Consider the following 114067-nt stretch of genomic DNA (forward strand, 5'->3'; position numbering starts at 1 on the left):
AAAAACGCATTCCGCAAGATGGCCGCATGAAGTTAGTACTCTCTAAAACTCGCACCATTGATTTCCGTGTTAGCACATTGCCGCTGATTCATGGCGAGAAAATCGTAATGCGTATTCTCGACCCAGCCAGTGCAACACTTGGCATTGAAGCCCTGGGTTATGAGCCTATACAAAAAGAACGCCTGCTCAACGCTGTAAGCCGCCCTTATGGCCTGGTGTTGGTAACCGGCCCAACGGGGTCAGGCAAGACTGTATCACTATATACATGCCTAAACATTCTCAACAGCCCCGATGTCAACATATCGACGGCAGAAGATCCATGCGAGATTCCTCTGGCCGGGATCAACCAAGTCAACGTTAACGATAAGCAGGGACTAACGTTTGCTGCTGCGCTAAAATCATTTTTACGGCAAGATCCGGATGTTATTATGATTGGTGAGATTCGTGACCTAGAAACTGCGGACATGGCGATCAAAGCCGCTTCTACTGGCCATATGGTATTGTCAACACTACATACCAATGACGCACCATCCACATTGACTCGACTACTCAACATGGGGGTTGCACCGTTCAATATTGCATCTGCAGTGTCGCTCATCACAGCACAGCGCCTGGCAAGACGCTTGTGTAAACACTGCAAAATTCCTATTAACGTACCTAAAGAGGCTCTCCTGAACGTGGGCTTTATAGAAGAGGACTTTAATGAGAGTTGGCAACTTTATGGGCATAATCCTGAAGGATGTGAGCTATGCAATGCAGGCTACAAAGGCCGTGTTGGCATTTATCAAGTAATGCCGATTACTGACGCAATTAGCCGTATTATCATGAAAAACGGCACTGCACATGACATTGCAGACCAAGCCAAAATTGAGGGTGTTAATGATTTACGTCGCTCTGGTGTGCTAAAAGTGATGCAAGGCTTAACCTCTATTGAAGAAGTAGAGGCTTGCACCAATGAATAGCGCTTTTAAATACATCAACTTAAAGTACACTAATTACAGCAATCCAATTTGAAATACGCTAATCAATACAATCATAAAATAAATCACTCAGGGAATGATTATGGCAGCCAATCCTAAGGCCACAAAAGAAGTTATTTACACTTGGGTAGGTAAAGATAAAAAGGGCAAAATTGTTAAGGGCGAAATGAAAGCGTCTGGCGAATCATTTGTCAGTGCCACATTACGCCGCCAAGGGATTACTGTCACCAAAATTAAAAAACAAAGCGGCTTTGCTAATACTGGTAAAGTCTCAGATAAAGACATCACGCTATTTACACGCCAACTCGCGACCATGATGAAATCAGGCGTTCCTTTACTGCAATCTTTTGATATTGTTGGAAAAGGGCATAGCAACCCTGCTGTCTCCAAACTACTGAATGACATTAAGTCTGATGTAGAAACCGGTAGCAGTTTAAGTGCCGCGTTCCGTAAATATCCGCTGTATTTTGATGCCTTATTCTGTAATTTAATTGGCGCAGGCGAGCAGGCTGGTATTTTGGATACCTTACTCGATAGGCTTGCCACCTATAAAGAAAAGATTCTAGCCATTAAATCAAAAATTAAATCTGCTTTATTTTATCCTACTTCGATTATAGTCGTAGCATTTATCATCACATCTGTGATTATGATTTTTGTAGTGCCTGCATTTAAAGATTTATTTTCTAGTTTTGGTGCAGACCTTCCAGGCCCAACCCTAGTTGTGATGGCTATATCTGATGCTTTTGTAGAATGGTGGTGGGCAATTTTTGGTTCGATTGGCTTTGGGCTATGGTTCTTTTTCTACACTTGGAAACGCTCTATCTCTATGCAAGCGACAATGGATAGATTGATGTTAAAACTACCTATATTTGGCGAACTCATCCGCAAAGCAACCATTGCTAGATTTGCACGCACCATGGCAACAATGTTTTCGGCAGGTGTACCGTTGGTTGAAGCTCTAGACTCAGTGGCTGGTGCATCTGGGAATCGGGTGTATTACGATGCTACAAAAAAAATTCAGAGTGAGATTAGTACGGGTACCAGTTTAACTGTTGCCATGCAGAATGCGGAGGTTTTCCCTAACATGGTATTGCAGATGACAGCGATTGGGGAAGAATCTGGCGCATTGGACTCAATGCTAAGTAAGGTGGCAGACTTTTATGAGGCTGAAGTTGACGATGCTGTAGAAGCTCTCTCAAGCCTAATGGAGCCTATCATTATGGTTGTACTTGGCGTATTAATTGGCGGCTTGGTCGTCGCGTTATATTTACCTATTTTCAAACTTGGTCAAATTGTGGGTTAACCTTAAGAAAAAATAGGGTGATATCAATCACCCTATTAAGCAGATTATTGCCAATTATTTCTTACTTGCAGATGCTAGCATGCGCTCAATTTCCTTATAAGGCTGCGCACCTAACATACGTTTACCATCAGCAAATATTAAGGTTGGGGTACTAGTAACTCCCACTTTCCGAGCAAGCTCCCCTACTTTTTCCAACGGCACATCACAACTGCCAGCAGCACTAGCAAGTTGGTCTCTTAAAATCCAGTCTTCCCATGCTTTCACACGATCTTTCGCGCACCAAATGAGTTTTGATTTATTCGCGGCATCTGGATGCAACTGTTCAATGGGGTATAAGAAAGTATAAATAGTGACATCTGTGATATTAACCAACTCGTTACGCTCTAAACGTTTGCAGAAAGGACAATCTACATCGGAGAATACAACAAGTTTACGGCTACCATTTCCCTTTACCACTTTAATCGCCTGATTTAATGGCAGCGTTGAGAAGTCAATTTTGGTCAACTCTTCTAAGCGCTCTCCTGTAAGATCTTTTTTAGTTTTTGGATCAACTAAACGACCTTCTGCGATTAAAAATGACATTTTTTCATCTGTGTAAATAATCTGCCCACCCATAAACACTTCATACAAACCGGCATAAGGCGTCTTGGTGACCTTCTCTACTTTAAATTTAGGATAGGCAGACTCAACGGCTTTTTTAACACTGGCTTCATCTGCTACAGCGGCTGTTGCAAACGCACTTAGCAATGCAATACTAGCGAACTTCTTTAACATCTAATTTCCTTTAAGTAATGATGGATAACGTTTTACACAGAACCACTGAGAGTCATGACAGCATCCGACTCCATTTAAACGCTTTACTTCTATTTAAGTACTACTCACTAAGTGGCTATTTTTTTATAGAAACTATTTTAAAGTGCAATTGCATTAGCAATTAACAGTTTCTTAACCGCTTGCTGATTAGCCGTGGTCAACCCCCAGTTTCGTACATTTTTAACCATAGAGTATGGACTCTCAAACAAATGATATAAGCCATTTGTAAGTGCCACCATACTAAGTACGTCTGCTTTCCTCATTCTAGCGTATTGCTTGAGCAATGCCGCATCGTTTATTGGTTGATAGACATGCTTAGCTCCTAATAAGTTTAGCAAATCAATCACATCGCGAAAGCCAAGATTAACGCCTTGCCCAGCCATAGGGTGAACGCTATGTGCAGCATCGCCAATCAGCACAATCGATGACACAACACTCTTAATAGCCTGCTTGAGCACCAGAGGGAAGCTTGCAGGCTGCCCCATCAACTGCATCGCACCTAAGGCATCACCACCAGCCGACATAACTGCGTGTGTAAATGCTTCAGGCGATAACTGTAATAATGTTTTTGCCTGCGCAGAGGGTACGGACCAAACGATTGAAATTTTATTTTCAGGTAATGGCAGCCATGCCAATACGCCACTCTTACCGATTACATCCTGCGTAAACCACTGCCTTGCGACATTTGCATGCGTCCGTTCTGTAATGAAATTAGCCACTATCGCAATTTGTTCATAATCTTTACGCTGTACCCCCATCCCTAGTTGCTGCCTAACCCATGAATTAGCGCCATCCGCAGCCAGTAGCAAAGTACTTTCTATCTCTTGCTGATTTACCAGTTGCAGTACTGCACACTGCGGTGATGAGCGAACTGATAAGCAGCGATGCCCCACAATCATGCGTACATTGCTCGCCTCTATACACTTTAAAAGTGCTGCTTTTAGCGAGCGCTCTTCTACAATGAATCCTAGACAATCGGCATTCACATCCTCAGCATGCAACTCTAACGGCTGGGTAGTTGCATCGCCCCATATTTGCATGGACTGCATCTCTGTTACACGTCGCTCATCCAATAAAGGCCATGCACCTAACTGAGTCAGCCATTGCATATTCTTAGGGCTAATCGCGTAAATACGCTGATCCCAATCACTATCTGCATCAATTGGCGCTCGTGGGGGTTGGCTATCCACCAAGATGACGTCATGGCCGGACTGGCTTAGCGCAACGGCAGCAGCCATGCCCACAAGTCCTGCACCGACAATCGTTACATCTGTTTTTAAGCGCGGCTCCATCATTTACCAAAACTCATTTTACGCACCAAGTGGCGCTTGACCGGCCCCACCATATCAAATAGCCCTAAGCCTGCACTTCTTAACTTAGCAAAACCCAAAATATCATTTGAAAAAATATTGACCAAAAAGTCTGTAAATAACAAACCATTCTTTGTGTCAGTTTTGCGACTCGCACGGTATGCGGCCAGCATTGCAGAGCTACCTAACGTAGCCTTCGCGTTAACAATATGTTGCGCTAACACTTCGGCATCACGTAAACCTACATTAAAACCTTGCCCAGCCACTGGGTGCATGGTTTGCGCTGCGTTACCAATCACAACCAGATGTGGGGTATCGATCTCCTGCAACTGTGATAGCCGCAATGGGAATGTCATGCGCTTTTCCACGGTTAAGAAACGACCGACACGATCACCAAACTGTGCATGGAACTGCGCAAGAAATTCAGCATCAGTTAACGTCAACAATGGTGCAATCAGTTCTTTTTTACCAGTCCACACCAAGGAAAAATCACGTGTACCATTCGGCAGCAGCGCCATAGGGCCATCTGTAGTGAATCGTTCATATGCAATATTGCCATGTGCTAACTCTGCAGTTACTTTAGTAATCAGCGCATCATGGCCATACTCTTTGGTTTCACGCTTCAAACCAGCCGCTTCTTCCATGCTGCGCCCACCATCTGCCAACACCGCCAATGCACAGCTTAACTGTAGACGCTCATCTAAGCGCGTATAGCGGATAGTGGCTTGATTAGCATCGTAGCTAATCGCATCCGCCTGCGCTTGGTCTATCATCGCTACTATCGGCAATCGCTGCAGTTCTGCATTCAACTCTGTACACAAAGCCCCGTAGGACAACACATAACCCAAGGCTTCTTGCTCATAATCCTGAGCTCGCAAAACGCTACGTCCTAAGCTGCCTTTTTGCGACACATGAATCGTATTAATCGCCGTCGCATGTGGCGACAGACGCTGCCAAACGCCCAGCTTTTCAAGAATACGGCGCGTGCCATAAGACAATGCGAGTGCGCGCGTATCCTGATTGGCAGCACCCAGTTTACGCGCCTCAAGCAACGTGCTTGCAACATGTTGCTTCGCCAACAGCAGCGCCAACACCATCCCCACTGGGCCGCCGCCAACTATCACAATATTATCTACATTTAACATCACACATTAACCACGCATCGTTGCTTCAATATCGGCAATAGTCTTGGGCGCATCGATAGTCATGATATCGCAACCACTATCAGTCACCAGCACGTCATCTTCTATGCGGATGCCAATATTCCAGAAATGCTCTGGCACATTATCAGCGGGCCGAATATAGCAGCCAGGCTCTACTGTCAGCGTCATGCCAGACTCCAGCTTACGCCAATCGCCCGCCTTATCTTTATACTCTCCGGCATCATGCACATCCAGCCCAAGCCAATGGCCAGTACGGTGCATATAAAACTGGCGATAGCTACCACTTTCCAACACTGCGTCTTTAGTGCCTTGGCAAAGTTTTAAATCAATCAACCCTTGCACTAACACATCCAAAGCCGCCTCATGCGGTGAGTTCCAATGATTGCCCGGGTTAACCTGGGCAATCGCTGCAGCTTGTGCCGCCAGCACCAGTTCATAGATATCGCGCTGTGCTGCGCTAAATTTACCGCTAACGGGAAAGGTACGTGTAATGTCTGACGCATAGCCATCCAACTCACAACCCGCATCAATCAATAGCAGGTCACCCTCTTTCAATAGGCAGTTATTCGCGTTGTAATGTAAGGTGCAGGCATTGGCACCGCCTGCCACAATGCTGGTGTAAGCTGGTGCCTGTGCGCCGGAGCGATAAAACTCATGCAGGAACTCAGCCTCTAATTCATACTCCATTTGACCAGCACGCACATAACGCATCGCACGTGCGTGGGCACGTGCAGCGATGCCGGCAGATTTCTGCATAAGATCCAACTCATAACTGGTTTTATACAACCGCATTTCATCAATCAACTTGCGTACGTCCACCACCTCGTCTGGCGCACTTGCACCGCTTCTGGTTTGCGTTTTAACTTGATTTAACCAAGTCGTTACTCGCACATCCCATGCACTGTCTGCGCCTAAGCTATAAAATAGCTTGGATTGATTAGTCATTAATTTAGGCATTAATTCATCTAGGGCATCAAAGCTATATGCCTGATCAAAGCCAAACGTCTGTTTTGCAGCGTCAGCTCCATATCGGAAACCATCCCAAATTTCACGTTCTATATCTTTGTCACGACAAAACAGGATACTTCTAGGGTCTTCGCCAGCGATCAACACCAACAAAGCCTCAGGCTCTTTAAACCCAGTTAGGTAATAGAAGTAACTATCAAAGCGATACGGATAATAACTATCTCGATTGCGGATCAGCTCTGGCGAGGTTGGAATAATGGCGACACCATCGCCCATGGTTTGCAGCAGCTGTTGGCGACGTGTCTTAAATTCATTTAAATTAAACATATGCAATTGATTTCTTTTTTACTTTCAACTGTGACCAAGTAACTGTTGATTTAGTGCCATTAAACGTTCTGGTGTACCAATATCGTGCCAGATACCCTTAAAGTGCTCAGCGCTTACCTTTCCTTCAGTAATCGCCTGCTTTAACAGCGGCGCAAGCTTTGCCGGTTCACCGCGTTTAATGCCCGCAAATAAGGCTGGGTGATACACCCCCACCCCCGAAAATGTAAGCTTAGGCTCGCCTTCTAATTTAATTTTCTTATCTGCAAATGCAAAATCGCCTTGCATATGCTGAGGCGGGTTATCAATCAGCAGCAAATGTGCCAAATTATCTGGGCTCAACTTAAGGTCGGCAAACGAGATATCTGTAAATACATCGCCATTTACTACCAAAAATGGGCTGTTTCCCAACAAATCTAGCGCATTGGCAATACCGCCAGCCGTTTCTAAAGCTACCGCCTCTGGAGAATATTGAATGCGCAGCCCCCATTGCGCGCCATCTTGCAAGGCAGCTTCAATCATATCGCCCAGATGCGCATGATTAATCACCACTTCTTTAAAACCTGCCTGGGCCAAGCGCTCCAAGTGCCAAACAATCAGAGGTTTACCTGCGATGGGTAATAATGGTTTAGGGGTATGGTCAGTCAGTGGGCGCATGCGCTCGCCACGTCCCGCCGCCAATATCATTGCTTTCAAATCATCACCCTTTATCAAAAACTCTTTATTATTATGGTGCCTATAATTAACACAGACTAGAAAGTGTAGCCAACCTGCGGTTTAGTACCCTCTAAGCTATCCAGCAAACGCAACAATGGTTTAAGTTCGATATAGCGATCACATACTTTACGTAGGTAAGTCATCACTAGCGGCATATCTTTTAAATAGCCATCTTTACCATCACGATGGTACAGCCTTGCAAAAATACCTAGCACCTTGATATGGCGCTGTGCACCCATATACTCAAAGTCACGATAGAACTCGCTAAAATCGTCTGGTACTGGCAAATCTACTTTACGCGCCGCCTGCCAGTAACGTACACACCAATCGATAATCTGCTCTTCTTCCCAGCCGATATAAGCATCTTTTAATAAAGACACCAAATCATAGGTAATGGGGCCATAAACCGCATCTTGAAAATCTAAAACACCGGGGTTGTCTTCACAAACCATCAAATTACGCGCATGGTAATCTCGGTGCACATACACCTTACCCTGTGCCAGAATATTGCGGTTTAACACGTCAAACGTTTGCTGCAAAACAGCCTGCTGCTTTTCATCCAAAGTCACATTCAGGTGCTTATTGATGTACCAGTCTGGAAAAAACTGCATCTCGCGGGTAAGTAATGCTGCATCATAATCAGGTAGCACATCCGGCTTACTCGACAGCTGTAACTTAATAAGCGCAGTATTGGCATCATGATACAAACTTGGCGCACTGGTTTGGTTAAGCATGCTTAAATAAGTCACATCGCCCAAATCACTCAGCAATAAAAAACCTTGGGCTAACTCTTGCGCTAGCACTTTAGGTACATGCATGCCCGCATCGCCAAACAAAGCCGCAATTCGCACAAATGGCTCGCAGTTTTCTTGGGGCGGTGGTGCATCCATCGCAATTAGCGTCTCTGATTTACCATCCTGGCCGTTTAAGTGCACTCTAAAATAACGCCTGAAGCTGGCATCTGCCGAGGCCGTAGTTAACCTAAATTCATTATGCTGTAACACTAGTGCTAACCATGCTGTTAACTGCTCTTGCCTTAAATCTTGCTGACCCTTATCCACGTCTATCTTTCTAACATTTTAAATGTTGATATATCTGAAACCATGTATCGTTAACGCTGCTATACAAGTATAATTTGCTTTTAATTTCACCTTAGCATTGTTAGCCTAAGCATGCAGATTAACGACAAAGATGTAAATCTCTACGTTGTTTACTGCTACGGCAATGTCAATTTCTGATTGCCAAAAAATACAATATGTGAGATTTTAACATTGATAAAATAAAACAGTTTGCCTATATACCCGTGCTTTTAATTTCACCGCTCAACCCTGTGCAGCTTCTGATGGTACGCGCATGCTAAAAAGTCGCTTTTTAGCTGCCATCACACCTATTGTATTGGCATACGCGCCGCAATCGCACGCAAACGAAAATACGCCGCCCGAAAGCATTCCAGTAGAGCAGTTACCCAATAGCGAGCAAGAGACAAATGACGGCATCATTATTGATGGCGATAAACTTGAGCTGCATCTTGATAGAAAAATGCGCGCTATTGGCAATGCTGAAATTCACCGAGGTAAGCAAACCGCTTATGGCGACATCATTGAGTACAACGTACAAAATGATGAGCTCCATGTTACAGGCAACGCCAGAGTTGAGGTCGGAGATGCAAAGTTATCCGGTCCTGAATTACGCATGCGTCTTTCGGAAAGCATAGGCGAGATGCGGGACGCATCAATCATCATGCATAAGAGCGCTAGCAAATCAGGCTCGCAAGATGATGACGCACTGGTCTTTACCAATGATATTGGTAATCAGCAAAACGAACAACTGCGCTATCAAAACCGCGCCAGCTCGCACCTCAATGACCGCATGGAAACCAATAGATACGGTGAAATGCAGTTATCATCCAAGCCTTCCACGGTGCGTGGCAATGCAGAGCACATCTATTTTGAAGGTGAAGATAAAAAACGCCTGACCGGCGCGCGCTATACCACCTGCGAGGTGGGCGTAGATGACTGGTACATCAAAGCCAGTGAAATCAAGCTAGACGACTACACCAGCTCAGGCACCGCCACTAATGCCCGTGTCGAATTTAAAGGTGTACCATTGCTATACACCCCTTGGATTGAGTTTTCATTTAATAACCAGCGTAAAACTGGCCTGCTCGCGCCAACAATGGGCACGACAAGCCGCAGCGGTTTTGAGGTACTAACACCGTTCTATTGGAATATTGCTCCCAACAAGGATGCAACACTGGGTCTGCGCGCGTTAAGTAAACGCGGCGTGCAGTTGCAAGGCGAGTTCCGGTACATGGAAGAAAATTTCTCCGGTACGGACAACATAGAGTACTTACCTAGCGACACCCTGACTAATGAAACCCGCTACTTTGCTAATCTAAAACATCAACATCGATTTGGTAATGGCTGGTCAGCAGGCTACAGCCTAGAAAAAGTATCTGATAGCCAGTATTTCTCAGAGCTATCCACTCGTATTGTCACCACCAGCCGTATCAATCTGCCACAACAACTCAATGTGGATTACGCGGATGAGAACTGGAGTTTTAATGCAATTGCGCAAAAATTTCAAACCTTAGATAACGTCTCATTCCCATACGAGCGCCTGCCACAAATGACCTTATCAGGCGGCAAAACTTATGGCGATGTTAATTTAAACTTATACACACAGCTCGTCGCTTTTGATAACAACAATAACAGCACCGCTCGCCCGACAGGTACACGCTTCACGGCCTACCCAAGCATCACCCTGCCAATGAGCAGGCCATATGGCTATATCACACCGAAACTAGGTGTGCATTACACCAGCTACAATTTAAATAATGTGGCAGCAGATCAGGAATCACTACATAGAACGCTGCCAATATTTAGCTTAGACAGCGGCCTATATTTTGACCGTGACTTTAAAATTGCCAATAGAGGTTATTCACAGACGATTGAGCCTAGACTATTCTACGTCTACATCCCCGACCGCAATCAGGCAAAAATCCCTGTGTTTGACAGTAGCGTTACTGACTTAAACTTCGCCACGTTGTTTATGGAGAACCAATTTACTGGTAATGACCGCATTAACAATGCAAATCAGCTCAGCTTTGCGCTCACCACGCGCTTTATTGAAAGCAGCACTGGCACACAGCGCCTATCTGCATCGATAGGTCAACGCTACTACTTTGCCGATCAAGAAGTTGCTCTGGACTATAGCAATCTGTCTACATTCCGCAAAAATAACAGCTCAGACGTGATTGCAGGCATTACCGGCCAACTTAAAAACAGCTGGCAGGTGGATGCGTTCTGGCAATACAACACCGACGATTCAACCGCGGTGAGAACTACCATTACCAGTCGCTATAATCCTGAGCCAGGTAAAGTGTTAAACCTAAGCTATAGCTACAGACAAGACTTATTGGATCAATTCAATATTTCCAGCCAATGGCCGATAGGCAAAGGTTGGTATGGGGTTGGGCGGATGAACTACTCTATGCGCGAGAAGAACATCATCGAAACACTTGCGGGTTTAGAGTATGATGCAGGATGCTGGCAAGCACGCGGCGTAATGCAACGGGTGACCACGGCCACTGCAGATGCGAACTACGCATTCTTCTTCCAACTTGAACTCGGCGGGCTTGCTTCGATTGGCGCAAACCCATTAGCAGTGATTAAACGAAACGTTCCGGGTTATGTAAGCTCTAACTTCATTCCGGACAATCCTCAACCATCATATTACGAGTAATTATGTTGCGTAACCTTAGTAAAATCTCACTCTTTATTGCCTTAAGTTTTAGTCAACTCAGCACACAGGCTGCGGATGTAACTAAAATGGATCGCATCGTGGCAATCGTTGACCAAACGGTGATTACCGAACAGGAACTGGAAAGCCGCATCGTATCGCTCAGTGCACAGTTAAAAAAACAAGGCACAGAACTACCCGAAGCAAGCATTTTAAGAAAACAAATCCTAGAGCGTTTGATTTCTGACGCATTGCAGCTACAGTACGCGGCACAAACTGGCATCAAAGTGGATGACACCCAGCTCGACAAGACCCTTGAGCGCATTGCCGAACAAAATAAATTGACCGTGAGAGAGTTCTACGATGCACTCAATCAAGACGGTATTAGCGTGCGCAAGTTTAGATCGGACATTCGTAACGAAATCATCATCGCCAGACTGCGTGAGCGCGAAGTAGAAAGCCGCGTTAATGTCAGCGAATCTGAAATCGACAATTACTTAACCACGCAAGCGTCAACTAATCAAAATCAAGATGAATATGAAATCTCTCATATTCTGATTCGCGTGCCGGAAGATGCCGCAACCGAAGATGTACAAAAAGCTAAAGCAAAAGTAGACGAAATACTTAGCGCGTTGGCATCAGGCACAAGCTTTGCAAAAGTGTCTGCGAGCTTTTCCGATGCACCCAACGCCTTAGAGGGCGGCAACATCGGCTGGAAGCAAAGTGCTCAAATGCCAGCACTGTTTCTTGATGCATTAAAAGCCATGCAAAAAGGCGAGGTTTCGGCCGCATTGCGTAGCCCTAACGGCTTTCACATCCTAAAGCTAACCGATAAGCGTGGCGGCAGTTCTCCGCTCATTATCGAGCAAACACACGCACGCCATATTTTGATTAAGCTCTCTGAAGTCATGTCTGAAAAAGATGCCAAACAGAAAATGGATGGCATTAAAGAGCGCTTAGATAATGGCGAGAAATTTGAAGTGCTAGCACGCCAGTTCTCTGAAGATGGCACAGCATCTAATGGCGGCGACTTAGGCTGGGTAAATCCGGGCGACACAGTGCCTCAATTCGAAAAAGCCATGAATAACCTGCAGCCTAATGAAATCAGCGAACCTGTGCTCAGCCCCTTTGGCTGGCATGTGATACAAGTGCTTGAACGCAAAAAGCAAGACATGAGCAAAGAGGCCGCTCGCTTAAAAGCACGTCAGGAAATTCGCGCAAGAAAAGCGGATGAAGCTTATCAAGACTGGATTCGTGAACTGCGTGACCGCGCTTTCGTAGAGCTAAGGCTTGAAGACAAATTTTAATAGCGCTTAACGCTATCATCACGAAACTATCACAGTGACAAAACCATTACCTTGTATTGTTGTAACCGCAGGTGAACCTGCTGGCATCGGCCCTGATTTATGCATCATGCTGGCAGCGCAGCCACTTGACGCCCAGTTGGTGATCATTGCCGATACCGAGATGCTACAAACTCGCGCCAAAGCACTTGGGATACCACTCAACACCGTGGCTTATGATGCAAACATGCGGCAGCAGCATCTGGGCAACGGCTCTCTCACGGTACTTAACCAAGCCGTTAGTCAACCTGTGATTGCCAGCCAGTTAAATGCAGACAATAGCGCTTATGTGCTGGAAACCTTAAGAACCGCTGCAATTGGATGCGTCAAATCAGAGTTTGATGCCATGGTCACCGCACCAGTGCATAAAGGCATCATCAACGACGCAGGCATTGCCTTCAGTGGCCATACCGAATTTTTAGCCGAGCTAACCCACACAGCACAAGTAGTGATGATGCTAGTTTCAGGCCATCAGGCAAACAGCATGCGCGTTGCGCTGGCAACTACGCATTTAGCCTTAAAAGACGTACCACAAGCCATTCAAAAAACCAGCCTGGAAACCACCATTCGCATTCTGCATCATGACTTGGTTAACAAGTTTGGCATTCAGCACCCGCGCATCTTAGTGGCTGGCCTTAATCCACATGCTGGGGAAGACGGTTATTTAGGCCGCGAAGAAATAGACGTGATTAACCCGGTCTTAGCTAAACTGCGCACCGAAGGCATGAATCTGATTGGCGCGTTGCCTGCCGATACTTTGTTTGCAAAACATCATTTGAAACATGCAGATGCCGTATTGGCCATGTATCATGACCAAGGTTTACCTGTACTCAAACATGCAAGTTTTGGGGAGGGCGTGAATGTCACTTTAGGCTTGCCGATTATCCGCACCTCAGTTGACCATGGCACAGCGCTAGATCTGGCAGGCACCGGCAAGATTGAAATTGGCAGCTTACTCGCCGCCATTGAACTCGCGATTCAGCTTACTAAAAACAAACCATCCAGTGCTGTGTAACCACTCACATGCTTTTACCCATTATTGATTAACGCCATGAAACACATTGCAAAAAAGCGCTTCGGCCAAAATTTTCTCACTGACCAAGGCGTTATTTCCAGCTTGGTGGATGCTATTTCACCCAAGGCCAACGACCTCATGGTGGAGATTGGCCCAGGCTTAGGCGCGCTTACACAACCGTTAATGCAACAATTGGCTATGTTACATGTAGTAGAGGTTGACCGTGACATCATTGCCTGGATGGAAAAAACCTATGTAAACAACAAAATCACCATCCATAACTCTGATGCGCTCAAGTTTGATTTTTCAAGTTTAGGCAGTGCCATCAGAGTCGTTGGTAACTTGCCATATAACATTTCCACGCCAATTCTGTTTCATTTACTGGACAATGTCGCCTCAATTATCGACATGCACTTTATGCTGCAAAAAGAAGTGGTGGAACGCATGGTGGCATCGCCATCTACCGCGGCTTATGGACGACTGAGCGTGATGCTGCAATATCGCTTACAAATGGAATACCTCTTTACCGTACCGCCAGAGGCTTTTGACCCAGCACCTAAAGTCGAGTCCGCATTTGTGCGCTGCGTACCGCATGCAGCGCTACCCTATCCTGCAAATGATGAAGCTTTATTTGCACAGGTGGTCACCGCAGCATTTGGGCAGCGCAGAAAAACCCTACGCAACACGCTCAAAGGTCTACTGGATGATGACGGATTTAAGGCTTTAGACCTAGACTCACAGTTGCGCGCCGAAAATCTGAGCGTGGCTGACTTTGTGAGAATCAGCAACTATCTGAGCCAAAACACTTAAAGTCCTCAGCGCATGCTGTGGCAAACACCGTTTTAAGATAAAATCCACCTTCAAATTTACTATTAAGGACTTCCAACCCATGCGAATCATTCTTTTAGGCGCTCCAGGTGCAGGCAAAGGCACACAAGCCACTCACTTACGTGAAAAATTTAATATCCCGCAAATCTCTACAGGCGATATGCTACGTGCTGCAGTAAAAGCTGGCACACCACTTGGCCTAGAAGCCAAAGCATTTATGGATAGCGGTGGTTTGGTACCTGACGCTGTGATTATCGGCCTAGTAAGCGAGCGCATTAAAGAAGCAGATTGTGCTAATGGCTTTTTATTCGATGGCTTTCCACGCACCATTCCACAAGCAGAAGCAATGAAAAACGCTGGCGTAGGGATTGATTACGTCGTAGAAATTGACGTACCTGACGAGGCAATTATTGAGCGTATGAGTGGCCGTCGCAGCCACCCAGCCAGCGGCCGTACCTACCACGTTAAATTCAATCCACCAAAAGTAGAAGGTAAAGATGACGTTACCGGCGAAGACTTGGTACAACGCCCAGATGATGTGGCAGAAACTGTGAAAACACGTTTAGACGTTTATCACAGCCAAACCAAGCCTCTAGTAAAATACTACTCAGACTGGGCAAATAGCGGCACAGCTGGCGCACCTAAACACGTATTTGTAAATGGCTTGGGCGACATGAATGTGATTCGCGATAATATTTTTGCAGCATTGAAATAATCACAAGCTAACCAAAACCAATATCCCCTACTGTCGCGCTGCATGGCACAGCCTTAATGTGCAACAGAAGGGGATTAAGTACTTTAATTCAGATAAGTAAACAAAGCATCCCGCCATCCGGCAACCTCCATAAGTAGTAACTGCAAGACAACCTCACACTACTGCTTGCCCAAAATTGAACATAGACTCACTAATGGATGAGCAAAAACCTGTAGCCTCATGGGCTGAGTAAATCAAGCACACAAATCATCCAGCAGTAGCCACATGCAATTGATTGCATATCAGAGCTTATTTAGATAAACACTTGGCGCTTCGCTAATTCATACCCTACAAGGTATAATTCTGGAATCTAAAAATTAACTCTTAAGCTACTCACATGCACCAGCAATATCCATTCAAAGACATCGAACAATCAGCACAAACTTACTGGGAGGCAAACCAAACATTTGCTGCGACTGAACAGTCAGACAAACCAAAATACTATTGCTTGTCGATGTTTCCATACCCAAGCGGTCGTCTGCATATGGGGCATGTACGTAACTACACGATTGGCGATGTGTTAAGCCGCTTTCATAAAATGAAAGGCTTTAACGTGATGCAACCTATGGGTTGGGATGCGTTTGGCCTACCTGCCGAGAACGCTGCAATTAAAAATGAGACTGCACCAGCCGCATGGACTTACAGCAACATTGAACACATGAAAGCCCAGCTCAAACAGCTCGGTTTGGGCGTGGACTGGAACCGTGAAATTGCAACCTGCAAACCAGAGTATTACAAATGGGAGCAATGGTTATTCACAGAACTATTCAAAAAGGGGTTGATCTATAAAAAAACCTCAACGGTTAACTGGGACCCTGTTGATGGTACCGTATTAGCCAACGAACAAGTGATTGATGGCCGCGGCTGGCGTAGCGGCGCGTTAGTAGAAAAACGCGACATTCCGCAATACTTCATGAAAATCACGGCATATGCCGAAGAGTTGTTAAATGATTTAGATAAACTTGATGGCTGGCCAGAGCAAGTAAAAACTATGCAACGTAACTGGATAGGCAAAAGTTACGGCTGTGAAGTGGAATTCCCTATCGTTGACCAAGATGGCAACCTCAAGGTGTACACCACTCGCCCAGACACCTTAATGGGCGCAACTTATGTGGCAGTTGCCGCAGAACATGCACTGGCAACGCAAGCTGCACAAAACAACCCAGCACTGGCTGACTTTATTGCAGAGTGTAAACGCGGCAGTGTGGCCGAGGCAGACATTGCAACCGCCGAGAAAAAAGGCATGGCAACAGGATTGTTTGTTACCCATCCACTAAACGGCGAGCAATTACCAGTTTGGGTGGCGAACTATGTGCTGGCGAGCTATGGCGAAGGCGCGGTGATGGCAGTCCCTGCGCATGATGAGCGTGACTTTGAGTTTGCTGGTAAATACAATTTACCAGTTAAAGCTGTGATTAAACATAGCGACATCGATACATTGCCGATGACAGAACATGGCATTTTATTTGATTCAGCAGAATTTAATGGCTTAGACTTTGACGGCGCAAGCGCTGCTATTGCTGCTGCGTTGTCAGCTAAAAATCTAGGTAAACGCCGTACCCAATATCGTTTACGCGACTGGGGCGTTTCCCGCCAACGCTACTGGGGTTGCCCAATTCCAATTGTGCACTGTGCAAACTGTGGCGAGGTACCTGTCCCTGCCGAACAATTGCCAGTGGTGTTACCTGAAAATGTAGTGATGGATGGCGTCGGCTCACCAATTAAAAAAGACCCGAGCTTCTACGAAACCACCTGCCCAACTTGCCATGGCAAAGCCACACGCGAGACAGATACTTTAGATACATTTTTTGAGTCATCCTGGTATTTTGCACGTTACGCTAGCTTTGATAGCAACAATGCGATGGCGGATGAGCGCGCTAACTACTGGTTACCAGTTGACCAATATGTAGGCGGTATTGAACATGCAATTCTTCACTTGTTATACGCACGCTTCTTTAACAAGCTCATGCGTGATGTTGGGCTGATTAAAAATGATGAGCCGTTTACTAACTTGCTCACACAAGGCATGGTGCTGAAAGAAGGCACCAAAATGAGTAAATCCAAAGGCAACACGGTAGATCCGCAAGAGTTGATTGACACCTATGGCGCAGATACCGCGCGCTTGTTTATGATGTTTGCAGCACCGCCAGAGCAAAGTCTGGAATGGGCTGACAGTGGCGTTCAAGGCGCACATCGCTTTTTACGCAGACTATGGCAAGCCACCTACGACCATATAGAGCTTGGCGCAACTGCAGCTTATACATCAGGCGAGTTAAACGCAGAACTTAAAACATTGCGTCGCCAATTGCACCTCACCATTGAAAAAGTTGCGGATGACTATGGCCGTCGCCATAGCTTTAACACCGCCATTTCATCAGTGATGGAGTTAATGAACAGCTTAGCCAAAGTGGAAGGCACTGATGAACTATCACGCCAAGTAAGGCAGGAAGTGCTGCAAAATGTTGCGCTATTGCTATCCCCGATCGTTCCGCATATTTGTCAGGCACTATGGGCTGAACTTTGCCCGAATAGCCATATCTTAGATGCGGGCTGGCCAGCTGCCGACGCATCAGCAATGGTACAAGACAGCATCGAATATATGATACAAGTGAACGGTAAATTGCGCGGCAGCATCACCGCGGCCAAAACCGAAAGCAAAGAAGCGTTGGAAGCACTCGCCTTGGCACAACCTTGCGTACAGAAATTCATTGAAGAAAATATGAGCGTACGTAAGGTGATTGTAGTGCCAAATAAACTCATTAACGTTGTTGTGGGGTAAACCATGCAATACCTGAACTTATCATTTACGCGTCAATTAAGTTGGGTGTTTCTAATTGCGCTATTGCTGACGGCATGCGGCTTTCAATTACGTGGCTCCGCGCCTTTATCTTTTACTAAGTTAAGCATACAAGGCAGCCCGCTTAGCATTAAAAAAGATTTAAAACGTACACTTGAAACCAATAACGTCAAAATCGTCGACAGTGCTGAAGACGCTGAAATGCTGATCGAACTGTTAAACGAGTCCACTGAAAAGCGCATTCTTTCGTTAAGTGGCGGCGGTTTGGTGCGTGAGTTTGAACTGTACTACACAGTCAACTTTAGGACGCGGCCTCAGAACGAGCAATTATGGGGAAAAGTACAAACCATACAGATTCGCCGTGACTTTTCTTACAACGACAAAGCATTACTAGGTAAAGCAGAAGAAGAAGCCGGGCTTTATGCCGACATGCGTAAAGAATCCGTACGAGCCATACTACGCAGGCTATCTGCCACCAACCCAGATAAGCAGTAACAGCACAGCATGCGCTTAACCCAAACCCAACTGGCGCCACACTTACAGCAAGGTTTGCAGCCACTCTATGTGCTAGTGGGTAGCGAGCCTTTAGCACAGCGCGAGTGCCTAGACGCAATTCGCGCTGCGGCCAACACGCAAGGATTTGATGAGCGCACCAGCCTAATTGTTGAGCGCAATTTCAACTGGCAGCAAATTCAAAATTTTGGGCAATCCATATCGCTGTTCTCCAGTCGCCGACTATTGGAACTGAACATTCCTAATGGCAAGCCTGGTGTGGATGGTAGCAAAGCCTTGCAAGCACTAGCATCCAAAGCCCTACCTGACACTACGGTGATTATCATCTTACCTACGCTAGAGCGTGAAGCGAAGAATAGCGCATGGTTTGCCGCGTTAGAAGCAAATGCGCAAGTATTAACCATTAACGAAGTAGATGCAGCCAATCTCCCCACATGGATTGCAAACCGCCTAGCGCAGCATGGGCAACGCACCAGTCTATCAACGCTGGAGTTTCTCGCACATCAGGTAGAAGGTAACCTGCTTGCTGCTAATCAAGAAGTACAGAAACTAAGCCTGCTCTATCCGCAAGGGGAGCTTTCAGACACTGCGGTACGGGAAGCGGTACTCAATGTATCGCGTTACGATGCCTTTCAACTCGGTGAGGCGGTACTTGCAGGAGATGCCGAACGTACCGTAAGAATTTTGCAAGGCCTGCAAGATGAGGGCGAAAACGCCGTAGCCATCATGAACCCGCTCATGTGGGTGCTGCGCCCATTAGTGCGCATCAAACAAGCCGAAATGCGCGGCACTAACCTAGCAACTGCCATGACTAATGCACGTATTTATGGCGACAAACAAATACTGGTTAAACGTGCACTATCGCGTCTAAGTTTGCGCCAGTTAGATGCCGCACTGCAAAAACTGGCTGATATTGATCGGATGGCAAAGGGCGTTATGCTTGGTGATGCATGGCTAGAAATATCCAGGCTATGTTTTGGCTTAGCAAAAGTACGTAGCCGATAGATTCTTAGGCGCAGTTGCATCTCGCTGTTAATGCATTTTCTGCATGCCAAATTTATTTTTATTCTGCGCAATAAAAAGTATAATTAATCATGAACATTCAACAATACATGCAAAATATCGGTGTAGAAGCACGTAAAGCCTCGCGCTTTATGGCAAGTGCTGACACGAACCAAAAAAATATAGCGCTCAACGCAATTGCAGCTGCGATTTTACGTGAAAAAGACACATTACTCGCCGCCAACAAACTAGACCTAGAAGCTGCAAAAGCCAATGGCTTAGAGCCTGCGATGCTGGACAGGCTGACCATTACTGAAAAATCTATCGCCAATATGGCTGAAGGCCTGAATCAGATTGCCAGTCTAACTGACCCAATCGGCGAAATGAGCAATTTCAAATATCGCCCTAGCGGAATCCAAATTGGCCAGATGCGTGTACCTCTGGGTGTTATCGGCATCATTTATGAGGCGCGCCCTAATGTGACGGTTGATGCGGCAGGCCTATGCATCAAATCAGGCAATGCAGCGATTCTGCGTGGCGGTAGCGAGGCGATTCATTGCAATCAGGCCTTGGCCAAACTCGTACATGAAGGCCTTGCGGCAGCGGATTTACCAACCACAGCAGTGCAAATTGTAGAAACTACAGACCGTGCGGCAGTAGGCGAGCTCATCACGATGAAGCAATACGTGGATGTCATCGTGCCACGTGGTGGCAAAGGCTTAATTGAGCGCATTTCTAATGACGCACGTATCCCTGTGATTAAGCATCTGGATGGGAATTGCCATGTGTATGTTGATGATGATGCCGACTTTGATAAAGCACTACGCATACTGGAAAACAGTAAGACACAGCGACTTGGCACCTGCAATACCACAGAGTCTTTATTGATTGCTCGCTCAGTGGCAGCATCCATGCTGCCTAAGTTAGCCGCCATGCTTACCTCACACGGCATTGAAATTCGCGGTTGCGCTGAAACCTGCGCACTCGTCAGTCAGGCAACTCCTGCCACTGAAGAGGATTACTACACAGAGTATCTTGCAGCCATTATTTCATGCAAAGTCGTCAGCGGCTTAGATGAGGCAATTGCCCACATAAACGAGCACTCATCGCAACATACGGAAGCCATCGTGACGGAAAACTACACCAAATCACGCCGCTTCTTGCGTGAGGTTGACTCTAGCAGTGTGATGGTGAATGCGTCCACGCGCTTTGCAGACGGTTTTGAATATGGCTTTGGTGCAGAAATCGGCATCTCAACCGACAAGTTACACGCACGCGGCCCGGTGGGGCTTGAAGGCTTAACCTCACTTAAATACGTAGTATTAGGTGACGGACATGTGCGCGCTTAATCTAACGCATCAGATATAAGTCATATTAAGTAACCACTAATAAAAATCAGGGTATTGAGTAACAGTTCGAACCTGCTACTCAATACCCTGCTTGACCTACTAACTGCCAGCAATCTACTATTGCCTATGGCCCACCTTGATTTACCTACCTTAATATTGATGCAATGAAAACCATAGGCATACTTGGCGGCACATTTAACCCCATTCACTATGGGCATCTACGCATGGCGCAAGAGCTTGCAGATGACCTGCACATAGATGCAATACATTTTATCCCTGCCGCCAATCCACCACACAAAAACTCGGTCACGATTAGTGCGGAACATCGCGCAGCCATGGTAGATTTGGCAATTAGCAACAACCCGCACTTTACGCTAGATGTGCGTGAGCTAAACCGCACAGGCACATCCTACACCATAGACACTTTGCTTAGCCTGCGTGCAGAGTTGGGCAGTGACGCCAGCCTGACGTTATTCATGGGTAGTGATGCTTTCACGCAATTCAATAGTTGGCACCGCTGGCAAGAGATTTTGCAGCATTGCCATATTGCACTGGTGCAACGACCACATACCAACAAAAATCAAACCAGCAAGTTGCTACCCAAAATACTGGAAGAGTTTCTGCATACGCATTACACAGAAAACGGTGAAGATCTGCACAATAGCGCAGCTGGCTACATCACGATGCGGCAAGTAACGGCCTTGGACATTTCATCTACCGCGATTCGTGAGGCATTTAAACAACAAGCATCCACGCGCTACCTGATGCCAGATAGCGTGATTGATTACATTAAAACCCATCAACTTTACAAATAACGCAGCACTGCGCACTATGTTCTATAATGCAGATCACATAGATGTCATTTATGATTGTTAAATTTAAGATTGCTAGATTTAAACCAACGCGAGACTCAAGCAAACACATGCTTTAATTTTTGTCCTGTACCTTACAGACGAGCCCACACGATGAAATTACATTTACCACAGCCTTTTTACACTAAGTTCAACCTAGCATTGGTGTTGTCGCTAACACTAATGATCAACGCCTGTGGCGTGAACCCTGTGACTAAAAAGCGTGAGTTCCAGTTTGTATCTGAGGCGCAGGAAATCTCCATCGGCACCCAAAATTACGCGCCAACCCGCCAATCTCAAGGCGGAGATTACGTACTCGACCCAGAGCTAACCGCGTACATACAAAGTGTGGGCAATAAATTAGCCGCAGTTTCTGACCGCAAACTGCCGTATGAATTTAACCTGCTCAATGACTCAGTCCCCAACGCTTGGGCCATGCCAGGCGGCAAAATTGCATTTAACCGCGGCCTGCTCTATGAGCTTAACAGTGAAGCAGAATTAGCCGCAGTCATGGGCCATGAACTGGTGCACGCAGCTGCACGCCATGGTGCCCAAGGCATGGAGCGTGGGATTTTTCTACAAGGCGCGATGATTGCCGTCGGCATCGGTGCACAAAATACAGACTACGCAAACCTGATTGTGGGTGGAGCACAGGCCGGCGCGCAACTGGTAAATAGCAAATATGGCCGGGATGCAGAAAGTGAATCAGATTTATACGGTATGCAATATATGAAAAAAGCGGGTTACGACCCAGCTGCCGCCGTCACGCTGCAGGAAACCTTCGTTAGGCTGAGTGCAGACAGAAAGAGCAACTTTATTGATGGCCTGTTTGCAAGCCATCCACCATCGGAAGCACGCGTAGAGGCTAATAAAGCTACGCTGGCACAGATTGGCGCTGGCGGCGACTGGGGTAAAGAGGTTTATAAGCAAAAAACCGCTAAATTAAGGGCCACCCAAGGTGCTTATAAAGCCTACGATGATGCGGTGAAAGCCCTCAGTGAAAAGAATATCGACAAAGCAAAAACTTTGATTAATCAGGCTATTGCCGGTGAACCGCGTGAAGCACGCTTTCAAGAGCTGTTAGGCGACATTGCATTAACCGAGAAAAAGCCACAAGATGCATTAAAACTGTATGCAAAAGCCATCAAATTGCAGCCGGATTACTTTAAACCGCATATTCAAAGTGGCATTGCCTTATTTAATATGGGTAAAAAAGCAGAGGCAGAACCATATTTAAAACGTGCTAATGAGCTATTACCAACAGCACCTGGACATGCGCTATTGGGTCAAATTGCAGAAGACCGTGGTCAGACAGACATTGCCTTGCAGCACTATCAAGTAGCCGCAAGCTCCAACTCGGATATCGGCAAAGACGCCATCACCAGAGCGGTACGTATAGACTTACCGCGCAACCCAGCCAAATATGTTAAATCAGGCATACAACACGATAATTACGGCAATTTATTTGCGGTGGTGCAAAATGACACGACAGTATCGCTGCGCAGCGTGCAGGTGCGCGTAATCAAATACAACGCAGCCGGCCGCGCTATCGCACAAAGCCAGCCATTATTGATAAGTAGCGGTGTGGCGCCGGGCAAACGCAGCCAGGTGGCAGTGGGTGAACACGTGGCAACACCACAAGAAGCCAACCTATACAAAGTGGTAGTAGAGTCTGCGGAGATAGCGCAGTAAGGCATAGCCGCACCCCAGTTTAAGCACAAGATTGCTTAAAAGACTAGCCCACAGCTTAGAACAAACCCAAGAACCGCCCAATTAGGCTAGCCACAGCTCTATATAGCGAGCCTATCAGGCAAACTTGAGCCATAGGTAATAAGTGAATAAATCCGTTGCTACGGCTAACTAAAGCTAAAACTGGCCTCCTGTTGCCAGCCCACCACACTCAAACATGGGGCAGCAATACGCTGCTGTAAACTAGCAAGATTCTCCGCAAATACTGGCATATCTGGTTCAACCTGGTTCGCAACCCAGCCAGCCAAGGTGAGCCCACGTGCCTGAATAGCCTCAACCGTGAGCAGGGCATGATTAATGCAGCCCAAGCGCATACCGACCACCAAAATAATCGGAATATTCAGCATAACGGCTAAGTCGGCCATGGTGTGCTGGGCATTCAATGGCACTAAAAAACCACCAGCACCCTCCACCACCACGATATCAGCCAAAGCACCTAATTGCTGGCATGCCTGCATAATCTGCGAGCAGTCTACATGCTGACCAGCCTGCTCGGCTGCGATATGCGGTGCAATCGCTGGCGCAAAGTGATAAGGATTAATCAGGTCTAGCGGTGCACTTACGTTACTCGCTGCATTTAGCGCAAGCACATCATCATTAAGCAGTTCGCCATCTGGCGCTGCATTACAGCCGGATGCAATCGGCTTCATGCCTACTGTTTGGTAGCCAGCTCGCACAAAATGCCGAATCAAAGCACTGGCAATATAAGTTTTGCCTACATTGGTATCGGTGCCGACAATAAAATAAGATGACTGCATGTTTTAGCTCATCAGGTTCAATATCGATGGGTTATTTTCTAGGGGAAAAATGGATAGGCGCTGCACCATCTGGCAATACTGTTTTGTCTTTGGCGCGCCATGCATGACCGTAAACCACTTCAAAGGTCGCGGGCAATTTCCCGTCTTGCCTAAATTGCTCGTAGGCAGACTCTAGTTTTGCAAAAAACCCACGGCCCAGCAAACCTCTGGCACGACCATCTGTGGCATTGTGTGCGCCGATGCTTTTCAGGTCGCGCATCACGCTTTTCACATCGTCATAAGTCAGCGTAAATCGCTCAACATCTAACACGGGGGCATTAAAGCCTGCACGCACCAAAGCATCGCCAATATCGTGCATATCAATAAAACGGCTGATACTGGTGTAGCCACTAGCACTACTGGTCGCGACCCTGAGCTCACGCAGCGTATCGGGTCCAAACGTGCTAAACGTAAGCAATCCTTCAGGCTGCAATACGCGGTGAAACTCCTGCAAGGCAGCATCTAAATCATTGCACCACTGTATGGCAAGATTGGACCACACCATGCCCACGCTAGCGTTAGCGAGTGGCAATGCTTCGATATCGGCGCAGACTAGGTTTTGCTTTGCTAAACCCAGCAGAGATTTCAGCACGTGTAACAAACCAACGTTGGCGTAAGTCTTACGTGTCTTTTGTAACATAGGGTAAGCAAAATCCAGCGAGACGACTTGTGCTGCACCATACTTTTTTTGCAGTGCGTGGCTACCCAAGCCTGTACCACAGCCCGCATCCAAGATCGTCTGCGGTGTTAATTTAACTAAATCTAGTCGGCCTAGCATTTCTTCGCGCACTTGTTTTTGCAAGATGGCAGCAGCATCATAAGTGTCTGCTGCGCGGCCAAAAGAGGCGCGCGCACGTGCCTTATCGATGCGATAAATATCGTCTGTCATTGTGGTTACTGCACTTGGGTGGTTAAAAATTTAGGTTCTAAAAATTGAACAATGGCATCAATAAACTGTTCCTGATGCGATAAAAATGGAGCGTGTGATGCGCCAGCCATCACCCGCAGATAAGCGACCGGTAGTGTTTTCATCATCCAATGCGCTGCCTGCACCGGCGCCAAGCTATCTCGGTCACCATGTACCAGCAATGTGGGTTTTCTTAAATGTTCGATTTCCGCACGCAAATCGGTTTCTAGCAGTATATTAAGTGCGCGATACAAAGTTTGCGAGGTAGGCGCTGGGCGTTCGGCAAACTTGTTACGCAGCAATTTAACCGTACTTCTTGCGTCGTTTGCACCCATGCACTGCAAAGTTAAAAACTGCGTCATGGTCTTGTGATAATCTTCATTCACGCTGTCGGCAAAGTTGCCGAATATTTCAGGCTCAATGCCAATATCCCAAGTGGATTTGTACTCTACGCTCTCCTGATCAAAGCTCTTGTTTACAAAACAAGGCGTTGCCCCAACCAGCACCAATCGACGGACCAAATCAGGATAATCTAAAGCAATACGCATGGCCACTTGTGCGCCCAAAGACCAGCCAACCACATCCGCATGCGCAGGCAGCACTTCGGCAACCTTTTCCGCAATTGCAGACAAATGAAACGGTTCAATCGGGCGACTTAAGCCCATGCCGGGCAAATCGATAATGTGCAGCGTAAACAGCTTGCTTAGCCTTTTCACTAAAGGCTGCCATACCGCGCCGTTCATCCCCCATCCGTGAAGCAACACCAGGTTGGGGCCAGACCCGATGATTTCAACGTGGAGGTGATTAGCGATCATGCACTCAACTCTCTTTCTGCCTGATGAATAGCAGCAATCAGTTTTTTCATGTCATCAAGAGTATGTGCTGCCGATAATGAAATGCGCAGCCTTGCAGTACCTACAGGCACTGTTGGCGGACGTATCGCTGGCACCAAAATGCCATGCGTTTGCAAATACTCACTGAGCGCCAGTGCCTCTAAGTTATCACCCACAATTAACGGCTGAATAGTGGTATCAGAATCCATTAAACGCCACTTGTTAAGCTTAAGATTCGCTTTCAGATACTGAATTAACTCTTGTAGATTAGCGCGCAGCTGATCACCCTGCGCTATCAATTTAACCGAGGCAGAAAGCGTGGCAGACAAAGCTGGCGGTGCCGGTGTGGAGTACACATAACTCTTAGCTTTTTGAATCAGGTAGTCAATCACTACCTGCTCGCCCGCCACAAAAGCACCCGCAACACCAGCGGCTTTGCCTAAAGTTGCCATCATGATAATCCGCGGCGACTTAATCTTAAAGTGACTCAGCGAGCCTTTACCATGCTCGCCCAGCACGCCAAAACCATGCGCATCATCTAGGTATAGATAAGCATCATACTTTTCACACAGCGCCAGATACTCAGGGATAGGCGCGATATCGCCATCCATGCTAAACACCGCATCCGCAGCAATTAGCTTATGTTTTGCCGTACTTGCCTGCAACAGCTTTTCCAGTGCCGCTACATCATTATGCGGGTAGCGCTGAAACTCCGCGTGCGAGAAATAACCTCCATCGTTTAGGCAGGCATGATTTAACTTATCCGCAAATATCGCATCACCACGCCCTGTCAGGGCACCCAGCACCCCAATATTGGCCATATATCCGGTAGAAAACAGCAACGCGGCCGGCAACTCAACGAATGCCGCAAGTTGCTTTTCTAAGTCATCATGATAACGGTGGTGCCCGGTGATTAAACCGGAAGCCCCACTACCAACACCAGAGTCACCTGCGGCCTTTTGCATGGTGGCTATCAGTTCAGGGTGGTTAGCCAACCCTAAGTAATCATTACTGCAAAAAGATAAATACGGCTGCTGATTTGCAACGATATGCTCCGCCTGCGGCGAATCTAATAAACGACGCTGACGCAATAATCCATCGACTTTGCGTTGCTCAAGTTCACGCTGTAAAGAGGCTAACATGTGCAGCGACTAAATCTTGTTAATGCCAAGTTTGGCAAACAACTGTTTATCTGTTTCAGCTTCCGGGTTACCGGTAGTCAGTAATTTCTCACCGTAGAAAATACTGTTGGCACCTGCCAAGAAGCACAAAGCCTGTATGCCCTCATGCATGCTCTGACGCCCCGCAGACAAGCGCACAAAACTGTTTGGCATGGTAATTCTTGCCGCGGCAATGGTACGCACGAACTCTAATGGATCCAGCTCCTCGGTACCGTGTAACGGCGTGCCTTCCACTTGGGTCAATAGGTTAATCGGCACGCTCTCTGGTGGGCGCTCCATATTAGCCAATTGCGCCAGCAAACCAGCACGTTGATTACGTGATTCGCCCATGCCGATAATGCCACCGCTACACACGTTGATATCTACACTGCGCACGCGGTCCAGTGTTTCCAAACGGTCTTGATAAGTACGTGTAGTGATCACCTCACCATAGAACTCTGGTGCAGTATCTAAATTGTGGTTGTAGTAATCTAAACCCGCATCTTTCAACTGCTCAGCTTGGCCTTCTTTTAACATACCCAAAGTGGCACAAGTCTCTAAGCCCATCGCTTTTACTTCTGCAATCATTTTAAGCACAGGCTCTAAATCACGCTGTTTGGGACCGCGCCATGCAGCACCCATACAGAAACGGCTGGCACCGTTGTCTTTTGCTTCTTGCGCAGCCGCTAACACGTCATCTAAAGCCATTAATGGCTCACTCTCCACATCAGTGTGGTAACGCGCAGCTTGTGGGCAATAACCGCAATCTTCAGAGCAGCCACCGGTTTTAATCGAGAGCAAAGTGCTCACTTGCACTGCATTCGGGTCAAAGTTTTCGCGATGCACATTCTGCGCGCGATGCATCAAATCGCTAAACGGCAATTCGAACAGCTCAACAATCTGTGCTACGCTCCAGCGATTAACGGTTTTTTCTTCATGAGAATGCGTACCGCATGATTTATTTAAGCCTGCTTTTAGGCTATCGGTATTAATAACTGCCTCATTAGATGCTGTTGCACAGGGAGTTGTTGCCTCTGAATCTGGTGATAGTCCAAGCATGATTTGTTCCTTGTATCCTCACATAACTGGTGAAGATGTGAAATTGAGATAGAATTTGAGTGCGATTATACATTGTCAATAAAACTGACTGCAAATTTTGAACAACAGATTAAAATTTAAGCAAATCACACAAATGCAGCAAACCTGCATACTCTGCACCAGCCACCATGGCGGTGATTTAGGACTATGCGCGCCATGTCTGGCAGATCTGCCGTGGCACAGTGCAGCACAATGCCCACAGTGTGCACTCATCAGCAATGGCGGCTTATGCGGGGGCTGCCTAAGCGCCCCACCTCACTTTGACGCAGCAAAAGCAACCTTTACTTACAATTATCCACTAGACGGCCTGTTGCAGCATTACAAATACAATGCCAACCTAAATTTAGCACGGACGTTCGCCTCGCTCTGGATAGATTATCAGCACGGACTAAGCACAACAAGCCGACCTATCGATCTCATTATCCCCATGCCCATGCATGAAAAACGCTTAACCGAACGTGGTTTTAATCAGGCCCTGGAAATCGCCAAGCAAATAAGCAGTGCATTTTCCATTCCGCTAGATTACACAGCGTGTCAACGCATTAAATACACGCCATCACAAGCGGGTCTCAAGCTCAAAGAACGCATCGACAATATACGAGGCGCATTTCTCTGCCATCGCCCTTTGCACAACCTGAATATTGCAGTCATCGATGACGTAATGACAACTGGTGCCAGTTTAAATGAACTGGCTAAAACATTAAAACAGGCTGGGGCTGCGCGTGTAGAATGCTGGGTGATGGCAAGAACCCTACCAAAATAGACTCAACCATCATAGGGTGCCTACACGATACGCATTTAGAGAGATTAACTGACTTATGTTTCACATTGTTTTATTTGAACCTGAAATTCCACCAAACACAGGCAATATCATCCGCTTATGCGCCAACACAGGCGCGCAGTTGCACTTGGTCAAACCACTGGGATTCAGCTTGGAGGACAAGCAGCTCAAACGCGCTGGCCTAGACTATCACGAGTATGCAAATTTAATGGTGCATGAAAACTGGGAAGCCTGCAAAGCGGCACTGGCTGGACATCGACTATTCGCCATCACCACTAAAGGCAGCACTACGCATAGCCATATTCAATTTAAAGCAGGTGACGCATTTGTATTTGGCCCGGAAACGCGCGGCCTATCAGAGGAAGTGCGCAATGAATTTACTGCAGAACATCGTGTACGTTTACCGATGCTACCCAATAGCCGCAGCCTGAATTTATCAAATTCAGCGGCGATATTGCTTTATGAAGCGTGGAGACAAATCGGATTTGAAGGCGGGAGCTAAGTGAACAGTCTATAAGTGAACGGCCTAAATGCCACGACAGCGATTGCACTAACAAAGACTGCATCATAGAACGTTGCACGACAAACAACTGCAAGATAGTCAGATTGCGTATCTTATACACAATCTGTTAGCAAGTACTTACACACCCTCAGGTTTTTGATCGCGGCCTAAAAGATCCATCACCGCATCTTGTGCGCTTTTACCATGCGATAACGCCTGATTAACCTCATAAGTGATTGGCATATCAACACCCAGTGTTTCAGCACGGCGCATTACTTCGCGCGCAGTATTCACACCTTCAGCCACATGACCCAAGCCCTGCAAAATATCTGTCAGGCTTTTGCCACTGGCAAGTTGCAGGCCGACTTCTCTGTTTCTTGAGTATTGGCCGGTACAAGTCAGGATTAAATCACCAGCCCCTGCCAACCCCATAAAAGTTTCCACCTTAGCGCCAAGCGCCAAGCCGAAACGCGTCATTTCAGCCAAACCGCGCGTAATCATGGCAGCACGTGCGTTATTGCCAAAGCCCATCCCATCGGAGATACCTGCAGCAATTGCCATCACATTTTTCACTGCACCACCAACCGACACACCGACCACATCGGTCGTGTCGTACACACGTAAATTGGCACCATGCACCAACAACGCAGCCTCTTTCGCAAACGCTTCATCGTTTGCAGCTAATGTCACCGCAGTTGGCAATCCACGCACCAACTCGGCCGCAAAGCTAGGCCCCGACAAGGCACCCCACTTTTGCTCACTGCCCAACTCTTCTAGCGCCACTTCATACGGCAGCTTGGCCGTTTGCGGCTCCAAGCCTTTGTGCGCCCAAATAATAGGCAAAGTACAGCCTAATTGCTTAATATCTTTGAGAATACTTCTAAAGCCAGCGGTGGGCACTACAGATAAAATCAAATCAGCGCCATCTAATGCAGTTTGCAAGCTATCCTCAACCTGCAATTGGTCATTAAATCTAAAATCACCTAAATACAAAGGGTTAGCGCGCGCTTTACGCATACCGGACACATGACCAGCATTACGTGCCCACAAGGCAACCTGATGGCGCTGACTGATGTTCATCGCCAGCGCAGTTCCCCACGCCCCGGCACCCAATACTGCAATTTTTGCCATTAATCAAAACCCCAAGTAGATGACACTAAAACATACCCCGTCACGCCGTCTCTGTGCTTTACTTTTAGCCAGCCGTTGTTTGCTTTAACATCCATCAGTTCTAACACTACATCTTTTTCTAACGTTGCCACCAAGTCGGCAGCGACGTCGGGCCGCGCTTTCATTTCCGTGAGGTTTTTAGTCACCATCACCGAACGCTTAGTCGACAACTGCTTAGCTTCCACCCAATTCATACTGCCTTGCGCATCACGCACCTTTAACCAGTCACCAAGGTTCACCACCACTTCTACCGGATAGAATTGGCTCAGCAGCAATACTTTTTTGGATGAATTTGAAGGCGCATCGTACAAGATGGCTTTAGGTACGGCAACCGACCTAAAATCTAACGCGGATGCCGTGATCGGCACCCACATCAGCATGAAAATTAAAGCAACTTTCGGAAATTGAAGCATTACACTTATTGCACAGAACCTGCTTGCTCAGCTTCTTGTTGCTTTTGTTGTGCAAACAAAGCTTCAAAGTTAATTGGATTCAACAATACAGGTTGGAAACCAGCACGTACGATTAAATCAGAAACGCTCTCGCGTAAGTATGGGAACAGAATGTTAGGGCAAGTAATGCCAACAATCATTTCCATGCTTTCAGCAGGTACATTGCGCACTTGGAAAATACCAGCTTGCGTTACTTCAACTAGGAACACGGTTTTCTCAGCAATTTTAGAGGTCACAGTCACTTTAATTGCAACTTCAAATACGCTCTCTTCAATTTGCTGCGCTAAATTGCTTAACTCAATACTTACTTGTGGCTGAGTACGGTCTGTAAAAATTTGTGGTGCATGAGGAATTTCTAATGAAACGTCTTTCACGTAAATTTTTTCAATGCTGAAGCCTGGTTGTTGCGCTTGTTCTTGTGCTACGTTGTTGTCTTCTTGTGCCATAATTTTCTACTTAAAATATTAATTAAAATTGATAAACGTGATTAAAATCATTTACAGCCGGTTAAAACTCAAGCTGGCATTCTAGCAGACTTTAAATTTTACGCGCGGCTATATAATGTACTGCAAAGCCAACTACAACAGCTATGCCAGCAATGGATCCAGACCACCTGCCAGGTCCAGCGCGCGCAAATCATCAAAGCCACCAATATGGCGATCATCAATGTAGATTTGCGGCACGGTGCGACGCCCCGTTTTCTGCATCATTTCTTCACGACGTTCAGGCTGCAGGTCGATACGCACCTTATTGATCTCGGTTACCCCTTTACTTGCCAACAAACGCTCAGCGTTGATGCAATAAGGGCAAACTGCAGAGGTATACATTAGGATATTAGCCATACGATTATGCTTTCACCACAGGGAGCTTAGCCTCAACCCACGCGTTGAGCCCGCCTTGCAGATTGTGCACTTGCTTGAACTCTGCCTTACGTAAAATATCGCATGCCTTTGCCGAACGTGCTCCACGCTGGCAGTTCACCAATAGCGGCTTATCTTTGTATTTAGCTAACTCTTTCAGGCGGTCCGCCAACTGCTCTAGTGGAATATGTTTCGCATCCACAATATGTCCGCTGGCAAACTCTGCATCATCACGCACATCAATCACTAAGGCATGGTTACGGTTAATCAATGCCACTGCCTCAGTAGCATTTACGTTAGGCACACCACCCGCTTTTTTACCAAAGTCAGGCAATAGCAACATGATGCCGGAACCTAACGCTAGGCCAATCAATAAGACATTATCTTTTATAAACTCCACAACTTACCTTTCAAAATTTTATGCATTTAATCGTCAGCGTGACTCACCGCACCTGAGCACCGATACTTACGCATTTATAATCAGATTTTACGTGTAAATGCGCTAAAATGCGCATATTGATATCACTATTTATGCAAAAGATTGAGGCGCAATATGTCCCCTAATAAAAATATCACTCCAGTATGCTTACTTATTTTGGATGGCTTCGGCTATCGTGAAGAAATCACCGATAACGCCATTGCTCAAGCAAATAAGCCCAACTTAGATGCGCTTTGGAACAACTTTCCGCACACCTTAATTAACGCATCAGAACACTATGTAGGTTTACCTGACGGCCAAATGGGTAACTCAGAAGTCGGTCATCTTAATATTGGTGCTGGACGTGTGGTATTTCAAGACTTTGAGCGTATTAATAACAGCATTGCCACCGGTGAATTTTTTAAGCACCCAGAGCTGACGCAAGCACTGATTGATATCAAAAACACAGACAAAGCCTTGCACATTTTCGGCCTGCTCTCAGACGGTGGTGTGCATAGCCATCAAGACCATATTCATGCCATGATTAAAATGGCTGCATTACAAGGCGTCAGTAAGGTGTACATACACGCTTTTCTGGATGGTCGCGACACACCTCCAGTCAGTGCCGCGCCTTATATTGAGTCATTAGAGCAACAATGTAAAACCATCGGCGTTGGCAAGATTGCGTCTATCAGCGGTCGTTTTTACGGGATGGACCGCGATAAACGCTGGCCACGTGTTGAAGCCGCGTACAAATTGTTCACCGAAGGCGTTGGCGAATTTACAGCAGAAACGGCAGCCGCCGGTTTACAGGATGCCTATGCACGCGGGGAAAACGATGAGTTTGTAAAAACTACCGCTATCCACCAGCCCCATGAAGCAGCAGTGCGCATGGAAGACGGTGATTTAGCCGTATTTATGAATTTCCGCTCTGACCGCGCACGTCAGCTCACACACGCACTACTTGCTGACGAGTTTGATGGATTCCACCGCAGCCGCACCCCTAAACTGGCAGGTTTCTTCACGCTGACTATGTACGATAAGAAAGAAACCAAAGCAACCGTCATTTTCCCACCACAGGAAGTCAGAAACACGTTAGGTGAATATTTATCTGCACAAGGGCTGACGCAACTAAGAATCGCGGAAACCGAAAAATATCCTCATGTGACATTCTTCTTTAATGGCGGTGAAGAAACCGTATTTGCTGGAGAAGACAGGATTCTTGTGCCATCACCAAAGGTTGAAACTTACGATTTACAACCGGAAATGAGCGCGTTTGAAGTCACGGAAAAACTGGAAGAAGTAATTCTAAATCGACAATACGATGCAATTATTTGCAACTATGCCAATTGCGACATGGTTGGTCACTCAGGCAACCTAAAGGCAGCGATTGCTGCCGTGGAAGCGCTGGACACCTGCATTGGCCGCGTAGTTAACGCAATGCAAAGCATAGGCGGTGAGGTATTAATCACCGCAGACCACGGCAATGCGGAGCAAATGTACGACGCAGGCAACCATCAGCCACACACACAGCACACCACCAATCTGGTACCGCTCATTTACATTGGTAGAGACGGGCAATTAAACCAGAACGGTGCACTCTCCGACCTAGCTCCAACCATCTTAAGCTTAATGGGCCTCAACCAGCCAGCTGAGATGACAGGTAAAAACTTAGTTCAGTTTAACGCTTAAACTCACGCCTAGACCATGATGCGCCAACGTATTATTCAAACAACATCAATATGGACATTGATGCTCTCGTTGCTACTGAACGCATCATGGTGTTATGCAGAGAAAAAGTCCGAACAGCCAAAACAGGCGTTAAGCGAACTGCAACAGCAGCTAGAAGCGCTAAAAAAAGAGCTGGATCAAGCACAGGAAGAGCACAAAGATGCTGCAGATGCACTCAAGGAAAGTGAAGTTGCTATCAGCGGTGCAGATAAGAAGCTACATGAAATCAGCAAGCAGCAGGTGGATAACAAAAAAGAGTTAGCCAAACTGGATGCTGAGTCAAAATCTACCAATCAAGCACTGAGCCAGGAGCAAAAACTGCTAAGCGGTCAGCTTTACCAGCAATATATTCACGGGCAGCAAAGCTATGTGCAGATGATTCTACAAAGTGAACACCCTAGTGAAGTTGCACGCGACCTGCATTATTTCTCATACGTAGCAAAAGCGCGTGCAGACTTAATCAACAAGATGCAGAACAACTTAAATAAGATTAAGCGCCTTAACGAGCTAACAGCATCGAAACTGCAAGAAATCACGGACCTCAAACAAAAACAGCTGACTGAAAAACGTATTTTAGAGGCACAGAAAAAAGAAAAATCAAAAGTTGTGAATTCACTTTCACAGCAGATTGCTGAGCAGCGTGGACAGATTAAAAAACTAAGTCGCGATGAAAAGCGACTATCACAGCTCGTGAGCAGGCTAGCCAAAATCATTCCGAAAAACAAACCAGTCAGCAAGCCAGTCTCAAATAGACCAACATCGCCTGCTATTAAAAATACACCGAGCACCAATATCGCCCTTAACAATGAGAATTTACCTAGCGATAATTTTTCTGGTGCTAACTTCTCCGCGCTAAAAGGCAAATTACGCCTGCCTGTACGTGGCACGGTAAGCAATCGCTTTGGCTCAGCCAGACAAGACAGCGGCGTTTCATGGAAGGGTTTATTCATTAAAGCCAGCGAAGGCACAGAAGTGAAAGCTGTGGCTACAGGCCGCGTAGTTTTTGCCGACTGGCTGCGTGGCTTTGGCAACCTGATTATTATTGACCATGGCGATGGCTACATGAGTCTGTATGGCAACAACCAATCTGTTCTAAAACAAGCGGGCGAGATGGTCAAAAGCGGGGATACGATTGCCTCGGTAGGCAACACTGGAGGAAATGAATCCAATGGTCTGTATTATGAACTTAGAAACCAAAGTAGGCCCTTTGATCCGATGACATGGAGCAGCTTGAATTAAACATCCACGATGAAAAATAATGGTTAAGCTGCAATGCTTGGCTATTACTACAGCCAACAAGCCGACACTCAGCCAATAAAAAAGCACGCAATTACGCGTGCTTTTTTTAATCTACCAACAGTTTGAAAAATTATTACTTGAGACCTTATTGCCAGTTTTATTCTACTGGCAGTGAGCTAAGGCTAAGCTAAATTTTACATACTGTAAGACGATAGCAATTACTGCGGTTCTGAATCTGCAAAATTTGCCACTTCACCCGCCGCAGCCGCCGCAGCCGCTTCTGTTTCAGCAGCAATTTGAGCTGGATCTAAAGTGATACCAGGAATACGCTCATCTGCAGATGGCTCATAGCCACCTGAAACAGGTGCTGCTGGTGCAGGTGCTGGAGCAGCAACTGGTGCAGCAGCTTCTACCGGTGCAGCCTCTTCTTTTTCGCCGCATCCTACCAACAACAAACTTGTCATCCCCACAGCCAATAATGAGCGTAATAACATAGACATATAATCCCCTTGTATTTTAAATAAATTAAACAACTTAACTCATTGTTTTATATTCAATCAGTTAAGTTGTTTCCTGAAGCTAACGGCTATTCTAACGGATTCAAGATTCTCTGCAACCTTAATGCACACATGACCAAAATCATTTCCATTCAGCTCATGGTAATGAGTTGCTGAGGCTAGCATCCACAAACTAACTCGTTAATTACCAATCAGGTGGACAATAACGCGGCGATGGCTCGCCACATGTCGATGTTCATAGAGAAAAATACCTTGCCACTGACCTAATGCAAGCTTGCCTTCTAACAAGGGAATCGATAAGTGGGTTTGTGTCAGCGCAGAACGTACATGCGCTGGCATATCATCCGGCCCCTCCACCGTATGAATAAACAGCGAATCACCATCAGGCACTAATCGATTAAAAAACGCCTCCATGTCTACCAGCACATCGTGATCATAGTTTTCATTAATCAATAAGCTAGCAGAGGTATGCTGTATATAGAGCGTCAGCAATCCCGTACGTAAGCCGCTAGACTCAGCCCACGCGGTCACCTGCGGTGTAATATCGTAAAGCTTGCGACCTTGTGTATTGACGCTAATCTGCCATGTTTTTTGCTGCATTGATTACTCCAAACTCATCCTTAACACCTAGAGTATATCGAACATACCAACAAAAACTCAATGCATGCCTACCAGCAACCCCAAGGTGACAGATAACCAGCGCCCATACCAAAGCCTGGCCTGAAGCGTGAGCCGTAGGCACCAAAAGCATAAGGACTCATACCAAATCGAGGGTAGCGACAAAACGGGTCATTAAAACGCTGACTGTTAATCACTTGCTGTTTTAGCTTATCTATTTCAGCGCGTTTTACTTGCTCGCGTTTATTAATTTCTTCTGCAAGCTTGTTTCTTAACGCCAGCTCACGGCTGGTATGAATATAATCCAAGACTCTGCCATCCACACCACGCTTACTCAAATCCACGCTTTGACTAGGCGTCAGATCATAAGCGGAATCTGTGTCTTTAATCTTTTGAATAATCTGCTCGTGACCCAGCCCCTGCTTGGACAAAGCCACAATGTCATCCAAGCTCAACACTGGATGCGCCTGCGGCATTATTTTCTCCAGCTCTTCAGCAGAAACCCTGTCAATGGCTGGGCCGCCAGCCATATCTTGGCCATTAGTTGCACAACCGGCAGTCAATAACAATGTAATGATTAATGCCAAATAAGCACGATTACTAACCTCTATCACAATCAACCCTTCCGTTTAAAAATAGGTGATGGCTCTACAATTGCACCATCAAACACGTGGTTTTTGATGGGATAACGTGCCTGTACTTTTTTAACATACTGGCGCGTTTCCGGAAAAGGCGGAATGCCGTTATATTTATTCACGGCACCCTCACCCGCATTGTAGGCAGCCACCGCTAGGGCAACATCACCTTTAAAGTAAGCGAGCAGCCAACGTAAATAAGCCACGCCGCCCTTAATATTTTGGCTGGCGTTAAATGCATTTTTTACGTTGAACCGCTCAGCTGTATCAGGAATCAATTGCATCAAACCCTGTGCCTGCTTGTTAGAATATGCAGACTGCGCAAAACCGGACTCAACCGAAATAATAGACAACACTAATTTAGCATCGACCTTATACCAAGCTGAAATCGTATCGACCAAATGCAGAATCCAGCGTTTATTCTCTGGCAAACCAGCGACATATTGGTCAATGCTATCTGTGCTAGCTACCGCTTTCTCCGGATCAACCTCAGCGACAACGCAAGGCGGTAAATCAACCGCACCCAGCTCTACCGTTTCCAGCATACGCTGCGACTCCGAATGCCCTTGCAACGATGCAGTTGCAAACATTGCAGCTGCTAAATCACGGTTAGCAGGCACGCCCTTGCCGGCGGCATAAAGCATACCCAGCCTGAACTGCGCCTCGGCACTGCCCAGACGTGATGCCTGACAATATAGCCGTGCGGCCTGCCAATCGCTGTCCAGACCTTTTGCATCGTGCTCGGCATTTGCTGCTTGCAACAGCAAGCCTTTAATCACCTCTGGCTCAAGATTAAAAGCTTCGTGATTAAACGCCTCCTGCGCATACTGGCGAGGTTCTGCATGCGACACACTTACCACCGTAAACAGCATTGTTAACGTGGCTATGCTCAATTTTTTGATCAACGCAATATCGATTAACCCGCTCCTTTACGAAGGCATGTCATTATCACAGGCTAGGTAGTTACTTTTGAAAATACAAGCTTCCCAGCCCTCACGTCGATTTTGACAATGTCTTTTGCAATAAAATTCCCTGCCAAAATTTCACGTGCCAACGGATTTTCTATCTCACTCTGTATTGCACGTTTCAAAGGTCGAGCGCCGTACACAGGATCAAACCCTGCATTTGCAATTTCGGCAATGGCCGCATCCGTTAGTTCAAGTTGCATATCCATTGCTGCCAGGCGTTTAGCAAGATACTGCAGCTGAATTGCCGCAATAGATTTAATGTTTTCTTCGCCCAGCGCATGGAACACCACAACCTCGTCAATCCGGTTCACAAACTCTGGCCGGAAATGCGTTTTCACCTCGCCCATCACCGCCAACTTAACCAACTGATAGTCTTGGTCACTCATGCTTTGTATCATTTGGCTGCCAAGGTTAGAGGTCATGATAATCACCGTGTTTTTAAAGTCCACCGTACGACCTTGCCCATCGGTCAATCGACCGTCGTCCAACACTTGTAGCAATACATTAAATACATCCGGGTGCGCTTTCTCCACCTCATCTAGCAAAATCACGCTATAAGGTTTGCGACGCACCGCTTCGGTTAAGGTGCCACCCTCTTCATAACCCACATAGCCAGGAGGCGCACCTATCATGCGCGCAACCGAGTGTTTCTCCATAAACTCGCTCATATCGATACGAATCAAATGATCTTCACTATCGAACAAGAAGTTAGCCAATGACTTGCATAGCTCAGTTTTACCGACACCGGTAGGGCCTAAAAACAAGAAGCTGCCATAAGGTCGATTGGGATCACCCAAACCAGAACGAGAGCGGCGAATCGCGTCAGAAACCAGGCGCACCGCTTCATCCTGCCCGACCACGCGCTCATGCAATTTTGCTTCCATCGTCAGCAATTTTTCACGCTCGCCCGTCATCATCTTGCTCACAGGAATACCCGTTGCACGACTCACCACTTCGGCAATTTCATCGGCGCCCACTTCGGTGCGCAGCATTTTGTGTTTGGTTAAATCTACACTCACCTCAGCGGTTGACGCCTGCTTCAGCTGCATTTCCAGTTGTGGCAACTTGCCATACTGCAGCTCAGAGACTTTCTGCCAATCGCCCTTACGTGTGGCTTCCTCTATTTCAAACCTTACTTTTTCAATCGCTTCTTTAATGTGAGCAGAACCCTGCACCTGTGCTTTCTCAGCTTTCCAGATTTCCTCTAAATCAGCGTACTCTTTCTCCAGCTTGCCGATCTCTTCTTCAATTAGCTCAAAGCGTTTTTTACTGCCTTCGTCTTTTTCACGGCGCACCGCCTCACGCTCGATTTTCAGCTGAATCAAACGACGCTCCAGTTTATCCATCACCTCAGGTTTGGAGTCGATTTCCATCTTGATGCGACTTGCTGCCTCATCAATCAAATCAATCGCCTTATCTGGTAAAAAGCGATCCGTAATATAGCGATGGCTCAATTCAGCTGCCGCCACAATCGCTGGGTCGGTAATTTCCACGCCATGATGCAACTCATACTTCTCTTGCAAGCCACGCAGTATCGCAATGGTTGCCTCCACAGAAGGCTCATCCACCAATACTTTCTGGAAGCGACGCTCCAGCGCCGCATCTTTTTCAATATATTTGCGGTACTCATCTAAAGTGGTCGCACCCACGCAGTGTAATTCACCACGGGCTAAAGCGGGTTTCAGCATATTGCCTGCATCCATCGCGCCTTCTGCTTTACCGGCACCCACCATGGTATGAATTTCATCAATGAAAACGATGGTTTGCCCTTCATCCTGCGCTAGTTCTTTGAGCACAGATTTCAAACGCTCTTCAAACTCGCCACGGTATTTTGCCCCTGCCAGCAAGGCTGCCATATCCAATGACAATACTTTTTTGCCTTTTAGCGACTCAGGCACCTCACCGTTAACAATGCGCTGCGCCAAGCCTTCTACAATCGCAGTTTTGCCTACGCCAGGTTCGCCAATCAGCACCGGGTTGTTTTTGGTACGGCGCTGCAATACTTGAATCGCACGGCGGATTTCATCATCACGGCCAATTACTGGGTCAAGCTTGCCAAGGCGCGCACGCTCGGTTAAATCTATCGTATATTTCTTTAGCGACTCACGCTGGCCTTCAGCTTCCTGGCTATCTACATTTTCATTGCCACGTACTGCCTGAACTGCCGCTTCTAGTGCCGCCTTAGTTAAACCATTTTGTTTAAGCAACTTTGCTGTTTCACCTTTATCATCAGCCAGCGCTAATAAAAACATCTCGCTCGCGATATAAGCATCGCCGCGTTTTTGCGAAAGCTTATCTGTCACATTCAGCAGATTATTCAAATCACGTGAAATAGCCACCTCACCGCTGGTATCGGCTGATTTAGGCAAATTGGCAATGGCGGCAGTTAAGCCTGTTTTCAGCTGATTCAGTTGCACACCGGCGCGCGCCAATAGCGACGCAGTACCGCCATCGTCCTGCTGCAGCAATGCCTGTAGTAAATGTTGTGATTCAATTGCGGTATTATCAGCGCCCAAAGCCAAGCTTTGCGCATCGCTAATCGCTTGTTGGAATTTAGTCGTTAATTTATCAAAGCGCACAGATTTCTCCTATTATCACTCTAAGGTTTAAATGCTTTTCTGCAGCTAACGTGGGGCTGAATGTTTACTTTTCAATATATAATACAAAGTATTAATTCGTTATTTAAAAGCCAATGGGATTCACCGTCTTGTTGACTACGCCATTGCATGGAGTGGATTTTTGCTTACCAATACTTTCAGTGCTGAAGACACACCATCCAACGCAGCTTGGACGATTTTAGATACCGAAGACCAATGGCAAGCGTTTAGCAAACCCATCGCTAATCAAGACATACAGTCCTCGCAGCAATTAGTACAATCTGACTTGTTGCTGGATGGGTTACGATGCGCCGCATGCTCCGGTATTATTGAGCAAGGCTTGAAATCAACGCCGGGCATTGTGAGTGCGCGCGTGAGCATGTCCAAAAAACGTGCGGTAGTGGTTTGGTCGCCCAGCGCAACGCTTCCCTCCAAAATACTCACCGCCATCCATGATCTAGGTTACAGTGCTTTCCCCGCCACTCAACATGAAGATGACCTAGCCTCACTACAAAAACAAAGAGCCGCGTTTTGGCGCTGGATGGTGTCCGGATTCTGCATGATGCAAGTCATGATGTACGCCAGCCCAACCTACTTTACGACGCCGGGCGAAATCTCCAGCGACATATTGCACTTACTCAACTGGGCATCTTGGCTACTGAGTCTACCGGTACTACTGTTCTCCAGCAACGCATTCTTCAGTAATGCATTGCGCGACCTGAAGCAAAAGCAAATCAGCATGGATTTGCCTGTGGCACTAGGCATTATCATCACTTTCATTGTGAGCTCTGCCGCCACGTTTGACCCTAGCGGCTGGTGGGGCAGTACCGTGTATTTTGACTCTCTCACCATGTTTGTATTCTTTTTACTTTCTGCGCGCTTGGTTGAAGTAAAGCTGCATCGCAAAACACTGGGGGCACTAGATAATCTCGCCAGTCGCATTCCTGAAAACACAGAACGACAGAACCCGGACGGCACTTTTGCAAGAGTGCTGAACACCAAGCTGAAAGTGGGCGATATCGTCCGCGTGCAGATTGGTGAGGCGTTCCCAGCTGACGGAAAAATTATTAGCGGCAATACCAGTGTGGATGAATCGCTACTCACCGGCGAATCCACCCCTATCCAGAAAAACCTGAATGATGATGTAATTGCGGGCAGTTACAATCTGCGCCAGCCAGTGTGCATCACACTCAATACCATAGGCGAATCTACCAAATACGGCCAAATTGTTAACCTTATCAACAATGCCGCCGTTGAGAAGCCACGCTTATCCAAGCTAGCAGACCGTGTTGCCCGCCCGTTTTTGATTTTTGTAATGCTAAGTGCCGCTATCGCAGCAGCATTACTATGGAACATAGATCACGGACGCGCCTTAATGACAGCCGCCGCTGTCCTGATTGTCACCTGCCCATGCGCACTTTCACTAGCCACGCCAGCAGCCATGCTTGCCAGTGCCAGCGCCTTTGTGAAGCGCGGCATTTTAATTAAACGCATCCAGGCGATTGAAAACATTGCCGACGTCGATACGATCATTTTTGATAAAACCGGCACACTGACAGAAGATCACATTCAAATTAAAACGATTGTCACAAAAGCAGGGCTGACAGAATCGGCAGCGTTAACGCTTGCCACAACAATTGCACAACATTCGATGCATCCGATTTCACGCGCACTGGTTAATGCCCACAAAGCCAATGACTTACCCTCGCCAGAAATCGAGTTAAATGACATTGAAGAAACATCTGGCGCGGGCATTAGTGCAACCATTAAGTCCGGTGCGGCCGACGTTTCATTACTAGAGCATAGTGCGGTTGGCAATGATCTCAAACTTGGCTCGGCAATTTTCTGCGGCATTGCGGAAATCAACACCAGCACACAACAAGTCTATCTAGCAAACAAGCAAGGCTGGCTAGCCACCTTTACTTTACAAGAAGCCATCAAACACAACGCCGCACTCGCAATCGCGTCGCTAAAAGAGGCCAAGCTCGCTATCGAACTACTATCCGGGGATCGTTCCAGTGCAGTAGAAAACACCGCAAACCAAATTGGCATTACCCAATTCCAATCGGCCTGCAGCCCAGAGGACAAACTTTTACGCCTGCAGGCACTCAAACGTGAAGGCAAAAAAGTATTGATGGTGGGCGACGGCCTGAATGATGGCCCTATTCTAGCCAGCGCCCATGTATCTATCGCCATGGGCAAAGGTGTGCCGCTTACATTGGCACATGCTGATTATGTATTTTTAAATGGCGACATCAGCCAGATTCCACACCTGATTCGCCATGCCAAGCAAACCATGAGGATCATTAAAGAAAACATCGCTTGGGCGATTGTCTATAACTTAATCAGTATCCCACTCGCATTTTTTGGCATACTATCCGCTTGGCTAGCGGGCCTAGGTATGGCTGTTAGCTCACTGATTGTGGTAGCTAATGCACTGCGCCTAACTAAATTTGCATCATCAGAAACAGACACGCACAGCTAATAATAAAGGAGCTCGTCATGGACATATTATTTGTACTCATCCCTCTCTCGGTCATCATGGCACTTGTTGTCCTTGGCGGATTATGGTGGGCAATTTATCGCGGTCAGTTTGAAGATATCGAAGATGAAGGCAAACGTATTTTAGAAGATGACGACTAAAATATTTTTTGCTCAAAAGTCGCATAGGCTATGTACATGCTAACTTATTAGCAGCGCACGGCTCACATAAACCCAGCCTCAAACTGCACTTTTTTCCACGTGCAAATACGTCAAAAAAACCTTTCAAAAATATTTCTATTTGTTTCAAATCTGTAACAAATTCTCTTGAGTAATTAATTTTTTTATGCTAGTTTCTGACATGCGTCAAATTGACGCATATGAAATTGTGTTAGCAAATCATCAATTTAAACGTGAAGCTTGGATGATGCATGACGGTTTCTGGCTCAGATGGCAACATATTGATTGCAAAGCCCAATAACTCGCTATCCCCAACAGGATTTGTCTGGTTGTTTGCTGGTGTTTTCACCATCACCATGACAATTACCATTGGGTTTACGTTAGCAGGTGCTTGGTTAGTGCTGCCATTTGCAGGGTTAGAAATCATCGTGCTGGCATACGTACTCATCAATGCCTACCTGCATTATGGTGACTTTGAAAGCATCAAAATCGTTAATGATGATGTGGTAATAGAGAAATACAGTTATAAAAGTTTTGAGAAATTCACTTTTCAGCGCTACTGGACAAGGGTGACATTACACGACTCCTTGGACGGTACAACCGCGATCTTCATTGGCTCACATGGCAAGGAGGTCGAATTTGGCAGTCGTTACATCAACAAAGAAGAGCGAGAAGTTATCGCCAAGCAACTGAAGCAAGATTTAAAAATCGTTTAATGGTTTTTGTTTTGGGAGAAGGTATGTTGAAGCAGGCTATGAAAAAGATAGGTTTCGGTTTACTTTTGTTACTCACAGCACCGCAAGTGCTTGCTGAGATTCGCTGGAACTTTCCTGAGCCAGTCACTCCGATGGCACTTGATACGCTACATGTACACAATAAATTCATGCTGATTGTTGCCGTGATTTTTGTTGTAGTACTCGCCATCATGATTTACTCACTGATTAAACACCGCAAGAGTGTTGGTCATCAAGCAGTGGTAGACAAAGCACCGTCCACCGCGACAGAAATTTTCTGGACATTGATTCCATTTGTTATTCTACTCGTGATTGACTTTGTCATCATGGGCATCCCTGCCTACCACAGCGTAGTGATGATGGAGGATACTAAAAACGAGTCCGACATGATGATTAAAATCACCGGCTCGCAATGGCGCTGGCAATATGAGTACATAGGCAATACAGACAAAGGGAACCAAAATGGCCTAGTAGATGCCAAAGGTATTAAGTTCACCAGCACCCTATCTACCCCTCAAGACCAAGTAAACGGCACAGTACCTCCCGTTGACGATCCTAAGAGTCCATACCTGCTAGACGTAGATAACCGACTGGTTCTACCGGTTGGCGCCAAGGTACGCATACTCATGACATCAACCGATGTACTGCACAACTGGTGGGTACCACAGTTCGGTTCCTCACGTGTTGCCGTTCCAGGCTTTATCCGTGAAACTTGGGTGCAGGTTGATAAAGCAGGTACTTATCGTGGCCAATGTAAGGAGCTATGTGGCAAAGGTCATGGCTATATGCCAGTTGTGGTTGATGCGCTACCTAAAGCTGAATACGCAGCCTGGGTAGATCTCAAGCAAAAAGAAATCAACGCACAAGCTGCAGGCGCAGATAAAGAGTGGAGCAAAGACGAGTTAATCGCTCAAGGAAAGGCCGTCTATGATAAAAACTGTGCAGTCTGCCACCAAGTATCCGGTGCAGGCCTGCCTCCAGCGTTCCCCGCACTCACTGGCAGCAAAATCGCAACTTCACCAATCTTTGACGCCAGCGGCAAATATCTGCCAGACAGCCATTTAGATCGAGTCCTCAACGGGATACGTGTGATGCCAGCATGGAAAGCGCTATTAAATGACACTGAAATTGCTGCCGTCATCACTTATGAACGCAACGCGCTAGGCAACAGTGTGGGTGATGTTCTTCAACCCGCGCAGGTTAAAGCCGCACGTCAATAAACACAGGTACAGGAGAGAGTTATGAGCACTACTACAGTCGCACATCATGATGAGCACACTGACCACCCGACGGGGATCATGCGCTGGCTAACTACCACTAATCACAAAGATATCGGTACCATGTACCTGACCTTCTCGCTGATTATGTTCTTGGTGGGTGGGTCAATGATACTTGGCATTCGTGCCGAGCTATTTCAACCAGGCTTACAATTAATTAAGCCAGACTTCTTTAACCAGCTCATCGGCGTGCATGCACTGATTATGATTTTTGCAGCACTCATGCCCGCGGCCACCGGCTTTGCCAACTGGATGTTGCCATTGCAAATTGGCGCGCCAGACATGGCGTTACCGCGCTTAAACAACTGGGGCTTTTGGTTACTGCCTCCGTCTGCAATTTTACTCACCCTGCCATTTACGCTAGCGCTATTTGGCATTGGTGACGGCGCACTGGCAACCGGCTGGACATTCTACCCACCACTCTCGATTCAAGGTGGCATAGGCGTAGATTTCGCAATCTTTGCAGTGCACTTGCTAGGTATTTCTTCTGTATTAGGCTCTATCAACATTATCGTCACCTTATTTAACATGCGTGCACCAGGCATGACACTCATGAAAATGCCGATGTTTGCATGGGGCTGGTTGATTACTGCATTCTTGTTGATTGCAACGATTCCTGTACTTGCAGGCGCCGTCACCATGCTGCTGACAGACCGTCATTTTGGTACTCACTTTTTTGACGCTGCTGGCGGCGGCGACCCCATCATGTTCCAGCACTTATTCTGGTTCTTTGGTCATCCTGAAGTATATATTTTGCTGCTACCGGTATGGGGCTTCATTCCACAAATATTACAAACGTTCTCACGTAAACCAATGTATGGCTATAAAGCACAGGTATATTCATTATGGGCTATCGGTGCAATGTCAGTCGTTGTGTGGGCGCATCACTTCTTTACCGCTGGAATGCCGGTACCCGCGCTGCTCTACTTCATGTACAGCACCATGGCCATTTCACTTCCGCTCGCTGTATTGTTCTTCTGTTGGATTAAAACCATGTGGCGCGGCTCCATGAGCTTTGAAACCCCGATGCTGTTTACAGTAGGCTGGATTATCCTATTTGGTATCGGCGGTTTAACAGGCTTAGTGCTCGCTGACGTTGCAGCCGATGCGCAATATCACAACAGTTACTTTGTTGTCGCCCATTTCCACTACACACTATTTGCTGGTGGCATCATGGGCATTATGGCTGGGGTTTACTACTGGCTGCCAAAAATGACCGGGCATATGTACAACGAAAAACTAGGCCAATTACATTTCTGGCTCACCGCGATTTCCTTTAACCTTACCTTCATTCCGCAATTCTTCTTGGGTCTAGCGGGCATGCCACGCCGCATTCCAGACTATGCATTACAGTTTGCAGAGTTCAACATGATTTCATCCATGGCTGCATTTGTACTTGGCTTATCGCAACTGATCTTTGTTTATAACATTATCAGCACAGTCAAAGGCGGCAAAAAAGCAACGAGCCAAGTGTGGGAAGGCGCAGAGGGGCTGGAGTGGACTTTGCCATCTCCACCGCCTTACCATAGCTTTACCGAGCAACCGATTATTAAATAGGATAAGGCAGTTACTTAATTGATATGAAAAATCAAGAAACTACCAGAAGTGATAAAAACAAGAAAGTAGCCATTGTTTTGGCGGTAATCGCGTTCATTTGGTATTTAGCATCCATGTTTACCATATGGAAATAGATGCAAACAAAACCGACCTAAGCGCTACGGAACTTAGGTCGGCAGCCAACAAAAGGCTAGGCTACAAAATGATATGGGTAGTCGTTGCGGCACTTTTGTTTGCATTTGCATTAGTGCCAATATATGACGTGTTATGCACGATGACAGGGCTAAACGGGAAAACCAAAAGCACTGTCAGCGAGCTAAACAACACCAAGGTAGATGAAACACGCTGGGTAACCGTGCAATTTACCACTAGCACTATGCCTGGACTGGGCTGGAACTTTTATCCTAAACAATCCAGTATCAAGGTGCATCCTGGCAAAGTGGAAACCGTACTGTTTGAGGCGAAGAATATCACCAATGAAGTGGTGGCAGGTAGAGCAGTGCCTAGCGTAACACCAGGCGTAGCTGCTGCTCATCTTAAGAAATTAGCATGTTTTTGTTTTGAAAGGCAGGCGCTTAATCCGGGGGAAACAAAGCTATTGCCGTTACGTTTCTTTGTAAGCCCAGACATACCTGCAGACGTAAAAGAGATGACTTTATCTTATGCATTCTTCAGTGTAGATAAATAAGCATCCAAGTAATTAAAGAGTAAATAACGGGTAATTAAATTGAAAAAATAACGCATATATTGGTCTAGATAAAACAATAACCATCATTTATTGATTTTATTTTAGCTACAAGCAAGTTAAATAATGTAATGGGGAGCTTATGCATGACAACACATTCAAATAATCATTACTATGTCCCACATGGCGCTTTATATCCTGTCGTTTTATCAGCAGGGTTACTCACACTGGCGTCCGGTTTTATTTTTAGTGTAGCTACTGATAAAAACAAAGATCTCGCATACCTGCAAACACCAGGAAAATGGATGATGTATATAGGTGCAGCCATCATTTTACTGATGACGTTCAAATGGTTAAGTGCAGTTGTGGTTGAAAGCATTACCGGCCAATATAAAAAATGGGAAGACAAATCCTTTCGTATCGGCATGATCGTCTTTATCTGCTCTGAAGTTGCTTTTTTTGCCGCATTCTTTGGTGCGCTATTTTATATGCGTATTATTTCGGTACCCGACCTTGCGGCGTTCGACCCCATCTTTACCCCTTACAAAGACTTCCTTGGTACATGGCCATCTGCGGGCCCTGGCGGCACGGTACTAGGCACAGAATACAAGCCTGGCACACTGACACCAATGGCAGCATGGGGCTTACCTGCCATCAATACCGCATTACTGCTTAGCTCAGGCGCAACCATTACCTGGGCACACTGGGGCTTATTGAAAGATAACCGCAAACAGCTGATTTTCGGTTTATTTCTAACCGTTGCTCTAGGTACAGCATTCTTGGTTTGCCAAGCCTTCGAGTATCACGAAGCCTATACCCATATGGGACTAACCTTGGGTAGCGGTGCTTATGGTGCAACATTCTTTATGCTGACCGGCTTCCACGGCTTCCACGTCACATTAGGCACCATTATGCTAATTGTGATTTTGTTACGCTCCATGCAAGGGCATTTCTCGGCTAAAAGTCATTTTGGCTTTGAAGGTGTTGCTTGGTATTGGCACTTTGTAGACGTGGTTTGGCTAGGGTTATTTATTTTTGTGTATTGGTTATAACACCATCAAAAAATAAGCGGCGCATATGCGCCGCTTAGTTAAACTAACACTGCTAAATTAATGAGTTACTTTACGAAACCCTTAGGTAGCAGCATGCGGAATCCAATTGAAGTAATAGCCGATCAACAAAAACACAAACAAGGTAATAGAAAGACCAATACGTATGGTCAATGCTTTTACCGTACGTACCCCAGCATCTTTATCTTTGGCCAAAAAATACAATGCTGAAAACAAGCTAGCAATGATGACAAACAGCACCAACACAATAACAACTTTGAATATCATAATCATGTCCTATCAGTTTAGTTAAGTCATTATGCGATGCACATCAGACAAATGCAATTTAGATTAGGAAATTACTTACTGCGCCCTTCATGGCAAGGCTTATTGATTCTGATGATTTGCTTACCACTATTTATCAAACTAGGCTTATGGCAATACCACAAAGCGCAGTTAGGCACAGAAATCCAGTCTAGCTACAATCGTTCACTAAAGCAGGATGCATTAAGCCTGCCGCGCAACTTCAACAATTTAGACGCGTGGAAATACAAAAAAGTAAAAATAAAAGGCCACTATGAAACCGAGTATCAAATACTGCTCGACAATCAAGTGGAAAACAATGTGGCAGGCTTTCATGTCATCACCCCACTCAAACTTGATGGCAGCAACGATTATGTATTAGTTAACAGGGGCTGGGTAGCAGGCAGCGCCACACATACGGATTTACCAAGAATCAGCACGCCCAACCAAGCATTAGAAGTCACAGGCTTAGTCTGGTTGCCTAGCAGCAAGATTTTTACACTGGAAAGTGAACCGCAAAAAAGCACATGGAATGTCATCTGGCAACATATGGATATGGAGCGTTACCAAAAAATCGTGCCTATTCACATATTACCGCTGGTGATTAAATTAGATGCCAAAAGTAATGCAGGTGGCTTTGTGCGTAACTGGCAACTGCCTACCAGTAAGATTACAACCAACATAGGTTACGCTTACCAATGGTTTGGGTTTGCGCTGGCTAGCGTACTTATTTTCTTATTCACCAGCATTAAAAAAGCCAACAATACCAAAATATAGGCAAAATCATATGATAAATACGGCCATGGACAGCACTGAGTATCTCAACCAGCAACGTAGAGGCCGCTTAATACTCTTATGCATGTTGATTTTTTTTATTATCCCTATCATCGCGGTTATCGCGATGTACAAACTTGACTGGCGCCCTAAGGGAGAAAGTGTGGGCGAGTTAGTGTCACCGCCTAGGACGTTATCTATCAGTCAGGCACTCATCAATAGCAATGGCACCAAGGTAAGCACCAGCTTGCTCAAAGATAAATGGAGCATGGTCTATGTCACCACGGACTGTGACCTCCAATGCAAAAACAAGCTGCACCAGATGCGGCAGCTACATGTTTCTTTATACAAAGAAATTCCACGCATGCAGCGTGTGTTAATCACGACGACACCTGATGTTGCTGATATTGCACGCAACTACCCAGAACTATTAATCATCAATCAACCTGCAGACGATGTCATTGCATTCAGCCAGCAATTCAATATAGACAATGAAACCGCCATTAACGCGAATAGAATTTACCTGAGTGACCCGCTGGGCCAGCTTATCATCAGCTATCACGCCTCTACATCACCCGCACTGGTTCGCAAAGATATCACGCGTTTAATGAAATACTCTTGGACAGGCTAGTCATGGGCTACAAACTCTTTAAAAATCTATGTTTGTTTGGCGCCATACTCGCACTATGTGTTGTCGTGCTTGGTGCTTATGTCAGACTATCTGACGCAGGACTAGGCTGCCCGGACTGGCCAGGCTGCTATGGCACCCTCACTGTGCCACAAAGTGAAACTGCGATTCAGCAAGCACAGATGCTACATCCAGATAAACCAGTTGAAGCCGCTAAAGCGTGGAAAGAAATGGCGCATCGATACTTAGCAGGCTCGCTAGGTTTAGTGGTGCTGGCAATTTTCGTACTGGGATGGATCAATAAGCACCAATTATCGGTAAAGCCTATACTGACCACAGCATTACTTATCATCATCCTATTTCAAGCCATGCTAGGGATGTGGACGGTCACCATGCTATTAAAACCGGTGATTGTTAGCGCACACTTAATTGGTGGTTTAATCACGCTGGGATTGCTCACCTGGTTAGCGCACCGCCATTGGGTCACGCATCACAATATACCGCACACCCCACCCCACTTAAAGCTAATGGTCCGCGGCGCAATATTGATATTGCTGCTACAAGTGCTGTTAGGCGGATGGACTAGTACCAACTATGCCGCGCTAGCCTGTACAGACTTTCCTACCTGCCATGGTCACTGGCTCCCAGAAATGGATTTTAATGATGCTTTCCATCTGGTGCGTGAGCTCGGACAAAGCGCTAATGGTGGTAATTTAACGCTGGCATCACTGACCGCTATTCAATGGACGCATAGGATAGGCGCACTAATCACGTTTATTTACATGACCACACTGGTGTTGCAACTGCTCAAACTACCCGCATTAAGGAAAATCGCGCTGTTGCTACTCAGCTTGTTAACAGCACAGGTCATCATTGGCATCGCCAATCTTATTCTGCACTTACCTTTGGCATTAGCCGTACTGCACAATCTGGGCGCAGCATTACTTGTTATTACCACCATCGTTCTTAACTCTAAAATCACGGAGCATCAACATGACCACTCAAAAACTTAAAAGTGAGCTACACATGCACGTTAACGTCATGGGCCAAATTAAAGCACTCGTTCCGCGATTAAAAAACTTTTTTCCACTGTGCAAGCCACGTGTGACTTCACTGATTGTGTTCACCGCATTGATTGGTATGTTTTTAGCTACGCCTAACATGGTACCGCTACCGCTGTTGTTTGCGACAACGCTCGGCATTGCGTTTGCGTCAGGAGCGGCGGCAGCTTTTAACTGCCTGATTGAACACAAAATTGACGCCAACATGGCGCGTACTCGCGCCCGCCCTCTGCCTACAGGACAAGTGTCATCAAGTGAAACTATGGTGTTTGCCACGTTACTAGGCGGCACCGGGTTAGCAATTCTGTATTTTTATGTTAACCCACTGACCATGTGGCTAACACTAGCCACCTTTGTTGGTTATGCCGTGATTTATACTATCTTCCTTAAACCGGCAACACCGATGAATATCGTCATTGGCGGCGCTTCAGGTGCCATGCCACCTATCTTGGGTTGGGCTGCCGTCACCAACACCGTTTCACCAGAGTCACTGATTATGTTCTTAATCATCTTCGCTTGGACACCTCCACACTTTTGGGCACTCGCACTATACCGCAGAGAAGAATATGCCAAAGTTGGCATGCCCATGTTACCTGTCACGCATGGTGAAACCTTTACCTTGTTACACATCCTGCTCTACACCGTTATTTTGGTGGCAGTATCACTCATGCCTTACGGCCTAGGTATGAGTGGTATGATTTACTTAAGCTCAGTGCTGCTGTTAGATGCTATTTTCATGGCTTATGTAATTAAACTTTACTTGCATTACTCAGATGCACTAGCTAAGCGCACTTTCAGATACTCCATTATTTATTTAACCCTATTATTTGCAGGTTTATTAATTGATCACTACTTGCCACTTTAAATGCTAAAAAATATTTAATGTAAACAAGCATTACAGTTCATGTACTGACACTTGCCTGCACACACAAAAAGTCGCTAAATCCAATGTAAAAGCGAAGATTACGTTGTATAATTCCGCGATTAAAGCACGTGCACTATTGTTTAGAATTGAAACGGATGCTGATATGACTACGGCGCTAGGGCCCGCCAATAGTCATGAATATGATTTGGTTTTATTTAAGGATGAAAGTAATGAGCACTAATAATGTAGAAACGTTTTACGACGACTACGTCATACGCCGGTTTAGCGTAATGGCGGTAGTTTGGGGAGTTCTTGGAATGTTAATGGGGGTGATTGTTGCCTCACAACTTGCATTTCCTGAATTAAATTTAGGACTGCCATGGACCAGCTTTGGTCGTTTACGTCCACTGCACACCAACTTGGTTATTTTTGCATTTGGTGGCTGTGCACTGTTTGCTACGTCGTACTATGTAGTACAACGTACCAGCCAAGCTAAACTAGCATTTCCGATGTTGGCTCGCTACTCATTCTGGGGCTATCAAGCCGTCATTATCGCAGCGATCATCTCTTTACCTTTAGGCTACACTCAAGCTAAAGAATATGCAGAGCTAGAATGGCCTATCGACTTACTACTATTGGTAGTTTGGGTGATGTACGCGATTGTTTTCTTTGGCACCATCGCAAAAAGAAAAATCAAACACATTTATGTAGCAAACTGGTTCTACGGTGCATTTATCATCGTGGTAGCAATTTTGCACATCGTTAACAGTGCTGCAATCCCTGCCGAATGGATGAAATCATACTCAGCTTACGCTGGTGTACAAGATGCAATGATCCAATGGTGGTATGGTCATAACGCAGTTGGCTTCTTCTTGACTGCTGGCTTCTTGGGCATGATGTACTACTTTATTCCTAAGCAAGCAGAACGCCCAGTGTACTCATACCGCTTGTCTATCGTGCACTTCTGGGGCTTGATTTTCACTTACATGTGGGCAGGTTCACACCACTTACATTACACCGCGCTACCTGACTGGACACAATCAGTAGGTATGGTACTGTCTTTAATCCTATTAGCACCAAGCTGGGGCGGCATGATTAACGGCATGATGACAATGTCAGGTGCTTGGCACAAACTTCGTGATGACCCTATTTTGCGCTTCTTAATCGTTTCATTGTCTTTCTACGGCATGAGTACGTTTGAAGGACCAATGATGGCGATTAAAACCGTTAACTCACTTTCACACTACACAGACTGGACCGTAGGTCACGTGCACTCTGGTGCTTTAGGCTGGGTTGGTTTTGTATCTATGGGTTCACTGTACTTCTTAGTACCTCGCTTGTGGGGTGTAAAACAAATGTACAGCAAGAAAGCAATTGAGTTGCACTTCTGGTTAGCAACGATCGGCGTAGTTCTTTACATTACCGCAATGTGGATCTCAGGCGTTACTGCTGGTCTAATGTGGCGTGCGATGAATGACGACGGTACATTAACTTACACATTTGTTGAGTCTGTTAAAGCAATGCATCCATTCTACGTAATCCGTATGACTGGCGGCTTGATGTACGTTACTGGTATGGCCATCATGCTGTGGAACGTAATTAAAACAGTTCAAATGGGGCAACCTGCTCGCGCCAGAATCCCTTCAACAGTTGTTCATGCTTAAGAGATCGAAAATGTCAGATAAAGAACAAAAAGGCTTTAGCCACGAAAAAATTGAAACCAATAGTTTCTTATTGGTAATCTTAATTTTGGTTGTGGTTTCATTTGGTGGCTTGGTTGAAATCGTACCGCTATTCTTCCAAAAATCAACGACACAACCAGTGGAAGGCTTAAAACCTTACACCGCACTGCAATTAGCTGGGCGCGACATTTATATTCGTGAAGGCTGCTACAACTGCCACTCACAAATGATTCGCCCATTTAAAGCTGAAACATTACGCTATGGTCACTACTCAGTAGCTGGTGAGTTTGTTTACGATCACCCATTCCAATGGGGTAGTAAACGTACAGGTCCAGACTTACAACGTGTAGGCGGCCGTTACAGTGATGAATGGCATCGCATTCACTTGATTAACCCTCGTGATTTGGTACCTGAGTCTGTTATGCCTGCCTACCCATGGCTTGAGAAAAACCTAGTAGATGCGAAAAACTTACCTGCACACATGCGCGCTTTAAAAATCGCCGGTGTTCCATATGCTGATGCTGAAATTAAGAGCGCAGCTAACGATGTTTATGGAAAAACAGAGATGCAGGCTGTAATCGCCTACTTGCAAGTGCTTGGTACAGCGCTTAAACAATAAGCAACTGAATCATGGACACTATTGGTTTACGCAGCATTGCCACAGTCTTAGCCCTAGTTACCTTTGTAGGTATCTGGGTCTGGGCTTGGTCTGGGCGGCATAAAAAAGACTTTGACGAAGCGGCAAGATTGCCGCTTGAGGGAGATGAAGAATGAGTGATTTTACAAGCGATTTCTGGCCGTATTTTATTTCGGCAATCGTGATTGGCGGTATCGTTTTCTGTTTAACGGTACTATTTATGACAAGCAAGTCACATGATCCAGCGCACACAGGCGAGTCAACTGGCCACGTGTACGATGAAGACATCATTGAAATGAACAATCCTATGCCAAGATGGTGGATGTGGATGTTCATTATTACTTGTGTGTTTGGTGCAACTTACCTATTCCTGTTCCCAGGCTTAGGTACTTACCAAGGTAAACTAGGCTGGACTGCGCTTAAACAGTATGAACAGGAAGTTAAAGAAACCAATGACCGTATTGCGCCAATCTACGCAAAATTCACATCCATGAAGGGTGAAGAAGTTGCGCAAGATCCAAAAGCAATGGCAATCGGCGAGCGTTTATTCATGAACAATTGCTCACAATGCCACGGCTCTGACGCACACGGTAGCAGAGGCTTCCCTAACCTGACCGATAATGATTGGTTACATGGCGGTTCACACGAAACCATCAAACTAACCATTACTAACGGCAGACATGGCATGATGCCTCCTATGGCGGCGGCAATCGGTAGTGCTGATGATGTTAAAAACGTAGCCAACTATGTATTGAGTTTGTCTAACAGTGAGCACGACGCTGAGCGCGCAGCATTAGGTAAAGAAAAATTTGCCGCATGTGCAGCTTGTCATGGCCCTGATGGTAAAGGTAACCAAGCGATTGGTTCAGCGAACTTAACTGACAACATCTGGTTGCACGGTGCTGGTGAGGCAGCGATTATCCAACGCATTAACAATGGCATAGATAATAAAATGCCAGCACAAGGATCACGCCTGACACCTGAACAAATTCACGTATTGGCTGCTTATGTTTGGCGTTTCTCTAACGCAAAATAATTAGTCAGAAGCTAAAAACTAGCTAAGATTAATTTAATACAAACAACATCTTAACGCCCACTATTTGGCTTATGCTAAAATGGTGGGCGTTTTTGTATTTATTCACCGAATTTCTAAATTAAGTCTGAATTAAAGTGTCAACTAAGCCACGTACACCAAAGAAAACGATTCCTATCATTAACGACCCGGCACAGCCAGTCACTAGATCATTGTACGAGCCACACCAGAAGATTTACCCGCGTAACATCTCAGGCTTCTATAAAAACTGGCGCTGGACAATGATCTGGATTACACAGATTGTATTCTATGGTGTGCCATGGCTAGAGTGGGGGCAACGCCAAGCCGTGCTATTGGATATTAGTACGCACCGTTTTTATATTTTCGGTTTAGTGCTGTATCCGCAAGACCTTATTTATTTAGTAGTCATTTTAATTATTGCCGCCCTAGCCCTGTTCTTATTTACAGCTGTTGCCGGCAGGCTTTGGTGCGGTTTCGCATGCCCACAATCTGTCTACACTAAAATATTTTTATGGATAGAGCGGCAAGTGGAAGGTGACCGTGCCTCGCGTCTACGTCTAGATGCAAGTAAACTCAACACTAACAAACTATCCAAAAAAACGATCAAGCATGCCCTTTGGATCAGTTTTTCAGCATGGACAGGTTTTACTTTCCTCGGTTACTTTACCCCTATCCGCGACCTCATACATAACATTTCTCAATGGAGCTTAAGCCCATGGGAAACATTCTGGATTTGTTTTTATGCATTTGCCACTTATGGTAACGCTGGTTTTTTACGCGAACAAATCTGTAAGCACATGTGTCCATACGCACGCTTCCAAAGCGCGATGTTTGATAATGACACACTCATTGTGACTTATGATCAAGAGCGTGGTGAACCGCGTAGCGGCCGCTCGCGTAAGGTAGATGCAAAACAAACTGGCTTGGGTGACTGTATTGACTGCAGCTTCTGTGTGCAGGTATGCCCAACCGGTATTGATATCCGCAATGGCTTACAGCAAGAGTGTATTAGCTGTGGCTTATGTGTAGATGCTTGTAATAGCATTATGGACAAAATGGAGTACCCACGTGGCTTAATTCGTTTCTCCACACAGAACGCACTCACTAATCACTGGTCACAGGAACAGGTACTGAAGAAAATCTTACGGCCTCGCGTACTCATTTATAGTGCCCTATTGCTGCTGATGAGTGCCGGGCTTGTTTACTCGCTGGTCACACGCATTCCATTTAAGGTAGATGTCATTCGCGACCGCGGTGTGATGTCACGCATTGCACCCGGCGGTAAAGTTGAGAACGTTTACCAACTGCAAATCACCAATGCTTCAGAGCATGTTGAAACTTATCATATTTCAGTATCTGGCATTGAGGACTTATCTCTGGCTTCTGATTCAGAATTTACTGTGAACGCCGCAGAGTCAAGAATGGTAGCAGTGAGTTTACAGATCGCAGATGGCTCGATTAAAAGTGGCTCACACCCAGTAGTATTTGAAATTGTTGCAGGCGATTCAAAAGAACGTTTATTTGAAAAGTCTATTTTTTACATGTCTCGTTAAAGAGGTAATCTTATGTCAACAAAACAAACGCAAAATGAAAAAGCAAAGTGGTGGAAATCTGGCTATGCGTGGCTAGTGTTCTGTGGCCCAGCCATTGTGGTGGTGGCTAGCTTAACTACCGTATATATTGCCGTGAATGGACAAGACCCAGTGTTAGCGCATGATGAAACTGCACAACAACGCCATAGCAAGCAGCTCACGACTGACGAAAAAAATGCGTTGGAACCTGCTGTTCTTGCGCGCAACCACGCGGCTACCGGTGTAAATCTGGATAAATAGCAGCGCAATGCAAACCGCGCTTATTTACAGCTCACTACTGATGGGTATCGCAGGCGGCCCGCATTGTGTTGCCATGTGTGGTGCTGCGTGCACCGCGCTCACACAGTCACCGCAAACGCCTTACGCAATTTACCATTATCATATTGGCCGTTTATGTGGGTATGCCATGCTGGGGGCAATCGCCACATTTGCGATTCAAAGTATTGCCTGGCTATCTAGCTATAGCAGCGTATTGCACCCATTATGGACATTCTTCCATGTATTGATATTCTTCTGGGGAGTATTGCTCATCATCTACGCACGCCAGCCGATCTGGGTAGACCGTGCCGGACGCAATATATGGGGGCATGTAAAAAAGCTTAGTACCAAGCAAGGCGGCCACTTTTATATTGGCATGCTGTGGGCGCTCATGCCGTGCGGCTTGTTATATTCAGCACTGGTGATTGCGTCATTTAACGGTAACCCATTAGACGGTGCATTAAGCATGTCAGCGTTTGCACTGGGCTCCAGCGCATCCCTATTCTTGGCGCCATGGCTATGGCTAAAACTGAAGACCAACACGATTGAGCCTTATGGCATGCGTTTAGCTGGTGTGTTACTTAGTGCGGCAAGCGCTTGGGCAATTTGGATGGAGCTTACCCATAACACCAAAGTATGGTGCGCTACATAATCTGGCTATAGCTACTCTACTGGTAAAAATAACGCTAAATAGCCAATAACTTTAAACCATCAGTAGCAGTATTCCATAACAAAAACATTTGTTTATCTTTTTGCAACAGCACCGGGTAATCAGCCACCCCGCTGCTCTCACTCAGCACATGTGGCAAATTCCAGCTTTTTCCAGCATCATCAGACTTCATCATCCAGATTTGATGCTTTCCTAGGTCTTTTTCACGCCAAACCAACCAAACATTGTCTGCAATTGCGGCAACAGCCGGGTGACCAGCCTGTTTTTTCATATTGCCAAACTTTTTGGCCGGTGATGACACCCATGCCTCGCCATCCATACGTGCATAATATAGCGTTGCCTTTCCACCCGCATCGTCATTACCGCCATCAAACCATGCCATGTGGTAGCCCCACCAGTCGTCGCCTTCACCACCACTAGCCAGCGCCGCGCCGTGATGCGGGCAGCCGTCTACCTTCCAACGGCCAAAGGTTGCGCGCTTAGGCTGGGGCATGCTTTGATTGGCTGGAATCTCCGCCATCATATGGTCACGCTCGCTCCCTTCAAACACATGGCGCCACATCGCAGCCACAGCACCATCGGGTTTATTAGTTAGCGCGATACGACAACACTCACAGCTGCTGTCGGCAAGCTTTCGCTCCAATGAAAAACTTACACCTTTATTCTCTGAAACAGCATAGTAAATCGCAGCGCCTTCATAAGGTTTATTGGCGGCTTTCGCTGCTAATAAATCTCGCTTATCCACCCAAGTAACGGTGATTTTTCCATGTCTGTTCACATTAAGTGAATCAAAGCGATGGGTGATTTCTGACTTATCTTGATGCACCAACATAGGCTTTTCAAACGTTTTTCCTTGGTCTATAGATCGAGCAAACCATATGTATCCAGTAAACGGTGCTTTAAGCCCTTCGGTCCAGGTGACATATAAATTACCTTCGGGGCCAATAGCTATCTTTGGTCGCGCCTCGCCATCGGCACCTATCTTTTGAGGCTGAGCGTTTACCTTAAGTGGCTTAGTAAAGCCTTTACCACCATCTTTACTTGTATCTACCACGACAAAACCGTCTTGCACACCGACCCGCCATAGATAACCGCTAGCATCAAAGGCAACACTTACCGCCAAACTGCTCTTTTGCGGATGAGTGTGGTCCTCATGTGCTTGTAGCTGTGAACTCAAACAAAGCAAAAAAGCAAAAAATATAGTGGTAATTTTCATGATCAGTAATCAAATTTCAGTTGAACGTAACCTGTCCGCTGTGGATAGGGATGAAACACATAAGCTTTGTAATTATTGAGGTTATCTACGCCCACGCTTGCTGTGAATCGATTTGCAAACTTGTAGTTAGTTTTAAAATCTACGACAAAGAACTTACTTGCAGCACCAAATGTACTGTCATTCACATCACTATTATCAAGTGCATTGTATTGGCGGCCGCTATAGCGTGCTGCAACACTATACGTGAGATTGTTTCCGCTGTGGTAAGTAGCAACGGCTTTCAACATGTTGCGTGGAATACGCGGAGGTTTATTACCAATGGTATTAGGTGCGGCCTTGTTACTTAACACCTCTGCCTCTGTAAAAGTGGCACTCCCTTGAAAATCCAAACCATGTATCAATACATCTTGCCACTGCGTAGCTAACTCTAGGCCACGCGTACGAATATGATCTACATTCTGCACAAAGCTACAGCCGCCAGACCTAGTACAAGTGCCTGTATCGTAAGGAATAGCGCTGTTAATAGCGATGTTTTGGGAGATAAGTGCATCGTACTTATTCTCACTAAACAAGCTCGCTCTAATCAAACCACGGTCGTAACGTCGCTCAGCTGTTAGCTCCCCCGCAATTACTTCCTCGGGCTTTAAATTAGGATTAGACTCAACAAAATAGGCAGTAGCGCCATTTTGCAATGGCTGAAACATCTCGCTTACGGTTGGAAAGCGAAAGGCTTGCCCTAACGCCGCGCGAAAACCCCAAGCGGGCACTGGCTCAAAGCTAATAGAGACTTTGGGGGAAAATTTTGCTTTAGCTCTGTCTTTATAATCTGCGGTTTTTAATACATTAGCAATAGTCGTTTTGTTCTGGCCATCTTCAGCTTGCCAAAGTTCAGCACGCCCTCCCAAAGTGAGGGCCCAATTTTGATTAATCTGCCATTTATCTTGTGCGTAAAGTGCATGTGTGAGAGTTTTGCCACGTGCTGATGTATTTAAAGCTCCTTCGTTGCCAACTTTCCAATCCGCAGTATTATATGTATCACTGTTTAGCGTATATTGATCAACATGGTAGCCTAAATCAAGCGTATGTTCCTTTGGTCGTAAAGTAGCGCGCGCATCGAACACAGTCCAACCTGTTCCTGACAAATCAGTAATGCGGCCAGTTCTTGTGATGTAAGGGTTACCCTGAACCACCGTACCTGAAGCAAGTGCATTAGCAGCGCTATTTTTATCTTTTTGATAGTCATAATCAGATAATGTGAATTGCCAATCGAAAAAGCCTTTAGTATTAGATTTCATATCGAATGCCTGCATGATATGAAGCGATTCGGCTTCGGCTGGATTCATCCCTGAAACATCATATCTTCTTCCATTAAACGTAACCCTACCGTTATATACAGGATTGCCTGCAAGGTCTTTAATGTAACTCTCAACATCCGTTGTGCTCCTCATATCCCAAACACCCAAGGTATAGGCTAACTTAATCGCTGGACTAATGTCGTAGGTTGCTTTCAACTTGATATTAGTCTGTTTGGTATGATCTATACTATTCGCACCAAAAATCACTCTGTCCGCATTTGTCTCACTTTTATCCTGATAGGCGCCATTCACTACTGTGCCACCTGCTGGTGTGGTTGAAAGATTAGCCGTCGAAAAATTCATCGGTTGCCCTTCATTTTCAAGATAGTCAGCCCCCACCCAAAATGAAAAATCATTGACCTTATTACCAAAAGAAGCGGTCAAATGATTACCTTGATAATGCTCGTCAGTCCCATATAGTTTAAAACCTTGCGCAAAAGTCTGTGCACTTGCATGTGACTCTAGTTTGTCTGGCATGCGCGTCGCAATACTCATCACCCCACCAAATGAGTTACCTGCATAAAGCGCAGAGAAAGGCCCGTACATCATACTAATACTTTCGATTTCTTCTGGGCTCACCATTCCCCAACGTGGAGGAAATGCAAACGAGTTGCCTAGTAAGTTAGAAATTAATACGCCATCTGCATAAAGCAGGCTTTGTGCACTAGATAAGGTACCAATCGTACGGGTTGCGATAATGCCGTTTCTGTCACCGATAAAACGTTCACGTACTTGAATACTAGGAAGGTATTTCAGGGTTTGTGCAGGTGTTGCTGCGTTAACATTCTCTTCGATTTGCCTTTTATCAAAAGTCTCGACAGTAGCTGGATGTTTACTGATACGACTATCAATCATGGGCGCGCGTACTTCAACCGCATCTAAATCAATCATCTCATTATGCTCGGCAAATAATGTGCCGCTAAAGCTCGCTGCGATGATGGTTGAAATTAGCTTAATCCGCATTGCATTCCCCTGATTCTTAATATACAAATTCTACAGTTATTATTTTTAATGTTGATTGACGGCTTACCAGCAATTACCATAGACATGTCTATAGCATCATCCTGATACAGTGATATATTGATGGATTAGCAGTATATTTTAGATATGCGCGCTGCGTAATGTGACCAATTGTCGCAGGGGCTATGCGCATAAATGCGCGACAATTTGACGCAATGCAATTTAGTCATGAGCACGTATAATAATCAGGTGATGAATACGCATTTCCCCACTTTAGAAAACCCAACGCGCCGTAACTTGCAGCGCTTGTTTTTACTGCGCAGCGTCATGATTGCATTCATGCTGGCCGCCACACTGGCACTATATTACCTGCATATTCCACTGCCAAAAATTCCTATCGCGCTTGCTGTAGGCGGCATGCTGCTACTTAACCTGATGACGTTATTGCGCCTGCAGAAATTCAGCAATGTGACTGACCATGAATTGCTATTACAGTTACTGGGGGATTTACTCGGGCTCACAGTCTTATTTTATTTTACTGGCGGCTATAGCAACCCTTTAGTGTGGATGTATTTACTGCCGTTGACGATTGCAGCTGCTGCCTTAAAACGTGAGTACACTTGGCTACTGGCAGCTATTGCCGTTATTTGCTACTCCACACTGGTGTTTTATTACGTACCATTATCACACCTGCATATGCACTATCTGGCTGGGAAGTCGCTAGATATCCATTTGGTAGGGATGTGGCTCGGCTTTGTGGTGAGTGCAGGCATTATTGCTTTCTTTGTCACGCGCATCGGGCAAAGCTTACGTGATTATGATCAAATACTAGCTGCGGTTAGAGAAAAATCGCTAGAAAGTGAGCGTGCACTCTCATTAGGAACGCTCGCTGCCAGTGCCGCACACGAATTAGGAACACCACTCGCAACCATGGCTGTAATTAGCAAAGAACTGGCACGAGACTTATCAAGTCAGCCAGAGCAATTACAACAGTTAGCCATTATCCGCACGCAAATTGATCGCTGTAAGGAAATACTTTCATCTATCACACGCAATGCTGGCGAAAGCCGAGCAGATGCGGGGCATGGATTACCACTAAGTCAGTTCTTACAAGATGCGATTCAGCGCTGGCGTGATACGCGCCCAGCAACAGAGTTAGTGGTCAATTTTAGTGGTGGCACCAGCAACCCGTTAATTTTCACAGACAGAACATTAAGCCAGGCCATACAGAATTTATTAGACAACGCTGCCGATGCATCGCCAGAGCGGGTGCTATTTGATGCGAACTGGAATGAAAATACCTTGCAGATGTATATTAGAGACTTTGGTAACGGGCTTAGCGATGAAGTGAAAACACAGCTTGGCAAACCGTTTTTCAGCTCAAAAAATGGCAATGGCATGGGCTTAGGTGTGTACCTCACGCAACTGATTATTGCAAAACTTGGCGGGACGCTTACCCTCACCAATCATGACGAAGGCGGTGTGCTCACCGCCATCACATTGCCACTACACCAATTGCGCATAGCTCATTAAGGATATGCTCATGCCTGAGAACGACGCAATAGACTCAAACAATACAGCAGACTTAAGATCTAGCGATGTACAGCCCACTCTGCTACTGGTGGACGATGATGAGGTATTTTTGAATGTACTGGCAATGGCGATGCGCAAACGCGGCTTTTTAGTGACACTTGCTAGCAGTGCTGAGTCGGCCTTTGCCATTGCGCAGAACGACCCACCGGAATTTGCTGTCGTTGACCTTAAAATGTCAGGCAACTCTGGCCTAGTATTAGTCAGGCAGCTGGCAAGCTTACAAGCAGCAACAAAAATAGTAGTGCTCACAGGCTACGCCAGTATCGCTACGGCGGTAGAAGCAATTAAACTGGGGGCAACTCACTACTTGGCTAAACCGGTCGATGCGGATGAAATTGTTGCTGCATTTGATAAACAAGCTGGGGATTCAGAGGTTGAACTAGCGTCGTCACCACTACCAGTTGGCAGATTAGAGTGGGAGCATATTCAGCGGGTACTTTCAGAGAATGATGGCAACATCTCCGCCACCGCTCGCAGCCTAAATATGCACAGACGTACGCTACAAAGAAAACTAGGCAAGAAACCTAGCATTAACCCAAGCATTATCTAACCACATCAAGACCCGCCAGCAAAACATCGTGATGTATGAGCCTAAGCTAATCTTTAGTCGTCGCTAAAGCGCTCCTCACGCCACGGGTCAGCTTCATTATGATAACCGCGCACCTCCCAAAATCCTGGGCGGTCAAATTCATGCAACTCGATAGCTTTCAGCCACTTGGCGCCCTTCCATGCATAACGCTTAGGTACAATCATGCGTACCGGGCCGCCATGCGCGGGAGTTAAAGGCCCACCCAACACACTATGGGCAATGATAACGTCATCATCTAATAAAGCATCTAGGGGTAAGTTCGTGGTGTAGCCGTCATAGCCATGTAAGGTTACATGTTTTGCGGCTGGCAACGGCGCAGCCATTGCCAAAATCTCGCGGGCAGGCACTCCCTGCCAGTCCATATCCAATTGGCTCCAGCGCGTCACACAATGAAAATCCGAGATATCCGTCACTTGTGGCATTGCCTGAAACTGCACCCAGTTAATATCGAGCTCATGTTCTACCAAGCCATATACACGCAGGCTCCAGTTTTCAGTTGTCACTTGCGGACGAATGCCCAAATCTAAAGTCGGAAAGTTCTTTACCTCGGTTTGCCCTGCCGGAATCCGCTCATTCGCATTCGCTTTACCTGGCTTTGCACCACGTTTTGCTAATGCAATTTTTCCTTCGATAAGCTTTTTCCAGTCTGGCATAGGTTTGTTCCGAAATAAATGTCTATGAGTTGATTAACTTACATTCGACTTCTTGAAAATATCCGCAAGTAACAAACCGACCCCAACGCATATTGCACTATCTGCCACATTAAAAGCCGGCCAATATAACTGATCAATATGAAAAAACAGAAAATCCACTACATAGCCTAGGGTCAGGCGATCATACAAATTACCAATGGCACCACCTAATACTAAGGCCAAACCTAAGCTAAATAGTTTCTCATGATGATGCTTTTTAATCAGATACGTAATCACAATAACGGCAGTTGCAGTCACTGCAGTGAATAACCACTTTTGCCAACCACCAGCATTGGCTAAAAAGCTGAACGCTGCACCCTCATTATGAAAACGTACCAAATCAAAAAAGCTAGTAATGGTTAAGTGCTCACCATACACAAATGCGCGTTGGATTAAATACTTGGTGTACAAATCTAGGGCGACCACAATTGCGCTAATAGCAAACCACTTACGCATGTGAGCGAACCTCGCCTTTACCAAACAAGTTACTTACGCAGCGTCCGCAAATATGTGGGTGCGTAGCATCTGCACCTACGTCTGCGCGATAATGCCAGCAGCGATCGCATTTAGTATGTGCACTTGGCGCAACTTGCACCTCTAATCCACCCGCACGCTGATGTAGCGAAGCGCGTGATGTAATCAGCACAAAACGCAAGTCATCCTGTAGGCGGCTTAATGCCTCAAAGGTTGCACCATCTGCATAAATATCCAGCTCAGATTGCAATGATGAACCCACCAAACCAGCAGCGCGCTTCTCTTCTATCGCTTTATTTGCTAAGGCACGCACCTCAAGCACCGTTTGCCAAGATTGAATCTCTGCATCACTTAATCCGTGCGCTGGCAAGCTATACCAAAGCTCTTCAAATACAGTTTTATCTGCATCCAAATCTAGTGTTTGCCAAATCTCATCCGCAGTGAAACTTAAAATCGGTGCCATTAAACGCATCATGGTGTGGGTAATATGATGCAATGTGCTTTGCGCAACACGACGCGCATGTGAGGCTTCACCAGTAGTGTATAAGCGGTCTTTTAGAATATCTAAGTAAAAGCCACCTAAGTCTTCTGAACAGAAGCTCACAAACTTTTGCACTGCCAAGTGGAACTCGTAACGGTCATAATCCGCTAATATCTCGGTTTGCAACTTGTCTGTTAAGTGCAAAGCATAACGGTCTATTTCCAACCACTCGTTCACCGGCAACAAGTCTTTAGCCGCATCAAAATCAGCCAAGTTCGCCAACAAGAAACGTAAAGTGTTACGAATACGTCGATAACTTTCAGCAACACGCTTTAAAATTTCATCCGAAATAGTCAGCTCACCAGAGTAATCGGTAGAGGCCACCCACAAACGCAAGATATCTGCGCCATAGGTATCCATCACTTTTTGTGGCGCAACCACATTACCTTTAGATTTACTCATTTTGTGGCCGCTGCCATCCACTACAAAACCATGTGTTAGCAATGCTTTGTATGGCGCATGACCATCAATCGCGCAACCAGTCAGCAAGCTAGACTGGAACCAGCCACGATGCTGGTCTGAACCCTCTAAATACAAATCGGCCGGGAAGGCCAGCTCAGGACGGCGTTTAAGCACTGCGGCATGCGTACTGCCAGAGTCAAACCACACGTCCAAGGTGTCAGTCACCTTCTTATATTGCTCGGCATAGTCAGGAGCATGTTGCGCCAAGAAGGCCGCACCATCTAAACTAAACCAAGCCTCTACACCGGTTTTTTCCGTAAGTAAGGCTGCTTGCTCTAACAGCGCTGTGGTTTGCGGATGTGGCTCGCCTGTTTCCTTATGCACAAACAATGGCATAGGCACGCCCCAGTTACGTTGGCGTGACACACACCAGTCCGGGCGGTTTTTAATCATCGCCTCTAAACGTGCACGACCCCAGCTTGGGAAAAACTCAGTCTCATCCACGGCTTTGTTAGCATGTTCGCGCAATGCTTTACCATTGATGTCGTGGGCATTCATCCCTATAAACCATTGATGCGTCGCCAACTGCATCAGTGGCGTTTTATGGCGCCAGCAATGCGGGAAACTATGGTTCAAACGTGCGCTTGCAAGTAAGCGACCACTCTCCTGCATGTTCGCCAAAATAACTTTGTTCGCGTCTTGTCTGCTTAGGCCACGAATAGCAGCAAACTCGACCAACTCACTGGTAAAGAATTTACCATCACTACCGATTAAGACTCTTGGCTTTTGCTCTGGGAAGTTAGCACGCATCACCAGCCAGTCATCATTACCGTGAGCAGCAGCCGTATGCACCAAGCCGGTACCTGCCTCAGTGGTCACATGGTCACCACAGATAACTGGCACTTGGCGCGCATCAAAAGGGTGTGCTAACTGCAAGTGTTTTAATGCCAGACCTTTACAGCTTGCCAGTACTTTTGCATCGACTTCACCATAGCGCGTTAATGTCGCGGCAGCCAAAGCATTTGCAAGTATCAGCAAGCCTTTACTGGTTTGAATCAAGTCATAATCAAGCTCAGCATGCACACTCACCGCCTGATTGGCCGGCAAGGTCCACGGTGTAGTTGTCCAAATCACCGCATACGCATCGCCTGTAATAGCGACGCCAAACGCCTTACTCAAGGCCGCATTGTCTACAACTTTAAACCCTACATCGATTGCAGGTGAGTTGACATCTTCGTACTCAACTTCGGCTTCAGCCAGCGCTGAGCCGCAATCTACACACCAATGTACAGGCTTGCTGCCTTGATACAGGTAGCCATTTTTATAAATGTCTCCTAAAGCACGCATGATGTCAGCTTCAGTTTGATAATCCATTGTTAAATAAGGATTATCCCAATCTGCCTGCACGCCTAAACGGATAAAGTCTTTCTTTTGTTTTTCTACCTGTTCAGCTGCATAGGCACGGCAAAGCTCGCGGAACTGTGCAGGATCTATATTTTTACCATGATTTTTCTCTACTACGAGCTCAATCGGTAAGCCATGACAATCCCAGCCTGGCACATAAGGTGCATCAAAGCCTGAAAATGTTTTAGATTTTACGATGATATCTTTTAAGATTTTATTTACCGCATGCCCAATGTGAATATCACCATTGGCGTAGGGAGGGCCATCATGCAAAATGAATTTCTTTGCACCTTTGCGCGCATTGCGAATACGCGTATACAGTTTTTTATCCTGCCAAGCTTTCAGCCATGCAGGCTCACGCTTAGCCAAATCGCCACGCATCGGGAAGGCGGTCTCTGGCAGGTTTAATTTATACTTGCTTTGCTCTTTATTGTCTTCAGTCATTTCAAATCTCAACACATTTCATATTCATCATTCCTGCCCGCTTAATGCCGCACCTACTCATGCGCACATAAATCAAAACAACACAGAAATCCAGTTACAGGCACATCAAAAAAGTACCTCAGTCAGCGCCACAGCCCATCGGGCAGGGTTACATTTAGCGCGATGGGGAAACAACCGTCCCAAAAAAAATTCTTGCCAATTCTACATCAACTGCAATTTGCGCTTTCAATGCATCCAAACCATCAAACTTCATTTCATCACGTATTTTATGCAAAAACTCCACATGCACATGCTTGCCATACAAGTCGCCATTAAAATCAAGCACATGTACTTCTAATGACAGTTTAGGCACGCCGGCAATCGTTGGGCGCACCCCTAAATTGGCAACAGCATTCAAACCGTCTAATTTTACTGCATATACCCCTTTTAATGCAGGTCGTTCATGCCGCATATGCACATTGGCTGTAGGAAAGCCAAGCTGACGGCCGCGCTTTGCTCCATGCACTACCTTACCGCTAATGCTATAACCTCGCCCCAATAGTGATGACGCTTCATGCAAATGCCCATCAGCCAAGGCTGAGCGCACTCTGGTGCTAGAAACCCTTACCCCGGCCAGATCTACCTGCGGCAAACTCACCAAGTTAAACCCTGCCGCTACAAAATCATTCACTGAGCCAGCTCGCTTTGCACCAAAGCGAAAATCCTCACCAACCAGAACTACCTGCGCATGAATCGCCTGACGCAAGATATCATGCATAAAAGCTTCAGCCGTCACCTTAGCAAAACGCTGATTAAATCTGCACACATAAACACGCTCCACCCCAGCTTGCGCAAAACACTCCAACTTTTCTCGCATAGAACAAAGCCGGGCTGGCGCACTTTCTGGCGTAAAAAACTCACGTGGATGCGGCTCAAACGTCATCACTGCCGCCTCTAAATTGCTGGCATTTGCAGTTTGCCTAAGTTGCGTCAATAACGCCTGATGCCCTAAATGCATGCCATCAAAGTTACCAATCGCCAAGGCACATGGCGGCTGTAAGACTGTAGGAATATGTCTAAAAATTTGCATCTATCGGCTCACTCTACGTATGTAGTCGCGCGGCCTAAACCCCAGCAACAAGAGCATGGCAAAATAGCTTACTGCACCTAACACCACCAAGCCACTCAAATAAACCAAACGGTGCATTAAACCTAAACTTAACCACAAGCTAGCATCGCCCATCGCGAAGTGCAGCACAACACCCATGACACCCAGTGCCAGCGACAACTTAACGACAAAAAGTAACCAGCCCGATTGTGGATGGAAAATTTGGGCTTTACGTAAGTGGTGATATAACAGGCTAGCATTAAGACAGGCGCCTACGCCAATCGCCAGCGCCAAACCTACATGCTGCAAATTTAACCCAAAAACAAAGACCAGATTCATCAGCTGCGTCATCACCAAGGTAAATACTGCAATCTTGACTGGGGTTTTGATGTTTTGTCGCGCATAAAAACCTGGGGCTAAAATTTTAACCAGAATCAAGCCTAGCAACCCCACGCTGTATGCAATTAATGCTTGCTGCGTCATTAACACATCTAGCGGTGTAAATTTACCATAGTTAAACAAGGTGGCTACCAACGGGGTTGCCAACACCGCCAAGGCCACTGCGGCAGGTGCTGCCAAAATAAAGGTTAAGCGCAGACCCCAATCCAACAATTGCGAGTACTCGCTATCATCTTTACCCGCGTAAGCTTTAGATAAGCTGGGTAACAATATGGTACCTAGCGCAACACCAAGCACCCCAGTCGGGAACTCCATCAGGCGATCTGCGTAATAAAGCCAACTGACGCTGCCTGTATTTAAAAATGAGGCAAAAATCGTATTCAGTATCAGTGATATCTGCGCCACAGACACGCCAAGTACAGCAGGTCCCATTAACTTAAGTATGCGCCAAACGCCCTCATCATCCGATTTAAAATCAAGCCTAGGTAACAGGCCTATCTGTTTTAAAAATGGCACCTGAAAGGCTAACTGCAAAAACCCACCAATAAACACAGCCCAAGCCAACACCTTAACAGGCTCATCAAAATAAGGTGCGAAGAACAGGATGGCAACAATCATTGCCACATTGAGCCATACCGGCGTAAAGGCTGGCACGCCAAACTTATTATAGGTGTTAAGCACCCCACCAGCCATCGACACCAAGGAAATAAAGAAAATATAAGGGAAAGTAATGCGTAGTAGCTCTATAGTCAGCTGCATTTTCACCGCATCGCCTCTAAAACCCGGCGCGACCAAACTCACAATCCAAGGTGCAGCCAACATACCAACGACCGTAACCACCACCAGAATCAGGCCCAGCCAAGTGGCAACCCGGTTGATCAGATGATGCGTTTCATCAAAACCGCGCTGACTTTTGTATTCAGACAAAATTGGCACAAACGCCTGACTGAAAGCACCTTCTGCAGAAATCCTGCGTAATAGATTAGGAATTTTAAACGCGACAATAAAGGCGTCACTCAGCATTCCTGCACCAAAAACCCGTGCAATAAGCGTATCGCGCACGAAGCCCAAAATACGCGAAACAAAAGTCATGCTGCCGACTTTAGCCAGCGCGTTGAGTAAATTCATGCTTTATCGTTATAATGTAGATGAAGAAAAGTATAGCATTAACAACATATTGCATAATTTTAACACGCCAATAGTCACTAGGTATTATTTACAGCAATATTTGCATTATTTTAACTTGCAATATATTTATAAAATGCTATGATTACGGGCTTCGTATTTTGAATAGCTTTTTAGGAAAAACAGATGGCAAATACCGCACAAGCAAGAAAACGTGCTCGTCAAGCAGTTAAGCAACGCGCTCACAATGCAAGCTTGCGTTCTACTTTGCGCACAGCAATTAAAAAAATCATTAAAGCTGTAGAAGCTGGCGATAAAGCTGCAGCTACTGCTGCGTACTCAGAGAATGTAAGTGTTATTGACCGCATTGCGGACAAAAACATCATTCACAAAAACAAAGCATCACGTCATAAAAGCCGCTTAAACGCTGCGATTAAAGCGATGGCATAATTAACCGCTCAAGTGCCAACGCACTTGAACAGTTATTAAATAAATAAAAAAGCCGAACTAAGTTCGGCTTTTTTATTGTTCACTGACTCTGATATAGGATTCTAACTATTAAATACGCTTCAAACTGCCTTTGCGCGCTTGAACATATTTAACAACACGCTGATTCTTATCAAACCAAAAAATTACCGACCTTTCATCATCAGTGATGAAGTGATAAGCAGCTTCTTTATACTCGTAATAATCACTAATATTTTCTTTGATACGATTAGCAGTTAAACCAACATCAAGATATAAGTATTTATTATAAATGTTGGGCTTAAGATAAGTAACCGTCAAAATCGTAGCTTGATCAGGCCCACTGATATTCACAATAATACCATCATATAAGTAATTACAACCATCAGGCGTAGCCTCTTTTGACAGAGGCTTTCCTAGCAATCTGAGCATGTCACTGTAGTTATTAACACCAGGCTCCAGATAAGGTGGCTTGGCCAATGCAGCCCAACTGAAGCTGCACAGCAGCAGAATGATTAAGGCGCGAAACTCTGTTAGTTTCAACATGTATCTCACTTACTTAATATTGATGAGTGGCACAGATCCACCTGTGACCTGCGGCAAACGGCCATCCCATTTCTCTAGGGCTACACGCTGATTCTCGATCTCGCGCAATTTCAGCAGATCCGGTGTGATCTCTTGTTTCTGCAAGCGCAGTGACTCAGCCTCCGCCTTTGCTGATGCGATTTTTTGTTCAGCCTCAACGCGTATCCGCTCCAAATCGCGCTCAGCTTTTAGTTTCAATTGCTCGGCTGTCGTCTTGGCTTCAATGGCTTGATTAAAGCTTTCGGAGAATCGGAAATTGACGATACTGAACTCATCAATCTGGATACCGTGACGCAACAGCCTGTCACGCATGAACTGACTGATCTGGTCACGCACCTCCGGGCGCTTGCTAATCAGCTCTTCCGCCGTATATTTAGCGGTAGTGGCTTTGGTTGCCTCTTGCACGGCCGGGATAATAATACGGTCGCCAACAGAGCCCAAATCACCAATCGCTTGATAGGTTTCCGCTACTCGGTTAGGAATTAAGTGATAGTTCAACGCAATTTTGGCATGCACTTGTTGCAGGTCACGCGATGCAGCATCACCGTCACCTTCACCCTTTTGTATCTGCACATTGATCTCAGTCACTTGCTGCATGATAGGAATACGGAAATGCAAGCCTTCTTCCAACACAGTAGGATTAACCTTACCGAAGGTCGTAATCACGCCACGATGACCGGCATTAATCACCACAAATGGGTTCAGCCAGGAGATAAGGATGAGTGCTGCAATCAATATCGCAATGAACTTAATTGTCCGGATTATGCCGGATTGGGACTGATCTGAGGGGGTATTGAGTATAGCCATAATGTCTCCCTATTTGTTTTTTAAAGTTATTGGTACGCAAATAGTACCAAATTCTTAATAAAAATCTTAAAACAAATAAAAAAGACCTAGTCACATCATGACTAGGTCTTGCAGACGACTACCGACGCTTACTCGCCGATTTTGAGTTCAGAGCGTACTTGCATCGCCAATTTAATTGCATCATCGCGATTGGTACCCAGTACAGTGAAATGCCCCATTTTTCTGCCAGCGCGTGCTTCTGCTTTACCATATAGGTGCATTTTAAGCGTAGGAGCCCCCAGCGCCAATTGCCAAGCCGGCTCGGTTTGCAGTGCTTCATTTGGCCAAATATCACCGAGCAGATTGACCATCACCGCCGGACTATGCTGACGGCTGCTACCTAATGGCAACCCTGTCATTACACGCACTTGCTGTTCAAACTGATTGGTAATACAAGCATCCAGTGTGTAGTGGCCAGAATTATGCGGGCGTGGTGCAATTTCATTCACCAGCAACTCACCGTCACACACAAAGAACTCCACACCCAACACGCCAGTGTATTGAAGCTTTTCAGCCACGCTGATTGCCAACTTCTGCGCCTGATGATTCACCGCATCACTACCACGCGCTGGTACAATAGAAATATCTAGAATACCGTTCAAATGGCTGTTTTCAGCAGTAGGGAACGTTGCAACATGGCCGTTTACATCACGTGCAAGCACAACAGAAACCTCGTAATCCAGTTTCAGCATTTTTTCCAGCACGCACTCTTCTTGTGAGAATGCAGCAAAAGCAGCTTTTGCTTCACTCAAATTGGCAACACGCGCCTGCCCCTTACCATCGTAACCGAACCTTGCCACTTTAAGGATAGCAGGATAAATCTCACTATCATCCGCCGGCAAATCTGACTCAGCATCAATCACGGCATAAGGCGCCACCGGCAAGCCGGCTTCTTTCAGGAAATTCTTTTCACTTACTCGATGCTGCGCAATACCAACCGCCTCTGCGGATGGTCGCACCGGGACAGACTGCGCTAATGTGCGCAATGTTGTAGCAGGCACGTTCTCAAATTCGGTGGTGATGGCTTGGCAAGTTGCTGCCATTTGCGCTAATGCCTCTGCATCATCATACTTGGCACATATATGCACATCCGCAATTTTGCCAGCAGGGCTGTTTTGATCAGGATCCAGCACCGTCACTTTATAGCCCATTTCATGTGCGGCAATCACAAAAAAACGGCCTAATTGACCGCCACCTAACATACCCAGCATCGCTGGTGGAAGAATCATAGAAGATTGACTCATGGTTTGTCGCTTAACTCCATGTTAAATACTTTTTCTGTTTGTTTGGTACGAAACTCTGCCAGCTTGGCAGACAGCGCAGCATTTTGGTTTGCAAGTATAGATACAGCAAATAAACCGGCATTGGCAGCGCCCGCATCACCGATAGCGAAGGTTGCTACCGGGATGCCTTTTGGCATCTGTACAATTGATAATAATGAATCCTGACCCTGTAAATGCTTGGATGGCACCGGCACACCCAAAACTGGCAACGTAGTTTTAGCAGCAACCATACCAGGCAAATGTGCAGCACCGCCAGCACCAGCAATAATCACTTGAATACCTTTAGTGGCAGCTGTTTCAGCAAACTCAAACATCAAATCAGGCGTACGATGTGCTGAAACCACTTTTGCTTCATAAGTCACACCAAAATCAGCAAGCATTTGCGCAGCATTTCTCATTACAGGCCAGTCACTGTCTGACCCCATAATAATGGCTACCAACGGTTGATTATTTGCCACATGCATTCCTTTATGTAATCTAAATTAAAACTAGAGATTTAATTAAACTAACGACTTTCTTATTACGACCTAAGCTTGCAAGCTTAGCCTTGCTTTAACAAGACCAGATTATCACGGTGAATCAATTCGGATTCATCCACGTAACCTAAAATTGATTCTATCTGCTGACTAGGCTTACGCATCACGCGTGCGGTTTCACTCGCAGAGTAGTTAACCAAACCACGTGCAATCTCGTGACCATCTACATCCACACAAGCCACCACATCACCGCGCTCAAAATACCCCTCAACCGCAGTCACACCTATCGGCAGTAAACTTTTACCTTCAGCCACCAGCACGCGTACAGCGCCAGCATCCAGCACCAATTTACCAGTAGTGCGCAAATGATCCGCAAGCCATTGCTTACGTGCGGCAATCTTCATCTGCGTTGCCTCAAGATGCGTGCCAATTACCTCACCCGCACTTAAACGCACAAGCACATTATGTTCACGGCCAGAAGCAATCACAGTATGCGCACCACTGCGTGCAGCTCGTTTTGCCGCTAAAATCTTGGTCAACATGCCACCGGTACCTACGCTACTACCTGCGCCGCCAGCCATTTGCTCTAAAGCTAAATCACCGGCAGTTGCATGCTGTACGAACTGGGCATTAGAGTCTTTACGTGGGTCCGCTGAATACAAACCTTGCTGATCGGTCAGAATCACCAGAGTATCAGCTTCAATCAGATTAGCGACCAACGACCCTAAAGTATCGTTATCGCCAAACTTAATCTCATCCGTCACCACAGTGTCATTCTCATTAATAATTGGAATAACTTTTAAGTCTAGCAAAGTGCGTAGTGTGGTTCGCGCATTCAGGTAACGTTTTCTATCGGCCAAATCATCATGTGTAAGCAGTACCTGCGCAGTATGTAACTGATGCTGGCTAAAACAGCGCTCATACATTTGCACTAGGCCCATTTGCCCGACCGCGGCGGCTGCCTGCAGTTCATTCACCGCCACTGGACGCTTTTTCCAGCCAAGGCGCTGCATTCCCTCAGCCACTGCACCACTGGAAACCAAAATAACCTGTTTACCTTGTTGCACCAGCGCTGCAATTTGCGCAGCCCACTCAGCAATCGCTACTTGATCAAGACCATTACCATTATTAGTGACTAGGCTAGAACCCACCTTCACCACAATAACTTTTGCATCTAGCACTAGAGACTTAAATTCAGACGACTTCATTCCCGGCTTCTTTATCGGCAGCAGTACTTACTACGGCTTCTTGTTTATTCTCAGCAGCCTCATCTACATGCTGCTTATTTTCCTCAATATGCTGCATGATTGCGTAGGTCAACTCTTTGCAACCAATACCGCTAATGGCAGAAATTGCGAACACACGACCTTCCCAGCCATATGCTTTCACAAAGTTTTCAACCACCTGCTTTGATTCCGGCAACATATCAATTTTATTCAACACTAACCAGCGTGGTTTATTGTAGAGGGCTTCATCATACTTTCTAAGCTCTTCTACAATCGCTTTCGCTTCATACACTGGGTCAACTGCCTCATCAAACGGGGCGACATCAACCAAATGCAACAACAGAGAAGTACGTGCCAAATGACGTAAGAACTGATGGCCTAAACCAGCACCTTCAGCAGCACCTTCAATAATGCCCGGAATATCCGCAATCACAAAGCTACGCTCAGCATCAACACGCACCACACCCAAATTAGGATGCAATGTCGTAAATGGATAATCGGCAACTTTTGGTTTGGCCGCAGACACGGAGCGTATAAATGTAGACTTACCCGCGTTAGGCATGCCCAACAAGCCCACGTCAGCCAAGACCTTAAGCTCTAAATAAAGCTCAAGTTCTTCACCCGGCTCACCTTTAGTACATTGACGCGGTGCACGATTCAAGCTGGATTTAAAATGCACATTGCCCAAGCCACCTTTGCCGCCTGTCGCCATCTGTGCACGCTGACCATGCTCACTCAAATCCACCAGCATTTGTTCACTAGACTTATCGGAAATGACGGTACCAACCGGTACACGCAAAATCATATCCTCGCCTTTAGCGCCGTAGCACTCAGCACTACGCCCATTTTCACCGCGCTCAGCCCTAAAGCTACGCGTGTAACGATAGTCCACTAAGGTATTGATGTTACGATCCGCCTCAATAATGATAGAACCACCGCGGCCGCCATCACCGCCGCTTGGACCACCCATCGGCTCGTACTTTTCACGACGAAACGTGGCGACGCCGTTACCGCCGTCACCCGCATAAATTTTAATAGTAGCTTCGTCAATAAATTTCATAATACCCAGACTGTATAATCAGTTCATGTAATTATCGCGCAAGATTATGTTTTGTAGGAGATTTTTATAAAGGGTAATTACCACTACATTACCATTCAATAAGAAAACACTACTCAACAACAAACTAGCAAGAACGCACGAATTGAAAAAACATTCTGCCAGCGCGTACCAAATAAAAAAGCCCCATCAAACGACAGGGCTTCTTAAATTATCGCAAAAAACTAAGCTGGAATAATATTCACAGTTTTACGTTTTAATGCGCCTTTAATTGTAAAGCTCACTTTACCGTCTGCTTTAGCGTACAAAGTATGATCTTTACCCATACCTACGTTTTCACCAGCGTGCATTCTAGTACCACGTTGACGCACGATAATGCTACCAGCTGAAACAAATTGCTCACCGAATGCTTTAACGCCTAAACGTTGGGCTTGTGAGTCGCGACCGTTACGTGAACTACCGCCTGCTTTTTTGTGTGCCATGATTTAATCCTTAACTTAACGATAACTGCTTATTTAGCAGCGATTGCTTCAATTTTAATTTCCGTATAACTTTGGCGATGGCCTTGTGTTTTACGGTAGTGCTTACGACGGCGGAATTTAAAAATCATTACTTTGTCGCCACGGCCATGTGAAACAACCGTTGCTTTCACAGTAGCACCTTTAATAATTGGAGAACCAATTGTTGTGTTATCACCGTCAGAAACCATAAGAATTTGATCTAGCGTAACTGTGCCGCCAACTTCAACTTCTAGTTTCTCAACTTTTAATCTTTCGCCTTGAACTACGCGATATTGTTTACCACCAGTTTTGATTACTGCATACATGATTATGCCTTTAACTCATACTTCAAAAGAATCGCGCATTATACGCAATTTATCCTGTAAAGCAAACCTTAATCTAAGCAATTTCACAAAAATATTAGATTAAATTTTACCAGGTAAACTGTCGTCGCCTAATTAGCAATGCACAGCCAAGCATTTGGTTGCACTCCAAGCAAAAAAGCCACCACAAAGAACCACTAAAAACACTCACAATCGGCTAGGTTCAGCCTACGGAATTTAGCTTAAGAATGCAGTGTGCAGCTTAAAAAACCAAAAACATTATTATATAGATGAATATGGCTAAAAAACCATACCATTGAAAATCTAGGATTTAAATAGGCTGTGATAAAATCAGATTTCATTTTACAGGTTTTATTAATGTGACTCCAAGCATCATTCAATCTTGCATAAACGACGACATGCGCATGGTGGATACAACCATCCGCCAATCACTACATTCGGAAGTGACTCTGGTTAACCAGATAGCCGAATACATCATCAACAGCGGCGGAAAAAGATTGCGCCCTATGCTTGTGTTACTTTCAGCAGGCCTGTTCGGCGAAATTCAAGCGCAACACCACCAACTGGCTGCGGTTGTTGAGTTTATCCACACAGCAACGCTGCTACATGACGACGTGGTGGACGAGTCTTCCAAACGTAGAGGCAAGAGCACAGCTAACGCCTTATTTGGCAACGCAGCTAGCGTCTTAGTTGGCGACTTTGTTTATTCACGTGCTTTTCAAATGATGGTCGCCGTACAGAACATGCGCGTCATGGAAGTGCTAAGTAATGCGACCAACGTGATCGCCGAAGGCGAAGTACTGCAACTGCTAAACGTGAATAATGCTGACATTTCCGACGACGCTTACCTACAAGTAATTCATTACAAAACCGCCAAACTTTTTGAAGCAGCAACGAGACTAGGCGCGATTATTAGCGAAGCCAGTGCAAAAGACGAAGCAGCGCTTACTGCTTATGGGATGCATCTAGGCACTGCTTTTCAATTAATAGATGACATTCTTGATTTAAGCGGCAACAGTGAAGACATCGGTAAAAACTTGGGTGACGATTTAGCTGAAGGCAAACCAACATTGCCGCTTTTATATGCGATGCGCAACAGCAACACCGAACAAAGCCAACTCATCCGCAATGCAATTGAGCAAGGCGGCTTGGAACATTTAGCTCAGGTTGTAGAAATTGTGAAAAACTCCGGGTCGCTCGATCATGTGAAGAAAATGGCTGAAGCAGAATCCGCCCATTGCCATGCGGCGATTGCACATTTTCCGGAGTCAAAATTCAAGCAAGCACTGATTGAGCTTGCAGATTTTGCGGTAACAAGAAGCTTTTAGCCGATGGGGAAACTCGGCTAAAAGCAGATATTTTAGTTCAAGACGATTTTCTCACCACTATCCGCATGGTAATAAGTCAGGTGTGCGCAATCACTAGTGCCTGCAGTTAAAGACCCGTCAAACAATGACTGCCCTTCAACATCAACCACAGCGTATCCGTTGTGATACAACGTCACCTCAGCCAATTTTGGCTTTTTAACTGCAATCTCACGCATGGCGAAACTAATGCAGTTTTCTTCCTCCGCCTCAGAATAGACTTCCCAATCCTTACCACCTGCCAATTGTGATAACCAACTTGGCAAATCAACCTCAACACGGCAAATAATAGGCTCATCCCACTCTGGGTGATGCATCTCAGCCTGAACTAGTTCAGCTGCATTCAGTTGATGATTAGTGTCTGTCATATTGTGTCCTTAATACAAATTACCGCTCTATTATAATATCAATTACCAACTCTATATTTGTGGCACCCTGCTTAATTTTCAAGTCCGGAGCCCCAAACTAAACCATGATAGTTATAATCACTTAACGCTAAGACCGTGCATTAAGTTTACAGTTAGTTAACGGCACGTTATAGTTTTATCTTGAAGCGATGCCCACAACAAGCCCGACCAAAGGACTGCCATGCCTGATGCATTAAATGAAATATCTACTATCCTTCAACAAAACAACACCTTATTTATTGCGCTTTCTATAATCATCGGTCTCATGGTTGGCAGTTTTTTAAACGTCGTCATCCACCGCCTGCCCAAAATGATGGAGCAAGAATGGCATAACAACTGCCTAGAGCTGCAAGGAAAAGAAATTCCTACTGCCACCAAATACAACCTGTGCCAACCGCGTTCTGCCTGTCCACACTGCGGGCACAATATCTCGGCTTTGGAAAACATACCAATCATTAGCTACCTAGCATTAAGAGGGCGCTGCAAAGGATGCAAAACCCCCATTAGTATGCGCTACCCCTTGATTGAGGCTTTGACCGGGGCTTTAATTGGCGCTATCAGCTGGAAATTTGGCTACACAAGCATCACCTTAATGGCATGGATATTTGCGTTAGCACTCATCACTCTGACTTTTATTGATTTTGACACTCAGCTCCTCCCGGATGACATTACCCTACCTCTACTGTGGTTAGGCATTTTATTTAACTTAAATACCGGATTTACGGATTTAAAATCTGCAGTCATTGGCGCGATGGCGGGATACCTAGTGCTATGGTCTGTTTACTGGCTGTTTAAGCTAATTCGAGGCAAAGAGGGTATGGGCTATGGTGACTTCAAACTACTGGCAGCGATTGGCGCATGGTTTGGCTGGCAGCAACTCCCTGCCGTGGTGCTCTTATCATCCACACTAGGCGCAATCATCGGCATTGCTTTGATTGTAGTCACAAAACGTGGCAAAGAAGTACCTATGCCGTTTGGCCCATTCTTAGCTATTGGCGGCATTGCTGCATTGTTTTTTGGCCAATCACTGGCCACGCTTTACTTGCCGTAGCTAGACCATGTACGTCGTCGCACTCACTGGCGGAATTGGCTCGGGCAAAAGCGAAGCTTCTAGACACTTCGCCAGCCTAGGCATTCCCGTGGTAGATACAGACGTGATTGCCCATGCATTAACAGCACTCGGCAGCCCGTTACTCAACGAAATAGAGCGAATTTTTGGCGCACATTTTTTCAATGACGATGGCACACTTAACCGCGGTAAACTGCGCCAGCATATCTTCAGTGACGCCGATGAAAAAGCGAAGCTGGAACAATTACTACACCCAGCCATCTATGAACAGGCATGGCAAACCCTACAAAACAATGAACAGAACCTACACCCTAGCTACCAACTGCTAGTGGTGCCTTTACTGTTTGAAAATAAGCGCTATCAGTCTATTGCCAACACAACCTTAGTGATTGATTGCGATGAGTCATTACAAATCCAGCGGGCAATGAGCCGCAGCAAGCTCTCGGCCGACGAGGTAAAAAAGCTGATGCTCGCACAAACTTCGAGAGAAAACAGGCGTAATCTTGCCGATGCAATCATAGACAACAGCGGCACCGTACATGAGTTAACGGAAAAAATTAATGAATTCCATAAAAAACTTATTAAGACTTGCATAGTTAGCAAATAAATTTGATAATCCAGTTCAACTTTTAAATTCAATGCAACGGCCTAACCTAAAAAAGCATTTGGCTACATGATTAAACATGCCTAGTTACGACTATCCTTTTAATGAACGCATACGCACGCTGCTACGCGTAGAGGATTTGTTTGCCAAAGTTTTGCATAACGTTGCCGCAGAGCATGAGTTTCAGCATCATTGCGCCCTGCTGACACTTTTACAAATTCTAGACGTGGTTGACCGTGCAGAACTCAAGGTTGACTTACTGCAAGAACTCGACCGCCAGAAAACAGCCATGCGCATGCTGATAGGCAACCCCATTATTTCTGCCGAAGCGTTAGAAGCAACGCTAGACGATATTAGTGTGGCCTCAGATGCGTTACGTGCAGAAACGACTAAACTTGGGCAAACCTTACGTGCTAACGAATGGCTAATGAGCATTAAACAACGCGCAGGCATCCCAGGTGGCGTATGTGAATTTGATGTGCCGTCTTACCACTACTGGCTAGGACTCGGCACAGAACGTCGAAAGCATGACTTAGAGTCATGGATTAAACCGCTGATTCCAATGCAGCAGGCGATCATCATCATCTTACGTATTTTGCGCGGTAGCGGCAGCACCAACAAGCTAGTTGCCACTAACGGTGTTTACCAGCAAATGCTGGGTGGCGTCAGACCGGCGCAAATGTTAAAAATCAACCTTGCAGACAACCTAAACTGCTTCCCTGAGGTAAGTGCCAATAAATACGCAATCAATATTAGATTCAACACGCTAGACTGCACACAGAAACCGCAGAAATTTGAAGAAGATGTAGACTTCACATTAACGCTATGTAACCTTTAAGTGCAATCCTATTAGCCAAGTTACACCCACCTTCAAGTGATAATGCTTAAATCTTAAAGTAAAAGCAAGGCACACCTAGATATGACCCAAAACAAACGCCTGGTTGCATGCCCAACATGCAAAAAACTAGTGGAATTTTCAACGCTTAACGCCTACAGACCATTCTGCAGCAAGCGCTGTGAAATGATAGATTTAGGCGCCTGGGCCAATGAAGACTACGCAATACCAGCAGCAGAAAAAGATAACGACTTACCAGACGAGTTAACGCAGTAAGTATTTAACCACGAAAAATCTCAAGGTGCTCAACATGACAATAGCGCAGCCACACCTATTAGGTAACCATATACAACGCAGCTTGCGTTACGGCTTTGCGCTACTACTTGCTGCAACAGCCACGCTAAGCCATGCACAAGAGAATATCACCATCCACAACCCTTGGGTGAAAGCCACCTATCCGGGGCAAAATATCAGTGCTGGTTATATGACAATCACCAGTGCCAATGATACGACCTTGGTGAAGATTGAAAGTGACGTGAGCGAAAGCGTGGAAATTCACAGCATGAAAATGGAAAACAACGTGATGAAAATGCGCATGCTAGATTCACTGTCACTCGCTGCTGGCAAGCCTTACAAGTTAGAACCGGCTGGTTACCACTTTATGCTATTTGACCTGAAAAAACCGCTAATTGATGCACAAACGGTGAACTTTGAACTGACATTTAAAAATAAGCAGAATATTGAATTCAAACAAAGCGTGAAGGCCACGGTTAAGAATGCCGAAAACAATAGCGGCCCAGCCAACCATAGCGATCACGAACATCACCACAGCCACTGACTTACAAGGCATACCAACCTATAGCGCGCCCCATACATCGCGCTGCATCGCAATTCCGTGCGCGCCATAGGTTCTTGCCGTATCCAGATCCTCCCTGAGCATTCCGCCCAGCGCAAACACAGGTAATGAATACCCTGCAATCAGCTGATTAAATACATCCCAGCCCAGTGGACTTGCATCAGGATGACTTAGCGTTGATTTAACTGGTGATAGCGTCACGTAGTCTAATGCCAGCATTTTTGCATGCGCCAACTCTGCTGCATTATGGCAGGAGGCCCCCACAAGCAGACCTTCAGGCTTAATTTTGAGTTGCATCAACCGCTCTGCGGACAAATGTACGCCAGAAGCGTTAAGTTGCTGTGCACTTTGCACATCTGTATTAATAAACACTTTTGCTTCAAACGGCTTTGCCAGCGCAATCACATGCTCGGCAAACAACATTAAATCCTGTTTGGATAGATGCGGCTCGCGCACCTGTATCATCATCAACCCATTTTCCAGCGCAATTTTTAGACGCTCAAAAAACAGCACCTCCCCCATTTCCTTTAAATTGCTGATGGCATAGGTAGAAGCCAAGCTGAGCGCAGTGAGAATTGGGCTGTTAGCTGGCAACATAGGCCCCACCGTTAGCTTTTCCGGATTCTGCCAACTTAACAATTGATCCTCCAGACCGACCGGATCACCTTGCCACTCCACTACAATAAAAAAATGTAGTTTGACGGCCTTTGCCGGTGTGATTAATTTTCCAGATTGATCATAGCGCGCCTCATACTCATAAGTGCGCGTAATCCATGAGTGAAAGCGCGTGACCGTAATGCCCAACTCCTCCTGCAACTCCCGCTTCAGGGCTTGCGCAGGCGTCTCGTTAGGCTCTACCTTACCACCTGGAAACTCCCAATACCCCTCCCAAGGTTTACCAGCCGGGCGCTCGCCTAGCAACACCATACCGTTATCGCGCTGAATGATACCAACTGCCGCTTCTGTCACTTGCGAAGCCGGCATGCTGGTGATCGAACTATCTGAGGATAAATTAAGGGCGCTGTTGCTCATGTTTTAGGTTTTCTTGTTAGCTTGAGTTGGATGCAGCTTAATGATGATTAAGAGCGATAGTCTGCATTAATCTTTACGTAATCATACGAGAAGTCACATGTCCAAATCGTCACTGCGGCATCACCACGATTAAGCACTACGCGCACAACGATATCAGATTCACTCATCACAGCTGAACCTTGCTCCTCTAGGTATGAGCTAGCGCGGCCACCCTGCTCTGCCACTAACACATCCCCCAAATACAATTGCAAGGCATTCACATCCAAATCATCTACGCCTGCATAGCCAATCGCAGCCAAGATGCGGCCTAAGTTAGGATCCGATGCAAAAAATGCGGTTTTAACCAATGGCGAATGCGCAATGGCATAAGCCACTTTGCGGCATTCTTCTTCATTTTGTCCACGCTCAACAACAATCGACATAAACTTGGTTGCGCCTTCACCGTCGCGCACAATCGCTTGTGCTAACTCAACGGCCACATCGGTGAACGCATCGCGCAGCGCAATATAGTCTGCACTACTTTCGGTAATTTCAGCGTTGGCAGCTTGGTTGGTCGCCATAAAAATCAGGCTATCATTGGTCGAAGTGTCGCCATCTACCGTAATGCAGTTAAATGACTTATTCACTGCATATTGAATCATACTTTCGAGTGCAGATTGGCTAATCGCAGCATCTGTTGCAACATAGCCCAGCATGGTTGCCATATTAGGATGAATCATGCCTGAGCCTTTGCTCATGCCTGTAATGGTGATAGTTTTACCACCCACGTTCAATTGACGAGATGTGCCTTTAGCCACAATATCGGTCGTCATAATCGCCTCAGCGGCATTCAGCCAGTTATCCGCTTTTAAATTAGCGATAGCTGCTGGCAAACCAGCCACTACTTTATCAACAGGCAACGGCTCTAAAATAACACCGGTAGAAAATGGCAGCACTTGATTTGCCTGAATACCAAGCAAGCTAGCTAGCGCGTCGCAGCTCCGCTGAGCACGTTGCAGGCCATCCTCACCGGTGCCAGCATTGGCACAGCCAGTATTAACCAGCAAAGCACGGATACCAGCTTGTTGCGCTAAAAAGTCTTTACAAAGCACCACGGGTGCAGCACAGAAACGATTTTTAGTAAAAACACCAGCCACGCGCGTACCCTCAGCGAGCTTGATCACCAACACATCTTTACGGTTAGGTTTTCTTACGTGTGCCTCCGCATAACCCAATTCAACGCCATTTACAGGCAATAAAGATGAAGCTAGAGGTGCAGTTAATTTAACTGGCATAACAGTTCCTTACTCATTTCCAATAATATTTAAATAACAAGCTGATTAAGCATTACGCCAAGTTGTACCTTGCGGTGTATCTTCTAAAATAATCCCAGCTTCTGCCAGTTCTTTACGAATGCGGTCTGCCTCAGCAAAGTTTTTGGCCTGTTTTGCCTCAAGGCGCTTTGTGATTAAATCATCCACGTTCAACGCCGCCGCCTCAACATCTGACGCTACTGCGTTACTGGCAGCACCTGACTTAGCCTGCAAAAACTCGTCTGAGTCGCGTGACAATAGGCCAAGCACACCAGCCAAATGCTTAAGTAAACTCGCAGCTTCTACAGACTTGGTTTTATTCACTTCATTTGCCAAATCAAACAGCACCGCCATTGCTTCCGGTGTATTAAAGTCATCATCCATGGCCAGCTTGAAACGCGCAGCATAAGGATGTTGCCAATCAACAGTGAAATCAGCAAACGCTAAACCACGCAACGCTGTATATAGACGCGTGAGCGCTAATTTGGCGTCATTCAAATGCTGGTCGCTGTAATTGAGTGGGCTACGATAGTGCGCGCGCAAGATAAAAAAGCGAATGACTTCTGCATCATATTTTTCTAGCACGGTACGTATCGTAAAGAAATTGCCCAATGATTTGGACATTTTTTCATCATCCACACGTACAAAACCGTTATGCATCCAATAATTCACCATCTGACAGGGCTTGCCATCATGGCTATGCGCAGCCTCAGACTGTGCAATTTCATTTTCATGATGCGGGAATTGCAAGTCTTGCCCGCCACCGTGAATATCAAAATGTTGGCCTAAGTGATGCGAGCTCATGGCAGAACATTCAATATGCCAGCCCGGCCGACCCTTACCCCACGGAGAATCCCAGCTTGGCTCGCCAGGTTTTGCTGCTTTCCATAACACAAAATCCATAGGATCTTTTTTAAAGGTATCTACCTCAACGCGCTCACCTGCACGTAAATCCTCTAAAGACTTGCCTGATAACTTGCCGTAACCTTGAAAGCTGCTTACAGAATAAAACACATCGCCGTTAGCGGCCGGATAGGCAAACCCTTTGTCAATTAATGTAGCAATCATGGTAAGCATGCCGCCGACAAACTCGGTAGCCTTAGGTTCTATATCAGGACGCAACACACCCAGCTTGGCAGAATCCTCATCCATGGCGTCGATAAAACGCTGAGTCAGTTGTGCAATAGTTTCGTTATTTTCATTGGCGCGCTTAATAATTTTGTCGTCAATGTCGGTCACATTGCGCACATAAGTCACTTGATAGCCAGAGGCCCTTAACCAGCGGCTCACCATATCAAAAACCACCATCACGCGCGCGTGGCCTAAATGACAATAATCATAAACCGTCATACCACATACATACATACTGACCTTGCCAGCAACAATCGGGGTAAATGTTTGCTTTTCGCGGGCTAATGTATTGTAAATTTTTAACATATATTTAAGAGCTAGAGGGTTGGTTATTTGTTTTTATCTGAAACTAAGCGCCCACCATGCCGATTAATGTGCGCAATGAAGAAATATATTGGCTTAAATCAAAATGAGCTATTGGAGGTTGCTTAGGCTATTGATAGAATTACACTTTATTTATTCACCCAAAAAGTATATCACAATGAATAATTTTATTGCGTCACTGACTCCTTCAATCGCTCGCTTTGTTCTAGTAGCTTCAGCAAGTTTTGCATTCAATATCGCATCTGCAGACGAACTCAAAGACATCTCAAAACTAGCTGACCAAGGTCAAACTGCTGTAGCGCTTGACCGCATCAATACATTTATTGCGGCAAACCCAAAAAACGCACAGGCATTGTTCATGAAAGGCGTATTGCTAGCTGAGCAAGGACGTAGAGATGAAGCAATCAAATCATTCACTGAAGTGACTGAACGCTTCCCAAACCTGCCAGAGCCTTACAACAACCTAGCAGTGTTATACGCAGACCAAGGTCAGTTTGATAAAGCGCGTAAAGCACTGGAAACTGCAATTAAAACCCATCCTAGCTATGCAACCGCTCACGAAAACCTAGGCGACATTTATGCGCGCATGGCCAGTGAAGCTTATGACAAAGCGCTGCAACTTGACACTGCCAACACACGCGCACAAGGCAAACTATCTTTAATTAAAGACCTGTTCGGCACTGGCAACAAAACAACTATTGCTGCTAGCGCGCCTGCAAAAGCTGCTAGCTCGCCAAGTACACCAAGCGCAGCAGCGCCGGCACCTGCGGCTGAAGTGAAAAAAGCATCAAGCCCAGCAAGCAACAATGCAGACAACATTACAGCGTCTATCAACAGTTGGGCGCAAGCTTGGTCTAACAAAGACTTGAACAAATACTTTGCTAGCTACGCAGATGACTTTAAGCCGGCTAAAGGCCAAAATTACAAAGCATGGGAAAAACAAAGACGCGAACGCATTAGCGCTCCATCTAAAATTAACGTAGAACTTAACAATATTGCGGTGGTCGCAAATGAAGGCAATACAGCAAAAGTACGCTTCAAACAAAGCTACCAAGCTGACAAACGCGCACCAATCCGCACCAGCAAAACACTATTGCTGAAAAAATCAGGCGACAACTGGTTAATTACTGAAGAAATTGCAAGCAACTAGTAGTGAATGGTATTGAAATATAAGGCATGATGATTAACAAAGCACTGACCTATACGCTATTAGCTGCCATTACGCTGGTGCCATGGAATGCAACCGCTGTGAATCGCTTTAGCTTTGGCAACCTGTTGCCCAAAGCTAGCTTCGGTAGCGCAGCAGCCATCGCATCTAATGCGGCAGCTAATCTCGTAGAGGAGTTACTGGTAAAAAGTTTATTCGAGATTTCTGAAGGCAAACACCAGCAAGCGCTCAATACCATAGACCAGTTGATTCAAAGCGTTCCTAACTTTAAGCTCGCACACTTGGTACGTGGCGACTTACTCATGGCGCAAGGCAAGTATTTACAAGCGTTTGGCGACCCGACCATCAATCGTCCAGATGCAGTGCAAGACTTGCAGGAAGAAGCGCGCGTTCGTATTGAACGTTACTTAGCTAAGCAATCCAAAGCAAAGCAACCCAATTTAATTCTGGCACCCAACGCCCAGCAAAATCATTTGATGCTGGTTGACACCAGTAAATCCAGATTGTATCTGTATGAAAAACAGGACAACCAACTCAAATACGTTGCCGATTACTACATTACCGTAGGCAAAAATGGTGTTGAGAAGCAGACCGAAGGCGACAAGCGCACACCGATTGGCGTTTACTTTGCCAGCACCAAACTAAAGCAGCAGCTACCCGACTTTTACGGTGAAGGCGCTTATCCGCTGAGCTACCCTAACGAATGGGATAAAGCACACAACAGAAACGGCTCTGGTATCTGGCTGCACGGCACACCGAGCAGCACTTACAGCCGCCCGCCGCGCGCAAGTGATGGCTGTGTAGTGGTTGCCAATCAAGACTTAAAAGCACTGGAACCTGCACTACAGTCGGGTAAAACCCCGATTATCATTGCCAACAATTTGGAGTGGTTAAATAGCTCTGATGCACCCGAAGCTGAAAAAGAGTTACTTAACTCAGCAATAGATCATTGGCTGAACGACTGGCGCGCACAGGATACCGAGAAATACCTGTCGCATTACTCCAAAGACTTCTCAACCAATGGCATCAACTATGAACAATGGGCTGAACATAAATACCGCGTGCAGGCCAGCAAACCGGACATTGATATTGCACTATCTAATATCAGCATGTTTAGCTACCCTGACCCACAAAAAAAACTGGTGGTAGTTGAGTTCACGCAAAGCTTCACCAGTCCGCACTTAAAAAATACCATGCTAAAACGCCAGTACTGGATTCAAGAAGGCAGCCGCTGGAAAATCATTTATGAAGGTACGGCTTAGCTTCTACTAAGCCGCTTCAATCATCACTCAAGGAACCCTATGCGCAAACTTTATATTCTTCTAACCTTAATGTTACTAAGCAGCACAGCAATGGCTGCCAACCCACAAGTTGTTTTTGAAACCAACCGTGGCAACTTTATCGTAGAACTCTACCCTGAAAAAGCGCCTAAAACCGTGGCAAACTTCTTGGCATATGTGAACTCAGGCTTTTATCAAGACACGATTTTCCATCGTGTTATTAAGCGCTTTATGATTCAAGGCGGTGGCTTTAATGCCGATATGACAGAAAAAGAAACGCGTGCACCGATTGTAAACGAATCAAACAATGGCCTCGCCAATGAAGTGGGCACGATTGCCATGGCAAGAACCTCCGACCCGGATTCTGCAACCTCACAGTTTTTTATTAACTTAGAGAACAACCAGTTTCTTAACTACCAAAGCCCAGATGCACAACTGATTGGCTACTGCGTGTTTGGTCGAGTGCTAAAAGGCATGGATGTGGTGCGCGATATTGCCGCCACCTCAACGGCTAATGTCGGCCCCTATGGCGACGTACCAAGATCACCTATCGTTGTGCATCAGGTTAAAGTTAACAAAACGCCGTTATAAGCACATAGCTAATTTTCACTAGGTATATCTTCAACAGTTTTAACAATTATTTATTAAGGAAATTTCGTGGTTAAACTACAAACAAATTTTGGCGATATCACTATCGAACTCAATGCTGAAAAAGCACCGATTACAGTAGCTAACTTTTTACAGTACGTGGATAACGGTTTTTATGACAGCACAATTTTTCACCGCGTGATTAATGGCTTTATGATTCAAGGTGGTGGTTTTGATACAACCATGACACAAAAAAGCACAGAAGCTGAAATTAAAAATGAAGCAGACAATGGCTTAGGTAACGAAAAATACACCATTGCTATGGCACGTACATCTGCACCACACTCAGCAAGCAGTCAGTTCTTTATCAACGTTGCAAACAATGAGTTCTTAAACCACACTGCACCTAGCGGTAACGGTTGGGGCTACTGTGTTTTCGGTAAAGTAGTGGAAGGTATGGACGTGGTTGATAAAATCAAACAAGTTGCTACTACCAGCCTTAAAGGTCATCAAGACGTGCCATCAAGCAACGTAGTGATTGAGCGTGCTACACGCGTTTAAACCTTAGTATTGATTAGCATTGGTTTGTTTAAGAACACTCACCCAGTTAAATAATATATTGGTTAAACAATATGCTGAAATTTCTAAGCAAACTAAGCAATCGCAATAGAATCGGGGCTGTACATTTTGGTTAATCTCAATACTGGCAGCTCCGCTTCATCAGATGTGACTATTTTCATTTCTGATCTACATCTATGCGCGAGTCGCCCACACATCACTAGCGCCTTCCTGCAATTTCTGTCATCTGACGCAAAGTCAGCTAAAGCACTTTATATACTAGGTGATTTATTTGAATACTGGGCTGGTGACGATGACGTTGAAGACGACTTTAACAAACAAATCATTCAAGGCTTTAAACAATTAGCCACGTCCGGCGTCTCTATTTACTTGATGCACGGTAACCGTGACTTCTTAATTACAGATGATTTCTGTAAAGCGGCACATATACATTTAATCAATGACCCTACATTGATCGACCTATATGGAAACACCGCCCTATTAAGCCACGGCGATGCATTATGCACAGATGATGTCACGTATCAGCAGTTCCGCACGCAAGTGAGAAATAAGCAATGGCAATCAGAATTTTTGAGCCAGCCATTGCAGGCGCGCAAAAGTCAGATTGAAGCCATTAGGTTACGTAGTGAACAAGAGAAATCCAACAAGTCGGCTGCAATTATGGATGTGAATCCAGATGCAGTAAGCCAGTTGCTAAAAGAATACAAGCACCCTAGCCTGCTTATTCATGGCCACACACACAGACCAAACCAACACCAATTACTGGTAGAGGGTAAAACAACCACTAGATGGGTACTGGGTGACTGGTATGAACAAGGCAGCTATCTGATTTGCGATGCATCAGGCTGCCGCAGCGTTAATCTCAACTGTACCTAATCCAACCTACCCTACCAATCACTTATTACGGTAGGTAGCCGGGGATCTGCGTTAAATCGACGTGATCAATCTGTTCAGGCTCTAAAAACTCCTGCGCGTACTTCAGGTAAATACCTTCTCGTATAAAGATATCAAACAACTCAGGGTCTATATGATTATCGACTTTCATTCTGCCCAAAATCGCTAATGACTCAGAAAGGGTTTTTGCCTTTTTATAAGGCCTATCCTTCGAGGTCAGCGCCTCAAAGATATCAGCGATTCCCATCACGCGCGCCGGCACTGACATTTGCGCTCGTGTCAGCCCTTTAGGATAGCCACTACCATCCATATGCTCATGGTGACCGCAGGCATACTCAGGAACGCGCGCCAGACTCTGTGGATAAGGTAAGGAATCCAGCATGCTAATAGTCACAACAATATGGTTATTAATGACCTGACGCTCTTCAGCAGTTAAAGTACCGCGCTTGATACTTAAATTATAGGTTTCATCTTCATTCAAAAATGGCACCTTATTGCCCAAGGCGTCTAACATCTCCAACTTAGCAATCTCTTGTATGCGCTGTAAATCACTCGCCGTCATCGACTCACTACCAATATTGGAAATCCTTAAAAAAGCGCTGGCCTCATCGCAATACGCTTTAAAAGCATCTAGCTTAGATTGCTGCTGATTGAACGTCTTTTGGTCTGCTCCGCCAGCTTTCAACATTGCCACTTGCTCTCTCAGCATGGCGCACTCAGCCTGCTGTTTTAAGAGTTCAAACCTTTGGTCAACTAACTGGATTCGATCAAAAATCGAAGATAGTTTTGTCGGCTTATCCATAATGGCTTCTGGTGTTGTCACTTTGCCACAATCATGCAGCCAGCTCGCCACTTTTAGCTCATAAAGCTCATTCTCGTTAAGCGTAAAATCTTTAAAAGGCCCGGTTTTGGCGTCAATCAAAGCTTGCGTAAGCATCATAGTCAGCTCTGGTACGCGTCGGCAATGCCCTCCGGTATAAGGTGACTTCTGGTCAATCGCATCCGCAATCAACTCAATAAACGCCTCAAACAAGCCTTTAAGGCCGTCAATCAAATGATGATTAGTCATCGCAACGGCAGCTTGCGACGCTAACGACTCGACTAAGGTCTGATTAGCCACCGAGAATGGAATAATGGCACCGGTATCAGTATCGATGGCATTGATGAGTTGCAACACACCAATCACTTTTGACTCATGATCTTTCATCGGAATCGTTAAAAACGATTCCGAGTGATAGCCAGTTTTTTCATCAAATTTGCGCGTGCCAGAGAAATCAAAACTATCGACCTCACGCACATTCGCGATATTAACCGTTTGATCCTGTAAGGTTGCATAGGCGGCAACCGTGGTTAGGTTAGGGCTGCCGTCTGCCAAATATAAAGGTAATGGTAAAAATGGAATTTCCTTACCCGTCGTGCCACCCAGATACATGTTGAGCGACTTATTACGCATCATTTCAAACTTGAGATGCTGATCTTGCGTAATGGTATAAAGGGTACCGCCATCAGCATTGGTAATCTCTTGTGCGCCAAGCAGAATCATTTCTAACAAGCGCTGGTGATCGCGCTCAGCTGAGAGCGCAATGCCGATTGCGTTTAGGCGCTCTAGCTGCGCTAATAAGTATGGGTGCTGATGTTCAAACATTGAATGCTATACCTCATTAACTGGGTAACTCAAACTTCTTTAACACTGTGCCATGAGCACATAACGCAACACTCTAAGCAATACCCAAGCACAATAACGCTATGCATGAGATAAATAGAACTCCATTTTCACACCCGCCAGTTCAATCACATCATGATCGACCAAGGCATGCGCCTGCACACCTGTAGAAACGCCATTGACCACTGGCAAGACCTTACCTTCGACATGCGTAATAAAATAACCATTCGGGCGCTTAGTAATCACAGCAACCTGCACGCCAGTTTTGCCTAATGTGGTCAGTGCTTTATTCAGCACCAACTCCCGCCCACTGCTAGTGCCATTTAATACCTGTATCTTGCCAACTAAAGCTGGCTGCACTTGGTCATCATCGTCAGATAGTACATTTGAAATAGCTGACGGCCTGGCACTTTGCCGCGGTGACGAAGCTTGCGCTACGGATGTGGAGTTAGAGTGAGGTTGGTATGGTTTAGTACTGAAAGCCTCAGGGTGTACCATCATTGTTTTCTCGAACGCGGCTGCACTCGCCTCATGCTCAAGAAATGCAAGGTGGAACCGACCTAGCTCAATCACATCTTCATTGTTTAACTGTTGTTTTTTAACGACGGTATTATTGATGCGCGTACCATTGGTACTATTGAGGTCTTCCACAAAGAAATCATTCCCCTGCTTCAGGATGACAGCATGCTCACCACTGATGGCTAGATTATCAAGGTAAATGTCATTGCTGGATTTACGACCGATGGTGGTTTTAAGATGGGTTAATGTATATTCATTTAAGTATGAACCGTCTAGGGTAAGAATAAGCTTTGCCATAATCTATCCTGTTACTTTATCCAACCTATAAAATTATCATACCAGGTATTCTTATCTTCATAAGCACTATTCACTTTGGCTAGTATGACAGAAACATTATCTTTACCGCCATGATTATTCGCCAGCTGCACCAAAGCATCGGCCGCGCTGGATAAATCCAATAAGTAATGATTAAGCGTTGCCTGGATGAGATCATCATCCACTAAATCACTCAGGCCGTCAGAGCAGAGTAAATAAACATCGCCAACTTCCACCTTAAATTCGTTCAGCTCTAGTTCGACCTCTGAATCAACCCCTAAAGCTCTGGTCACCAAGTTTTTATGGGTACAATGCTTTGCTTGCTCCAGAGTCACGACACCAGCTCTAATCTCTTCCTGAAGCAGGGAGTGGTCTTCGGTCATTTGCTGCAACTGATGGTTTCGCAGCCTATAGACGCGGGAGTCGCCAATATGACCGACGAACAACTGATTGTTCGCGAACAAACCTAACGCCAAAGTTGTACCCATACCCGCACATTGCGAGTATGTTTGTGATGCCTGATAAATAGATGCATTAGCCGTAGCCACGACATCGATCAAAAGCTTTCTGAGAATCGCTTTACTTACAAAGGGTCTATCAACGACATTTAGCCCGCCAGAAGCCACTGAATGAGAGCCTAAGGCCTCACTGAGTTCAGCGGTGATACTAAGCACCGCTATCTCACTAGCCACCTCGCCAGCATTGTAACCACCCATACCATCAGCCAGAATCATAAAACCAATACTAGCATCACTAGCAATTGCATCTTCATTGTGACTACGCAACAACCCAACATCTGTTAAACGTACAATTTCTAGAGCGTGCCTCAAATCCATGATATCTGTCTTGACTGAGCATGCATCACAAAGCAACCGCGTACAATGTCAGCGACTAGCTTCTCGCGGCTTTAACTTCAGCTTCGCGTACATCTGCCGCAAATTTATCTAACACACCGTTGATATATTTATGTCCATCCGTACCACCAAACACTTTCGCCAACTCAACACCTTCGTTGATCACAACACGGTATGGAATAGTTAAATCAAACATCAATTCACAGCCTGCAATACGTAAAATCGCATGCTCTACAGGGCTAAGCTCAGTAATTGAACGGTCAATAAAGTTAACAATCTTGTCATCAATCGCTACCAAGTTCTCTGTCACCGCTTGCAATAAATGCTTAAAGTAAGCTTCATCGGCCTTGTTGTAATCGGGGTCATCACGCATATCACGGAACACTTGTGACAGCTCTGAGTCATTTAACATCCCGCGGTAAACTGCTTTTAATACAAGTTCGCGTGATTTTCTACGATTCTGACTACCGCTTTTTTTGGCACCGCTTCTAGACCCGGGCTTTTTAACACCAATACTGGCAGCAGTGCCCGCCTCGGCTTCAGCATCCACTACTAAGCTTGTTACTGCTGGTTTATTTTCAATCATAACGCTTTAACCAAATTAAACATCTCAACAGCTACCTGAGCTGCCTCAGCACCTTTAATATGCATACGTGCAATCGCCTGATCATCATCTTCTGTAGTGAGCACCGCATTTGCAACAGGCACACCAGTATTCAATTGCACCTCTGAAATACCACGAGCAGACTCATTGGCAACCACTTCAAAATGATAGGTCTCGCCGCGGATAATCGCGCCCAATGCAATTAATGCATCATACTTTTCACTTAAAGCCATGTGTTGAAGAATCAATGGTGTTTCCAACGCGCCTGGCACCGTTGCAATCGTAATCGCATCACTAGCCACGCCTAACTTAAGTAGCTCGTTCTTACATGCCTCTAGTAAACCGTCACCAATATTGCTGTTAAATCTTGATAAAACAACACCTACCTGCATCCCTGATCCATCTAGGTTTTTCTTAATTTCTCTCACTTACGCTTCCTTTAAACTTGCTTAAACTTAATAAAGCAATATTTTACCGCATATCGCCAATATCATAGGCGATATATTCAGAGCACTCTACCTAGATAAAATCAGCATCAACTAATGAAACAATATCCAAGCTTTTTGCAAGGTACTGAATATGCCATACGAAATTGGAATAGCAACCAACGTCCACGCTACCAGCGCCAGCAGCGGATGGCTTTCAGATTGCTGGCTTTCTATTTTATCGCCATTTAATTTGATGGATTTTTCATGTGCCAGTTGCCGTTCTGCTTCCAACTCGGCATCAGTCATATAATGCTTTTCTGCTACGGGTTTTACCAACAAATTACAGATAAAGCCAAGCAAAAGCAGCGTGGCTAAAACATACATAATCACATTGTATGCGGCGCTTGCAGGCACACCGTGATCCAACTGGTAATCTCGCAGATAATTGACAATCACCGGACCCAGTACGCCTGCAGTAGCCCAGGCGGTTAAGAGTCGCCCATGAATCGCACCCACATGCTGAGTGCCAAAGATATCTGCCAAGTAAGCTGGAATAGTTGAAAAGCCACCGCCATACATGGTCAAGATAACGCAGAACAGCCCCGCAAACACGGCAACACTACCGGTACCACCTGCCCAAGGCGCAGAGATATACAAAAAGAAGCCTAATGCAAAAAAGATAATATAGGTACGCTTGCGCCCCAACCAGTCTGACAACGATGCCCAACCAATACGGCCGATAATATTAAATAGTGAGAGTAAACCGGCAAAGCCAGCCCCAATCGCAGTCACGCGCAGCAGCTGATCCGGTGACAGTTGAGCTAACTTCAATTGCTCGCCGATTAACGCACCACCAAATACTTCTTGCAGCATAGGAGAGGCCATACCAATTACACCAATACCTGCGCTCACATTAAGACAAAGCACCGCCCAAAGCAGCCAGAACTGTGGTGTTTTATGGGCATGATTCACATGTACATGGCGGTTAGTAATCATGCTATTACCGTTATTCACAGGCGGCACCCAGCCCTTAGGCACCCAGCCGGTTGGCGGTACGCGGTAACTTAATGCACCAATCATCATAGCTATAAAATAGAACACACCCATAATTGCAAAAGTCTGCCACACACCAACAGAAGTCGGCGTAGCAAAGTGCGACATCATCGTGTTAGCAAGTGGGGCACCAATCATTGCACCACCACCAAACCCCATAATTGCCATGCCGGTAGCCATACCGCGACGATCAGGGAACCACTTAATCAATGTAGAAACTGGTGAAATATACCCCAAACCCAAACCAATCCCGCCAATCACCCCAGAGCCTAGCCACATCAACCATAATTGATGGGTATAAACACCATATGAGGACAAAAGAAGGCCACCACCCCAGCATACCGCTGCTACTGCGCCTGCTTTACGTGGCCCAGCATGCTCCAGCCAATGACCGAATACTGCCGCTGATGTGCCTAAAAATACAAAGAATAAAGTAAACATCCAGCCTAAATCACTGACTTTCCAGTCACAATCAGTCGCGAAAGCACGTGCCCATATTCCCATGGTATCTGCACATGCGATTGGGTCTTGAATACCAAGTGCTTTAGAGAGCGGTAGCCAGAACACACTAAACCCATACGCCATACCTATCGACAAATGGATTGCCAAGGCAGCAGGCGGCACCAGCCAACGATTAAAACTAGGGCTGGCCGTGATTCTCTCTTTAGAAAAAAAATCCGTCATTCGTTACTCTCCACACGCATTATTATTTTTTAATACTCGATTAATATCGCTAACGGTATAGTGTAACAATTTGTTAAAAATGGCAATTTAGTTATTGCATTTACTTGCATATATACATGTTTAAACTTTGTCATGAATATGTCATATTAGCGTCATAAACTGATTAGGCTTAAATATCCGAGGCAAATTAATTGAGGAAATATATATGCCAGCCAATATATTAGTAATTGAAGACGAACCAGCGATTCAAGAGTTATTAGCTCTGAACATCACCCAAGCTGGCCACAATGCAATCCGCGCGCTTAGCGGTGAAATTGCGCTAGACCTCATGCGTGAAACCGTGCCTGATTTAATCCTGCTGGATTGGATGCTACCTGGCATGAACGGGCTAGAACTTGCACGCAAACTTAAATCAGACACCTACACTAAAAACATTCCTATCATTATGCTTACCGCACGTGGCGAAGAGTACGACAAGGTGCGCGGCTTAGAGGTAGGCGCTGATGATTACGTCACAAAACCATTTAGCCCACGCGAGCTGAATGCGCGCATCAAAGCGGTATTACGTCGCAGAGCACCACAAATGACAGACGACCCGATTGAGCTTAACGGACTAAGATTAGACCCAACCACACACCGTGTGACTGGTAATCAAAAAACTATCGATTTAGGACCGACAGAATTCAGACTTTTACATTTTTTCATGACCAATGCCGAGCGCGTACATACTCGTAGCCAACTGCTGGACAAAGTTTGGGGTGACCGTGTATTTGTTGAGGATCGCACCGTGGATGTTCATATCAGACGTTTACGCAATGCCCTGTCAGCTTCAGGACACGAAGACCTGATTCAAACAGTAAGAGGTGCAGGTTACCGACTATCCTCGCAACCTAGCGAAGCGAGTCACAGCTAAACCGTGCAAGCCGGTCATCATAGTGATTACGCATGACATCAAAAACTCATGCTTACTTGTAAATCCTCGCTATAATCACTGTAATAAAAACAACTGAAAATATGACTCGTGATTGATATACGCTGGAAAGCCGCCTTATTTATTTGCGCTCTAAGCATAGTGAGCGTTTTTCTTTGGCTAATCTCAAGCTTGGTAACTGCCCTGGTTGTATTTGCACTAGGGCTGTTACTTTATCTCGTTAACCATATTCGCTGGATACATCAACTCAACAACTGGCTCAAAACACCAGACATACGTCAGGTGCCGGAGGGTTCAGGCCTATGGGAAGATGTGTACAGCAGCCTGCTCAAATACGAACGTAGCAATACGCTCAAACAAACAGAGTTAAACTCTGCACTAGAGCGTTTTCAAATTGTCGCGAATGCTATTCCAGATGGGCTAGTCATCCTCAGCGCAGCCAATACGATCGAGTGGTGCACATCGCATGCTGAGTACCAGTTAGGGCTGGACCTTAAAACCGATAAAAACCTACCTATTGTTAACTTACTTAGAAGTAGCCACTTCATTGCCTATTTGTACAATGAGGTTTATGACGAGCCTTTCAAACTAAAAGACGTTAAGAGCACTGAGTCCACACTGGAAATTTGGCTCATCCCGCTTGCAACCAAGCAAAAACTGTTAATTAGTCGCGACGTTACCCAAATTGAAAAAGTTGACGCGATGCGCCGTGACTTTATTGCCAATGTTTCACACGAGTTACGCACACCGCTGACCGTAGTGGGCGGTTTTATCGAAACGCTTTCAGACATGGAAGGTGCGATCCCCAGCAACATTCGTAGCTATTTTGGCATGATGCAAGATCAGACGACGCGTATGCGGCGCCTAATAGAAGACTTACTCACACTCTCACATATTGAAAGTAACACGCAGGCCCCCGATAACAACCCAATTAACATGTCCATGCTCATGAATATGTTATTGAATGACGCCAACGCGCTAAGCCAAGGCAAACATAAGATCACTGCGCAAACCAATCCGCATTTCGACCTAACCGGTGCAGTGGATGAGCTGCAAAGTGCGCTAGGCAATTTAGTTAGCAACGCCATACGCTACACGCCAGAGGGCGGTGAAATTAATATCAGTTGGCAACTACACCATAACCAAGGTGTTTTTAGCGTCTCAGACAACGGAATTGGGATCGATCAACAACACATTCATCGCTTAACTGAACGTTTTTATCGTGTAGATAGAGGCCGTAGCCGTGAAACTGGCGGCACCGGCCTAGGGCTCTCTATCGTTAAGCACATTTTAACCAGACATCAGGCAAAACTTGAAATCACCAGCGAACTGGGCGTGGGCAGTACATTCAGTGCCGTTTTCCCTAAAGCACGGATTATACAAAAGTGATAGGCGTCGCGACTCAGTTTAAAAAAATCACACCGTATATTGGCTGTGCTTTTTTACTCTCGGCCTGCGCCTCCAATTTACCACTGGACAAGAACAGCAAAAAAAACGTTCCAGACCAAAAAGACAAAAGTACGATTAGCCAAATCGCAAAAGCAGATATCGATAGAATGGCTGATGTAGAAATGCGCGAGAACGCACAGAGTTTGCGCTTGCTGATGCTTAAGCTTTACAAACGTAACCCGCAAGAACTCAAGAAAAGCACCTCAGACCCAGCAGAAAAAATGATTGATTGGGTGTTTGATGGTGCAGCCCAGCATCACTACCAATTGCCGGAGATTAACAATCTCGTGACAACTGATGCCATTTTCTTGGCATTTAATCCGGAGTTTAAAGGCGATCGAGTGTTAGCCTTCACCGTTGGCCTACACACCATGCTGCTAAAGGCACATAACGATAAAACCGAGTTTTACTTCACAGACAGCCTAGACCCGCAGCGCATATACAACGTGGCGCGCAATATAGAAATTGCTGTGTGGAAACTATCCAATGCCCGAGACGAAACCGGCGCACTGTACTTGCTCAGCAATGAGATTAACGACCATGATAAGAACTTATCGTTTGAACGTGAGTTTGGGAAAATGATTGGTCGCATAGACCTTTACGCACTCGTGCTGGCTGAGAAGTCGCAACGCTTGATTTCACGCGTTGTGCAGAACCTTGCTACCGCACTATTCTTACCTTTTTAGCCATACTGCTTAACGCACCAGCACACTTAATAAAGAATACGCGCCGAGCATTACCACTGCACCATATAATCCTTTGCAAGGCTTTCAGATCAAACAACCCGCCTAACGAGTCACTGCTACACGCCTCATGTAAATTGCCGTATGCAATCTACATGAGGCGTATCTACTGTTACAACAATACTTTTTCAATACCACCGTTGTTGGCTTTATGTACATACTCTTGCATCCAGTTCTCACCTAGAATATGTTTCGCCATTTCCACCACAATGTAGTCAGCTTCAATACCGGTATCTTCACCGTAACGTGATAGACCTTGCAAGCAACTTGGGCATGAGGTGAGTATTTTCACTTGCTCTTCTGGTGCACCTACAGTCAAGCCCATTTGCTTCATGCCCTTTTCCAGTTCTTCCTGTTTACGCATTTTCACCTGCGTCGAAATATCTGGGCGTGCCACCGCAAAGGTACCGCTCTCACCGCAGCATCTATCATTTAATGCAACATCTTGGCCCATTAACGTATTGGTCACTTCCAGTGGCTTGTACGTTTTCATCGGCGTATGGCAAGGATCATGGTACATATAGCGCGTACCGGTAACGCCTTGCAAGCGTACATCTTTCTCCATCAGATACTCATGGATATCCAACAAGCGGCAGCCAGGGAAAATCTTTTCAAACTCGTATTTCTGTAATTGGTCCATACAAGTACCACAAGACACAATAACTGTTTTGATATCCAAGTAGTTAAGCGTATTCGCGACACGATGGAACAACACGCGGTTGTCTGCCGTGATTTCCTGACCTTTGTCATGATTGCCTGCAGAAGTTTGCGGGTAACCACAACATAGATAACCTGGCGGCAACACGGTGATCGCACCCACTTCATACAGCATTGCCTGCGTCGCCAAACCTACATTTGAGAACAGACGCTCAGAGCCACAGCCTGGGAAGTAGAACACGGCTTCAGAATCATCCGTCACCTTTTGCGGGTTACGAATTACTGGGATCATATGATCGTCTTCTAAGCCCAACATCGCGCGTGAGGTCTTAGATTGCATTTTCTTCGGCATAGGGCGATTAATAAAATGTATCACCTGCGCTTTGATTTCCGCTTTGCCTACGGTTGCTGGTGGATGCTTTTTATCACGCAACAATCCAAAGCGCTTAGCCAAGCCATGTGCAAGATTTTGCGCTTTATATCCCCAATTAATCATTACAGTGCGCAATAATTTAATAGTGGCCGGATCTTTAGCATTCAAAAATGCCATACCTAGCGCAGTGCCTGGGTTAAATTGCTTTTTACCTTGTTCACGCAGGAAATTACGCATTTTGATTGAAACGTCACCAAAGTCGATATCCACAGGACATGGCTTTTCGCAACGATGGCAAACCGTACAATGGTCTGCTACATCATTAAACTCATCAAAATGTTTAATTGAAATACCACGTCGTGTTTGCTCTTCGTATAAGAAGGCTTCAATCAGCAATGACGTACCTAAAATCTTATTACGTGGGCTATACAACAAGTTTGCACGCGGTACATGGGTAGTACATACTGGCTTACACTTGCCGCAACGTAAACAATCACTGATGTCGTCCGCAATTTCTCCAATTGCAGATTGCTCCATAATGATGGACTCTTGCTCAAGCAAACCAAAGCTTGGCGTGTAAGCATTCTCTAAACCAGAGCCAGCCAGCAACTTGCCTTTATTAAAGTGTCCGTTAGGATCCACTTTATTTTTATAGTTAGTAAATGTATCAATCGTAGATTGATCCAAGAACTCCATTTTGGTAATACCGATGCCATGCTCACCAGAAATAACACCATCTAAATTACGTGCCAGCGCCATTACCTTAGCAACGGCCGCATGCGCATCTTGCATCATGCCATAATCATCTGAGTTAACAGGGATATTGGTATGCACATTACCGTCACCGGCATGCATGTGCAGGGCAATAAACACGCGGCTTTTCAGCACTTGCTTGTGAATCTCGTCACAACGCTCAAGTATTTTTTGATACTCGCGCCCGGCAAAAATATCGGCCATTGGGCGTTTTAACTCGCGCTTCCAGGAGATTCGCAAATCATAAGACTGCACTGCTCTAAACACATTTTCATAATGTGCATATGCTTTACCAGCCTCACCCAGCACGGAAACAGGTTCATCCAGATGATCTAAAACAAAACTCCAGCGCGTACGCAAGTCATCTAACAATGCCAACGCCATTGTTTGCTTGGTTTTCACCATATTTAAATCAGCATTACCTTCTTCATCGGCCTGCAAAGGCAATTCGCCCTGCATAAAGACTTTTAAGGCATCAATCAGTTTCAGCTTGTTTCTGATAGATAAATCAATATTAATGCGCTCGATACCATCAGAGTAATCGCCCAAACGTGGCAATGGAATCACCACGTCTTCATTGATCTTAAACGCATTGGTATGCTTAGCAATTGCAGCAGTTCTAGCGCGGTCTAACCAGAATTTTTTACGGGATTCGCTAGATACTGCAATAAAACCTTCGCCATTACGTGCGTTACATAAACGCACCATGCTGGAGGCAACTTCACCCACGGCATTTTCATCATCAGACGCAATATCTGCGATCAATACCATTTTCGGGCGTTGCTGACGCGCAGCTTTAGTTGCGTAGCCTACTGCCTTGATATAACGCTCATCCATATGCTCAAGACCCGCCATAATGACGGCTGGCGTTTGTTTCGCGGTTGCATCTAGATAATCTTTAATTTCTACGATAGCCGGCACTGCATGCGACACATTGCCAAAGAACTCTAAGGCAAGGGTACGCACATATTTAGGCATACGGTGCAAAATGAAAGTCGCACTGGTGATTAACCCATCACAACCCTCTTTTTGAATACCCGGCAAACCAGATAAAAACTTATCTGTCACGTCTTTACCCAAGCCAACCTTACGGAAGCTAGGGCCTGGAATTTCCAAAATCTCAGGCTCAGACAACAAGGTTTTCATGTCTTCACTGTAACGGCTGATTTTGAATCTAGCCATTTCAATATCATGAATTTTGCCTAGGTTGTGGTCTAGGCGTTCAACCTCCATCCACTCCCCATCTGGCGTCACCATGCGCCATGAGGCCAAGTTATCCAAGGCAGTACCCCATAACACGGCTTTTTTACCGCCTGCGTTCATGGCTACGTTGCCGCCGATACAAGAAGCATCGGCACTCGTTGGATCACAGGCAAACTCTAACCCTGCATCAGAAGCCGCTTCCATCGCGCGTCTGGTGACCACACCAGCACCGCACTCAATAGTGGCCACTTGGCGAGCAACACCAGGCAATGTGCGCATTTGCACGCCAGTATGTTGATCAAGCTTTTCGGTATTAATGACTGCAGACAAAGGAGTCAGTGGCACTGCACCACCGGTATAGCCAGTGCCGCCGCCACGAGGAATGATAGTAAGCCCTAACTCGATACAGGCACGTACCATCGCCGCGATTTCACTTTCCGTATCTGGTGTTAATACCAAGAACGGATATTCGACACGCCAGTCGGTGGCATCGGTCACATGCGACACCCGTGACAAGCCATCAAACTTGATATTGTCTTTCCGCGTGATTTTTGAAAGTTTAGCCAGTGCTTTTTTGCGCAGATTAGCCGTGTGCTTAAACTCGTTCTCGAACTTAGTCACCGCTTGGCGTGCAGCAACCACCAGTTTAAGCACTTTTGCGTTGCCAGCACTGCGTTCATCAATCGCGGCAATGCGGTGCTTCAAAGCATCCACTAGCGCTTTGCAACGCTTAGGGTTCTCTAATAAGTCATCTTGCAGATATGGATTGCGTGATACCACCCACAAATCGCCCAGCACTTCAAACAGCATGCGTGCGGAACGCCCAGTTTTACGCTCACCGCGCAATTCATTTAAAATACTCCAAATTTCCTCTCCAAGAAACCGAATGACAATTTCACGGTCAGAGAAAGAAGTATAGTTATAGGGAATTTCGCGCAAGCGCGTAGCAGGCTTAGGCTCTGCGTTTAAAATAGTGCTTAATAGAGGTGCGTTCATTGTAGTTTTTGACAAATAGCTTTGCTATTAAAGAATCATTATAACATGGTGTAAGCTGGCAAATAAGCGCGACTGTGATATGGTTATTTATCACGCACACACCTTTATGATAGCAACACCTGAAAAAAATTCACCCAGAATATCCATTAATAAAGTTAGACTACCAAGATGAAACAATTATTAAAGAAATCATTACTGCCGGTAATTATTATTGCACTTTTAGCGCTACTGGGGCTGCAGTTGACTAAAAAACCGCAAGCGCCAGATGTGACATTTAACACGATCGATGGCCAACAAATCTCGATGGCATCTTTGAAAGACAAAGTCGTCATCGTTAACTTCTGGGCCACAGACTGCCCAGGCTGCATTAAAGAAATGCCTGAATTAATTAAAACATATAACACCTACCAATCCAAGGGGCTTGAAATCATTGCGGTCGCCATGCCACATGACGAAATCTCGCAAATAAAAAACTATAGCAAATCCCAACAGTTGCCATTCCCTGTAACATATGACCAAAGTGCAGCCCTCACCGAACTATTTGGCCAAGTACGACTAACACCCACTGCATTTATCTACAACAAGCAAGGTGACTTACTACAAAGAACCATGGGCGAGTTAGATTTTGTAGCATTACAGCAATTATTAAATAAAGAGTTAGGTGTTTAAATGCTTTGGATTAAAGCGCTACACATTATTTTTATCACCAGTTGGTTTGCAGGCTTATTTTACCTACCCAGACTATTTGTTAACCACGCGATGGTGCTTGATAGCGCAACACCCGACCAGAACACCTCTGAGCGCTTGAAACTGATGGAAAAAAAACTTTACCGCTTCATGCTGCCACTCGCCTTATTAGCACTTGGCTTTGGCTTATGGCTGTGGTTGGGTTACGGCATTTCTGGCGCTTGGATGCATGCAAAACTCACACTGGTCGCCATACTTATTGGCTACCATATTTATTGCGGTAAACTCGTGAATGACTTCAGGCAGAACAAGAACCAGCACAGCCATATTTGGTATCGCTGGTTCAATGAACTACCGGTGATCATCCTCACCGCCGTTGTTATACTCGTTGTGGTAAAACCTTTTTAATAGAGAGATAAACATGAACAATGAAGATTCTGACCTGCTAGGCTCGTCTTGGCTCATTTACATGTTAGCCAAATCAAGCAACACCCCTGAGGGGCGTTTATTAAGCCTGTTTGACATTCTAAACGACTGGCTAAAAGCACCCAACATGCTGAAACATTGCCATTTAAACAATACAAACCATGCGTTATTACTTAGCTACTGCATAGCGCAGGCACAAGCACTAGGGGCAGAAAACCCTGAAACCTTAGCCGAACATATCGTATTGATTGCACGTAGTGCCGCCCAGCAAAATATTACTCACCCTCTGAGCAATAGCCTAATGCATGCAAAAAAAGCAGCCAATGCGCTGATCTTGGCACAAACCCAACCACCGGCAGCTATAAAGGTTAAGCGTGCTGTTAACAAGCCGGTTGCCTACAGCATTGCGGCGACGCTGGCTCTGGCTATCGGCACGTCATTCATATGGGCACCGATGCTAAAAGATCAGCAATCAGCGCCTCAGATCAGCGCTGAATCAAGTGATGCACACAACCCCACGCTAGCGACAGCACAGAGCAAACAACTGACCGCTCAAGATGCGACGCAAATGTACGCTAAATTTGAGCTAATGCGCCAAGGCTCATGCCAGTTCCCCGAAGTATTACAAATGCCGGATAAGCATAAAGCCATTTACTTAGAAAATGTAGTAGGCGGCAAGTTACCTTCTAACCTTGAAGACCTTGCAATTGCTAATGTGTACCTAGAAAAAATACGATGCAACTATACGCCAATGCTGATGGCCGCATCAAAGTAGCTGACAGACCCAAATAATAACAGTTGCAATCACTCTATACAGATTAGTATAATGGTGCTATGACTGGCCTACGTGAAAAAATACTCACTACTGCGAGCAATCTGTTCCAAACGCAGGGCATTAACTCGACCGGAGTTGATACCATTGTGGCTGTCGCTGGCACTACCAAAATGACACTGTACAAATACTTTGGCAGCAAAGAGGTGCTCATTCTCGAAGTATTGAAACAAGGTCATCAAGATTTTCAAAACTGGCTCAACGACAAGTTAAGCAACAACACCAAACAACCTAGCGAAAAGCTGCAAAAGCTGTTTGACTACATTGAAGAGTGGGTCACATCGCCTGATTTTCATGGCGTAGGCTTTATTAAAGCCTCGGCAGAGTTTCCTCAAGAAGATAATCCAGTGCATCAATTATCTTCACAGCAATCCCAGCAATTTAAGCAGTACATTCATCACTTGGCGACCGAAGCCAATATTAAAGATGCCGAGGGCTTATCGCTACAGCTATCCTTAATATTTGAAGGTGCGGTACAAGCTGAGCAAATGAAACGCGGCTCAGGCGCCATTAAATACGCAAAAACAGCAGCCAAAATCCTGATTGACGGCGCATCAACGCAATAAACAAACAAGTGCATCCTGCGCAACAAATGTCGCACGGATTAAATCTGCCTAACTATTAAACTTGCTTACCTAGGCTAATACCTAAGATAATGATTCTTTTTTCATTTCTGCGTTAATTCCATGCACACACTTATTTGCGGCTCACTCGCCTTTGACACCATTATGGTGTTTCAAGATAAATTCAAAAATCATATCTTGCCAGATAAAATTCACGCCTTAAGCGTTGCGTTTTACGTGCCTGAAATGCGTCGAGAATTTGGCGGCACAGCAGGTAATATTGCTTACAACCTGCAACTGCTCGATGGCAACCCGCTCATCATGGCAACTGCCGGTGAGGATTTTGGCACTTACACACAATGGCTGAATAAAAATAAAATCAACACAGCCCACATCAAAATCATTCCAAACAGCTTTACTGCCCAAGCTTTTATTACAACAGATACTGATGACAATCAGATTACGGCATTTCACCCAGGCGCGATGATAGAGTCGCACCAAAACAGTGTGAAAGAAGCTAAAGATATTACCTTGGCAGTAATTGCCCCGGATGGCCGCGATGGGATGTTTCAGCATGCGCGTGAATGCCATGAAGCTGGCATTCCGTTCTTATTTGATCCTGGGCAAGGTCTACCTATGTTCAACGGTGAAGAGCTGCTGCACTTTATTGAAATGGCAGACTATCTTGCAGTCAATGATTATGAATCACAAATTATTCAAGATAAAACCGGCCTAACTCTCGAACAACTGGCACTAAAAGTTAAAGCGCTAGTCGTAACATTAGGTGGTCAAGGCTCACAAATTTATGCTGACGGTCAACGTTTCGATATTCCATGCGTTGTAGCAGATAAGATTGTTGACCCAACCGGCTGTGGTGATGCTTATCGTGCAGGCTTACTGTATGGTATTGCTAAAGGCTGGGATTGGCCAACTTGTGGCAGACTTGCCTCGACCATGGGCGCAATTAAAATTGCGCACCGCGGCGGGCAAAACCATGCGCCAACACGAGCAGAGATTGAGATTATTTACACTCAAGCACTCGTCAATGAAACGGCGTTAACAGAAGGTCTAGCCAACTAAATACCGGCTGCTTTAGTATGTCGGTAAAGGTAAAACTTTTAAAATTTATATTCACTGATTAAAGGAAAAATAAAATGCATATCAGTCGACTTATCGCAGTAGGCCTACTCAGCGTATTTCTAGCTGCTTGCGCAAGCTCCAACTCTGGCTCTGTGTACAGCAGAGAGGATGCCAGAAAAACACAAACAGTGAGAACTGGTACGGTAGAAAGCGTGCGCCAAGTAAAACTTGAAGGCACAAAATCACCGATTGGCACGCTAGCTGGCGGTGCAGTTGGCGGCATCGCAGGTAGCTCAGTGGGTGGCGGCAAAGGCAGCGCGATTGCCACAGTGATTGGCGCTGTGGTGGGCGGCATTGCTGGCTCTGCTGCTGAGGAAGTAGCTACCAGAAAAGATGCATTGGAAATCACTGTCAAACTAGATGGTGGTGGCCTGCTTGCAGTTGTGCAAGAAGCGGATGAAGCATTTTCAGCTGGGCAAAGAGTACGCCTGATTGAAAACGGCGGCACCACACGCGTATCGCACTAAACAACGCCTAACGTTCACAATCACCGCGATGCCTAAGCTATATTACAGCCTAGGCTTCGCGGTTACAGCATTGACACCACCACTCACTTAACAAGCTTGGCAAACTAAAGCTAAGCGTTTACCACACGCCCTATCAAACCTGAATGCAGCACTACTACGCATCAGGCTACTGTCAACAAAGCATCATCTGCACGTCATTAATTCTTCATATTCCATCTTTAAAGTGCTGCTCAAGCATAAAAGATAAATTTCATGGAGAGTAGCCAGATCATGCGTAAAGATTTAACCTTAATTGGAAGCATCAATGCACGTAACCAAGAGTCAGCCTCACAAAGAAGACTGTATGTAAACTTGGCGCATACGCAGGCTGAAATTGAAGAGGCACAACGCTTGCGCTATAAAGTTTTTGCTGAAGAAATGGGTGCACAGCTTTCAGGCACCGGTGGTCTAGATATTGATGGCTTTGACCAGTTTTGCGACCATTTAATTGTGCGCGACAGCGGCACCAATCAAGTGATTGGCACTTATAGGATATTAAGCCCATCCAAGGCCAACGAAGCTGGCGGCTATTATTCTGCTGGCGAATTTGATTTAAGCCGACTATCTCATTTATTTGACCGCACTGTTGAAGTAGGCAGAGCGTGTGTACACCAGAACTACCGTAACGGTGGGACTATTACCATGTTATGGGCTGGGCTTGCAAAGTACATGCAGATTCATAACTACGAGTACATGATTGGCTGCGGTAGCATGAGCATGTCGGATGGCGGTCACAGCGCGGCTAGCCTCTACAACAAATTACGTGACGAATACTTATCGCCTTTAGAGTACCGTGTATTTGCTCGCAACCCACTACCAATACAAGCATTGCATAACGATTTACAAGTTGCATGCCCTCCTCTGATTAAAGGCTACTTACGTCTGGGTGCTTATATTTGCGGCGAGCCAGCATGGGATCCATATTTCAACACCGCGGATATGCTAGTGATGTTGCCACTATCCAGAATCAACCCAAGGTATGCCGCGCACTTCTTAAAGTAAATTGAGAGCTGACTCGCTCTACCTTAACTATCGTGCTGTGCAGCAAGCCATTCAACACAAGTTAAGATAGAAAGCGCTGAGGTTGCGGCATATTGCCAGATGCAACGCTATATAACTCATGTAAAATAAAAGCCCTGCTCTTGATTAGCTCTGTTACTTTGCACACAACACAACCTACCACTCACCAAACCAATGCAATCACCCGCTATTTCCGAGTGGCACGTATTGTATGCCACACATGTGTGGGCTTGGTTTTAGCATTCGTTTTATTCCCATTCACCGGCAATCAAATAAAAGCCAGGCTGATTCAATGGTGGTGCACAGGCTTACTGGCTGCTTTTAATATCCAAGTAAAAAAGACCGGGTTACTGCCTAGCAAAAACACAGCGCTCTCTAATACGATGTTTGTGGCAAACCATGTTTCATGGTCTGACATTCATGCACTCAACAGTGTGATTCCGTTACGCTTTATTGCAAAATCTGAAATTAAAAACTGGCCAATCTTTGGCTATCTAGTCAGCAAAGCCAACACATTATTTATTGACCGTACTAAACGGCAGGATGCTAAGCGCACGATTGATACCGCCTACTCCAGCCTGCAAAGTGGCGATAATTTGTGTTTGTTTCCTGAAGGCACCACTACCGATGGCACAGAAATGAAGCCATTTAAGAGCAGCTTAATTCAGGCGGCTATTTTGGCTAAGTCACCCATTTGGCCGGTGGCTTTACACTACCCAAACGCTGATAGCAGCATCAATACCAAGATTGCTTACGCAGGTGAAACCACCTTGGTTGAATCCATGCGCAATATGCTATTGCAAAAAAACCCAATCATCGTGCTGCACTTTCTTGCACCCATCACACCAGCAGAATATGCGGCAATGGACAGACGCACACTCACGCTGCATATCGAAGGCTTAATTCGCAAGCAATTAATGCTCTGACTTCTGAATCGCTACCGGTCGATCTAAAGGATGCGCATCAACCTGCACGATTTCCTTAGTATTCAAATTCATTGCAGTTAGCTTGCCACCCCATAAACAACCGGTATCTAAGGCAAATAGATTTTTACGTTGCTGTAGCCCTAACGCAGACCAATGACCAAAAATCACCTGAGTATCTTTGCTTGCGCGTGAAGGCACATCAAACCAAGGCATATAGCCGTGAGGAATATCTTGCAGCTCCCCCTTAAATTTAAACTCCATTTCACCGTCTGCGGTACATATACGTAAGCGTGTTGCCGCATTAGTAATGACGCGCAAGCGATCAACCCCGGTTAAGTCTGGCGTCCAGCAGTTGGGTAAGTTGCCATACATATGCGTTAGAAAATGCAGGTAATTTTCACCTCGCAACGCTGACTCAACCTCTGCCGCGTAGGCCATAGTTTGATCTACAGTCCATTGAGGCAGCAAACCCGCATGTACCATTAAGTAATCAGCATCCTGATACACTAAGGGCTGGTGACGCAGCCAATCTAGCAGCACATCGCGGTCAGCAGCAGCCAGCAATGATTGCAAAGTATCGCCCCTATGCGCAGCAACGATACCCGCAGCTACCACGATGGCATGCAAATCATGATTACCCAACACAATACGTAAGCTGTTTCGGTGCGCATAGCACCAGCGCAACACCTCCAGCGTGCCGCTGCCGCGATTAATTAAATCACCCACTAGCCAAAGCTGGTCTTTATCTTGATCAAATTTAAGGCGTGCTAACAATGCTTGAAAAGCATGATAACAACCTTGTATATCGCCTATTGCATAAGTAGCCACGACCCCATACCGCCCTGATAGTTAAAATATATCGCCAATAAAAAAGCCACTTAATGTATCAAGTGGCTTTAGTGTACTACCTTGCAAAAATCTCTACTTAAAACCCGGCACCCGCAGCATTTGCCATATGTTTTACTGCTGCAGCAACCTCTGCATCAGATAATGCAGGGTTACCACCTTTAGCTGGCATCGTACGTACGCCATTGATTGCGTGGCTCACCAATGTATCGTAACCCTGTTTAACACGAGGCTCCCACTGTGCTTTATCACCAAACTTCGGCGCATTCATCAAGCCAGCAGCGTGGCACATAGAACAAACTGCTTTATACACTTCCTCGCCACTTTTACCGGCAGCAACTGGTGCAGATGCTGCAGCTGCAACAACTAGGTCAGATCCTTTTGCTGCCTTTGCTGGCTCAGCCGCTTTAGCAGGCTCAGTCACGGCAGGTGCAGCTTCGGCTGCTTTTGCAGCAGGCGCTGCGTCAGCCGCTTTAGGTTTAGGTGCAGTAAATTTAGCGCCTGATGCGTTTGCCATTTCAGCCACTGCACCCGCTATTTCATCATCAGTTAACGCTGGATTACCACCGCGAGCAGGCATGCTACGAATACCTTCAAGCGCATGTTTTACCAGTGTTTGGTAACCTTGAGCGATACGTGGAGCCCATTGTGAGTTATCACCAATTTTTGGCGCATTCATCAAGCCAGCCGCGTGACACATAGAACAAACCGCTTTAACTACCTCAGCACCGCTCTTACCAGCAGTCGTACCAGTAGTTTCTTCTGCAACCTCTACAACCGCAACAGGTTTAATGTTTTCATCAAGCTTAGCTACTTGCTCCGCTGCAGGCGCATCAACCTCTACCGGATCCATTACGCCAAAAACTTTAGCGACAATCACTACAAATGCAACAATACCAACGACACCAGCAAAGGTCGCGAGCAGAATCTGCCCTAGAGAGTAGCCTTTAGCTTCATTATCTACATTACTCATTACGTTTGTTCCTGAAAATATATGGATAAAATCTCATTATACCTACACTTTAGCTTATGACAAAAAGCATACCCACAAAAAATTTGACTTTGGAGATGAGCTCGATTGCGCATTAAAGCCACATACAGTAGCTCAGTTTGCTATAATGCAACGCTACTTTGCGCCCGTAGCTCATTTGGATAGAGTATCGGTTTCCGAAGCCGAGGGTAGTGGGTTCGAATCCCGCCGGGCGCGCCATCAGAATCAATAGGTTAGCTCACCTTGTTGTCAGTGGAAGCATAACTTTACCCCCAAGACAGGTTTATGCTTCCAAATCACAAAGCCAGCTATATGCTTCCAATTGTGAATATTGCTAAATGACCATTCGATACATAGTTTACTTTAAGGCTCATTAGCAGAATGAGTATTCTTGCCCAAAGGTGCCACTCAAAATTGCGGGGATATGCCAGCTCTTGCAGTTTAAAAGCGCCACCAATTATTGAATACAAATACCATCCATTCTGGCTTAAGTCAGCCATATCAAAACTCTCTGAAAAGAAATATTGTTGCCAAAAAATGTTTTCGATTCGACAGCTAAATCCGCAAAGCGGACATTAAACAAATATCCGCTAACAGTAGTCGTTAATTAAAGATTATCGAAAGGACTAATCACTGACTTAGTTGCTTCAATGACATGTGTATAAATCATGGTTGTTTGCAGACTACGATGCCCCAGTAATAGTTGAATCGTTCTGATGTCTGTACCTGCACTTAAAAGATGAGTTGCGAACGAATGTCGTAATGTATGAATAGATGCGTGCTTTTCGATCTTGGCATGTCTTAATGCCAGCTTAAAGGCCTTCTGAATCGTGCTATCTGACATATGCCATCGTACTTTCATTTGACCCTGACTCCAGTCACGCAACACACTTGATGGGAACACGTATTGCCAAGCTAAAGAACGAGAAGCCATCGGGTACTTTTTATAAAGCGCACCAGGCATAGCTGCAAAACCAGCCCCACGATTCAAATCAGTTTGATGTATCTGAGCCACTTTCACTAAGTGTTTTTGTAAAGGTACAAATAATTGTTTAGCAAGAAGGGTGGTGCGATCCTTACCACCTTTACCGTCTCGCACACTTAATGACCCAGTTTCAAAATCTATATCTTTCACTCTCAAGCCTAAGCATTCATTGACTCTAAGCCCTGCGCCATATATCAGTTGGGCGATTAACTGACAGGTGCCGTTCATATTATCTAAAATTTTTTTTACCTCGGAGATACTCAATACCACAGGTACACGATGACGTTGCTGCACGCGTTGCAAGCCTTTCATATTGCCTAAAGGATTTGCAAGTACTTCCTGATAAAGAAACACTAAAGCATTTAATGCCTGTGTTTGGGTAGAAGCAGAACAGTACCGATCGACTGCAAGATGATTCAGAAAGGCTTCGACCTCCGATACGCCCATGAGATTAGGATGGCGCTTTTGATGAAAGAAGATAAATCGTTTAATCCAATGAATATAGGCCTCTTCGGTTCTGAAGCTGAAATGTCGACGACGACAAATCGCAGCAACTAAATCAAGAAGACGAGGCGGTTGGTTTGAAGCGGTAGATTGACCCCATAATTTTAGCTCCTATGGTGGTGATAAAAAAGCCATTAGTTTACAATCAGAAAGAAGTAACGCTCTGTCTCTATATTAATAATTTAATATGGAGACGCATAAACAATAAAACCAAGAAGGAGCAAGGTATTCCAGCCATGTATATCAATTTTCAAATTCTTAATATAGAGACCCATGGGTCTCTATAATTACTGTTAGGCATTAATGTTTAAGTATCAAGATGGCTCAGAAATTTTGATTGGTGATTCCGTCATGTTTGAGAATGGGAAAACCATTGGTATTGTTGAGCTAATTGCAGTTTCTGAAGCAGATATTAAAAGCATCAATGTAAATGAGGCTGGCATCATGTTGAAATCTGAGCCTTTTGGTTTAGTGTATTTAAGTGAGCATTGGTTAAAAAATGACCCTTTACTATTCTTATCGCATGCACCAGCCTAACCCATCAGTCAAGCGGGACTGGCGAAAGCGCGCTTCGATGATACAACTTTCAATAACGATGGTTGAGCCACCGATGTCGCCAGCCCCTTACTTCAAACGTTAGG

111 protein-coding genes, 1 tRNA gene and 1 pseudogene (1 of these 113 running past the window's edge) are annotated in these 114067 nt (G+C 45.7%); 62 read left to right on the plus strand and 51 right to left on the minus strand.

Annotated elements, in window-relative coordinates; genetic code table 11:
• A protein-coding gene (gene pilB, locus C3Y98_RS00290) for a type IV-A pilus assembly ATPase PilB (RefSeq protein ID WP_135276142.1) crosses the window boundary here: on the plus strand, nt 1-962 show its 3' portion. It extends 763 nt beyond the left edge of the window; only the last 962 of its 1725 coding nucleotides appear in the window; its start codon lies beyond the left edge, outside the window; it ends in the stop codon at nt 960-962.
• A 100-nt stretch (nt 963-1062) separates the two neighbouring features.
• On the plus strand, nt 1063-2283 hold the full coding sequence (locus C3Y98_RS00295) for a type II secretion system F family protein (protein WP_135276143.1): 1221 nt from the start codon (nt 1063-1065) through the stop codon (nt 2281-2283).
• 54 nt (nt 2284-2337) lie between these two features.
• Here the strand turns inward: C3Y98_RS00295 and C3Y98_RS00300 are convergent, their stop codons facing one another.
• From C3Y98_RS00300 to C3Y98_RS00325, 6 genes are all read right to left on the minus strand, one after another.
• Nucleotides 2338-3057 (minus strand): DsbC family protein, encoded by a 720-nt coding sequence (locus tag C3Y98_RS00300; RefSeq protein ID WP_135276144.1) that lies wholly within the window; start codon nt 3055-3057, stop codon nt 2338-2340.
• Between the two features lie 137 nt (nt 3058-3194).
• The gene (locus C3Y98_RS00305) at nt 3195-4391 is read right to left on the minus strand and encodes an FAD-dependent oxidoreductase (RefSeq protein ID WP_135276145.1); all 1197 of its coding nucleotides are present in this window, start codon (nt 4389-4391) and stop codon (nt 3195-3197) included.
• On the minus strand, nt 4388-5551 hold the full coding sequence (locus C3Y98_RS00310; protein WP_135276146.1) for an FAD-dependent monooxygenase: 1164 nt from the start codon (nt 5549-5551) through the stop codon (nt 4388-4390). Before C3Y98_RS00310 ends, C3Y98_RS00305 begins: the two co-directional genes overlap by 4 nt.
• A 6-nt stretch (nt 5552-5557) precedes the next feature.
• Nucleotides 5558-6862 carry an aminopeptidase P N-terminal domain-containing protein gene (locus C3Y98_RS00315; protein ID WP_135276147.1) on the minus strand — a complete coding sequence of 435 codons (1305 nt, stop codon included), beginning with the start codon at nt 6860-6862 and terminating at the stop codon, nt 5558-5560.
• A gap of 24 nt (nt 6863-6886) precedes the next feature.
• Nucleotides 6887-7546, minus strand: a complete 660-nt coding sequence (gene murU / locus C3Y98_RS00320; RefSeq protein ID WP_209308716.1) for an N-acetylmuramate alpha-1-phosphate uridylyltransferase MurU — start codon at nt 7544-7546, stop codon at nt 6887-6889.
• A 65-nt stretch (nt 7547-7611) separates the two neighbouring features.
• Nucleotides 7612-8637, minus strand: a complete 1026-nt coding sequence (locus C3Y98_RS00325) for an aminoglycoside phosphotransferase family protein (RefSeq protein ID WP_135276149.1) — start codon at nt 8635-8637, stop codon at nt 7612-7614.
• 292 nt (nt 8638-8929) lie between these two features.
• On the opposite strand from C3Y98_RS00325, the gene C3Y98_RS00330 reads away from it, so the two are divergent.
• From C3Y98_RS00330 to C3Y98_RS00380, 11 genes are all read left to right on the plus strand, one after another.
• Entirely contained in the window at nt 8930-11320 is a 2391-nt protein-coding gene (locus C3Y98_RS00330) for an LPS-assembly protein LptD (protein WP_135276150.1), read from the plus strand.
• A gap of 2 nt (nt 11321-11322) precedes the next feature.
• Nucleotides 11323-12624 carry a peptidylprolyl isomerase gene (locus C3Y98_RS00335; protein ID WP_209308713.1) on the plus strand — a complete coding sequence of 434 codons (1302 nt, stop codon included), beginning with the start codon at nt 11323-11325 and terminating at the stop codon, nt 12622-12624.
• A gap of 34 nt (nt 12625-12658) precedes the next feature.
• On the plus strand, nt 12659-13675 hold the full coding sequence (gene pdxA, locus C3Y98_RS00340) for a 4-hydroxythreonine-4-phosphate dehydrogenase PdxA (RefSeq protein WP_135276151.1): 1017 nt from the start codon (nt 12659-12661) through the stop codon (nt 13673-13675).
• 36 nt (nt 13676-13711) lie between these two features.
• The gene (gene rsmA, locus C3Y98_RS00345) at nt 13712-14485 is read left to right on the plus strand and encodes a 16S rRNA (adenine(1518)-N(6)/adenine(1519)-N(6))-dimethyltransferase RsmA (RefSeq protein ID WP_135276152.1); all 774 of its coding nucleotides are present in this window, start codon (nt 13712-13714) and stop codon (nt 14483-14485) included.
• Nucleotides 14486-14564: 79 nt separating this feature from the next.
• Nucleotides 14565-15218, plus strand: a complete 654-nt coding sequence (adk, locus tag C3Y98_RS00350; protein WP_135276153.1) for an adenylate kinase — start codon at nt 14565-14567, stop codon at nt 15216-15218.
• A 376-nt stretch (nt 15219-15594) separates the two neighbouring features.
• Complete coding sequence (gene leuS, locus C3Y98_RS00355; RefSeq protein WP_135276154.1) at nt 15595-18036, plus strand: leucine--tRNA ligase; 2442 nt, start codon at nt 15595-15597, stop codon at nt 18034-18036.
• Nucleotides 18037-18039: 3 nt separating this feature from the next.
• Nucleotides 18040-18549 (plus strand): LPS-assembly lipoprotein LptE, encoded by a 510-nt coding sequence (locus tag C3Y98_RS00360; RefSeq protein WP_135276155.1) that lies wholly within the window; start codon nt 18040-18042, stop codon nt 18547-18549.
• Between the two features lie 9 nt (nt 18550-18558).
• Nucleotides 18559-19572: a DNA polymerase III subunit delta gene (gene holA, locus C3Y98_RS00365; RefSeq protein ID WP_135276156.1), complete on the plus strand. Its 1014-nt coding sequence runs from the start codon at nt 18559-18561 to the stop codon at nt 19570-19572.
• 89 nt (nt 19573-19661) lie between these two features.
• Nucleotides 19662-20918, plus strand: coding sequence for a glutamate-5-semialdehyde dehydrogenase (locus C3Y98_RS00370; protein WP_135276157.1), 1257 nt, complete (start codon nt 19662-19664; stop codon nt 20916-20918).
• Nucleotides 20919-21082: 164 nt separating this feature from the next.
• On the plus strand, nt 21083-21733 hold the full coding sequence (gene nadD / locus C3Y98_RS00375; RefSeq protein WP_135276158.1) for a nicotinate-nucleotide adenylyltransferase: 651 nt from the start codon (nt 21083-21085) through the stop codon (nt 21731-21733).
• A gap of 150 nt (nt 21734-21883) precedes the next feature.
• A complete protein-coding gene (locus C3Y98_RS00380) occupies nt 21884-23461 on the plus strand; it encodes a M48 family metalloprotease (protein WP_135276159.1) in 1578 nt (525 codons plus the stop codon).
• Nucleotides 23462-23625: 164 nt separating this feature from the next.
• Here C3Y98_RS00380 and bioD read toward each other — a convergent pair whose 3' ends face one another.
• Genes bioD through bioB form a run of 5 tightly spaced genes read right to left on the minus strand, consistent with a single transcriptional unit; the run spans nt 23626 to nt 28274 of the window.
• Nucleotides 23626-24276 (minus strand): dethiobiotin synthase, encoded by a 651-nt coding sequence (gene bioD, locus C3Y98_RS00385; protein ID WP_135276160.1) that lies wholly within the window; start codon nt 24274-24276, stop codon nt 23626-23628.
• A 31-nt stretch (nt 24277-24307) separates the two neighbouring features.
• On the minus strand, nt 24308-25204 hold the full coding sequence (bioC, locus tag C3Y98_RS00390; protein ID WP_135276161.1) for a malonyl-ACP O-methyltransferase BioC: 897 nt from the start codon (nt 25202-25204) through the stop codon (nt 24308-24310).
• A gap of 5 nt (nt 25205-25209) precedes the next feature.
• Nucleotides 25210-26037 carry a pimeloyl-ACP methyl ester esterase BioH gene (bioH, locus tag C3Y98_RS00395; protein WP_135276162.1) on the minus strand — a complete coding sequence of 276 codons (828 nt, stop codon included), beginning with the start codon at nt 26035-26037 and terminating at the stop codon, nt 25210-25212.
• The gene (bioF, locus tag C3Y98_RS00400; RefSeq protein WP_135276163.1) at nt 26034-27197 is read right to left on the minus strand and encodes an 8-amino-7-oxononanoate synthase; all 1164 of its coding nucleotides are present in this window, start codon (nt 27195-27197) and stop codon (nt 26034-26036) included. The genes bioH and bioF overlap by 4 nt, the downstream gene beginning before the upstream one ends.
• A gap of 9 nt (nt 27198-27206) precedes the next feature.
• Nucleotides 27207-28274, minus strand: coding sequence for a biotin synthase BioB (gene bioB, locus C3Y98_RS00405; RefSeq protein WP_135276164.1), 1068 nt, complete (start codon nt 28272-28274; stop codon nt 27207-27209).
• A gap of 97 nt (nt 28275-28371) precedes the next feature.
• On the opposite strand from bioB, the gene C3Y98_RS00410 reads away from it, so the two are divergent.
• Nucleotides 28372-29076, plus strand: a complete 705-nt coding sequence (locus tag C3Y98_RS00410) for a ComFC family protein (RefSeq protein ID WP_245234272.1) — start codon at nt 28372-28374, stop codon at nt 29074-29076.
• Between the two features lie 55 nt (nt 29077-29131).
• Entirely contained in the window at nt 29132-29596 is a 465-nt protein-coding gene (gene trmL / locus C3Y98_RS00415; RefSeq protein ID WP_135276165.1) for a tRNA (uridine(34)/cytosine(34)/5-carboxymethylaminomethyluridine(34)-2'-O)-methyltransferase TrmL, read from the plus strand.
• A 138-nt stretch (nt 29597-29734) separates the two neighbouring features.
• On the opposite strand, the gene C3Y98_RS00420 is transcribed toward trmL, so the two are convergent.
• From C3Y98_RS00420 to C3Y98_RS00440, 5 genes are all read right to left on the minus strand, one after another.
• Nucleotides 29735-30727 (minus strand): NAD(P)H-dependent glycerol-3-phosphate dehydrogenase, encoded by a 993-nt coding sequence (locus tag C3Y98_RS00420; RefSeq protein ID WP_135276166.1) that lies wholly within the window; start codon nt 30725-30727, stop codon nt 29735-29737.
• On the minus strand, nt 30727-31179 hold the full coding sequence (locus C3Y98_RS00425) for an SH3 domain-containing protein (RefSeq protein ID WP_135276167.1): 453 nt from the start codon (nt 31177-31179) through the stop codon (nt 30727-30729). The genes C3Y98_RS00420 and C3Y98_RS00425 overlap by 1 nt, the downstream gene beginning before the upstream one ends.
• Before the next feature lie 5 nt (nt 31180-31184).
• Nucleotides 31185-31664 carry a protein-export chaperone SecB gene (gene secB, locus C3Y98_RS00430; RefSeq protein ID WP_015831514.1) on the minus strand — a complete coding sequence of 160 codons (480 nt, stop codon included), beginning with the start codon at nt 31662-31664 and terminating at the stop codon, nt 31185-31187.
• A gap of 141 nt (nt 31665-31805) precedes the next feature.
• Nucleotides 31806-32060 (minus strand): glutaredoxin 3, encoded by a 255-nt coding sequence (grxC, locus tag C3Y98_RS00435; protein ID WP_015831513.1) that lies wholly within the window; start codon nt 32058-32060, stop codon nt 31806-31808.
• 4 nt (nt 32061-32064) lie between these two features.
• A complete protein-coding gene (locus C3Y98_RS00440; protein WP_135276168.1) occupies nt 32065-32478 on the minus strand; it encodes a rhodanese-like domain-containing protein in 414 nt (137 codons plus the stop codon).
• A 153-nt stretch (nt 32479-32631) separates the two neighbouring features.
• On the opposite strand from C3Y98_RS00440, the gene gpmI reads away from it, so the two are divergent.
• Together gpmI and C3Y98_RS00450 are read left to right on the plus strand one after the other, a co-directional pair.
• A complete protein-coding gene (gene gpmI / locus C3Y98_RS00445; protein ID WP_135276169.1) occupies nt 32632-34188 on the plus strand; it encodes a 2,3-bisphosphoglycerate-independent phosphoglycerate mutase in 1557 nt (518 codons plus the stop codon).
• Between the two features lie 18 nt (nt 34189-34206).
• A complete protein-coding gene (locus tag C3Y98_RS00450) occupies nt 34207-35466 on the plus strand; it encodes a murein hydrolase activator EnvC family protein (protein WP_135276243.1) in 1260 nt (419 codons plus the stop codon).
• A 218-nt stretch (nt 35467-35684) separates the two neighbouring features.
• Here C3Y98_RS00450 and C3Y98_RS00455 read toward each other — a convergent pair whose 3' ends face one another.
• The 5 genes from C3Y98_RS00455 to clpB all read right to left on the minus strand — a co-directional run bounded on the left by C3Y98_RS00455 (nt 35685) and on the right by clpB (nt 40784).
• The gene (locus C3Y98_RS00455; RefSeq protein WP_135276170.1) at nt 35685-35966 is read right to left on the minus strand and encodes a hypothetical protein; all 282 of its coding nucleotides are present in this window, start codon (nt 35964-35966) and stop codon (nt 35685-35687) included.
• Nucleotides 35967-36164: 198 nt separating this feature from the next.
• Nucleotides 36165-36584: a secondary thiamine-phosphate synthase enzyme YjbQ gene (locus C3Y98_RS00460; protein ID WP_135276171.1), complete on the minus strand. Its 420-nt coding sequence runs from the start codon at nt 36582-36584 to the stop codon at nt 36165-36167.
• Nucleotides 36585-36652: 68 nt separating this feature from the next.
• Nucleotides 36653-37216, minus strand: coding sequence for a hypothetical protein (locus tag C3Y98_RS00465; RefSeq protein WP_135276172.1), 564 nt, complete (start codon nt 37214-37216; stop codon nt 36653-36655).
• 2 nt (nt 37217-37218) lie between these two features.
• Nucleotides 37219-38088 carry a lytic transglycosylase domain-containing protein gene (locus C3Y98_RS00470; RefSeq protein WP_245234273.1) on the minus strand — a complete coding sequence of 290 codons (870 nt, stop codon included), beginning with the start codon at nt 38086-38088 and terminating at the stop codon, nt 37219-37221.
• A 104-nt stretch (nt 38089-38192) separates the two neighbouring features.
• Nucleotides 38193-40784 (minus strand): ATP-dependent chaperone ClpB, encoded by a 2592-nt coding sequence (gene clpB, locus C3Y98_RS00475; protein WP_135276174.1) that lies wholly within the window; start codon nt 40782-40784, stop codon nt 38193-38195.
• 160 nt (nt 40785-40944) lie between these two features.
• On the opposite strand from clpB, the gene C3Y98_RS00480 reads away from it, so the two are divergent.
• The 7 genes from C3Y98_RS00480 to C3Y98_RS00510 all read left to right on the plus strand — a co-directional run bounded on the left by C3Y98_RS00480 (nt 40945) and on the right by C3Y98_RS00510 (nt 48768).
• Entirely contained in the window at nt 40945-43287 is a 2343-nt protein-coding gene (locus tag C3Y98_RS00480; protein WP_135276175.1) for a heavy metal translocating P-type ATPase, read from the plus strand.
• 17 nt (nt 43288-43304) lie between these two features.
• A complete protein-coding gene (gene ccoS / locus C3Y98_RS00485) occupies nt 43305-43445 on the plus strand; it encodes a cbb3-type cytochrome oxidase assembly protein CcoS (RefSeq protein ID WP_135276176.1) in 141 nt (46 codons plus the stop codon).
• 269 nt (nt 43446-43714) lie between these two features.
• Nucleotides 43715-44179 carry a DUF2244 domain-containing protein gene (locus C3Y98_RS00490; protein WP_135276177.1) on the plus strand — a complete coding sequence of 155 codons (465 nt, stop codon included), beginning with the start codon at nt 43715-43717 and terminating at the stop codon, nt 44177-44179.
• 23 nt (nt 44180-44202) lie between these two features.
• Entirely contained in the window at nt 44203-45417 is a 1215-nt protein-coding gene (gene coxB / locus C3Y98_RS00495; RefSeq protein ID WP_135276178.1) for a cytochrome c oxidase subunit II, read from the plus strand.
• 21 nt (nt 45418-45438) lie between these two features.
• A complete protein-coding gene (ctaD, locus tag C3Y98_RS00500) occupies nt 45439-47031 on the plus strand; it encodes a cytochrome c oxidase subunit I (RefSeq protein WP_135276179.1) in 1593 nt (530 codons plus the stop codon).
• A gap of 124 nt (nt 47032-47155) precedes the next feature.
• Nucleotides 47156-47719 carry a cytochrome c oxidase assembly protein gene (locus C3Y98_RS00505; protein WP_135276180.1) on the plus strand — a complete coding sequence of 188 codons (564 nt, stop codon included), beginning with the start codon at nt 47156-47158 and terminating at the stop codon, nt 47717-47719.
• Nucleotides 47720-47862: 143 nt separating this feature from the next.
• On the plus strand, nt 47863-48768 hold the full coding sequence (locus tag C3Y98_RS00510) for a cytochrome c oxidase subunit 3 (RefSeq protein WP_135276181.1): 906 nt from the start codon (nt 47863-47865) through the stop codon (nt 48766-48768).
• Between the two features lie 81 nt (nt 48769-48849).
• On the opposite strand, the gene C3Y98_RS00515 is transcribed toward C3Y98_RS00510, so the two are convergent.
• Nucleotides 48850-49053 (minus strand): twin transmembrane helix small protein, encoded by a 204-nt coding sequence (locus C3Y98_RS00515; RefSeq protein WP_135276182.1) that lies wholly within the window; start codon nt 49051-49053, stop codon nt 48850-48852.
• 36 nt (nt 49054-49089) lie between these two features.
• Between C3Y98_RS00515 and C3Y98_RS00520 the strand changes: the two genes are divergently transcribed.
• The 11 genes from C3Y98_RS00520 (at nt 49090) to C3Y98_RS00570 (ending at nt 58271) form a co-directional block, all read left to right on the plus strand.
• Nucleotides 49090-49845 (plus strand): SURF1 family protein, encoded by a 756-nt coding sequence (locus C3Y98_RS00520; protein ID WP_135276183.1) that lies wholly within the window; start codon nt 49090-49092, stop codon nt 49843-49845.
• Nucleotides 49846-49855: 10 nt separating this feature from the next.
• Nucleotides 49856-50473 carry an SCO family protein gene (locus C3Y98_RS00525; RefSeq protein ID WP_135276184.1) on the plus strand — a complete coding sequence of 206 codons (618 nt, stop codon included), beginning with the start codon at nt 49856-49858 and terminating at the stop codon, nt 50471-50473.
• 2 nt (nt 50474-50475) lie between these two features.
• Entirely contained in the window at nt 50476-51483 is a 1008-nt protein-coding gene (locus C3Y98_RS00530; RefSeq protein ID WP_135276185.1) for a COX15/CtaA family protein, read from the plus strand.
• 13 nt (nt 51484-51496) lie between these two features.
• Nucleotides 51497-52396: a heme o synthase gene (gene cyoE, locus C3Y98_RS00535; RefSeq protein WP_425339455.1), complete on the plus strand. Its 900-nt coding sequence runs from the start codon at nt 51497-51499 to the stop codon at nt 52394-52396.
• A 230-nt stretch (nt 52397-52626) separates the two neighbouring features.
• A complete protein-coding gene (gene ccoN / locus C3Y98_RS00540; RefSeq protein ID WP_135276186.1) occupies nt 52627-54060 on the plus strand; it encodes a cytochrome-c oxidase, cbb3-type subunit I in 1434 nt (477 codons plus the stop codon).
• Between the two features lie 10 nt (nt 54061-54070).
• The gene (gene ccoO / locus C3Y98_RS00545; protein ID WP_135276187.1) at nt 54071-54697 is read left to right on the plus strand and encodes a cytochrome-c oxidase, cbb3-type subunit II; all 627 of its coding nucleotides are present in this window, start codon (nt 54071-54073) and stop codon (nt 54695-54697) included.
• A gap of 11 nt (nt 54698-54708) precedes the next feature.
• Nucleotides 54709-54852: a cbb3-type cytochrome oxidase subunit 3 gene (locus tag C3Y98_RS00550; protein ID WP_135276188.1), complete on the plus strand. Its 144-nt coding sequence runs from the start codon at nt 54709-54711 to the stop codon at nt 54850-54852.
• On the plus strand, nt 54849-55751 hold the full coding sequence (ccoP, locus tag C3Y98_RS00555; RefSeq protein WP_135276189.1) for a cytochrome-c oxidase, cbb3-type subunit III: 903 nt from the start codon (nt 54849-54851) through the stop codon (nt 55749-55751). The genes C3Y98_RS00550 and ccoP overlap by 4 nt, the downstream gene beginning before the upstream one ends.
• Before the next feature lie 134 nt (nt 55752-55885).
• On the plus strand, nt 55886-57322 hold the full coding sequence (gene ccoG / locus C3Y98_RS00560; RefSeq protein ID WP_425339454.1) for a cytochrome c oxidase accessory protein CcoG: 1437 nt from the start codon (nt 55886-55888) through the stop codon (nt 57320-57322).
• 12 nt (nt 57323-57334) lie between these two features.
• Entirely contained in the window at nt 57335-57601 is a 267-nt protein-coding gene (locus C3Y98_RS00565; protein WP_135276190.1) for a hypothetical protein, read from the plus strand.
• A gap of 7 nt (nt 57602-57608) precedes the next feature.
• Entirely contained in the window at nt 57609-58271 is a 663-nt protein-coding gene (locus tag C3Y98_RS00570) for a sulfite exporter TauE/SafE family protein (protein ID WP_135276191.1), read from the plus strand.
• A 34-nt stretch (nt 58272-58305) separates the two neighbouring features.
• Here the strand turns inward: C3Y98_RS00570 and C3Y98_RS00575 are convergent, their stop codons facing one another.
• Nucleotides 58306-59505: a sialidase family protein gene (locus C3Y98_RS00575; protein WP_167759880.1), complete on the minus strand. Its 1200-nt coding sequence runs from the start codon at nt 59503-59505 to the stop codon at nt 58306-58308.
• A 2-nt stretch (nt 59506-59507) separates the two neighbouring features.
• A complete protein-coding gene (locus C3Y98_RS00580; protein WP_135276193.1) occupies nt 59508-61823 on the minus strand; it encodes a TonB-dependent receptor in 2316 nt (771 codons plus the stop codon).
• Between the two features lie 225 nt (nt 61824-62048).
• Here C3Y98_RS00580 and C3Y98_RS00585 point away from each other — a divergent pair, with 225 nt between their 5' ends.
• Nucleotides 62049-63353, plus strand: coding sequence for an ATP-binding protein (locus C3Y98_RS00585; protein ID WP_245234274.1), 1305 nt, complete (start codon nt 62049-62051; stop codon nt 63351-63353).
• Between the two features lie 10 nt (nt 63354-63363).
• Nucleotides 63364-63963 (plus strand): response regulator transcription factor, encoded by a 600-nt coding sequence (locus C3Y98_RS00590; RefSeq protein ID WP_280818724.1) that lies wholly within the window; start codon nt 63364-63366, stop codon nt 63961-63963.
• Between the two features lie 53 nt (nt 63964-64016).
• On the opposite strand, the gene C3Y98_RS00595 is transcribed toward C3Y98_RS00590, so the two are convergent.
• From C3Y98_RS00595 to murJ, 5 genes are all read right to left on the minus strand, one after another.
• Nucleotides 64017-64655: a molybdopterin-dependent oxidoreductase gene (locus C3Y98_RS00595; RefSeq protein ID WP_135276194.1), complete on the minus strand. Its 639-nt coding sequence runs from the start codon at nt 64653-64655 to the stop codon at nt 64017-64019.
• A gap of 33 nt (nt 64656-64688) precedes the next feature.
• Nucleotides 64689-65150 carry a signal peptidase II gene (gene lspA / locus C3Y98_RS00600; protein ID WP_135276195.1) on the minus strand — a complete coding sequence of 154 codons (462 nt, stop codon included), beginning with the start codon at nt 65148-65150 and terminating at the stop codon, nt 64689-64691.
• A complete protein-coding gene (gene ileS, locus C3Y98_RS00605; RefSeq protein ID WP_135276196.1) occupies nt 65143-67959 on the minus strand; it encodes an isoleucine--tRNA ligase in 2817 nt (938 codons plus the stop codon). The genes lspA and ileS overlap by 8 nt, the downstream gene beginning before the upstream one ends.
• A 154-nt stretch (nt 67960-68113) precedes the next feature.
• The gene (locus tag C3Y98_RS00610) at nt 68114-69028 is read right to left on the minus strand and encodes a bifunctional riboflavin kinase/FAD synthetase (protein ID WP_135276197.1); all 915 of its coding nucleotides are present in this window, start codon (nt 69026-69028) and stop codon (nt 68114-68116) included.
• A complete protein-coding gene (gene murJ, locus C3Y98_RS00615) occupies nt 69029-70573 on the minus strand; it encodes a murein biosynthesis integral membrane protein MurJ (RefSeq protein ID WP_135276198.1) in 1545 nt (514 codons plus the stop codon). It abuts the gene before it with no gap.
• A 183-nt stretch (nt 70574-70756) separates the two neighbouring features.
• On the opposite strand from murJ, the gene rpsT reads away from it, so the two are divergent.
• Nucleotides 70757-71020 carry a 30S ribosomal protein S20 gene (gene rpsT / locus C3Y98_RS00620; RefSeq protein ID WP_015831476.1) on the plus strand — a complete coding sequence of 88 codons (264 nt, stop codon included), beginning with the start codon at nt 70757-70759 and terminating at the stop codon, nt 71018-71020.
• A 108-nt stretch (nt 71021-71128) separates the two neighbouring features.
• Here the strand turns inward: rpsT and C3Y98_RS00625 are convergent, their stop codons facing one another.
• The 8 genes from C3Y98_RS00625 to rplU all read right to left on the minus strand — a co-directional run bounded on the left by C3Y98_RS00625 (nt 71129) and on the right by rplU (nt 77334).
• Complete coding sequence (locus C3Y98_RS00625; RefSeq protein WP_135276199.1) at nt 71129-71578, minus strand: hypothetical protein; 450 nt, start codon at nt 71576-71578, stop codon at nt 71129-71131.
• Between the two features lie 12 nt (nt 71579-71590).
• Entirely contained in the window at nt 71591-72427 is an 837-nt protein-coding gene (locus C3Y98_RS00630) for a prohibitin family protein (RefSeq protein WP_135276200.1), read from the minus strand.
• 128 nt (nt 72428-72555) lie between these two features.
• A complete protein-coding gene (locus C3Y98_RS00635) occupies nt 72556-73710 on the minus strand; it encodes a 5-(carboxyamino)imidazole ribonucleotide synthase (protein WP_135276201.1) in 1155 nt (384 codons plus the stop codon).
• Nucleotides 73707-74213 carry a 5-(carboxyamino)imidazole ribonucleotide mutase gene (gene purE, locus C3Y98_RS00640; protein ID WP_135276202.1) on the minus strand — a complete coding sequence of 169 codons (507 nt, stop codon included), beginning with the start codon at nt 74211-74213 and terminating at the stop codon, nt 73707-73709. The genes C3Y98_RS00635 and purE overlap by 4 nt, the downstream gene beginning before the upstream one ends.
• 77 nt (nt 74214-74290) lie before the next feature.
• Entirely contained in the window at nt 74291-75433 is a 1143-nt protein-coding gene (gene proB, locus C3Y98_RS00645) for a glutamate 5-kinase (protein WP_135276203.1), read from the minus strand.
• Nucleotides 75420-76511: a GTPase ObgE gene (gene obgE, locus C3Y98_RS00650; RefSeq protein WP_135276204.1), complete on the minus strand. Its 1092-nt coding sequence runs from the start codon at nt 76509-76511 to the stop codon at nt 75420-75422. The genes proB and obgE overlap by 14 nt, the downstream gene beginning before the upstream one ends.
• A gap of 221 nt (nt 76512-76732) precedes the next feature.
• Complete coding sequence (gene rpmA, locus C3Y98_RS00655) at nt 76733-76990, minus strand: 50S ribosomal protein L27 (RefSeq protein ID WP_015831469.1); 258 nt, start codon at nt 76988-76990, stop codon at nt 76733-76735.
• Between the two features lie 29 nt (nt 76991-77019).
• Nucleotides 77020-77334, minus strand: a complete 315-nt coding sequence (gene rplU, locus C3Y98_RS00660; RefSeq protein ID WP_015831468.1) for a 50S ribosomal protein L21 — start codon at nt 77332-77334, stop codon at nt 77020-77022.
• 377 nt (nt 77335-77711) lie between these two features.
• On the opposite strand from rplU, the gene ispB reads away from it, so the two are divergent.
• On the plus strand, nt 77712-78680 hold the full coding sequence (gene ispB / locus C3Y98_RS00665; RefSeq protein WP_135276205.1) for an octaprenyl diphosphate synthase: 969 nt from the start codon (nt 77712-77714) through the stop codon (nt 78678-78680).
• Between the two features lie 32 nt (nt 78681-78712).
• On the opposite strand, the gene C3Y98_RS00670 is transcribed toward ispB, so the two are convergent.
• On the minus strand, nt 78713-79084 hold the full coding sequence (locus C3Y98_RS00670) for a hypothetical protein (RefSeq protein ID WP_135276206.1): 372 nt from the start codon (nt 79082-79084) through the stop codon (nt 78713-78715).
• Nucleotides 79085-79304: 220 nt separating this feature from the next.
• On the opposite strand from C3Y98_RS00670, the gene C3Y98_RS00675 reads away from it, so the two are divergent.
• From C3Y98_RS00675 to C3Y98_RS00695, 5 genes are all read left to right on the plus strand, one after another.
• On the plus strand, nt 79305-80174 hold the full coding sequence (locus tag C3Y98_RS00675) for a prepilin peptidase (RefSeq protein WP_135276207.1): 870 nt from the start codon (nt 79305-79307) through the stop codon (nt 80172-80174).
• A gap of 7 nt (nt 80175-80181) precedes the next feature.
• Nucleotides 80182-80799, plus strand: coding sequence for a dephospho-CoA kinase (gene coaE / locus C3Y98_RS00680; RefSeq protein ID WP_135276208.1), 618 nt, complete (start codon nt 80182-80184; stop codon nt 80797-80799).
• Between the two features lie 76 nt (nt 80800-80875).
• A complete protein-coding gene (gene zapD, locus C3Y98_RS00685; protein WP_135276209.1) occupies nt 80876-81634 on the plus strand; it encodes a cell division protein ZapD in 759 nt (252 codons plus the stop codon).
• A gap of 81 nt (nt 81635-81715) precedes the next feature.
• Nucleotides 81716-81907, plus strand: coding sequence for a DNA gyrase inhibitor YacG (gene yacG / locus C3Y98_RS00690; RefSeq protein WP_135276210.1), 192 nt, complete (start codon nt 81716-81718; stop codon nt 81905-81907).
• Nucleotides 81908-81941: 34 nt separating this feature from the next.
• Entirely contained in the window at nt 81942-82469 is a 528-nt protein-coding gene (locus C3Y98_RS00695; RefSeq protein ID WP_135276211.1) for a copper chaperone PCu(A)C, read from the plus strand.
• An 18-nt stretch (nt 82470-82487) separates the two neighbouring features.
• Here C3Y98_RS00695 and C3Y98_RS00700 read toward each other — a convergent pair whose 3' ends face one another.
• The 3 genes from C3Y98_RS00700 to cysS are packed head-to-tail and all read right to left on the minus strand — an operon-like array spanning nt 82488 to nt 86248.
• Nucleotides 82488-83519 (minus strand): Nudix family hydrolase, encoded by a 1032-nt coding sequence (locus tag C3Y98_RS00700; RefSeq protein ID WP_245234275.1) that lies wholly within the window; start codon nt 83517-83519, stop codon nt 82488-82490.
• Between the two features lie 47 nt (nt 83520-83566).
• Entirely contained in the window at nt 83567-84793 is a 1227-nt protein-coding gene (gene argJ / locus C3Y98_RS00705; RefSeq protein WP_135276212.1) for a bifunctional glutamate N-acetyltransferase/amino-acid acetyltransferase ArgJ, read from the minus strand.
• A gap of 45 nt (nt 84794-84838) precedes the next feature.
• Nucleotides 84839-86248: a cysteine--tRNA ligase gene (gene cysS, locus C3Y98_RS00710; protein WP_135276213.1), complete on the minus strand. Its 1410-nt coding sequence runs from the start codon at nt 86246-86248 to the stop codon at nt 84839-84841.
• Between the two features lie 175 nt (nt 86249-86423).
• Between cysS and C3Y98_RS00715 the strand changes: the two genes are divergently transcribed.
• From C3Y98_RS00715 to C3Y98_RS00735, 5 genes are all read left to right on the plus strand, one after another.
• Nucleotides 86424-87416, plus strand: coding sequence for a tetratricopeptide repeat protein (locus C3Y98_RS00715; RefSeq protein WP_135276214.1), 993 nt, complete (start codon nt 86424-86426; stop codon nt 87414-87416).
• A 26-nt stretch (nt 87417-87442) separates the two neighbouring features.
• Nucleotides 87443-88696: a L,D-transpeptidase family protein gene (locus tag C3Y98_RS00720; RefSeq protein WP_135276215.1), complete on the plus strand. Its 1254-nt coding sequence runs from the start codon at nt 87443-87445 to the stop codon at nt 88694-88696.
• A 39-nt stretch (nt 88697-88735) separates the two neighbouring features.
• The gene (locus C3Y98_RS00725) at nt 88736-89305 is read left to right on the plus strand and encodes a peptidylprolyl isomerase (RefSeq protein WP_135276216.1); all 570 of its coding nucleotides are present in this window, start codon (nt 88736-88738) and stop codon (nt 89303-89305) included.
• A gap of 66 nt (nt 89306-89371) precedes the next feature.
• Nucleotides 89372-89863 carry a peptidylprolyl isomerase gene (locus C3Y98_RS00730; protein ID WP_135276217.1) on the plus strand — a complete coding sequence of 164 codons (492 nt, stop codon included), beginning with the start codon at nt 89372-89374 and terminating at the stop codon, nt 89861-89863.
• A gap of 126 nt (nt 89864-89989) precedes the next feature.
• The gene (locus C3Y98_RS00735; RefSeq protein WP_135276218.1) at nt 89990-90757 is read left to right on the plus strand and encodes a UDP-2,3-diacylglucosamine diphosphatase; all 768 of its coding nucleotides are present in this window, start codon (nt 89990-89992) and stop codon (nt 90755-90757) included.
• Between the two features lie 25 nt (nt 90758-90782).
• Here the strand turns inward: C3Y98_RS00735 and C3Y98_RS00740 are convergent, their stop codons facing one another.
• The 6 genes from C3Y98_RS00740 to C3Y98_RS00765 form a co-directional block, all read right to left on the minus strand.
• Nucleotides 90783-92420 (minus strand): HD family phosphohydrolase, encoded by a 1638-nt coding sequence (locus C3Y98_RS00740; protein WP_135276219.1) that lies wholly within the window; start codon nt 92418-92420, stop codon nt 90783-90785.
• A gap of 99 nt (nt 92421-92519) precedes the next feature.
• Nucleotides 92520-93254 carry an FHA domain-containing protein gene (locus tag C3Y98_RS00745; protein WP_135276220.1) on the minus strand — a complete coding sequence of 245 codons (735 nt, stop codon included), beginning with the start codon at nt 93252-93254 and terminating at the stop codon, nt 92520-92522.
• Between the two features lie 11 nt (nt 93255-93265).
• A complete protein-coding gene (locus tag C3Y98_RS00750) occupies nt 93266-94108 on the minus strand; it encodes a Stp1/IreP family PP2C-type Ser/Thr phosphatase (RefSeq protein WP_135276221.1) in 843 nt (280 codons plus the stop codon).
• A gap of 55 nt (nt 94109-94163) precedes the next feature.
• Nucleotides 94164-94712, minus strand: a complete 549-nt coding sequence (gene nusB, locus C3Y98_RS00755) for a transcription antitermination factor NusB (RefSeq protein WP_209308714.1) — start codon at nt 94710-94712, stop codon at nt 94164-94166.
• On the minus strand, nt 94709-95158 hold the full coding sequence (gene ribH / locus C3Y98_RS00760) for a 6,7-dimethyl-8-ribityllumazine synthase (RefSeq protein ID WP_019899568.1): 450 nt from the start codon (nt 95156-95158) through the stop codon (nt 94709-94711). Before ribH ends, nusB begins: the two co-directional genes overlap by 4 nt.
• Nucleotides 95159-95269: 111 nt before the next feature.
• The gene (locus C3Y98_RS00765) at nt 95270-96895 is read right to left on the minus strand and encodes an OFA family MFS transporter (RefSeq protein WP_135276222.1); all 1626 of its coding nucleotides are present in this window, start codon (nt 96893-96895) and stop codon (nt 95270-95272) included.
• A 205-nt stretch (nt 96896-97100) separates the two neighbouring features.
• Between C3Y98_RS00765 and phoB the strand changes: the two genes are divergently transcribed.
• From phoB to C3Y98_RS00780, 3 genes are all read left to right on the plus strand, one after another.
• Complete coding sequence (phoB, locus tag C3Y98_RS00770) at nt 97101-97808, plus strand: phosphate regulon transcriptional regulator PhoB (protein WP_135276223.1); 708 nt, start codon at nt 97101-97103, stop codon at nt 97806-97808.
• A 108-nt stretch (nt 97809-97916) separates the two neighbouring features.
• Nucleotides 97917-99215 (plus strand): phosphate regulon sensor histidine kinase PhoR, encoded by a 1299-nt coding sequence (gene phoR / locus C3Y98_RS00775; RefSeq protein WP_135276224.1) that lies wholly within the window; start codon nt 97917-97919, stop codon nt 99213-99215.
• On the plus strand, nt 99212-99961 hold the full coding sequence (locus tag C3Y98_RS00780) for a hypothetical protein (RefSeq protein WP_135276225.1): 750 nt from the start codon (nt 99212-99214) through the stop codon (nt 99959-99961). Before phoR ends, C3Y98_RS00780 begins: the two co-directional genes overlap by 4 nt.
• 169 nt (nt 99962-100130) lie before the next feature.
• On the opposite strand, the gene C3Y98_RS00785 is transcribed toward C3Y98_RS00780, so the two are convergent.
• On the minus strand, nt 100131-104000 hold the full coding sequence (locus C3Y98_RS00785; RefSeq protein WP_135276226.1) for a DUF3683 domain-containing protein: 3870 nt from the start codon (nt 103998-104000) through the stop codon (nt 100131-100133).
• A gap of 168 nt (nt 104001-104168) precedes the next feature.
• Between C3Y98_RS00785 and C3Y98_RS00790 the strand changes: the two genes are divergently transcribed.
• The 8 genes from C3Y98_RS00790 (at nt 104169) to C3Y98_RS00825 (ending at nt 110100) form a co-directional block, all read left to right on the plus strand.
• On the plus strand, nt 104169-104669 hold the full coding sequence (locus tag C3Y98_RS00790; RefSeq protein ID WP_135276227.1) for a peroxiredoxin family protein: 501 nt from the start codon (nt 104169-104171) through the stop codon (nt 104667-104669).
• On the plus strand, nt 104670-105095 hold the full coding sequence (locus tag C3Y98_RS00795; protein WP_135276228.1) for a CopD family protein: 426 nt from the start codon (nt 104670-104672) through the stop codon (nt 105093-105095). It begins immediately after the preceding gene.
• Between the two features lie 13 nt (nt 105096-105108).
• On the plus strand, nt 105109-105888 hold the full coding sequence (locus C3Y98_RS00800) for a hypothetical protein (RefSeq protein WP_135276229.1): 780 nt from the start codon (nt 105109-105111) through the stop codon (nt 105886-105888).
• A gap of 59 nt (nt 105889-105947) precedes the next feature.
• Nucleotides 105948-106511: a TetR/AcrR family transcriptional regulator gene (locus tag C3Y98_RS00805; protein WP_135276230.1), complete on the plus strand. Its 564-nt coding sequence runs from the start codon at nt 105948-105950 to the stop codon at nt 106509-106511.
• A gap of 120 nt (nt 106512-106631) precedes the next feature.
• Complete coding sequence (locus tag C3Y98_RS00810) at nt 106632-107588, plus strand: carbohydrate kinase family protein (protein WP_135276231.1); 957 nt, start codon at nt 106632-106634, stop codon at nt 107586-107588.
• A 74-nt stretch (nt 107589-107662) separates the two neighbouring features.
• A complete protein-coding gene (locus tag C3Y98_RS00815) occupies nt 107663-108115 on the plus strand; it encodes an outer membrane lipoprotein (protein WP_135276232.1) in 453 nt (150 codons plus the stop codon).
• A 270-nt stretch (nt 108116-108385) separates the two neighbouring features.
• Complete coding sequence (locus tag C3Y98_RS00820) at nt 108386-109156, plus strand: GNAT family N-acetyltransferase (RefSeq protein WP_245234276.1); 771 nt, start codon at nt 108386-108388, stop codon at nt 109154-109156.
• A gap of 158 nt (nt 109157-109314) precedes the next feature.
• Nucleotides 109315-110100, plus strand: coding sequence for a lysophospholipid acyltransferase family protein (locus tag C3Y98_RS00825; RefSeq protein ID WP_245234277.1), 786 nt, complete (start codon nt 109315-109317; stop codon nt 110098-110100).
• On the opposite strand, the gene C3Y98_RS00830 is transcribed toward C3Y98_RS00825, so the two are convergent.
• Together C3Y98_RS00830 and C3Y98_RS00835 are read right to left on the minus strand one after the other, a co-directional pair.
• Entirely contained in the window at nt 110089-110928 is an 840-nt protein-coding gene (locus C3Y98_RS00830; protein WP_135276234.1) for a symmetrical bis(5'-nucleosyl)-tetraphosphatase, read from the minus strand. The genes C3Y98_RS00825 and C3Y98_RS00830 overlap by 12 nt on opposite strands.
• 97 nt (nt 110929-111025) lie before the next feature.
• On the minus strand, nt 111026-111919 hold the full coding sequence (locus tag C3Y98_RS00835) for a c-type cytochrome (RefSeq protein WP_135276235.1): 894 nt from the start codon (nt 111917-111919) through the stop codon (nt 111026-111028).
• A 160-nt stretch (nt 111920-112079) separates the two neighbouring features.
• Here C3Y98_RS00835 and C3Y98_RS00840 point away from each other — a divergent pair.
• A tRNA-Arg gene (locus C3Y98_RS00840) sits at nt 112080-112156 on the plus strand.
• A gap of 388 nt (nt 112157-112544) precedes the next feature.
• On the opposite strand, the pseudogene C3Y98_RS00845 reads toward C3Y98_RS00840, so the two are convergent.
• A pseudogene (locus C3Y98_RS00845) lies at nt 112545-113477 on the minus strand (integron integrase); the annotation flags it as partial.
• 252 nt (nt 113478-113729) lie between these two features.
• Between C3Y98_RS00845 and C3Y98_RS00850 the strand changes: the two are divergent.
• Complete coding sequence (locus tag C3Y98_RS00850) at nt 113730-113963, plus strand: hypothetical protein (RefSeq protein WP_135276237.1); 234 nt, start codon at nt 113730-113732, stop codon at nt 113961-113963.
• Nucleotides 113964-114067: the final 104 nt, after the last annotated feature.

The organism is Methylotenera oryzisoli (genome assembly GCF_004661485.1).
Lineage (GTDB): Bacteria > Pseudomonadota > Gammaproteobacteria > Burkholderiales > Methylophilaceae > Methylotenera > Methylotenera oryzisoli.

What these genes read in the sequence shown, in the direction of transcription:
- C3Y98_RS00635 (WP_135276201.1), bottom strand. Translation starts at nt 73,710, where the DNA reads ATGAGTCAATCTTCTATGATTCTTCCACCAGCGATGCTGGGTATGTTA.
- cysS (WP_135276213.1), bottom strand. Translation starts at nt 86,248, where the DNA reads ATGTTAAAAATTTACAATACATTAGCCCGCGAAAAGCAAACATTTACC.
- C3Y98_RS00590 (WP_280818724.1), top strand. Translation starts at nt 63,364, where the DNA reads ATGCCTGAGAACGACGCAATAGACTCAAACAATACAGCAGACTTAAGA.
- bioD (WP_135276160.1), bottom strand. Translation starts at nt 24,276, where the DNA reads ATGCAGTCATCTTATTTTATTGTCGGCACCGATACCAATGTAGGCAAA.
- C3Y98_RS00315 (WP_135276147.1), bottom strand. Translation starts at nt 6,862, where the DNA reads ATGTTTAATTTAAATGAATTTAAGACACGTCGCCAACAGCTGCTGCAA.
- ccoO (WP_135276187.1), top strand. Translation starts at nt 54,071, where the DNA reads ATGTCAGATAAAGAACAAAAAGGCTTTAGCCACGAAAAAATTGAAACC.
- C3Y98_RS00370 (WP_135276157.1), top strand. Translation starts at nt 19,662, where the DNA reads ATGAACATTCAACAATACATGCAAAATATCGGTGTAGAAGCACGTAAA.
- C3Y98_RS00835 (WP_135276235.1), bottom strand. Translation starts at nt 111,919, where the DNA reads ATGAGTAATGTAGATAATGAAGCTAAAGGCTACTCTCTAGGGCAGATT.
- C3Y98_RS00425 (WP_135276167.1), bottom strand. Translation starts at nt 31,179, where the DNA reads ATGCTTCAATTTCCGAAAGTTGCTTTAATTTTCATGCTGATGTGGGTG.
- C3Y98_RS00630 (WP_135276200.1), bottom strand. Translation starts at nt 72,427, where the DNA reads ATGGCTATACTCAATACCCCCTCAGATCAGTCCCAATCCGGCATAATC.
- C3Y98_RS00360 (WP_135276155.1), top strand. Translation starts at nt 18,040, where the DNA reads ATGCAATACCTGAACTTATCATTTACGCGTCAATTAAGTTGGGTGTTT.
- C3Y98_RS00815 (WP_135276232.1), top strand. Translation starts at nt 107,663, where the DNA reads ATGCATATCAGTCGACTTATCGCAGTAGGCCTACTCAGCGTATTTCTA.
- ccoP (WP_135276189.1), top strand. Translation starts at nt 54,849, where the DNA reads ATGAGTGATTTTACAAGCGATTTCTGGCCGTATTTTATTTCGGCAATC.
- C3Y98_RS00450 (WP_135276243.1), top strand. Translation starts at nt 34,207, where the DNA reads ATGCGCCAACGTATTATTCAAACAACATCAATATGGACATTGATGCTC.
- C3Y98_RS00585 (WP_245234274.1), top strand. Translation starts at nt 62,049, where the DNA reads ATGAGCACGTATAATAATCAGGTGATGAATACGCATTTCCCCACTTTA.
- grxC (WP_015831513.1), bottom strand. Translation starts at nt 32,060, where the DNA reads ATGGCTAATATCCTAATGTATACCTCTGCAGTTTGCCCTTATTGCATC.
- coxB (WP_135276178.1), top strand. Translation starts at nt 44,203, where the DNA reads ATGTTGAAGCAGGCTATGAAAAAGATAGGTTTCGGTTTACTTTTGTTA.
- C3Y98_RS00460 (WP_135276171.1), bottom strand. Translation starts at nt 36,584, where the DNA reads ATGCAGCAAAAAACATGGCAGATTAGCGTCAATACACAAGGTCGCAAG.
- C3Y98_RS00715 (WP_135276214.1), top strand. Translation starts at nt 86,424, where the DNA reads ATGAATAATTTTATTGCGTCACTGACTCCTTCAATCGCTCGCTTTGTT.
- C3Y98_RS00575 (WP_167759880.1), bottom strand. Translation starts at nt 59,505, where the DNA reads ATGAAAATTACCACTATATTTTTTGCTTTTTTGCTTTGTTTGAGTTCA.
- bioC (WP_135276161.1), bottom strand. Translation starts at nt 25,204, where the DNA reads ATGACAGACGATATTTATCGCATCGATAAGGCACGTGCGCGCGCCTCT.
- C3Y98_RS00745 (WP_135276220.1), bottom strand. Translation starts at nt 93,254, where the DNA reads ATGGCAAAGCTTATTCTTACCCTAGACGGTTCATACTTAAATGAATAT.
- C3Y98_RS00490 (WP_135276177.1), top strand. Translation starts at nt 43,715, where the DNA reads ATGACGGTTTCTGGCTCAGATGGCAACATATTGATTGCAAAGCCCAAT.
- rpsT (WP_015831476.1), top strand. Translation starts at nt 70,757, where the DNA reads ATGGCAAATACCGCACAAGCAAGAAAACGTGCTCGTCAAGCAGTTAAG.
- rpmA (WP_015831469.1), bottom strand. Translation starts at nt 76,990, where the DNA reads ATGGCACACAAAAAAGCAGGCGGTAGTTCACGTAACGGTCGCGACTCA.
- yacG (WP_135276210.1), top strand. Translation starts at nt 81,716, where the DNA reads ATGACCCAAAACAAACGCCTGGTTGCATGCCCAACATGCAAAAAACTA.
- trmL (WP_135276165.1), top strand. Translation starts at nt 29,132, where the DNA reads ATGTTTCACATTGTTTTATTTGAACCTGAAATTCCACCAAACACAGGC.
- C3Y98_RS00765 (WP_135276222.1), bottom strand. Translation starts at nt 96,895, where the DNA reads ATGACGGATTTTTTTTCTAAAGAGAGAATCACGGCCAGCCCTAGTTTT.
- C3Y98_RS00695 (WP_135276211.1), top strand. Translation starts at nt 81,942, where the DNA reads ATGACAATAGCGCAGCCACACCTATTAGGTAACCATATACAACGCAGC.
- bioF (WP_135276163.1), bottom strand. Translation starts at nt 27,197, where the DNA reads ATGTTAGCCTCTTTACAGCGTGAACTTGAGCAACGCAAAGTCGATGGA.
- C3Y98_RS00750 (WP_135276221.1), bottom strand. Translation starts at nt 94,108, where the DNA reads ATGGATTTGAGGCACGCTCTAGAAATTGTACGTTTAACAGATGTTGGG.
- C3Y98_RS00810 (WP_135276231.1), top strand. Translation starts at nt 106,632, where the DNA reads ATGCACACACTTATTTGCGGCTCACTCGCCTTTGACACCATTATGGTG.
- C3Y98_RS00795 (WP_135276228.1), top strand. Translation starts at nt 104,670, where the DNA reads ATGCTTTGGATTAAAGCGCTACACATTATTTTTATCACCAGTTGGTTT.
- nusB (WP_209308714.1), bottom strand. Translation starts at nt 94,712, where the DNA reads ATGATTGAAAATAAACCAGCAGTAACAAGCTTAGTAGTGGATGCTGAA.
- phoB (WP_135276223.1), top strand. Translation starts at nt 97,101, where the DNA reads ATGCCAGCCAATATATTAGTAATTGAAGACGAACCAGCGATTCAAGAG.
- gpmI (WP_135276169.1), top strand. Translation starts at nt 32,632, where the DNA reads ATGTCCCCTAATAAAAATATCACTCCAGTATGCTTACTTATTTTGGAT.
- leuS (WP_135276154.1), top strand. Translation starts at nt 15,595, where the DNA reads ATGCACCAGCAATATCCATTCAAAGACATCGAACAATCAGCACAAACT.
- C3Y98_RS00595 (WP_135276194.1), bottom strand. Translation starts at nt 64,655, where the DNA reads ATGCCAGACTGGAAAAAGCTTATCGAAGGAAAAATTGCATTAGCAAAA.
- C3Y98_RS00700 (WP_245234275.1), bottom strand. Translation starts at nt 83,519, where the DNA reads ATGAGCAACAGCGCCCTTAATTTATCCTCAGATAGTTCGATCACCAGC.
- C3Y98_RS00675 (WP_135276207.1), top strand. Translation starts at nt 79,305, where the DNA reads ATGCCTGATGCATTAAATGAAATATCTACTATCCTTCAACAAAACAAC.
- ccoN (WP_135276186.1), top strand. Translation starts at nt 52,627, where the DNA reads ATGAGCACTAATAATGTAGAAACGTTTTACGACGACTACGTCATACGC.
- C3Y98_RS00380 (WP_135276159.1), top strand. Translation starts at nt 21,884, where the DNA reads ATGAAATTACATTTACCACAGCCTTTTTACACTAAGTTCAACCTAGCA.
- obgE (WP_135276204.1), bottom strand. Translation starts at nt 76,511, where the DNA reads ATGAAATTTATTGACGAAGCTACTATTAAAATTTATGCGGGTGACGGC.
- C3Y98_RS00610 (WP_135276197.1), bottom strand. Translation starts at nt 69,028, where the DNA reads ATGCAAATTTTTAGACATATTCCTACAGTCTTACAGCCGCCATGTGCC.
- C3Y98_RS00785 (WP_135276226.1), bottom strand. Translation starts at nt 104,000, where the DNA reads ATGAACGCACCTCTATTAAGCACTATTTTAAACGCAGAGCCTAAGCCT.
- murJ (WP_135276198.1), bottom strand. Translation starts at nt 70,573, where the DNA reads ATGAATTTACTCAACGCGCTGGCTAAAGTCGGCAGCATGACTTTTGTT.
- C3Y98_RS00805 (WP_135276230.1), top strand. Translation starts at nt 105,948, where the DNA reads ATGACTGGCCTACGTGAAAAAATACTCACTACTGCGAGCAATCTGTTC.
- ctaD (WP_135276179.1), top strand. Translation starts at nt 45,439, where the DNA reads ATGAGCACTACTACAGTCGCACATCATGATGAGCACACTGACCACCCG.
- C3Y98_RS00725 (WP_135276216.1), top strand. Translation starts at nt 88,736, where the DNA reads ATGCGCAAACTTTATATTCTTCTAACCTTAATGTTACTAAGCAGCACA.
- C3Y98_RS00530 (WP_135276185.1), top strand. Translation starts at nt 50,476, where the DNA reads ATGGGCTACAAACTCTTTAAAAATCTATGTTTGTTTGGCGCCATACTC.
- C3Y98_RS00570 (WP_135276191.1), top strand. Translation starts at nt 57,609, where the DNA reads ATGCAAACCGCGCTTATTTACAGCTCACTACTGATGGGTATCGCAGGC.
- C3Y98_RS00720 (WP_135276215.1), top strand. Translation starts at nt 87,443, where the DNA reads ATGATGATTAACAAAGCACTGACCTATACGCTATTAGCTGCCATTACG.
- C3Y98_RS00520 (WP_135276183.1), top strand. Translation starts at nt 49,090, where the DNA reads ATGCACATCAGACAAATGCAATTTAGATTAGGAAATTACTTACTGCGC.
- ccoS (WP_135276176.1), top strand. Translation starts at nt 43,305, where the DNA reads ATGGACATATTATTTGTACTCATCCCTCTCTCGGTCATCATGGCACTT.
- C3Y98_RS00525 (WP_135276184.1), top strand. Translation starts at nt 49,856, where the DNA reads ATGATAAATACGGCCATGGACAGCACTGAGTATCTCAACCAGCAACGT.
- C3Y98_RS00420 (WP_135276166.1), bottom strand. Translation starts at nt 30,727, where the DNA reads ATGGCAAAAATTGCAGTATTGGGTGCCGGGGCGTGGGGAACTGCGCTG.
- C3Y98_RS00515 (WP_135276182.1), bottom strand. Translation starts at nt 49,053, where the DNA reads ATGATATTCAAAGTTGTTATTGTGTTGGTGCTGTTTGTCATCATTGCT.
- C3Y98_RS00295 (WP_135276143.1), top strand. Translation starts at nt 1,063, where the DNA reads ATGGCAGCCAATCCTAAGGCCACAAAAGAAGTTATTTACACTTGGGTA.
- nadD (WP_135276158.1), top strand. Translation starts at nt 21,083, where the DNA reads ATGAAAACCATAGGCATACTTGGCGGCACATTTAACCCCATTCACTAT.
- rplU (WP_015831468.1), bottom strand. Translation starts at nt 77,334, where the DNA reads ATGTATGCAGTAATCAAAACTGGTGGTAAACAATATCGCGTAGTTCAA.
- C3Y98_RS00330 (WP_135276150.1), top strand. Translation starts at nt 8,930, where the DNA reads ATGCTAAAAAGTCGCTTTTTAGCTGCCATCACACCTATTGTATTGGCA.
- C3Y98_RS00790 (WP_135276227.1), top strand. Translation starts at nt 104,169, where the DNA reads ATGAAACAATTATTAAAGAAATCATTACTGCCGGTAATTATTATTGCA.
- C3Y98_RS00505 (WP_135276180.1), top strand. Translation starts at nt 47,156, where the DNA reads ATGGAAATAGATGCAAACAAAACCGACCTAAGCGCTACGGAACTTAGG.
- C3Y98_RS00335 (WP_209308713.1), top strand. Translation starts at nt 11,323, where the DNA reads ATGTTGCGTAACCTTAGTAAAATCTCACTCTTTATTGCCTTAAGTTTT.
- adk (WP_135276153.1), top strand. Translation starts at nt 14,565, where the DNA reads ATGCGAATCATTCTTTTAGGCGCTCCAGGTGCAGGCAAAGGCACACAA.
- murU (WP_209308716.1), bottom strand. Translation starts at nt 7,546, where the DNA reads ATGATATTGGCGGCGGGACGTGGCGAGCGCATGCGCCCACTGACTGAC.
- argJ (WP_135276212.1), bottom strand. Translation starts at nt 84,793, where the DNA reads ATGCCAGTTAAATTAACTGCACCTCTAGCTTCATCTTTATTGCCTGTA.
- bioH (WP_135276162.1), bottom strand. Translation starts at nt 26,037, where the DNA reads ATGATCGCTAATCACCTCCACGTTGAAATCATCGGGTCTGGCCCCAAC.
- C3Y98_RS00565 (WP_135276190.1), top strand. Translation starts at nt 57,335, where the DNA reads ATGTCAACAAAACAAACGCAAAATGAAAAAGCAAAGTGGTGGAAATCT.
- zapD (WP_135276209.1), top strand. Translation starts at nt 80,876, where the DNA reads ATGCCTAGTTACGACTATCCTTTTAATGAACGCATACGCACGCTGCTA.
- purE (WP_135276202.1), bottom strand. Translation starts at nt 74,213, where the DNA reads ATGCATGTGGCAAATAATCAACCGTTGGTAGCCATTATTATGGGGTCA.
- holA (WP_135276156.1), top strand. Translation starts at nt 18,559, where the DNA reads ATGCGCTTAACCCAAACCCAACTGGCGCCACACTTACAGCAAGGTTTG.
- bioB (WP_135276164.1), bottom strand. Translation starts at nt 28,274, where the DNA reads ATGCTTGGACTATCACCAGATTCAGAGGCAACAACTCCCTGTGCAACA.
- C3Y98_RS00300 (WP_135276144.1), bottom strand. Translation starts at nt 3,057, where the DNA reads ATGTTAAAGAAGTTCGCTAGTATTGCATTGCTAAGTGCGTTTGCAACA.
- coaE (WP_135276208.1), top strand. Translation starts at nt 80,182, where the DNA reads ATGTACGTCGTCGCACTCACTGGCGGAATTGGCTCGGGCAAAAGCGAA.
- ileS (WP_135276196.1), bottom strand. Translation starts at nt 67,959, where the DNA reads ATGACTGAAGACAATAAAGAGCAAAGCAAGTATAAATTAAACCTGCCA.
- lspA (WP_135276195.1), bottom strand. Translation starts at nt 65,150, where the DNA reads ATGCGTAAGTGGTTTGCTATTAGCGCAATTGTGGTCGCCCTAGATTTG.
- C3Y98_RS00850 (WP_135276237.1), top strand. Translation starts at nt 113,730, where the DNA reads ATGTTTAAGTATCAAGATGGCTCAGAAATTTTGATTGGTGATTCCGTC.
- C3Y98_RS00740 (WP_135276219.1), bottom strand. Translation starts at nt 92,420, where the DNA reads ATGTTTGAACATCAGCACCCATACTTATTAGCGCAGCTAGAGCGCCTA.
- C3Y98_RS00305 (WP_135276145.1), bottom strand. Translation starts at nt 4,391, where the DNA reads ATGATGGAGCCGCGCTTAAAAACAGATGTAACGATTGTCGGTGCAGGA.
- C3Y98_RS00670 (WP_135276206.1), bottom strand. Translation starts at nt 79,084, where the DNA reads ATGACAGACACTAATCATCAACTGAATGCAGCTGAACTAGTTCAGGCT.
- C3Y98_RS00820 (WP_245234276.1), top strand. Translation starts at nt 108,386, where the DNA reads ATGCGTAAAGATTTAACCTTAATTGGAAGCATCAATGCACGTAACCAA.
- proB (WP_135276203.1), bottom strand. Translation starts at nt 75,433, where the DNA reads ATGAAGTCGTCTGAATTTAAGTCTCTAGTGCTAGATGCAAAAGTTATT.
- C3Y98_RS00455 (WP_135276170.1), bottom strand. Translation starts at nt 35,966, where the DNA reads ATGTCTATGTTATTACGCTCATTATTGGCTGTGGGGATGACAAGTTTG.
- secB (WP_015831514.1), bottom strand. Translation starts at nt 31,664, where the DNA reads ATGGCACAAGAAGACAACAACGTAGCACAAGAACAAGCGCAACAACCA.
- C3Y98_RS00510 (WP_135276181.1), top strand. Translation starts at nt 47,863, where the DNA reads ATGACAACACATTCAAATAATCATTACTATGTCCCACATGGCGCTTTA.
- C3Y98_RS00580 (WP_135276193.1), bottom strand. Translation starts at nt 61,823, where the DNA reads ATGCGGATTAAGCTAATTTCAACCATCATCGCAGCGAGCTTTAGCGGC.
- C3Y98_RS00550 (WP_135276188.1), top strand. Translation starts at nt 54,709, where the DNA reads ATGGACACTATTGGTTTACGCAGCATTGCCACAGTCTTAGCCCTAGTT.
- rsmA (WP_135276152.1), top strand. Translation starts at nt 13,712, where the DNA reads ATGAAACACATTGCAAAAAAGCGCTTCGGCCAAAATTTTCTCACTGAC.
- C3Y98_RS00310 (WP_135276146.1), bottom strand. Translation starts at nt 5,551, where the DNA reads ATGTTAAATGTAGATAATATTGTGATAGTTGGCGGCGGCCCAGTGGGG.
- C3Y98_RS00800 (WP_135276229.1), top strand. Translation starts at nt 105,109, where the DNA reads ATGAACAATGAAGATTCTGACCTGCTAGGCTCGTCTTGGCTCATTTAC.
- cyoE (WP_425339455.1), top strand. Translation starts at nt 51,497, where the DNA reads ATGCACGTTAACGTCATGGGCCAAATTAAAGCACTCGTTCCGCGATTA.